The sequence below is a fragment of the Bacillus sp. Nf3 genome (assembly GCF_003028545.1).
In the GTDB taxonomy this organism is placed as follows: domain Bacteria; phylum Bacillota; class Bacilli; order Bacillales; family Bacillaceae; genus Bacillus; species Bacillus safensis.
Map to the genome: position 1 here is coordinate 173,015 of NZ_PYUA01000004.1, position 115,343 is coordinate 288,357.

Genomic DNA, 115,343 nt, shown 5'->3' on the forward strand with positions numbered 1-115,343 from the left:
GCGAATGTCCTCAATGATATGGTGTTTGTTGCTTTCATCGAGGGACCCTTCATATCGCTGCTCTAGTTCTTCAAGAAGTTCTGGAGCTTCTTCATTTAAAAATGCATCGACAAGCTGCCGTGTTTGATTGAAAAATTGATCAGCCATTTCTTGTTGCATCATTCCAATTCCCGGGGTTGTTGTTTGGCCCACTTCAAAGTTTTGAACACTGTTTGGATCAGATGGGTTGAGGCCGATATTCAGCGTCCCTTCCAGCCGTTCGATTTTCAGTTGATCAAATTGATAATCAATCCGTTCTATATTCGTTGTCGGTTTATCTTTGATCATTTGCATTTCCTGCTGAAGCTCGTTAAGCCTTTTTTCAAGCATCATGATTTGTTGCGATTGTTTTTGAATGATGCCATATACTTGTGAAGCGTTGCTCTGATAATCGTACATTTACCTACACCTCCGGGGATTGCAGATGACTTAAGTTGTTGGTGACTGAAGCGGTACAAAAGGTGCTGTGCTTGCGCCTTGAGATTCTTCAATTCCTTGTGTACCTGCTGCGGCAGGCGCTGCTTCTACGTAGCTTCCCGTGTTATACAGGTTGGAAAGGGCTTTGATGGATCCAGCACTCCCAATTTGCAGAACAGAGGAGTTACTCACAGACTCCACACGTAAATAATTAATTTGTATCGCTTGATTAATATAGAAGTTCAACGGATCCTCACTCCTTACAAGTTACCAACAAGCGGTTGATCTATGACATCACTGTCGTACGTATTTGTCACACTTTTGTAGTTGCTAATTTGCAATTGATCACCTGTATTAAAACTGCCTGCGCCAGCAAACGTTTTAACCTGACTATTTGGAGAAATGGTGATACAGTCTCCAACATGAACGACTCCGCTCGTTCCGACGGCATTTACTTTAAAGGCTCCCACAATAGCCGGCATAGCGGTGCACATCCTTTATAAAATTAGGGCACTTTGATTTGGGCGTTTCACCATAGCTTATGATGGGTCTTTTAATGTGTGATTGTCTTTTTGAAAGCTTTTCATGAGAGGAATTAGATGTATGGCTTACCCTTTTTTTGAGCAATCTTTAGAGGTGGATTTGATGCCTTTATTTAAGAGCATGTCAAGCTCTTGACTGCATCTGATGGTTTCTTCGGCATTCATCCCGAATTTTTTTGCAGTCTCAATTAAATGTAATCTTTTTTGTTCAATTTCATAATTGATCATAACGGACGCCAACTCTCACATTTTTTATCAAATAGAAGGATATGGTTAGTATACCCTATTTTTCTATAAAAAAAGCTGTTTCGTCAATATGAGTAATAAAGTGACAAAATTCGAAAGTGTTCTTACGTGCCAAATTTCTCTTTTCTGATCTCAGCCTGTAAATAACGTCGTCTTTTGTTGATATACTGCCGGATTAAGTCTCGTTCAGATGGCAGGATGTCTTTTCGATCTTTCGTATATGGATCATCTCCAATTCGGTCCTCAATCGATTCATGCCATTTCTCGATGATTGGGCATAGCCGGTCTTCTACAAAATGTGTATCGAGTACATGCTGGAAAAGTGTGTAATAGGCTTCTTTAAACGAAGGGATATCTAGTAATCTAGCAGTTAATGTATTAAAGCCGTTTACTGGGATATAATCAAACGCCATTTCTTCTCCATGAATGTCACGACCCCATGTTGCATCATAATCCCAAGGAAGTACTTGAAACCGCCCTTGTTCATTCACATAAAGAGCGTAGTTATGAACAAAACCATCAAAGTTTTGTGTGCATACCACACCGATGAGCCAGCGGAAATATTGTGTCACATCTAGGTATTGTTCAATTTTTTCTGCAAAAGTGTCATCTCTTGCTGTGTTGAGAAAGTAAATAAATTCGCTCAGCTGCTGATCATGTTGAGACGTCCCCGTTTTTTTCTCGTATCCGAGAAGAAGGTGCTTTTTTGGCTTTTTATCAAAAGAACTCAAAAGGGAGAAGTTCGCGTCGTCATCAACCGCATAATAAATGCCGCCTCCTGAAAGCTGCCGTTTTTGAAGAAAGAACTCATCGACGGATTCTATTTTCAAATAAATGCCTTCTTTTCTTCCGTTTATGGTGAGAAACACATGAGAAGCAGCTGGACTAAGCACCCCCATCTGCTCAAAGAAATAAAAGGATAGTCTGTTTCGGATAAACGAAGGGTCATTGTACTCTGCATTTAAATGAAAGATGGATTCGCCTTGTCTTTGTTTTGGCTTTCGGTATTCAATTTGATAGGATTTTTTCTTAAGTTTTCTAATGTGTGAACCGCGGTATGAAGCATAAATATGTGATTTGGTTTGGCCTGTTTTCAGAATAGCTTCAACAGGTTCATCGTTCCAAATGTCTTTTTTTAGTTCAATCAGGTCCTTTGGATGAATCCACATATCAAGTTGTTTTAAAGATTCCGTGTTCATACGTTCATCAGCCTCCTATATGCTCTTCTTTACAATATGAAAGTGAAGGAATGTCCTGTACCGGCTGGTAGGTATTCATGGAGTTTTAAAGGAAAGAGGCATTCGTCACGAACACTTGTCTACCGAGTCTCGTAACATAAAGCAGAGAAGATAAACAGCTTTGTCTGTTTGTTTTGTCGCAGCATAGACTGGGAGGGGAATTGTTCGTGAGTACATTTGATCATTCACACATTGAACATGCAGTGGCTTCACTTCGAAGTGAGGGACGTGATCATCACTTAGATCGTGAACCAGAATCGAGACGTTCGCATAAGTCAGCTCGTTCTCGTCATTCAAATCGCGGTCATTGGTTCTTTGGTGGTGGTGGACGCCGTAAATCACGCCGCAGTAAAAAAAGCTACAGAAGCTATCGTTCAAAGAAAAGTTATCGCTCTAAGAAAAGCTATCGTTCGAAGAAAAGCATGAAGAGTAAAAAGTCATATAAAAGCAAGAAATCTTACAGAAGCAAAAAGAGCGAACCGAAAAAGTCATGTCGCAGCAAACACAGATCGCATCATAAGAAGAGCTGCCGCAAGACACACCGCAGCAAGCACAGATCGCATCATAAGAAGAGCTGCCGCAAATCACATCGCAGCAAGCACAGATCGCATCATAAGAAAAGCTGCCGCAAGTCACATCGCAGCAAGCACAGATCGCATCATAAGAAGAGCCGCAAGTCACGCCGCAGTCATCGATCTAAACGTTCTCATCACCATAAACGCAGCCGATCTTGCCATAGATGTGGAAAGAAGAAGCATCGTTCTCAAAGAACAGGAAATGTTGAGCGTAAATGGGATCAAGGGAATATGTGGGAATACCGCCGTTTCCGCTAGGCATTCAATCATCATTTTTGAAACCCTTTTTAAAAGAGAGTATGATAAAAAAGGGTTTTTTTTATTTCATAGAGAAATAAAATGAGACATCATAACTTAGCGAAATGAAGATTGTGAGGGGAAGACATGAAGTTTTTTACAGGTGAGATACATAGCAGCATGTTTATTGGGGTAGTCATTGATGATGAATGGGTGATGGACGTCAAAAAGGCAGAAGCCAAATTATTTGAGCTTGAGACTCTGCCAAACTCTTTATCTGAGTGCATCAAAATGGGGGACAAGTTTGTAGAACATGTGGGGCAGCTTCTTGATTGGGCTGAGAAAAAAGAAGAAGACCGCGGCTCTTATGTATATCCGCTTTCGGACGTGAAACTCCATGCCCCGATTCCAAAGCCGTCTAAAAACATCATGTGTGTCGGAAAGAATTATCAAGATCATGTTATGGAAATGGGAAGTGCGGCGGATATTCCTAAAGACGTGATGATTTTTACAAAGGCACCTACTTCTGTCATTGGACACGAAGATGAGATTCTTCTTCATGAAGATGTGACAAGTGAATTGGATTATGAAGGGGAGCTTGCCATCGTGATGGGCAAATCAGGGAAAAACATTGCTCCTGAAGAGGTCCAAGATTATATATTCGGTTACACCATTTTAAATGATGTGACGGCAAGAGATTTGCAGAAAAAACACAAACAATTTTTCATTGGCAAAAGCTTAGATACAACCTGCCCGATAGGACCTTATATCGTTCATAAATCAATGATCGAGGATCATGGTGCGCTCCATGTGGAAACAAAGGTAAACGGAGAGGTTCGTCAGTCTGCCAGTACGGAATTAATGATCTTCACAATTGAGAACATCGTCTCCACTCTTTCAAAAGGGATGACGCTAGAAGCAGGTGACATCATTGCAACAGGTACACCTTCTGGGGTAGGGAAGGGCTTTGAACCGCCTAAGTTTTTAGCTTCTGGAGATCGAATTGACATCACGATTGAACCGATTGGTACGCTGACAAATCACGTCAAATAAAGCACGTGATGACACAGGATTGTCGCTTTGTGTTCGACTTATTTCGTGGTACGATGAGAAGGTACTTGTTCTGATAAAGGGGGAAATCACAAATGGGAACACATTTACATATCACAGCATGGGTGCTGGGGATTATTTTATTCTTCGTAGCCTTTGCTCTAGCAGGTAAAAACGACAAAGGCGCTAAAATTGTGCACATGATCGTTCGCTTATTCTACTTGATCATTATCGCAACAGGCGTAGAGCTGTATGTTCGCACAGGAATGAAAATTCCAGGTTTCGGGGGCGAGTATATCGGAAAAATGATTCTCGGAATCCTAGTGATCGGTTTCATGGAAATGGTCCTAGTGCGCAAGAAAAAAGGAAAATCGGCGACTGGTGTGTTGATTGGTTTTATCGTATTTGCGATTGTGACCATTCTTCTCGGTTTACGTCTGCCGATCGGTTTCCATATCTTTTAATATAAAAAGGACATTGCTTATATGAAGCAGTGTCCTTTTTATGTGGCATCAAATTGTGAAACGATCCGTTGTCCATCTGAAGTGGTCCATTCAAAACGAATGTGACTGGAGGCAGGGTCATGGTGACATTGAAGTGCAAGTGATTGCGTATCTGTCGAAAACTGAAAGAAAGAGACGCGCTGTAATGAATGAAAGGAAGAGAAGACACAATCATAGACGGAAAAACCAAGCTGCTCTACCTGCTCAAGGATGTGATCAAAGACGTTCTCTGGTACGAACATGAGAAGATCGAGCCAGCCTTTGGCAAGGGACGCCGTATATAGAATTTTCTCTCCTCCTTGTACGTCTATTAGCTGCCCGTTTTCACGAAGAACCATGGAACCAAGCAATTCTCCTTTTGTCCATCGGTCATTTTCTTTCAAACAGATCATTGTGCTTTGAAGACTTTCTGGCAGCATGATCTCTCCTTCTTCATCTTCAATCAGACAATGTCCGTTTTCAATGAGCAAATACCCGTTACACCATCTTCTGCTGCAGCGTTCAAGCTGCTTCATTCGATTCTCCATTTGTAAAAGCTCCTTTCCTCTTTCTTTTCTTACCAAATCAAGCCTGTCCTATACGCCGGGAAAAAAGGACAAATCAACTATCAAGGAGACGATGCATAAACTAAGAAAGGCTGAATGAGAACACTTGAGGAAAAACGGATGGGAGCTGATGATGATGTGTGGAATTACAGGCTGGGCAGACTTTAAAAAGCAGCTCATCCAACAGGATCATGTAATCAATCAAATGACAGATACATTATCTAAAAGAGGGCCAGATGATACAAATACATGGAAAAGTGAGCACGTTCTTTTCGGGCATAAAAGGTTAGCGGTGGTAGATGTAGAAGGCGGAAAGCAGCCGATGACATATACACATCAAAACCATGCTTATACGATTGTATACAATGGAGAGCTCTATAACACGGAGGATATAAGAAAGGAATTGTTAAAAAGGGGGCACCGCTTTCTTGGGCATTCTGATACAGAAGTTCTTCTTCATGCCTATACAGAATGGAAGGAAGAGTGTGTCTCCCATTTTAATGGCATTTTTGCATTTGTGATCTGGGATAGTGAGCGTGAATTGTTATTTGCAGGGAGAGATCGGCTCGGCGTCAAGCCATTTTTCTATACAGAACGTCATCATTCCTTCTTATTTGGTTCAGAGATTAAAGCACTTCTTGCTCACCCTGATATCAAAGCAAAAGTCGATCATGAAGGGCTGTCGGAGATCTTTGGCTTAGGGCCGTCAAGAACACCAGGCCAAGGAGTGTTTAAAGGGGTAAAAGAGCTGAGACCTGCACATGCCTTGACCTTTTCAAAAGACGGCCTGCGCGTGTGGAGATACTGGAATGTCAAAAGCAAGGAGCATACTGACTCACTTGATGACACCGCACAGCACATTAAGCATCTCTTTACAGATGCCGTGACAAGACAGCTTGTCTCTGATGTGCCTGTATGTACATTTTTATCTGGCGGCGTCGATTCTAGTGCCATTACTGCCATTGCCGCTAAGCACTTTGAGAAAATAGGGAAAGCACCGCTTCATACGTATTCCATTGACTACGAAGAAAATGATCAATTCTTTGAAGCAAGTCAATTCCAGCCAAATGCTGACGGCCCATGGATTGATCAAATGACCAAAGCGTTTCAAACGAATCATCACAACTGTATCATCGGGCAAAAAGAGCTGGCTGCATATTTGAAGGAAGCGGTTGAGGTTCGAGATTTACCTGGGATGGCAGATATCGATTCTTCTTTACTTATATTCTGCCGAGAAATTAAAAAGGATTTCGTTGTTGGTTTATCAGGTGAGTGTGCTGATGAGATTTTTGGCGGCTATCCTTGGTTTCACATGGCAAATGAAACAAATAGTTTCCCTTGGATGAGATCGACAGAAGCAAGAACTCAGCTCCTGCAAGACTCGTGGCAAAAAAAGCTGTCACTTAAGGAATATGCGCAAAGCAAATATGAAGAAACGGTGGCTGAAACGCCTCTTTTAGATGGAGAAACTGGAGTCGATAAAGCCCGGAGAGAACTTTTTTACTTAAATATGATCTGGTTTATGACAACACTGCTTGATCGAAAAGATCGAATGAGTATGGGGGCTAGTCTTGAGGTACGTGTGCCATTTGCAGATCATCGCCTTGTCGAATATGTGTGGAATATTCCTTGGGAAATGAAAATGCATGGAAATCGTGAAAAAGGGGTTTTACGAAAAGCATTAGAGGGAATTTTACCGAATGAAGTGCTTTATCGAAAGAAGAGTCCTTACCCGAAAACACATCATCCAGCCTATACTCAGGCTGTGAAAGCGATGCTAACAAACTGTCTCGCACAAAAAGATTCTGTCCTTCACGAATTTTTAGATCCACATCAATTAAAGCAGCTGATTGAAACGGAAGGAGCTTCCTTTCATGTGCCTTGGTATGGCCAGCTCATGAAGGGCCCACAGTTGATTGCCCATCTAGCACAGATTCATCATTGGTTTGAAACGTATCGAATTGATATAGAAGCGTAATAGAGGGTCGGCTTTCTTGCACTTGTTGAAAGGAAGCCGGCTTTTTTGATACATAACATGAGACTTTTTGAGCACATCAAAAGTTGATCTAGTCTTTTTAATTTGTATAATTAACTTAAAGTGAATTAATTTGGAGGAAAAAGGATAATGAAAATCATTGTGATCGGAGCGGGACCAGGGGGACTTGCGGCAGCTATGATGCTTCAAAGCAAAGGACATGAAGTTCATGTATACGAAAAACAGTCCTTTGTCGGCGGACGTAATGCTAAGTTTCAGCTTGGTGATTTCACGTTTGATACAGGTCCTACCTTTCTCAGCATGATTCATATTGCAGAGGAGCTGTTCACCTTTGCTGGTAAAAATCTTTATGATTATATCGATGTGATTGAATTAAAAGAGATGTATAGATTAATTTTTCAAGACAATCAGCTGGATATGATCAGGGATCGCGATGAAATGTACAAACGATTAGAAGCCTTTGCACCTGGTGAGGGTGAAGGATATCTAAGATTTATGAAGGATACAAAGCGCAAAATGGATCGGCTCACACCAATTTTACAAAGTAAAATGGACCGCTTTCATCATTACCTTCGTCCGAAGGTGATCAAAGCACTTCCACAGCTTTCGCTAAATAAAAGTTTGTATGATGTACTGTCAGACTATTTCTCGAATGAATCAGTAAAATATGCCTTTACATTTCAATCAAAGTACTTAGGAATGTCGCCGTGGGAATGCCCTGGTGCGTTCTCAATTCTTTCGTTTATGGAGCATGATACAGGTGTATTCCATCCGAAGGGCGGTGTCAATCAGCTGTCAGAAGCGATGGCAAAGGCGGCGGTTGAAGCTGGAGCAGAGATTCATCTGTCAGCTGGCGTCGAAAAGCTGCTCACGGAGGGAAGGAAAGTAAAAGGCATTCGTTTAGAATCTGGGGAAGAAATACAAGCAGATGAGGTTGTCGTCAATGGAGACTTTGCACATGTGATGACAAGGCTTGTCGAGCCAGGTCTTTTAAAGAAATACAGTCAGAAAAAACTAAAAAAGAAAAAATTCTCATGCTCTACCTTTATGCTCTATTTAGGATTGGATACCATGTATGATGAGCCGCATCATACCATTGTTTTTTCCGATGATTATGCTAGATTCGTCAAAGGCATTACGAAAACATATGAGCTGCCAGATGATCCGTCTATTTATATACAAAATGCAAGCGTAACTGATGACTCACTTGCTCCAAAAGGAAAATCAGCTCTTTATGTGCTGGCTCCAGTTGCCAATAACCAAAGCGGTATTGACTGGGAAGCGCATCAAGATGAATTTAGAGAGCTAGTGCTGGATACATTGGAGCGGAAAACCGGCTTTCAGAATGTCAGGCAGCATATAGAAGTTGAGCGGATGATCACACCGAAGCAATGGGAGGAAGACCTTTACGTATATGAAGGAGCTACATTTAACCTTGGCCACCAGCTCACGCAGATGATGGTCCTAAGGCCGCACAATGAATTTGATGAATTAAAGCACTGCTGGCTCGTTGGAGGAGGAACACATCCAGGAAGCGGACTGCCAACCATTTTAGAATCAGCGCGTATCACGACAAATGCCATTCTTTCAAAAGAGAAACATTCACACAAAACAATGCGGCATCAAGAAAAGGGGAGCGCCTCATGAAACAACATATATTGATTGCAGGTGGCGGTATTGGCGGAATGATCTCAGCGCTTTATTTGAAAAAAGCGGGACATGATGTCACCCTTGTCGAAAAAAATGAACGGCTTGGCGGGAGACTTGCTTTTGTACGTGAGAAAGGATATAAAGTAGATGAAGGTCCGACCATTGTCCTACTTCCTGACATGTTAAAAGGCATTTTACATGAGGTAGGAATTGACGAATCATCTCTTGATCTGTTGCAGCTTGATCCGCTGTACACAATTCAATATCAAGATGGAACCTCCTATACGAAATACTCTGATGCACGTCGTCAGCTAGATGAAATCAGACGTGTATTTCCAAAAGAAGATCAAGGGTTCCAGAGGTTTATGGAAGAAATGACGGACCGGTTTCAAGAAGGGCAGAAAGCTTTTCTAGAAAAATCATTTCACGAAAAACGTACATTTTTTACAAAAGCCAATATGAAGATTTTAATGAAATTAAAGGCGTATCGAACGGTACAAAGCGCTCTGAAAAAATATTTCTCAGACGAACGCCTGCGAGATGCATACGCACTTCAAACCCTCTATGTTGGGGGAAACCCGTATGAAGCATCGGCCATTTATTCGCTTGTTTCATATAGTGAGCACGCACATGGAATTTACTATTTAAAAGGCGGTTATGCAAGTTTAGTAGATATATTGGAAGGGCAGCTTATCAAAATGGGTGTGCATGTAAGAAAAAATGAAGAAGTCACGCAATTTGAGTTTGAGGGAAAACGGGCAGTCAAAGCAAAAGTGAATGATGAACATGTAGCCGCTGATGCATTTGTGATCAATGGAGATTATCCAGCTGCGTTAAAACAGTTTGGTTTAGACGAACAAGATCGCCGAAAATACGTGCCGTCCTCTGGCTGTGTAATGGTGTATCTTGGTTTAAATAAGATGTATCAGGAAGCACCTGTTCATCAATTTTTTATGGGAGAACACTTTGATCAGCATATGAAAGAGGTTTTTCAAACGAAAACGATTCCTCAAGACCCGTCATTTTATACATTTAATCCATCGATCATTGATCCATCTCTTGCCCCAGATGGCTGCAGTGTTCTATACATGCTCGTTCCCGTTCCTTCAGGAGATCATATCAACTGGGAAGAGGAGACAGGTTTTGTCGAGAACATGGTGGATCGTCTTGAAAAAAGAGGTTTTCCGGGATTGCGAGAGTCGATTGTCTGGAAAAAGGTCAGGACACCAAATGATTCCTTGCGAGAAGGATTGTTTGAAGGCGGCAGCTTTGGACTTGCGCCTAATTTGTTCCAATCAGGTGTCTTCCGCCCGCAAGTGAAGGTCAGTGAGACAGACAATCTTTATGCGGCAGGTGCTTCCATCCATCCGGGCGGCGGGGTGCCGATCGTGATGCAAAGTGCGAAGCTCATGGCTTCTGTACTACTAAAAGATTTGAATGATAGAAAGGAAGTGAAGCTAAGTGGTTGATGTACAAACAGCATTAAAAGTGTGTGAGGAAACCATTCAAACCCATTCAAAAACGTTTTACCGGGCCTTTTCCATGCTGCCTAAAAAGAAAAGACAGGCCGTCTGGGCCGTGTATTCCTTTTGCCGGAGAGCAGATGATATTGTAGATGAGTCGCCTTCGCCACAAGAGGACCTTGCATCCTTTCGGGAGACGTTTGATCGATTTTTACAAGGTGAGGTAGACCGGAATGACCCGATATGGGTGGCGCTAGAGCATACATTTCAAGAGTTTCGGATGGATGAAGCCCCGTTTCGTGACCTGCTCCAAGGACAGGAGATGGATTTAGAGCAGCAGCGATACGAAACGTTAGATGAACTGCTCATCTATTCCTATCATGTTGCTAGTACCGTTGGACTCATGCTCCTTCCCATTATTGCACCGCGTAAAAAAGAGCAGCTAAAAGAAGCAGCCATTTCGTTAGGGATCGCTATGCAGCTAACCAACATTCTTCGAGATATCGGCGAAGATCAGGCTGAAAGAGACCGTATTTATTTGCCAAAGCAAGTGATGGATCAATTCGGGTACACAGAGCAAGAATTGAAGGAAGGGATTGTCAATCAAGCTTTTCAGCACGTCTGGGAGTACATTGCTTTTGAGGCAGAGGCATACTACGAGGAGTTTTTTGACCATCTTCATGAATTCCCGTTATATTCACGTATACCGGTGAAAGCAGCAGCCCACTTTTATAAAGCCATCTTAGATAAAACAAGAGAAAACGAATACCGCGTCTTTACAGAGCGAGCATTTATTTCAAAACAGGAAAAAGCACTTATTTTAGAAGATATTACGTAAAAAAGGACTGCACCCCGCAGTCCTTTTTATGTGGAAGAAAAACGATACTCCGTCCATACCCTGGAACGCCAGCGCCTATACATAAAGATGCCTCTGACCCATTCATCCACGATAAAAGAAATCCAAACCCCGATGAGCCCCATTTCAAGCTGAATGCCTAACAAGTAAGCGATCGGAAGCCCAATTCCCCACATTGAAATCATCGCCATATACACTGGAAACTTCGCGTCACCAGCAGCCCGCAATGAATTAATAATGACCATATTAAAAGAGCGTCCCGGCTCTAAAATGATCGTCAATAGGAGAAGTGTGGCGGCGATTTGAATGATTTCATGATTGCTAGTGAAAAACGTAAGCAAATGCGTCGATGATAAAGATAAAGCAGTGGAAGAAAGAAGAGAGATCGCAATGGCCCAGTATAAGCTTTTCATACATCTGCGGTAGGCCGCATCGAATTCTTTCGCCCCAATATGGCGCCCGATTAAAATTTGTGTGCCTTGGCTAATCGCTGCACCAAATAACATAATGAACATCATCAAATTTTGAGTGTAGACCTTTGCTGCTAAAGCCTGCGTCCCCATAAATGTAATAAACAGGGTAATGATCATTTGAGAGCCGTTATAAGAAAGCTGCTCTCCAGCAGAAGGAATGCCAATTTTCAGCAGCCTTTTTAAATGCGTCCGCTGGATGTGAAACATGCTCTTCAGCGAAAAGCGCAATCCAATTCGGCGGCGGACAATGAGAATCATCGCCATCAATCCGATCAATCGAGCCAGCGAGGTTGAAAAGGCAACACCCATGACACCTAATACCGGAAAGCCAAACGGACCAAAAATGACCAAATAATTGCCGGCAACGTTTAGCAAATTCATTCCGATGGTGACATACATCGTGTCTCTTGTATATCCGTAGCTTTTTAAAATAGCACTATACGTCATAATAAGCGCTTGAATAAAAGAAAGCAGCCCGACAATTTGTAAAAAGACCGCCGCATCCGGCATGAGTTCACTTGATAAGCCCATCATGTGCAGAATTGGAACAGCTAACATAAACATGAGGAGACTAATGACAAAGCTGATCAAGAAGTTGGTCCCTAGTGAGACATAGGCGACTTGAGTCGCTTCCTGCTTGCGGTCAGCTCCTAGAAGCTGCGCAATCACAATGGTCGTTCCTGTTGTAATGAAGCTGAACATGACAATTAATAAATTCAGGAGCTGGTTACTTACACCTACTGCGGCCACACTGTTATCAGAGTATTGGCTGAGCATAAGTGTATCAGCGCTCCCCATGAGCATATATAAAGAGATTTCGATAAAAATAGGCCAAGTTAATGCAAATAATGAAGGGTGCGTTTTCTCATCTTTGACTTGAACCTTTTCATATGACAGGGTTTGAGATTTCATCACAAAGCCCCCTTTCGTATAAATCCGATTTATAGTGTACCTTGCATCGACTATAATAAGAAGAGATGAAACCGAAACTTATTGGAGAAATACGACTTCATAAGGGGATGAATATGAATCGATTTATTACATTTACTGTACCGCCGTTTCCTATTTATATAGCTTCAGGTAAAGGGATATTTCATCAAGGAGAAAGACATATCTCAAGAACCTTCGCTGTATTTGATCTTCTCTATGTCACAAAAGGTGAACTATGGATGACAGAGGACGAGGAGGCTTTTCACGTAAAAGAAGGTGAATATATGATTCTCTCACCGGGCCTGTCACATGGCGGACATCTGCCATGTGAAGAGGATACCTACTATGAGTGGCTGCATTTCTCAATTGATCGATTTGAGCTGACGAACCGGCCGAGAGAACACTGGATTGATATGAAACAAAACCAAGCCACCTTCGAAAAGCCGGCAACATACGAATTTAGCCTGCCTCGTTTAGGAAAAGTGAAGGGACGAAGTGTGTTAGAAAAACACCTTTCAGCGATGAGCGCACTAAATCATGATGCATCTGAACTTCCGCTGAAAAAACAGCTTATATTTGAGGAACTGCTCATTCACCTGCAAAAGGAAGCATTCCATATTCCAAGTGCAAAGGAGACTGTCGCATCAGAAGTAGTTCACTATCTTGAGCATCACTTTATGGAGAAATTGCATATGGAGCAGCTTTCAGAGAAGCTGCACTATCATCCTGACTACATGACAAGGTGTATGCAGACGGTGTATGGATTGACGCCAAACCAGTACAGCCATCGTCTCAAGATCGAAAAAGCTAAAAGCATGCTCGCCTCAACAAATGAAAAAATCGCAGCCATTGCAGAGCATGTAGGCATTGACGACCCTACTTATTTTTCTAAGCTGTTTCGGCAAAATGAAGGCATGACGCCGATTGAGTACCGTCATCTAGCAAAAAGAACGACAAAGTAAAGGAACGTGAACAGATGAAAAGAGAAAAGGAAGAGCTTGTGAACATACGTCCATTAACCGAAACGGACTTAGAGGCGGTGTGGCATTTAAAATTTAAAGCACCAGACCAGTCCTATAGAAAATGGAATGCCCCTTATTTTTATGAACACGAAATCCCGCTTTCTGCATTTAAGAAACGTTACTTACAGGATGAATCCATTCCCCAAAAGCTATATGGTATTGAAATAGACGGTGATATCAAAGGTACCGTATCATATTATTGGGAGAATGAACGTACACGGTGGCTTGAATGCGGCATTGTCATTTATGACTCACGCTTTTGGAGCGGGGGCGTTGGGACAAAGGCATTAAATCTATGGATTGATGTATTATTTACGCATATTGATATCCCTCGAATTGGTCTAACCACTTGGTCAGGGAATGAACGGATGATGCGGTGCGCAGAGAAATGCGGATTTGTCCTTGAGGGGAGACTGAGAAAGGTCCGTTATTATCAAGGAGAGTATTATGATTCGATGCGCTACGGAATGCTGAGAGAAGAATGGCGAAGCCTCCCGCGCAATATCCTCTGAATCATTATTTTTTAGGAGAAAAGAATCATATAATGGAATAAACTGAAGAAGGGTGGCAGAAGAATGTGGGCTGGATAACTGGATGGTTTGTTTCTATTCTAGTCGCAATCTATCTATTGATAGATGCACCAAAACATGGGAAAAATAAATGGTTATGGTCTATTTTAGGTCTTTTATTCGGGCTCTTTGCATTTGGGATATACCTCATCAAAACAGGAAGAAAAGGATTGGGCTGGACAGTTCTGATCGTGTCCATCATCATCTATTCTATTGTTATGCTAGTCTATGTTTTTTACTTCCTGTTGCTGATCATCGGATACTCAAACGCATCATAGAGAGCGCGTATACATAATAAGGGGGAGTTTAATCTTGAGAATAACGGGTCTATTCGTTTCACTTGCTGTTGCTATCTATTTATGGTTTGATGCGCCAAAGCATCACAAAGACAAATGGCTGTGGGCCATTTTAGGCGTGCTTTTTAGTACCATCGTACTCGGTATTTATTTGATCAAGACAGAGAGGAAGGGGCTGGGCTGGACGATCTTGATTTTAACCATCTTGTTTTATCTCATGCTACTCATCTCTGTTTTAATCGGTGTAATTCTTTTTTATCAGGCGCCTTCATGAAGAAGGGCCTTTTTCTTTTACCTTTTGAGCCGGCACACCAGCAATAACGATCTCCTCTTCATGAAAGGAATGATTCACCACGGCATTTGCTCCAATTGAGATATGATTTGCGATATAAATGTCTCCAAACAGCTTAGCACCGGGCCCAATCCATACGTAATCTCCAATGGTTGGTACATCCTTTTCGGAATGGTTTTGACCAATATTCACCCCTTGATGAATATCACAAAATGCCCCAATTTTTGCGTGCTTATTCACAATTAAGAGGCCAGTATGATTGATTCTAAGGCCGGGGCCAAAGACGCCAATCGGGATATCAAAGCCAAGCTGCATCCCTTTCTTTTTATGTAAATAGCGGTAAAACCATTTGCGCAATGTAGCACCGCTATTAGAATAGTATTCATATTTTCGTAAATACCTTTGATATTTCCATATATCGTCCCCAAACCATTTTGGCCTTCTGCGCGTGATAGCTAATGCTTTCTTATCCTGCGTTAAGTAATGGTGAAGATCTTGCTTTGTTAAAATCATCAAAATTCCCCTCTCCATCCCCTTATGTTTCAGAGAAATTATACCATCCAAACCATTTATATCAAGAAAAAATAGTGTGATTTCTTCAATTTTCTACCTTCATTTCATCCAAATTTCTGCATAAAATGAGTGCTTTGAATTGAATAGAACAAATGAACCAGGAAAAATGATTTGTAATTTTTTTCAATGTCAATCCATCTCATGCGTTCCATCTCCTTATGGCAGTAAGGTTTGTAAAAATTACTCGAAAATACTCATTAAAAAGAGAATATTGCATTCATATGCTTTTAGAATCATCTTTTTGAATACAATTGACTTTCCTATCTTACATCCTCTAGGCTAGTAAATGAAAATGATAATCTTTATCAATTGGAGGAGTGTTTTATTATGTCCATCAAAACCGTTTCTAAAAATCAGCAATTTTTAGAGCAGCAAAGTCAAAGAGAATCTAATGCAAGGTCTTACCCGAGACGGTTCCCATTAGCCATGCAAAAAGCCGAGGGCATGATCGTGACAGATGCGGATGGCAGAGAGTTTTATGACTGTCTAGCAGGCGCAGGAACACTTGCACTTGGCCACAATCATCCGGTTGTGATAGAAGCGATTGAACGTATGCTTCATGAAAAAAGGCCATTGCATACGTTGGACATAACCTCAGAAATTAAAGAAGAGTTTGTGAATGAAATTTTTTCTCACCTGCCAGAAGAGTTTGCAAAGAGAGCAAAAATTCAATTTTGTGGACCAACTGGCGGTGATGCCATAGAAGCTGCGATTAAATTAGTCAAGACAGCGACAGGAAATCGTTCCATTCTTTCTTTCCACGGTGCTTATCACGGTGCGACACATGGCACGATGTCATTAAGCGGGAATTTGTCTCCAAAGGAAAGAGTGCAAGGGTTAATCCCAGATGTGCATTTCATGCCTTATCCATATGAATATCGCTGCCCATTCGGAATTGGCGGGAAAGATTCACACCGCATTTCCAGCTCTTATATTGAGCGTGTATTAAATGATCCTGAAAGTGGTATTCTTCCGCCAGCAGGTATGATCTTTGAAGCAGTACAAGGTGAGGGAGGCTCAATTCCAGCATCTATTGAATGGATGCAAGAAATGAGAAGAATCACAAATGAAAAAGGCATTCCGCTCATCATCGATGAGGTTCAATCAGGCATTGGCCGAACAGGTAAGATGTTTGCTTTTGAACATGCAGGAATTGTGCCGGACGTCATTGTATTATCTAAAGCCATTGGTGGAAGCCTGCCGCTTTCAGTTGTGATTTATGATAAAGATTTGGATCAATGGAATCCAGGGGCACACATTGGCACATTTAGAGGAAATCAAATGGCAATGGCTGCAGGAACCGCTACGCTTAAATTTATAAAAGAAACGAATCTGCTTGATCATGTTGACCAGTTAGGGAATCGCATGCAGGCTCATCTAAAAGACATTCAAAAAAATGTACCTGCTATCGGTGATGTTCGAGGAAGAGGATTAATGATTGGTGCTGAAATAGTTAATCCAAATGAAAAGCAGGATGTGGATGGAAGTTATCCAGCAAATCCTGAGCTAGCCAGTCTCATTCAAAAGAATTGCTTCGATAAAGGCTTAATTGTAGAGACAGGAGGCCGTTTCGGCAGCGTCATTCGATTCTTACCGCCATTGATCATGACAGAAGAACAGCTTGAACAAGTTATCGCTATTTTCAAAGAGGCCGTATACGATGCAATCAACTAAAGCTTCTGTGGATTCATTATTTATCAATCAAAGCCAGCTTGGAAGAGAGTCCTTCCAAGCGGCTCTTCATACATCTATCGACAGCTTACTGGACCAATGGCAAAAAGACCAAGGACCATACAGTGGAATATTGCCTGGGAAATTAGCGGCTAGTGTCGAATCATTATTTCAGTTTCAACCGTCTGGCGAATCAATTGAATCTGTCTTTCAAGATATAAAGCAGCACCTTTTGCCACATCTGGTTGATGTATCGCATCCTAAATGCTTGGCACATTTGCATTGCCCGCCGCTTATACCTGCGCTTGCCGCAGAGGTGATAGTAAGTTCTTTTAACCAATCAATGGATTCCTTTGATCAAAGCGGTATTGCATCTTTGGTTGAAGAGGAAATTTTAAAGTGGCTATGTGCGAAGTTTTCTTATGGAAATCTAGCAGATGGGACATTTACGAGCGGTGGAACCCAATCAAACTACATGGGGCTGCTTCTTGCAAGAGATGCATTTTGTGAAAACACATGGCAATGGAATGTTCAGCAGAAAGGCTTGCCGAGTGAGGCTCACCGCATGAGAATTCTTTGCTCTAAGAATGCTCACTTCACTGTGAAAAAATCTGCATCCCAGCTAGGCTTAGGGGAGCAGGCGGTTGTTCTGATAGAGACAGATGAGCATCACCGCATGGACCTCAACGATTTGAAGAAGAAACTTGTTGAGTTAAAGGAACAGGATCTCCTGCCTTTTGCGCTAGTGGCGACTTGCGGGACGACTGATTTTGGCAGTATTGACCCGGTTCGAGATGTGTATGACATCGTCAAACCATGCGGTCTGTGGATACACGCAGATGCTGCCTATGGTGGAGCGCTCGTATTAAGTGAAAACTACCGAGATAAATTAGAAGGTATTGAGCTGGCTGATTCCATCACGATTGACTTTCATAAACAATTTTATCAGCCGATCTCCTGCGGAGCATTTCTGCTGAAGGATAAAAGGCATTTCGGTTTGATCAATTATCATGCAGATTATCTTAATCCAAAAGAAGATGAACTGGATGGAATACTACATCTCGTCCATAAATCTGTCCAAACGACGCGCCGGTTTGATGCACTGAAATTGCTTCTTTCTCTTCGTCTGATTGGGGAGGAAGGGTTTGGTGACATGATTGACCATACCATTGATTTTGCGAAGGATGTGGCTGCACTTATCGAGAGCAATGATCACCTTGAAGTGATCAATCCTGAGCCAGAAATCAATGCAGTAGTGTTTCGATTTAAGGGTGCGGATGACATCAATAAAATCATCCATCGAACGCTATTCACATCAGGAACTGCTGTCATTGCAAAAACAGTGGTGGATGGTCAAACATGCTTGAAATTCACTTTGTTAAATCCGAGAACGACAATCACACATATTGAGGAAATCCTTTCTGACATCGTTGATATCGGGATCGCTCATATTCAATCCGGGAGGGTACTACGTTGAGTCAATATAAACAAATGGCTGAAAATGCAACTATGCAAAGCTTTTTAAACTGTTTTTTACGTGAAACAGGAATCGATCGATCTGCAAAAAAAGAGACGAAAGCAGATGGTTCGCTTGTATTCGTGGCAAAACTAGCAAAGCAAGACCTTGAGCTTGTGATTCCGATCCGATATTTTTCATCTGTAGGCCGCCATCTCTTTGATTTTCCAATTCGCTTTCGTCCGAGTGGCAGCCAGCAAGAGGGGACGATCGTCGATTACACGACACTTGTTGCTTTATGTTCAAAGGAGCTTCTCATTGCATATGGCCGCACAGATGCAGAGGATGAATTCATGCTTCGCATCATTTTAAGCTGCAGAAATATTGAACGATTCTTAAGGGAAAGAGAAAGTGATCAAGCTGCTTTATCTCAAGCTGATTTTGAGTACATCGAGGCTGAACAGTCACTTCTTTTAGGACATTTAACACATCCTACACCAAAAAGCAGACAAGGGATGACAGAAGAGGAGGAAGCCGTCTATTCTCCTGAGCTGAAAGGGGCTTTCCAGCTTCATTACTTTAAAGCGCACCATTCGATTGTGCTTCAGGATTCATCTATTTCACAACCTGCGGCAACCCTCATGTTAGAAGAGCTTTCGCGTCAGGTGCCAGAAGAAACAGAGAGACTGAATAGGTTAACAGAAAACGGAGAATATGTGCTCATTCCAATTCATCCGCTGCAAGTCAAAGTGGTCATGGAGAAGGCATTCGTGAAGCGGTATATAGAGGAGGGGAAACTGACTTATTTAGGACCGCTGGGGTCTGAATACACTGCGACCTCATCCTTTAGAACGGTCTATCAAAAGGATTCTGCTTACATGCTCAAATTCTCTGTTCCTGTGAAAATTACGAACTCGTTACGCATCAATAAACAAAAGGAACTGGATCGAGGAGTAGAGATGTCCCGCATCTTAAAAACAGAATTAGGCGTTTCTTTATATGAAAAATTCTCTGGATTCCGGGTCATTGAAGATCCTGCATATCTATCTATTCAAGGAGATGAAGCGGAATCTGGCTTTGAAGTGGTCATTCGTCAAAATCCATTCTTGCATCGTGAAAAAGGCGCAAGCTTAATTGCTGGGCTGTGTCAGGATCATGCGTATGGAGGAAAATCAAGATTAGCAGGAATTATTTATAAACTTGCAGATGCAGAAGGCCGGTCAACAGAAGCGGTCAGCCAAGATTGGTTTAAACAATACTTAACCATTTCGTTAAAGCCGATGCTCTGGCTGTTTGAAACGTATGGTCTTGCACTCGAGGCCCATCAGCAAAATGCTGTTGTGCAAATGAAGGATGGTTATCCAGACACCTTCTATTACCGTGACAATCAAGGCTACTATTATAGTGAATCAAAAAAAGATAAGCTAGCAAATCTAGTTCAAAACTTGAGCGTAAGAAGTGAAACCATTTGTGCGGATGATGTCGCCGTTGAGAGACTCCGTTATTATTTCTTCTTTAATCATTTATTTGGTCTCATTAATGGCTTTGGCACAGAAGGACTAGCAAAGGAAGAAGACTTGCTGGCACTCGTGAGAGATACATTGCTTGCTCATGAGGAGATGTACGGAGCTTCTGATCTGACAAACAGCCTTCTCCGTTCAAAAGAACTTCCTTCAAAAGCGAATTTGCTGACACGATTTGAAGATATGGATGAGCTGACAGGATCTCTGGAAACACAGTCTCGTTACACAGCTGTCTTGAATCCGCTCTTTTTACATAAGGAGGCGCTGATTGGATGAGGCATCGTATTAGGTTTATTCGTGCTGAATATGAAAGAGACGTCCAGCTTGTCCATAAGTGGATGCAAGAAGAGTATGTTCACCCATTTTGGCATTTGAATATTCCGTTTCCTGATTTTGAAAAGCATTTTTATCAGGCAATACATGATCCGCATCAAACCCTTTATTTAGGCACGATTGATGGGACGCCAATGAGTTATTTTGAGGCTTACAATGTGAAAGGAGATATCATTGAATCCTACTATGAGCCTTCTCCGCATGATCAAGGCATTCACCTGTTAATAGGGGAGCCGGATTATGTGGGAAAAGGATTTGCTACGCCGCTCCTTCAGGCAATGACAGCATTTCAATTTGATCAGAACAAACGAACAGAAAAAATCGTCGCTGAGCCGGATATTCGCAATGAAAAAATGATTCATGTATTTGAAAAATGCGGCTTTGAACGTGTAAAACCAGTCACTTTACCGGATAAAACAGGTCTTTTGATGTTTTGTGATCGAGAACGATTCGAAAGGAAGTATAACCATGACGCGGTTCAACAAGCAAAATAATATAGTGGATGTAATTGGGATCGGCATTGGCCCGTTTAACCTCGGACTTGCCGCATTATCTGAAGAGGTAAATGAAATCGACGCTTTGTTTTTTGAAAGAAGTGAAGTCTTTCACTGGCACCCAGGGATGCTCATTGAAGGGACGACACTGCAAGTCCCATTTTTAGCGGACCTTGTCAGTATGGCAGATGTGAAAAGCAAATATAGCTTTCTCAACTATTTGCAGGAACAAAACCGTTTGTATTCATTTTACTTTCTAGAGGACTTCCATATCCCGCGCAAGGAATACAGTCATTATTGCCGCTGGGTCGCTGATCAGTTAGACTCTTGCCGATTTGGCATGAACGTCGAATCTGTCTCACTGATTGAAAAGTCAGGGGAAAAGCGGTATGAAGTGCATGTCCGTCATGTAAAGGACCAAACTGTAGAGGTGTTTGAAAGCAAACATCTTGTCTTGGGAATTGGCACGCAGCCCGCAGTGCCAGCATCGCTCCAGCCAGCTTTAGGAGAGAAGGTTTTTCACTCAGCTGACTATTTAAAACGAAAGAAAGAAGGCTGTTTCAAAGGGAAATCTGTCACAGTTATCGGCTCTGGTCAAAGTGCGGCAGAAGTGTTTTATGACATTTTATCAGATGATGAAGCGAAGGATATTCACTGGTTCACACGGTCAAAAGGATTTTTCCCAATGGAATATTCAAACCTAGGGCTTGAGTATTTCTCCCCTGACTATATTGATTTCTTTTATGAGCTTCCGCAAACAAAAAAGGATGCGTTATTAAAACAGCAAGACTTGCTGTATAAAGGCATCAGTTCGGCAATGATTCGTGATATTTATCATTTGCTTTATGAACGTTCTGCCTGCGGAACGCAGCTGAACACAGTGCTTCAAGCCATGACGGAGGTCAACTTGATTGAGGAAACAGCGGGCGGATTATCACTTTCCTGCTCGCAGTGGGTCAAGGAAGAATCTTTTACGCATGAGACAGATATTGTTGTATTGGCGACTGGCTATCAATCCGTTCTGCCGCCATTTATCAACCCTATTTCTCACCACATTCAATGGGATGATCAAGGACGTTTCCAAGTGGAACGTGAATATCGTTTGAAAACAAATACGATGGGTGAAAATGATATTTTTGTACAAAATGCAGAGCTTCATACACATGGGGTCGGCGCTCCAGATTTGGGGCTGGGGGCTTATCGAAACAGTGTGATCATCAATGAACTTGCTCGTCAAACCGTGTATCCACTTTATCAAAAGCACGTCTTCCAGACATTTGGTACACACAAGAACGCACACACATTTGAAGAAATCAAAGGTTAAGGAGGATGAAGCGATGAGTGTACAAGACGAATTGAAAAAAGCGGTGAATCCTGCTGCTTGGAAAAAGGCAAACCAGAGAATGGTGGCAAAAATGCTGTCCGAATACATGTATGAGGACATGCTTCATCCTGTCGAGCTGGATCGTAAGGATGGCATTGCCCAGTATGAATTAATCATTCATGAACATAAGAAATATCGTTATCTGGCAAAACCTCGGTTGTTTGATAGTTTTGATACAATCGCTGAATCAATTGAGTGTTGTCAGGATGGAAAGTGGTCAAAGGATGTCAGTGCCATTGTGTTTTTACTAGACATTCAGCCGATCATTCCAATGTCCTCTGACACAACAGGCCATCTTATCAAAGAGCTTCACCATACTTTGTTAGCCGATGTCCATTTGCTGTCGAAAAAAGCGCTTCGTGCGGATGAGCTGACAGATACGGATTATGCATGGATTGAAGGAGAAATGACAGGCCATCCTTGGATTGTGTATAACAAAGGACGTATAGGATTCAGCTACGATGATTACTTAGCCTATGCACCAGAACGTCAAGAATGTGTGCAGCTGTCTTGGATTGCTGTTCACAGGGAACTTGCGACATTCCATGCAGTCGATCAAGAAAACTATGAGCAGGTGATCGCCAAAGAATTAGATGAAGTCACGATTCGTCAATTTCAACGTGTGTTAAAGGATGAAGGACTGAATGCAGCTGACTATTATATGATGCCTGTTCATCAGTGGCAGTGGACGCATATGATTATTCAGCATTTCCCGGAAGATTTGGCCTTGCGCCGGATTGTGTATTTGGGAGAGGGGCTGGATCAATATATCCCGCAGCAGTCGATCAGAACCTTTACAAATATCTCAAACAAAGGCAAGCATCATATTAAACTGCCAATGAGTATTTTAAATACACTTGTATACCGTGGACTCCCATCAGAACGTACGGTCATTGCCCCGCGCATTACAGCGCATATTAAAGGGATTGCCGATCAAGACTCATTTTTATCTGATGTGTGCCGCGTCATTTTACCAGGTGAGAATGCAAGTATCAATGTCGATCATCCATACTACAGCAAACTGCCTGGTGCGCCGTATCAATATCTCGAGATGCTCGGTGTCATTTTTAGAGAAAGCATTTATACGTACTTAGATGAAGGGGAGAGCCCTGTTACACTTGCGGCACTCACATATGAGGATCATGAAGGAGAGCCGTATATCAAGCAGCTGATTGAAAAATCAGGTCTCTCCGCAAAAGAATGGATGGCGAAGTTTTTCCATGTCGTGATGCCGCCGCTTTTACACTTTATGTATCAATACGGCACAGTCTTTTCACCGCATGGGCAAAATACAATTCTTGTGTTAAAAAATCATCAGCCGCATCGTTTGGCGATCAAAGATTTCGTTGATGATGTGAATATAAGTGACCAGCCGCTGCCTGAATTAGCTTCACTAGAAGAAGATTTAAAAGAAGTGCTGCGCAGTGAGCCGCCAGAAGGTTTAGTACAATTTATTTTTACAGGATTATTTATTTGCAATCTGCGCTATGTATCCAACGTATTAGACAATCACGATCTGTTAGATGAAACGACTCTTTGGCGTTTGCTTGCTGAAGAAATTCAGCAGTATCAAAATCAATTCCCACAGCTAAAAGACCGTTTTGAATTATTTGATCTATTCCAGCCGAAGCTGACAAAGCTTTGCTTAAATCGTAATCGAATGATTGATTACGGCTATGGAGATGGTGATGACCGCCCGCATGCATCAGAGCATGGGAAGGTCACAAATGCACTCGCTCATGTTCTTTCATCAGTTGGAGAGAAGTAATAAAAAAGCTGTAGACATCTAGTGTCTACAGCTTTTTTGTTTTTTAAGAAAATGCTTGAGAGGCGAGGAAATAGAATAGGGCGGGATCATTTAGTTTTTCTTTCCCACGAATCATCATAAAATGGGCTACGTTTGTTTTCGTAAATCCTGCTTCAACAAGTGTTTCATGCAGGTGCTCAGCTGTTTCTTCCTGCATATCTAAACGAATTGCCCCTGAATAAGACGAGATGAGTGATTGGATGAGCGAGAGAGCGGTTTGTTCATCGTTTGCTGCAAGCGGCCCAATCATGAGATTAGCAGGGGTTTCGATGCCAAATGCAAAGCCAGTTGTTTCATGATGTTCATTCTGTGCGATCAGCCGGAACGATGCTCGATCCATTCGCTTTCTTATAAAGCTTGATCGATTGGTACCTGCACCTTTTTCGTCAAGTGCTTCAATAGACGGAAGGTCCGCTTCATCAGCAGGAGAAAGGTGAATCCCACCTGACACACGAAAAGCCGATGGATTCGTGGTCTGTGCTTTGTATGTATGAATGTAGCCGGCCGTTTGAAATCCGATTTTTTCATAAACGGGCTGTCCTTGTACAGTAGCGGTTAAAACGACAGGAACGCTTTGATTGCTCCGGCGAAGCAGGGTGTCAATCATTTTCCGTGCAAGGCCTAAGCCGCGATGCGTCTCAGATACAATCACAGCACCAATTGATGCTGCTTTATCATATTGGAAAAGTCCCGCACATGAGATGACTTGTCCATCCGTTGTTGAAAAACCAGTAAAATATCCGTTTGTTAAAAGAGATGTAAGCTCATCCGCATTGTAATCAGGCCAGTCGACCTCTTTTGACAATGCGATAAGATCGGGTATGTCATCGAGTGTTAATGTTCGTTGTACAACGTTTTCCAATACACGCAACTCCTTCTTAGCTGATTTCATCTATATGTATCGTACCATAAGAAAGCATAAGAAAAAGGAAAAGGGAGATCCTTTTCCTTTTGTCCTCTTATTAATAATTCAGGTCACGGTTGTATTCATATTCGAAGGTGAGCTGCAAGTTTTTAATCGACACGACGCCTACTTTAATTAATCGTCCACCGATAAGCTGAGGGACCTCTATCGCGTTGAAAGAAACAAAAAAGCGGTCTTTTGCTGGAACCTGGCTTGTTTTATAGGAAGAGATATCAACCTTTTGACCGTTCCAAGGTACATTCACTGCTCCGCCTTTTAAAGAAGAAACGGTGAAAACATAATTGTGTGCGTTGGTACTGCCTTTATCAGCCTCTAATGAAAGACCAGTTACGACAGCATCCTGCGGCAGACTGCTTAAATCAAAATTAGAATTTGGAGAGCCGGCTTCATTGAAGCTGTTGAGTGTGGCTGGCGACCCATATCGTTTGAGTGTTGCTTTTTCAATGCTTTTATCAAAGACAATGCGGTACATTTTATCTTCTTCATTTAGTAATTGTTTAGGCTTAACCGCTAGGTAGTAATCCGTACTGGCGGCAATTTTCGGCATATGAATGATCTCATTTTGGTTGTATGTCCGCACAGAGGAAGACACAAGCGCGCCGTCCTTATTGTAAAGATAGAGATCAAAATCATTTCCTGACTTTACATTCACAAGTTTAATGGAAAAACGACCGTCCGCACCATCAAATTTGGAACTGGTGAAATGGTAAAAGTCGACGTCATTTATAGAAGAAATACTTCCCTCGTGATATAAATAAGATTTATTCAAATAAAGAGAAGGCTGCAGGAACTGAGCTTTTTCCATCGTATCATTGTTGGCATAATCACTGTCTGGATACTGGTGCTCCAATTCTTCTGTATAATTTTTTGTTTGTTTCGTAGATGCTTCACTTGCTAGTGCAGGTGATTGGAAGAGAGAGGCAGCGATGAAGAGGCCGGCAAGCAGTAAAAAACCAATTTTCTTTTTAAACATGACAAACATCTCCTATTCATTCATTTTCTTTCATTTATATTATCGGTGGATTATTGTAAAAATTGATATTTATTCCATTTTTATAACGAAAAAGAACCCCCAATCACGGAGGTTCTAGAGTTAATGAACATTAAAATATCGAGCTTCAGGGTGGGAGACGACAATCGCTGAAACAGATGCTTCAGGTTCCATCATGAATCCTTCTGTCAGGTGGATGCCGATTTTTTCAGGCTGAAGCAGCTTGAACAACTTTTCTTGGTCCTCAAGATTTGGACACGCTGGATAACCAAAGGAATAGCGCTGCCCTTGATATTTCGCTTGAAATCGTTTTTCCATTGTAAAATCGACTGGGTCAGGGAAGCCCCATTTGTCACGAATCACTTGATGGGTTCTTTCAGCTAATCCTTCTGCAAGCTCAAGTGCCAGAGCTTGGACAGCATGCATTTTTAAATAATCTCCTTCCTGCTTAAATTGCTGCGCGACTTCACGTATACGCGCGCCGGCTGTGACGGCGAATAAGGCAATATAATCTTTCTCGTTTTCATCACTTTTCCGTACATAATCAGAAATGGAGCGGTACGGGAGCTTCACCTGCCTTGGAAATTGGAACGTTTCAATGATGCGGTCAGGCTTTTCGGGATCATAAATATGCAAATCATTTCCATCTGAACCGGCAGGGAAGAATTGATACACAAATGCTGGCGCAAACCAGTTTTTCTCTCTGCCTTCGTTTAGAAGGTCTGTGACAAGCTGTTTTAATTCCAATGCTTTTGGGTGCTGTTCAGCTAATAAGGCTTTGACTTTTCCCTTTAAGCCGAGATGATGACCAATGAGCATTTGTTCATTCACATAAGGCATAATATGATGCAAATCGATGTCCCTCACATAATGGCGTGCGGTATCTTCTGGCGTAAATACCGGTGCCTGAGGGAGGGCTACGCGTTTTTCTAGTAATTCAATGACAGCTTTCGGCTGCTTTCCTTCTTTCTCCTTGAAAGGTGCCGCTGGCTCCTCTTCGGGCTTTGTTTGAAATTGCAGTGGATTCGCTTTTAACTCATTGGCTAATGACAGACCGTCCATGGCATCTTTTGCATAAAGAACAGGTCCATCATAATGAGGCGAAATTTTCATTTTCGTAAATTTGCGAGAAAGGGCAGCACCGCCGACCAAAATAGGAACAGAAATATTGGCCTTTTGTAGATCCTGAGCGGTTAGTACCATTTGCTGTGCGGACTTTACAAGTAAGCCTGATAATCCGATCATATCTGGTTTTTCCTTTTGCACAGCTTCAATCAATGTTTGAGGTGTCACCTTGATGCCGAGGTCGACTACTTGAAAGCCGTTATTGCTCAAAATGATGTCGACAAGGTTTTTCCCGATATCATGGACATCTCCTTTTACGGTCGCAAGAAGAATCTTTCCTTTCCCGCTCGCATGCTGCTTTTCCATATATTGCTCAAGGAACGAAACAGATGCTTTCATGACCTCTGCCGATTGAAGCACCTCGGCGACAATCAGTTCGTTTTGATTAAAAAGACGACCAACCTCAGCCATTCCCTGCATTAACGGACCATTGATAATATGAAGCGGCGATTCATATTGCTCCAAAGCAAGGGATAGATCATCGATGAGACCTTCTTTCGTTCCTTCGACGACGTAGAGCGCCAGCCTTTCATCAAGTGATAAGGAGACCTTTGGTTTTTTCTCCGTTTTCTTTTTGCCGCGGTAAAATTGGGTGAATTCAGCCAGTGTTTGGTCATTTGTTTCATAAAGCAAGGTTTCAGCTAGTTTGATTTCATCCTTTGGAATGGATGCGAAGCGCTCAAGCTTTTCCGTATTCACGATGGCATAGTCAAGCCCTGCTTGCACGCAGTGATACAAATAGACGGCGTTTAAGATTTCTCTGCCAACAGGCGGAAGTCCGAAAGATACGTTGCTGATGCCTAAAATGGTGAGGCACTCAGGCAGGGTTTCCTTGATCATTTTAATGCCTTTGATCGTTTCTTCAGCGGCGCCAATATATTGCTCGTCTCCAGTGCCTACGGGAAAGACAAGCGGATCAAAAATGATGTCACTTGCAGGAATTCCATATCTCTTCGTTAACAAATCATGCGAACGTATAGCAATTTCAAGCTTTCGTTCTGCTGTCACAGCCATTCCTATTTCATCAATTGTGCCAACAACAAGTGCACCGCCATATAGCTTCACAAGAGGTAGAATCTCTTCAAAACGTTCCACGCCATCCTCAAGATTAATAGAATTGATGATGGCTTTCCCTTGAGAATAGGTGAGTGCCTTTTCAATCACGTGTTTATCCGTTGAATCAATGACAAAAGGAGCTTTCACCTTTTTCATGGCTTCTTGTAAAAAGCCTTCCATGTCTGCTGCCTCATCACGGTCTGGATCAGCCAGACACACATCAACGACGTGAGCGCCATTTTTCACCTGAGCACGAGCAATCTCTGCTGCTTCTTCAAACTTTTGTTCCGCAATGAGCCGTTTGAATTTGCGAGAACCAATGACATTGGTCCGTTCACCTACAAAAAGAGGACGCATTGAATCCTCATAAATAAGGGGCTCAATTCCTGATACGGTATGCTGCGGTGATTCGCGAGTGATATGACGCGGCTGAATCGTGCGTACTTCATCTGACAATGCTTGAATATGTGCAGGTGTCGTTCCGCAACAGCCGCCGACAATATTTAACCAGCCTTCCTTAGCAAAGGCGGCGATTTTTTTAGCAAGAGAAGCAGGGGATTCATGATATTGGCCTTCTTCATCTGGGAGACCAGCATTCGGATAGCAGCTCACCGCTGACTTTGCGATGGAGGAGAGCGTGCGGATGTGGTCTGTCATAAATTCTGGACCAGTCGCACAGTTCAGGCCCACACTGATGGGTTTCATATGCTCAAGAGAGATATAAAAGGCTTCGATATCCTGACCTGCCAGGGTGGTGCCCATTGGTTCAATCGTACCTGATACCATGAGTGGTAATTGAATGCCTGCCTTCTGAAAGGCTTCCTGAATTCCTTTGAAACCAGCTTTTACATTCAGCATGTCTTGGCTTGTTTCTAAAAGAAGGGCATCACACTTTCCGTCAATTAGAGCGCGGGCTTGTTCTTCATAGTTTCTGACGAGCTCACTGAAGGTTGTGCCGCCTGTTACAGATAATGTTTTCGTTGTTGGGCCCATTGCGCCTACAACAAAACGAGGCTTTTCGGGTGTGGAGAAACGGTCTGCTTCAGCCTTTGCCAGCTGTGCAGCTCGAACATTGAGTTCATAGGCAAGGTGGCCAAGCCCATATTCATCAAGGACGAGCTTTGTCGCGCCGAACGTATTTGTTTCAATGAGATCGGCACTTGCTTCGAGGTATTCCCTATGGATCGCACGGATGATGTGAGGGGCTGTCATATTCAAATACTCGTTACAGCCCTCATACTCTTCTCCGCCAAAGTCCTCTGCTGTCAGGTTGGCGTTTTGAATCATTGTGCCCATTGCACCATCAAGGACGAGGATGCGTTTCTTGAGCTGTTCAGTGATAGTTGACATGGATGTTAGACTCCTTTTCTTTCTGATGGATGTAGGTGGTCAGTTCTGCTGTTAAATCTGATCGAAGGAAAGGAGTAATTAAATAAATGCCATTAAACAATTCGCAGGCTGTATCTAATAAAGAGCGGGCAATCGCTAAACCTTCTGCTCGCTGCTTTTCTTTATCCTCGCCAGCCTTAGCCATAATGTCACGAATAGAATCAGATAATTTGATGCCGGGAATTTCGTGATGAATAAACTCTGCATTTCGGCTGCTTGTTAACGGCATAATGCCGATGTAAATTGGTTTATCCAAGTGGCGGCTTTCCTCATGAATTTTCACAAGTTGTTCTTCAGAATAAACAGGCTGTGAAATAAAATAATCAGCGCCGTATTCGATTTTTTTCTCAAGACGTTTGACCGCTTTATCAATATGACGCACATTTGGGTTAAACGCGCCAGCCACTGAAAAATTGGTCTTTTTGCCAAGAGGCTTTCCTGAGAAAGAAAGGCCTTCATTAAATTGTTTGATGAGACGAATCAAATCAAAGGAGGTTAAATCATACACAGATGTTGCACCTGGGAAGTCTCCAATTTTAGATGGATCGCCTGTGATCGCTAAAATATCGGTTAATCCAAGAGTGTCGAGCCCCATTAAATGGGATTGTAGCCCTATCAAATTACGGTCGCGGCATGTGATATGAACAAGAGAACGCATATCAAGCTGCTGCTTTAATAATGCGCCGCAAGCGACATTGCTAATGCGCGGAGTCGCAAGAGAATTATCGGCTAAAGTCAACGCATCAATGCCAGCATTCTTTAATTCATTTGCAGCAACGAGAAATTTTTCGAAGTTCAGCTTCTTCGGTGGATCGAGCTCTACGATAATCGATCGTTTTTTCACAGCCAGCTCATCAAGACCTGGTTCAGTGCGCTGATCTTGGATGGAAATGATTTCTTCTTTTAACACTTTCACTTCTTTTTCAGTGATCGGTGCTAAACCTTTGACCGCTTCAGCCATTGCGCTAATATGCTGAGGTGTTGTTCCACAGCAGCCTCCGATAATGCGTGCGCCCTGATTTCTAAATTCAAGTGCACTTTTTCGGAAATAATCGTTATCTGTATCATAGACGAGTCTGCCTTCTTCAAGAGAGGGGAGACTGCTGTTAGGATAGACTGATAAATGCGAATTTTCTAAAAGTGGAACGCCTTCGAGTGCCTGAATCATGTGATAAGGGCCCAGCCTGCAGTTGATGCCGACGACATCTGCACCAAGAGATGATAACTCAGATAAACCATCCTTCAGCGGGGTACCATCCTGCAAAACGCCTTGTTCATGCATAGAGACATTCATGACAATCGGGAGAGTCGTTTCTTTGCGAGCAATTTGGAGAACAGCCTTCGCTTCTTCTATGTCATAATACGTTTCAAGCAATAATCCGTCAGGCTCTTCATTTAATAGGATGTACAGCTGCTCTCTAAAGCTTCGTTTGATTTCTTCTATAGAGTAGGCATTTTTGTTAAACGTTCGAATGCCGCCAATTGTTCCGAGAACATAAGCAGAGCCAGCGGCTGCTTTTGCAATTTGTACCGCTTTTGTATTGATGCGTTTCGTTTCTTCCTCTAAGCCGTAGCGGGATAGTTTAATATAATTCGCACCGTATGTGTTCGTTTGGATGATGTCAGCGCCTGCCTGCACATATGCTTCGTGTACGCGTTTCACTTCATCCTCTTTCGATAAATTTAATTCTTCAAAACAGCGGTCAATGCCGTAAGAGTATAAAAGTGTTCCCATCGCTCCATCAGCTATCAGTACGCGATTTTGTAAGTCTTGTAATAAGCCCATTGTATTCCTCCTTATTTCTATGTAACAAAAAAAGCCTTCTGATAAGAAGAAGACTTTTTGGCTGTATCGTAATTCTTCTCCTTATCTTCCAAGCAGTTGCTTGCTGGATTTAGCACCTTGGTCATAGAAAATAGATTTCTACTACACCGGTTGCTGAGGCTTCACAGGGCCAGTCCCTCTGCCTCTCTTGATAAGAAAGCAATATGAACATGTCAATGAATTGAACTTCCATCAACTGTAACGAAAAATGCAGAAATAATCAATGGAAAATTTGAAATTTATCGAAAATTTATAAATTGGACATCAATCGGCAAATCAGCCTTACGCATAAGAGAAATAACCTCTTGTAAATCATCTTTATTTTTCCCTGTCACACGCACTTGGTCATCCTGAAATTGTGATTTCACTTTGATGCCAGACTGCTTGATGAGTGCGTTGATCTTTTTAGCGTTGTCTTGATCAATCCCGCTGATCAGCTTCGCACGCTGGCGTACTGTACCGCCAAGAGCATGCTCGGTTTTTCCGTAATCGATGTTTTTAGTTGGCACATTTCGTTTGATCAGCTTTGTCACAAGTACATCTTTTAGCTGCTCAAGCTTGAAGTCATCATCAGAAATGAGAACAAGTTCTTCTTTTTCGAGAGAAATATCACTTTTACTTCCTTTAAAATCATAACGGTTTTTAATTTCTTTCAGCGCTGCTTGAACAGCGTTTTGCACCTCAGGCAGTTCGACCTTCGATACAATGTCAAATGAGCTTTCTTTTGCCATCACACATGACCTCCAAGTATTGATATTGCGTCTATTTTATCATGCCAATAGGCGAAGAAGAAACTTTATCGAAGAGATGAGGCAAAGAGTTCAGCCGGCTGCGGTATAAATCGTGACCAGTTTGTCCACTTTAGCTAACAGAACTAGAGATGTTCATGCGGGGAGAAGTATAGTAGAATAAAGTGAATCAAAAGATGAACGAACGCTCTTTTATGGGCAGATAGGAAGGAAGAGAACATGAGACCAGGTGAGCAACTGACCTTGCAAATAGAGAACGAAATGGAATACGGCTACTTTTTGACAGATGGTGAAGATTCGGTCCTCTTACACCGCAGTGAAATGACAGAGGATCTTGATGACCGAGATGAAGTAGAGGTCTATTTATATGTAGATCATGAAGAAAGACTCGCTGCCACAATGAAAATTCCTACAATTAACGCACATACATATGGCTGGGTAGAAGTTGTAGACGTGGTAGAAGACATGGGCGCATTTGTCGATGTTGGACTGTCAAAGGATGCACTTGTGGCAACAGAACACCTCCCGCCATTTGAGGAAGCATGGCCTAAAAAAGGAGACAAACTCTACTGTATGCTGAAAGTCACAAGTTACGGCAGAATGTTCGCAAAACCAGCCACAGAAGACGTGATCAGTGAATTGTTTACTGAGGCACCAGAAACCTTAATGAACAAAGAAATTACTGGAACAATCTATCGTTTAATTGCGACAGGTTCTTTTATGCTGACAGATACAGGCGTGCGAGGGTTTATTCACCGCACGGAACGAAAGGAAGAGCCAAGACTAGGATCGACCGTTACAGGACGCGTTATTGCAGTGAAAGAGGATGGAACCGTGAACGTTTCTCTGCTTCCTAGAAAACAGGATGCATTATCTGTCGATGCAGAAGAAATTTTAACCTATATGAGAACAAGAAACGGCGCCATGCCTTACGGAGACAAAAGTGATCCAGAGGATATCCGCGAAAGATTTCAAATGAGCAAAGCAGCCTTTAAACGAGCACTAGGTCATCTGATGAAAAATGATCTCGTTTATCAAAAAGAAGGCTGGACATACGAGAAAAAGTGAGCATTTGCTCACTTCAGCGTGCAGACAAACCCTCGCATTCGGTGTCAGTCCTGCGTGCCGGTGCTCACGAATGTCAAATTCGCTCCGCTCCGGTACTCGTCCCTCCTAGGGCTGCAAAGGTTTTCAGGTCACGCTGAAAAGAAGACAAAGTTCTAAAATAAAGTTTATTTTAGCCCTTTGTCAATGATCTAAAAGTGAGCATTTGCTCACTTTTTTATTTTTGTCTTAAATAATGGATTTTTTCTATGAAAAAAGTCATGAAAACCTTCACTATATCATTGAAACAACGCCCCTCAAATCCGATAAAAAAGGAGTAAGGATGATAAAAGGAGTGTGTTTTTGGATGAAAGTGAAGATTTCATTGCTTCTGATGGCAGCCATGCTTATGGTGCTCGCCGCATGCGGTAATCAACAGGAGGGGTCGCCAAAATCAACTGCGAAGCATATTGGCGTTATGCTCACAGATGATGGTCTTGGTGATCAATCATTTAACGATTCATCATTTAAAGGATTAGAAAAAGCACGTGATGAGCTTGGCATTGAATTTGATTATAGAGAAATTGCAGAAACTGATACATATGAAAAAGGGCTGACAGAACTCGTAAAAGATGGTAATGATCTCATTATCGGTGTAGGTTTTAGTATGCAAGAAGACCTAGAAAAAGTCGCAAAGAAATATCCGAAGAAGCAGTTTCTTCTGATCGATGCCGTATCTGAGCTGAAAAATGTGACCTCTGTGACGTTTAAAGAAGAGGAAGGCAGCTATTTAGCAGGTGCACTTGCTGCGATGACAACGAAAAGCGATGTCATTGGATTTGTTGGCGGTGTTGATGCAGACGTCATTCATCGTTTTGAAAAAGGGTTTCAAAAAGGCGCCAAATCAGTCAATCCAAAAATCAAAATCTTATCTACCTATGCCGGTACATTTAGTGATGCAGGTAAGGGCGGTAAAATAGCCAAAGATATGATCAAAAAGAAAGCAGACGTTTTATATGCTGCAGCCGGTTATTCAGGTGTTGGTGTATTAAAAGAAGCGCAATCGCAAGGCAAATATGCCATTGGTGTTGACAGCGATCAGTACTATACTGCGGAAAAAGCTGTGATTTCATCTATGGTGAAAAAAGTCGATGAAGTGGTTTATCAATTCAGCGAACAGGTCGTTAAGAACAATCAAATTAAAAGCGGACATGTTGTCTATGACTTAAGCAATGATGGAATCGATATGGCAAAAATTCGGATCTTAAAAAATGCTGACACACTGACCAATAAATTAAATGGTCTGAAGCAGACGCTTCTAAAAGAAGAGGGGGGCGCATCATGAGTTTACGCGTCAAAATTTTACTCAACTCACTTATCTCACTTCTTTTAGCAGTTGGTGTCATTGCCTTTATCATTGTCAGCATGACAAAGATCCAATCATCAAATGAAGCAGATGTCCAAACCTTATTAAACGTACAAAAAACGAAGGCAAGCTTTGAAAGTGTCGAGCAAGCGATGACCAATTATTCGATGACACTTTCAGATGAACAGCTAGAGATCGTTCAAAACGATATTTCTACAGCAAAAAAACAGCTGCAAACGTTAAACAAGTATGCAGGAAATTTGAACAAAGAGGCATTAACAAGGTTAAATTCAAAATATGACACATGGACCAAAGAAGCAAACAATGCCATTGGTGAAAAAAACGCCTCGGATGCAAGACGTGTGGCAGCAAGAATTGATGGCGTTTTAAACGATGTGCATACGATGAATAAAAGAGCAGAAGAAGCGTATAAACAAAATCTAGAGGATGCAGCAGACAATGTACAATGGATTATTACAAGTGCACTCGTCTCAGCCCTCACACTGATTGTCATTGCCGTCTTTTTGAATATGGGGTTAACGCGATCCATCGTGACACCTATCAAATCACTATCCTACAGAGCAAAGCAGATCGCAGAAGGGAATCTTGCTGTGGAGCGGACAGATATTCAGCGTAAGGATGAAATCGGCGGCTTGAATGAATCCTTTAATCAAATGACAGATCAGTTGATTAGTTTGATTAAAGAAATTAGCCATGTCTCAAGCCGAGTAGAGACATTCTCGATCCACCTGAATGATGAAAATAAAAAGATGATGGAATCTGCCAATCAAGTATCTGTCTCAACAGACGAAATGGCCAATGGGTCACAAGCGATTTCAGAAGATCTCCAGCATGGCGTCAGCTTGATTGAGAAAATGGACCAGCATGGACGTAAAAATTCCGAACGCTCACAAACGGTCATACGCAGTACAGAGGATGCCATTGAAGCCGTAGAAAGCGGAAAGCACACGTTAACAGAAACAAAATCAGCGATTGAAAAAAATACACATGCCACGAGACAAATCGAAGAATCAGCAGGAGAATTCACGCAATACGCCAGCGGAATCTCGGCCATGGCCAAAACGGTTTCTGACATTGCGGATCAAACAAACTTACTTTCCTTAAACGCAGCCATTGAAGCGGCAAGGGCAGGCGAAGCTGGAAAAGGCTTTGCCGTTGTAGCAGATGAAATTCGCAAGCTTGCCGATGAATCGTCAAATGCAACAAGACAAATTTTTGACATGGTCAGTCATATTGAAAGAGGGATTCAATCCATTAGTCAAACGGTTCAAGAAGGGGTCAAGCTTTCACTTCAGCAGCAGGATGCGATGGACAAAACCTCACACTCCTTTGAAGATATAGAAACAAAAGCGCAGCATATTAAACAAGAAATGGCGGTCTTAAATGACCAAATTATCCAATCAACAGAACTTGGCGGACAAGTACTGCACTCGATTGAAAATATTAGTGCAGTAGTAGAAGAAACAGCAGCTGGCAGCGAAGAAATTTCTGCCTCAGCAAATGAACAGCTGCAATCGTTCCATCAAATGAACAAACAAGTCGAAGAATTGATGAGTATGACGGCAAGGTTAAATGAAACTGTCCAGCGATTTAAACTTTCATAAGAAAAGCACCCTTCCCGTGTTGTATCAGGGAAGGGTGCTTTTTATGATCATTTGCCTGTAAAAAAGATCGCAAGCGTGCTAGGTCCTGAATGGGATCCCACAGCGGCGCCGATGATATGAATATCAATTTCTTTAGGATGAAATTCGTCTTCAATCAGTTGTTTCATGTCTTCTGCAAGTGCAGGATCATCACCATGACTAATGCCAACCGTTTGATTAGGCCAATCCGTTCCGCGTTCTTTCATTAGTTCAATAATGCGTTTCAGCAGCTTTTTACGTCCACGGATTTTTTCTAGTGGGATGAGTTTTCCATCTTCGACATGTAAAATGGGTTTAATGCTTAACAAACCGCCAACAAATGCGGACGCTTTACTGATCCTTCCGCCTCTTGCTAAATACGTTAAATCGTCTACAGTAAAAATATGTTGTAAAGATTCACAAAAATGCTTTACAGACGTTTCAATTTCTTGTATTGTATTTCCGTCAATGGCAAGTGATTGAGCGTGTTTGACAGCAAGCCCATAGCCGAGTGAAGCGCATTTAGAATCAATGATTCGTAAATCAAAATCAGGATATTCTTCCTTCACTTCATTTGCCATCATCATAGCTGTCTGATATGTACCTGAAAGCTCTGATGAAAAAGCGACATAGATGGCAGATGTATGGGTTTGAGCGGCAGAAACAAAGGCTTCCTTGATCCGGTTTGGTGAAGCCTGTGACGTTTTTGGACTGGCTCCTTGTCTCATCGCATCAAATACTTGTTTTGGTTCAATGGTGATCAAATCCTCAAATTCCTGCTCGCCAAGCAACACGCGGAGCGGAATGAGTGTTATGTTATGTTCATCATAATAAGAAAGAGGCAGATCAGCAGCACTGTCTGCTATGATATGAACAGTCATATAAATCCCTTCTTTCTAAAAAAATAAGCCATATTTTACATCTTTTTAGCCTAACTATATCATAGAAATCATCTTTTCGTGTTCAAATTCTAAATTTTAGGGAAAACCATAGAGAGAATGGTAAGTGGAGGAATGACAACATGTTCATTGGAGAAGCAAAAAAACTCATTGTCGTCGTAATTGGTGCATTACTCAATGCGATTGGACTGAATTTATTCTTAATCCCAGCTGACGTATATGCGAGCGGTTTTACAGGGGTAGCCCAGCTGCTATCCAGCTTAATCGATCAATATGCGCCATTTTATGTATCAACAGGGATTCTATTATTTATTTTAAACATTCCAGTCGGCATTTTAGGCTGGATGAAAGTTGGCCGTTCCTTTACTTTGTACAGCATCATCAGTGTTGCACTAACAACCATTTTTCTTGGCATTTTACCAGAAACAAGTGTTTCCCACGATATTTTATTAAATGCTGTGTTTGGCGGTGTCATATCCGCAGTAGGAATTGGGATCACGCTCAAATACGGGGCATCGACAGGCGGACTCGACATCGTTGCTATGGTATTAGCGAAATGGAAAGACAAACCAGTTGGCACGTATTTCTTCATTTTAAATGGAATCATCATTTTTACAGCAGGATTATTACAAGGTTGGGAGAAAGCATTATATACGCTTGTCACATTATATGTGACCACAAGGGTCATTGATGCCATCCATACAAGACATGAGAAGCTGACCGCGATGATTGTGACGAAAAAAGCAGATGAAATCAAAGAAGCCATTTACGGAAAAATGGTCAGAGGTATTACGACTGTACCTGCAAAAGGCGCATTCACCAACGAGCAAAAGGAAATGATGGTGATCGTCATTACAAGGTATGAGCTGTATGAACTTGAACAAATTATTAAAGAAGTCGATCCAAAAGCCTTTACAAATATTGTGCAGACAACCAATATTCTTGGATTTTTCAGACGAGATTAAAAGGTGGGTAGCAGATGAAAAAAGGGTTGGTACTTCTTCTCATTCTATTGTTTTTAGCCGCTTGTGGACAACAAAAAAAGGATGAACCAGACAAGGAGGTTTCCGGTCAAATGGGAGAAAAAACGGTTGTACTCACAGTAGACCCCGTCCAGAAAGGTTCTTCAGTTCAATTTAACATGTCACTGAAAAATGAATCAGATCGAGATATTGAATTTACCTTTAACACAAGCCAAAAATTCGAGCTGAGTGTGTATGACGAAAACGGGAACGAACAATATCGCTATTCGAAAGACCGTATGTTCACACAGGCCATCCAAACTTTTGTGCTGAAAAAAGGCGAGGCCTATGATTTTCAAGACAAGTGGTCAAACGGTGTAAAGCCCGGAACATACGAAGCGGTTGTAACGTTTAAAGGAAAAGCAGAAGGGCTGAAACAAATCACGGAGAAGAAAACATTCCAAGTCAAATAAGCATGGGAATTAGAAAAAGCTGTCCATCAAATGTGGACAGCTTTTTTATGTCAGAGATCATCAAGCAAGTCTTGGAAGGTATGCAGCTGGTTTCTTTCTGCATCTGTTGAATTGGCAAATGCAGAGGATACGGCATTTTTCGCTCGTTTGACTGCCTGTTGACGCTCTAACCCAGATGAAAATGAAGAAGTAAGAGCTTCTTCAGTAAATGATTTGGCTTGATCAAAAAGTTCGTTTCTCACAATGAACCTCCAGAAGCATCAGTCTTCATATTTCCTCTGTCTGACGCTTCTTCAAGTGTCGAACGGTAAGGAAAACGTGCGTCATGAAGACTGACTGAATCTTTACCTTGTTGTATAAAGCGTTTCGATTTGCTTCTTTTACCCATTCGGAATCCGCCCCTTTACACAAGCTGACAGGACAACCTGTCTAACGGTAGTATGCCCGCTTCCATCTGCTATGTATGAATGGAAAAATTAAAGCGAGAAGTAATTCGTTAGAAACTTAGCAATCCCGTCTTGTTCATTCGTATCAGTGACTTCATTTGAGACACGTTTCACGGCATCAATTCCGTTGCCCATTGCCACACCACATCCAGCAAATTCAAGCATTTCTAAATCATTGTCTTCATCTCCGAATGCCACAATCCGCTCCTTAGGAACACCGTAATAATCACTGATCTTTTGCAATCCAACAGCTTTATTCATGCCTGTTTTAATGATTTCAATCACGTGCCACGGGGCAGCCCAGCGTCTGTGATCAATCACTTCTGCATGAACATCTGATAAATAGCTTCGAATAGCTCCGACGTCCTCTTCTTTTGCATGAATTAACACGCTCGTCACATTTTCTCCAAGGTTGTCCCTTAGGTCTCCAACAGTGACTTTGTTTGCATTCATATTAAATATATCAATGAGCTTTTCATCATGATAATGGAAATACAAATCGTCTAACACTTCAGCTAACACATTATGCACTTTATACTCTTCACTAATGTCTACAAGCTGTTTGACCACTTGAAGATCAAGTGACGTATGAAATCTGCCCCATTTCTCATCAAGAGGATGATGGACAAACGCTCCGTTAAAATTCACAATTGGTGAATCAAGCTGTAATTGTTGATAATAAGGAGAGCTGGATCGAAATGGCCGGCCTGTTGATATACAGACGTGATGCCCGCTGTCTCTCACTTTTTGAATGACGTCAAGTGTGTGCGCAGAAATGGTTTTATCATCTTTTAATAATGTGCCATCCAGGTCAAGTGCGATTAGATAAGGTTTAGTCTCCATAAAATCTCCTTTGATCTGTAAGTGATAGGAGGCAATTCATGTTAGCGCCTCTTTCTATAGTGTATCTTTATCACATCTTTGTTGTCTACATGTTAAAATAAACAAAGACGGGAATGATAAAGGAGGATTCATAGGCTGTGATCACCATTGATGAGCAAATTACGCGCGATATTCCATTTTTACATATCGTAAAAGCTGAAAATAAAGACAAACCGCTGCCGCTTGTATTTTTTATTCACGGATTTACAAGTGCACGAGAGCATAATTTACACTTCGCCTTCCATCTGGCGGAAAAAGGCATGAGAGTCATTTTGCCTGACTGTGCTTATCATGGTGTAAGATCAGAAAACCTCAACTTAGAGGAACTGGCATCAAAGTTCTGGGAAATTGTCCTGAACGAAATTCGTGAAATCGATATACTCAAAACATACTTTCAAGAAAAACAATTGATTGAAGCCGATTTGATAGGCGTTGCAGGTACTTCCATGGGCGGCATCACCACCTTTGGCGCACTTGCCAAGCATGATTGGATCAAAGCCGCTGTCAGCTTGATGGGGAGTCCGAACTATACGACGTTTCTAAAAGCACAGATCATGGACATGCGTCACAAAGGGTTGATGAAAGACATTACAGACGAAGAGGTTCATCTGCAATTAGACGCCCTGCGCCCATATGATTTAACGCTGCAAACGGATCGATTAAACAAAAGACCGCTGTTATTCTGGCATGCAGAAAATGATCCTGTAGTCCCTTACCGGCACGCAAAATCCCTATACGATGAGTTAGCGTCCACACAATATAAGCAGGATCCGCACCTGATTCGCTTTATCACTGATGGACAAGCTGGCCATAAGGTCTCAAGACAAGCGATGTTTGAAACGATTGACTGGTTTGTGACTCATCTGAAAAGCACAAACGTTTAGTCATAAGAAAAAGTACGTTATACTAATGGAAAAAGGAGTGGATATCATGGATGAAGCATTGAAAGAAAATATTTTAGGTGCCCTAGAACAGGTGATTGACCCTGAGCTGAATGTTGACATCGTCAACCTTGGACTTGTCTATGATGTCGATCTTGATGAGAATGGAAAAGCGGATATCACCATGACCTTAACATCAATGGGTTGTCCTCTTGCACCAATTATCGTGGATGAAGTCAAAAAAGCATTAAGTGATCTTCCAGAAGTAAAAGAAACAGAAGTTCACATCGTATGGAATCCGCCTTGGACACGAGACAAAATGTCAAGATACGCAAAAATCGCGCTCGGTATTCAATAAGCACAAAATGAAAAATGCCTGGTATGAGATAAACTCATGCCAGGTTTTTTTATGAAAAATTAAGGTGGAGGAAGAGAATGGCTGGATATAATGGATGTAATTTTATAGAACGGAGTACCTATTATGAAACGAAAATGGCTATGGGTCGTTCTTTTGATCGTATATGCTACTGCATTTTTTGTATCAATCACTATACGAGAAGGCCAAACACACAAAAAACAGGATCTTGAGGCTTTTACTGATGTTAGTCATCTCATGCCTGTCAAAATCAAAAAAGTTGTTCAAGGGAAAGAAATAGACACGTTAAAAGAAGTATTGAAAGAAGCAAAAGCAAAACACCTGCCGATTTCTATTGCCGGTAAACAGCATAGTATGGGCGGCCACACATATTATGAAAACGGCATCGTGCTCGATATGACGGAATTCCGCCAGATTTTAGCGTTTGATCCTAAAAAGAAAACGATTCGGGTTCAAAGCGGCGCTACATGGGATGATATACAAAAATATGTGAATCCATATGGTCTTGCTGTGAAGGTAATGCAATCGCAGAATATCTTTACAATTGGCGGATCTTTAAGTGCAAACGCACATGGACGTGACATTCGTTACGGGTCACTCATTGACACAGTTCGCTCATTCAGGCTGTTAAAAGCAGACGGTGAGATTGTCACAGTAAAGCCAGGCGATGATTTATTTACTGCCGTCATTGGGGGATACGGTTTATTCGGCGTCATTTTAGATGTGGAGCTTTCTTTAACAAAAGATGAACTATATAAAATGGAGACAACCTCTCTGGGTTACGATGAGTATACGGATTATTTTCAAAAGCATGTCAAACACAATAAAGAAGTACGCATGCATCTTGCCAGAATCTCAACAGCGAAATCAAACTTTTTGAAAGAGATGTATGTGACGAATTATTCACTCACTTCACAACAAGGGATCGCATCATATCAAGAGCTGAAAGAAGACCAACTCGTCATGCCTTTGAAATTTATGCTCGGCCTTTCAAGAAGATTTGATATGGGAAAAGATCTGCTCTGGAATTTGCAAAAAAAGTATTTCTTAAGTCAAAATGATCAGCTGATCACAAGAAACAATGTGATGCGTTCTGACTCTGCCTTTTTAGAATATGAAAATGAATCTGACACAGATGTGCTGCAGGAATATTTCGTCCCAGTTGACCGTTTTCGTGCGTACATTGATGACATGAGATCCTTTTTACAACAAGAAGATTTGAATCTAATGAATATCACAATACGTTATGTACAAAAAAATGAAAAAGCGGATCTCTCCTATGCGAAACAAGATATGTTTGCACTTGTGCTTTTAGTGAATTACGGGTTCGAAAAAGAAGAGAAGGCGGAAGCCGAGCGAATCATTCGAAAAATGACAGATATCACGCTGCAGCACGATGGAAGCTATTACTTACCGTATATGCCTTATCAAACGAAAGCGCAAATGAAGCGGGCGTATCCTAAAACCGATGTATTCTTCCAAAAGAAAAAACAAGCAGATCCAGATGGCACGTTCACCAACTACTTTTATGAGAGGTACAATACACAATGAATGCAAAAGCAATGAAATGGTTCGTTTACTCACAAAGTCTGCTGTTTTTCGCCAGCAGTTTGATTTTCCCTTTTTACATTCTTTTTATTAAAAATGTTGGGTCAAGCTATTCACAGTTTGGTCTTGCCTACGGCCTGTTTGGTTTAAGCGGAGCATTTATTCATTTACTCTTAGGGAAACTGCCCGAAACCACCGACAGGCGGCTCTTTTTAATCATTCATTCGTTCGGTATGGCGTTTCTTTTGCTGCTTTTTCCGCATATAACAGAAGTGGAGCAAGTGTATATGATTCAGCTGGCACTTGGTGCGCTTGGCGGCTTTCAAAAGCACGGAGAGAAACTGCTCGTCACGGACCTCACAACAGAGAACAAAAGAATGAAAGAAGTCGGTCACTATCATTTTTGGACAGCCCTTTTTTCATCCATCGCTATTATGCTTGGAGGTCTGTTCGCTGATTTCTTTACCGTTTACTTCATTTTTTATGCAAGCTCTATATTATATTTATGCAGTGCGCTCATGGTCATCTATATCAAAAACGAAAGATAAATCCGCATGTCTCGTGAAGATATGCGGTTTTTTTGTTGAAAAAAAATGAAAACAAATATTAAATATACAATTGAATTAATTTTTATACATGTTATAATGTTAAATAATTTCACAAAGATCAAGAGGGTGTATTGACGTTGAAAATAGGTATTATAGGTGCTACAGGGTACGGTGGTGCGGAATTGGTTCGTATCTTCAAGCATCACCCGCATGTGGAGGAATGTATATTGTATTCATCAAGTGGTGATGGGCAATCATACAGTCAATCTTATCCACATCTAACAACGATTACTGACCAAACATTAAAAGCCATTGACCCGGCTGCTATTGTGCAAGAGACAGATGCTGTGTTTTTAGCGACTCCAGCAGGCGTATCAAGTGAACTGACGCCAAAGCTTATGAATCAAGGAGTGCCGATCATTGATTTATCAGGTGATTTGCGCATTCAAGATGGAGCCACCTATGAAGCTTGGTATAAACGAAGGGCAGCGGATGAAGCATCTGTTCAACAAGCGGTGTACGGTTTATCCGAACTGAATCGTGACAAAATTCAACAAGCTGAAGTGATTGCCAATCCGGGCTGCTTTCCTACCGCAGTTCTTCTCGGTTTAGCACCACTCATCAAACAGAATGTCATCGATGAATCTATGATTATAATAGATGCAAAAACAGGGGTGTCCGGTGCCGGACGATCTGCCTCACTTGGAACGCATTTTTCAGAACTAAACGATAACTTTAAAATTTATAAGGTGAATGAGCATCAGCATACGCCAGAAATAGAGCAAATATTAAGAGAATGGAATCCGCAGACGGCGAACGTCACATTTTCTACGCATCTTGTCCCGATGACAAGAGGGATTATGGCGACGATGTATACACAATTAAAAACCGATGTCACAAAAGAAGAATTGATGAAGCGAATGAAAGGCTTTTATGAAGATTCCTATTTTGTCAGAGTGAGAGATCACGGCGTTTATCCACAAACGAAAGAAGTATATGGCAGTAACTTCTGTGACATTGGCTTTCATTTAGATGAGCGAACAGGGAGACTTACAATCGTGTCGGTCATAGACAATCTCATGAAAGGCGCGGCCGGCCAAGCGGTTCAAAACTTCAACATCATCAAAGGCTTACATGAAGAGGCGGGCCTCACAATGACACCTCTTTATCCATAAGAGAACAGGGGAGACAACAAACATGATCGAATTGAATGAAAAAAGCATTGTCAAAATAGACGGTGACGTATCATCACCAAAAGGCTTTGAAGCGAAGGGGATTCACATTGGCTTGCGCTATTCAAAAAAAGACCTTGGCCTCATCGTCAGCGAAGTACCAGCAGCAAGTGCAGCGGTCTACACACAAAGTCACTTTCAAGCTGCGCCTCTCAAAGTCACACAACAAAGCTTAAAAAAGACAGGACAATTAAAAGGTGTCATTGTCAATAGTGCCATCGCCAATGCATGTACTGGTGAGCAGGGATTAAAAGACGCGTACGACATGCAGGCAGCCTGTGCAGATATGTTAGGTGTAGCACCTGATTACATCGCTGTTTCTTCTACTGGTGTCATTGGGGAATGTCTGGATATGGATAAAATCAAAAAGGGCATCGCCGAGTTAAAAGAAGCAAAAGCCGAAAAAGGCCATTTTGAAGAAGCGATCTTAACGACAGATACTGTCATTAAAAATACAACATACACCCTTACGATAGACGGAAAAGAGATCATCATTTCAGGCGCAGCAAAAGGCTCTGGCATGATTCACCCGAACATGGCCACAATGCTTGGCTTTGTCACAACAGATGCAAATGTCGAACAGGAAGCGTTACAGCAAGCGCTTCGTGACATTACAGATGTGACCTTTAATCAAATTACCGTCGATGGAGAAACGTCGACAAACGATATGGTGCTCGTGATGGCAAATGGCATGGCAGAAAACGATGTACTCAATGAAGAGCATCCAGAATGGCCTTTGTTTAAAGAAGGATTAAAACTAGCTTGTGAGGATTTAGCCAAAGAGATTGCGAGAGATGGAGAAGGTGCAACGAAATTAATTGAAGCGAAAGTCGCTGGTGCTAAAAATAATTTGGAAGCCGGCATCATTGCGAAAAAAATCGTTGGTTCAAGTCTTGTCAAAACCGCCGTATATGGTACGGATGCTAACTGGGGTCGAATCGTTGGAGCCATTGGTCATAGCGCAGCTTCCGTCACTCCGGAAGAGGTAGAAGTTTATTTAGGCGGACAATGTTTATTCAAACACAATGAACCGCAGCCATTCTCAGAAGAGGAAGCAAAAGCATATCTAGAGCAGGATGAGATTACGATTTTCATTCAAATGAGTGAGGGAAATGGTGAAGCAGCAGCTTGGGGCTGTGATCTCACCTATGATTATGTGAAAATTAACGCGAGCTATCGCACATAAAGAAGGAGATAGGCATGGATAAAACGATCGTGTTCAAGTGTGGAGGCAGTGTCATTCGAGAACTTTCAGATACCTTTTATGAGAATGTCCGCTCGCTTCAAGCTGCTGGATTTAAGCTGGCTATCGTGCATGGCGGAGGACCTGAAATCACCGACATGCTGCAAAAATTAGAGGTGAAAACAGAATTTGTTGACGGTCAGCGTAAAACAACGAAGCCTGTGTTAGAAGTAGCCGAAATGGTTCTCTCGGGAACAGTCAATAAATACTTTGTGTCAGAGCTCGCAAAGCATGATATATCATCTGTCGGCGTATCCGGTAAAGATGGGCAGATGCTTGTCGCCGATTTCCTTGATCAAGACGTTTACGGGTATGTTGGCGAAATCAAAGAAGTTCATCCAGAGATGGCGGAAGCACTCATGGAGAAACAATTCATTCCTGTAATTGCGCCGCTGTCTATGACGGAAGAATGCCAAACCTTAAATGTGAATGCTGATTTAGCAGCATCAGCTGTCGCCGGAGCCATGAAAGCTGATAAGCTCATGTTTGTCACAGATGTTGAAGGCATTTTAAAAAATGGTGAACTATTAGATGTCGTCACCGAACAAGAAGCCCTTTCACTCATTGATGAAGGCATTATTTCCGGGGGAATGATTCCAAAAGTACAATCAGCTTTGAGTGCTTTATCAGGTGATGTGGATGAAGTGATGATCGTAAATGGCAAAGGCAGTATCTTTACAGGAGAAACCTTTAAAGGCACAAGAATCGTAAAACAAAAGGAGGCGGTCCTGTGAGTCATCTTTTTCAAAACTATGGACGGTGGAATGTTGAGATTAAAGAGGCAGCAGGTTCTTGGGCAGTCGATACAAATGGAAAAAAATATTTAGACTTTATCCAAGGCATTGCAGTAACAAATTTAGGCCACAATCACCCAAAGGTCAATCAAGCCATTAAGGAACAGCTTGATCACGTCTGGCATGTGTCGAATCTGTTTGAAAATGGTCTGCAAGAAAAAGCAGCAGAAAAACTGGCAGCAAACAGTTCAGGGGATCTCGTGTTTTTCTGCAATAGCGGAGCAGAGGCAAATGAAGGTGCCATTAAATTAGCACGTAAAGCGACAGGGAAAACAAATATTATCACATTTTTGCACTCTTTCCATGGGCGCACGTATGCTGGCATGGCTGCCACAGGTCAAGATAAAATCAAAACTGGCTTTGGTCCTATGCTAGAAGGCTTTCACTATGTACCGTTTAATGATCCAGACGCTATGTCAGCCTGTGCAGTCGATGATGTGGCAGCGGTGATGCTGGAGGTTGTGCAAGGTGAAGGTGGAGTGAATCCAGCGACACCAGAATTTCTAGAAGCAGTTCAAGCATTTTGCACAAAGCATGAAGCACTGCTGATTGTAGATGAAATTCAAACGGGCATCGGTCGTACAGGAACAGCATTTGCGTACGAAGAGACGTGTCTTGATCCTGATATTATCTCTGCAGCAAAGGGGTTAGGAAACGGCTTTCCAGTTGGTGCAGTTATAGGGAAAAAAACTCTAGGAGATGCATTCTCCCCAGGTTCACATGGTACAACATTTGGTGGAAATATGCTTGCCATGGCCGCTGTGAATGCAACACTCGATGTAATTTTCCAAGAAGAGTTTCTTTCAGAAGTGAAAGAAAAGGGCGATTACTTGTTAGAAAAGCTGCAAAATGTCAAACAGCTGAATATTGTAAAAGAAGTGCGGGGAAAAGGATTGATGGCAGGTATTGAATGTGATCGGCCAGTCGGTGACTATATCTCAGCTCTTAGAGAACAAGGGTTGCTGGTGCTACCAGCTGGTCCAAATGTCATTCGTTTATTACCTCCGCTGAATGTGAAGAAAGCAGAGCTGGATCAAGCGATCGAAGCAATTGTTCAAGTATTAGCTAATAAAACAGTTTCGGTGTAAATTTTTTTACAAATAAACGTATAAAAATGCATTTATATCATTAATTATTCAATTTTGGGGTGACATAAGCATGAAAGGTTATTTAAATTTAGAAGATGGAGCCTCTTTTGAAGGAGATCTGACAGGAGAAGCTGGCATTACAGGTGAAGTGGTCTTTTTTACAGGTATGACAGGTTATCAAGAGGTGCTCACAGATCCTTCCTATAAAGGTCAGATCATTGTTTTCACATATCCGCTGATCGGAAATTACGGCATTAACCATGAAGACTTTGAGAGCAAAAAGCCTCAAGTAAAAGCGGTGGTTGTTTACGAGGCAGCAGAGCATTTTTCACATCATCTTGCAGCGGTCAGCTTAAAAGATTATTTACAAAAGTGGAATATTCCGCTTCTGACACATACAGATACGCGTGCAGTCGTGCAAAACATCCGGGCAAATGGAACGATGAACGCTGTGCTTAGTGTAGACGAAAACGAAACGCCGCCTGCAATGAAACAAGACAATGTCGTCGCACAGGTGACAGATAGCAAGATCTACACACAAGGCAGCGGTGAGGAACATGTGGCGCTCATTGATTTTGGCTTTAAAAAATCAATTGCAGATTCGCTTGCAGCGCGCGGCTGTAAAGTAACCGTCATTCCATATAAACAAATGGAAAAGGTGTTTGAGATCAAACCTGATGCGATTCTGCTGTCAAACGGACCTGGAGATCCGAAAACCATGACACCGTATTTAAAAACGATTCATGACATCATGATGACATTCCCGACACTTGGAATCTGCTTAGGTCACCAATTAATCGCTCTTGCACTTGGCGGAGATACGTATAAGCTGCCATTTGGCCACAGGGGAGCGAATCATCCTGTACAGGATACAGAATCCAAACGTGTCTTTATGACAAGTCAGAACCACAGCTATGTGGTGAATGAAAAAAGCATGAATGACAAAGAAGTGGATGTGAAATTCCTTCATGTCAATGATGGATCTGTAGAAGGATTCATTCATAAAGAAAAGCTGATTATGTCAGTTCAATTTCATCCAGAAGCACACCCAGGGCCTGCTGAAAGTGAATGGGTATTCGATGATTTTATTGAGAAAGTGAAACAAGCAAGGAGAGAAGTCGCACATGCCTAAAGATCAAAGCATACAAACCATTCTAGTCATCGGGTCTGGTCCAATCATCATTGGTCAGGCAGCAGAATTTGATTACTCAGGAACACAAGGGTGTATGGCCTTAAAAGAAGAAGGCTACAAAGTCATCTTAGTGAATAATAACCCAGCAACCATTATGACAGACGAGTCATTTGCTGATGAAATCTATTTTGAACCGCTTTCAGTTGATTCAGTGACAAGAATCATTGAAAAGGAAAAACCAGATGGTCTTTTAGCCAACCTTGGCGGACAGACGGCTTTAAACCTTGCTGTCGAGCTAGAAAAAGCCGGTGTGCTGAAAAAGCATGGGGTGACCCTGCTCGGAACGTCAGTTGAAACAATTGAAAACGGTGAAGATCGAGAGAAATTCCGTGCTCTCATGAAGCATTTGAACGAACCTGTGCCAGATAGTGAAATTGTGGATAATGCGGAAGATGCCCTTCAATTTGCAAAAGAAGTCGGCTTCCCAGTCATCCTAAGACCAGCATACACACTTGGCGGTAAAGGCGGCGGAATCGCTCTAACAGAAGAGGCGTTTAAGCCGCTCATTGAAGGAGCTCTTTTAGCGAGTCCGATTCACCAGTGTTTGGTTGAAAAAAGCATAGCCGGCTTTAAAGAAGTCGAATATGAGGTCATGAGAGACCGTCAAAATACGTGTATCACGGTATGCAACATGGAAAATATTGATCCAGTTGGTGTGCATACAGGAGACTCAATTGTCGTTGCACCTTCCCAAACATTAACGGATCAGGATTATCAAATGCTCCGTTCAGCGAGCCTGAAAATCATTTCAGCGCTGGATGTAGTCGGCGGCTGCAACATCCAATTTGCCCTTGATCCACTCAGTAAAGAATACTTTGTCATTGAGGTGAATCCTCGGGTCAGCCGTTCATCCGCTCTAGCATCAAAAGCAACAGGCTATCCAATTGCGAAAATGGCAGCTAAGCTTGCGGTGGGGTATACGCTAGACGAATTGAAAAACCCGCTCACAGGCACAACCTATGCTAGTTTTGAGCCGGCACTCGATTATGTTGTCGTGAAATTCCCGCGCTGGCCGTTTGATAAATTTAAACAGGCAGACCGGCAATTAGGCACAAAAATGAAGGCCACTGGCGAAGTCATGGCGATTGATCGGAATTTAGAATCAGCCATCCAAAAAGCAGTTGCATCCCTTGAAATTAAAACGAAGGGCTTCCACCTGCCAGAACTGAAAGAGCAATCGACAGAACAATTATTTGAACTCATCAAAACACCAGACGATCGCCGGTTTTTTGCTGTTATGGAGCTTCTTTCAAGACAAGAAACGGTTGAAACGATTCATCAAACGACGAAAATCGATCGATTCTTCTTACATGTGTTCCAGAATATGATCACGCTCGAACAAGAATTGAAAGATCATAAGGGGGCGCTATCAAAAGATACATTGAAAAAGGTAAAAGAAAAAGGCTTCCTTGATGAAACGATTGCTCTTCTTACGGGTCAAACGGAAGAGTCAATCAGGCAGCTCCGTCAAGAGTACGGGATTGCTGCTTCATTTAAAATTGTCGACACATGTGCGGCGGAATTTGATGCAAAAACGAATTACTTCTATTCCACCTACTTTGGCAAAAGTGATGGTGAGCATCAAGAAAAAACAAAGCAGCGTGCTCTTATCATTGGCTCAGGTCCGATTCGAATCGGGCAGGGGGTCGAATTTGATTATAGTGCCGTTCATGGCGTTCTTACCTTGCAAAAGCTTGGGTTTGAAACCATCATGATGAACAACAATCCAGAAACAGTCAGTACTGATTATGAGATTGCAGATCGTTTATATTTTGAGCCAATTACATTAGAGCACATCCTAAACGTTGTGGAAGCAGAACAAGTTGATTTTGTCATTGTCCAATTTGGCGGACAGACTGCGATCAACGTCGCAGAAGGCTTAGAAAAAGCCGGTGTCACGTTGTTAGGTACGTCCTTTGCTACGCTGGATGCACTTGAAGACCGTGATTTATTCTATCAGCTTCTTGATGAACTGAACCTTCCTCACGCAAAAGGAGATACGGCTCATTCAAAAGAAGAAGCACTCGTACATGCGAAAAGCATCGGTTACCCTGTATTAATTCGCCCATCGTATGTCATTGGCGGAATGGGAATGATCGTTGTTCAGTCAGAAGCACATTTGGCGTCACTGCTGGATCAGCCAGATCATTTGCCATACCCAATCTTAATTGATGAGTACGTCACTGGAAAAGAAGTTGAAGTGGATCTTATTTCTGATGGAAAAACAGCCTTCATTCCAACGATCGTAGAACATATTGAGAAAGCGGGCGTGCACTCAGGTGACAGCTTTGCTATTTTACCAAGTATCTCGATCAGTGAAGACATCAAACAGCAGGTGCATACCGCGTCTGAACAAATAGCGAAGAAATTAGCGTTCAAGGGCATTATGAATATCCAATTTGTCATCAAAGGTGATCAGGCGCTTGTATTAGAGGTGAATCCGCGGGCAAGCCGGACTGTGCCAGTCGTCAGTAAGGTAATGGGCATTGATATGATCCCAATGGCCACTCAATTATTAGCTGGTGCGGCGCTTGAAGAGCTAAACCCTGCAACGAAAAACAAAGGGGGGACAGCGGTCAAATTCCCAGTGTTCTCATCCCATGCCATTCAAGATATCGACCTCAAGCTGACACCTGAAATGAAAGCGACAGGGGAAGGAATGTGTGTAGGCAAGAACGCCGAAAGCGCCTTGAAAAAAGTGTTTGCGCCTATCTGGAAGAAAAAAGGAAGCCTCTTTATACAAGGCAGTGAGCAATTGATAGATGAAGCAAAACATGCAGGCTTTGACGTCTGGACTGGCAGCTTTGAATCCTGGCTGCAGAATGAAGATAAATCCCTTCATATTCATTTAGGAGAAGATGAAGAGGCAAAAGAACAGCGTGTAAAAGCACTCACACACGGCGTTCAAGTCCTAACCGAATATGAAACTGTTCAAGCATTCCTGCAAGGGAAAAATGGAGATGTGTCACCAGTATCGCTCCATGAATTATATAAAAAGGAAGTGACGGCATGAGTCAAATCGACGTGCAACCGGCATTATACGGAAAAGACTTTTTATCGTTAAAAGATTTCTCAATCCATGAGATTGCTTATTTAATTGAAAAAGCGGAAGAAATGAAACAAAACCCATATCAAGATTTATTCAAAGGGAAAACGTTAGCAATGATCTTTGAAAAATCTTCGACTAGAACCCGTGTCTCGTTTGAAGCGGGAATGACGCAGCTAGGAGGACATGCGCTCTTCCTCAGTTCAAATGATTTGCAAATTGGCAGAGGGGAAACCATCAGTGATACAGCGCAGGTGCTGTCTGGCTATGTCAACGGTATTATGATTCGAACCTTTGAGCATGAGAAGGTTGAAGAGCTTGCACAATACGCGTCCATTCCAGTCATTAATGGCTTAACGGACTACTCACATCCATGTCAGGCACTTGCTGATTTATTAACGATTAAAGAAACAAAAGGCACGTTAAAAGGAATCAAAGTGGCCTATATCGGTGACGGAAATAACGTGGCGCACTCCTTGATGGTCGGCTGTGCACAGCTAGGCTGTGACATTGCGGTTGCATCACCAAAAGGCTATGAACCACTTCAAGAAGTAACAGACACTGCCCGTGAGTTTGCGAAACAATCAGGCGCAGAAGTGACCGTGACGACAGATGCTGTTGCAGCTGTAAAAGATGCAGATGTTATTTATTCAGATGTGTTTACAAGCATGGGACAGGAAGCAGAAACAGAGAAACGTCTTGCTGAATTTAAAGAATATCAAATCAATGACGAACTGATAAGTCATGCGGCAAAGGACTATATTTTCCTTCATTGCCTCCCGGCGCATCGCGGCGAAGAAGTGACGGCAGATATTATTGACGGGCCGCACTCAAAAGTATTTCAACAGGCAGAAAACCGCCTGCATGTGCAAAAAGCGTTAATGAAAGAACTTATGTATCAACCATCCAAATAAATCAAAGTGTCCCTGACTCGTATGAGCAGGGACTTTTTGCATAAAGGATTGGAGAGGCAAGGGACGGGACATAATAACATCAATCGAGAAAGGAGGATGAAAATGGGTCAGCAGCATCAATTTAAATCAGGGAATAAAGCACCAAATAATGGTGTGTATATCGAGATCGGCGAAACTGGCAGTATGGTGAAAGATCCTTTAAAGATTAAACTTAAAGCAGGCGATGTCTTTCCTGATAACTCGAACCATAATCGTGTTTGGACCTACCAAAGAAAGCCGTAAGCAATTGACTAAGAGTCAGCATGAATAAGACTTTAGAGGCATGTGTCATGCCTCTTTTTTCTTTATAATAAAAAGCAATTAAGTTCCAATTTTCAAATAAATAGTATGGAAATTAAACTATAATGTGTAATTGGAAAATATTGTTGAAAGGATTTGTGTGATGGAAAAGATGAATCTCAGTGAAAGTGTTTGGAATAAACGCTTCACCTCATTATTCATATCAAGACTCATTAAAAACACAGGGGAAAGTTTTGCTTTTACATCCGTCCTTTGGCTATTGATTTTAAGAGGGGATGGAGCGCTCGGTACAGGACTTCTTCTAGCAGTAACTGTTCTCCCTTCATCTTTGTTAGCCCCAATATTAGGACCTCTTATGAAAAAGCATCATTTGTCTAAATGGATGTTCGCTTCAGATGTTGTTCGAGCAACAATTGTACTCATTATTCCACTTCTGCACTTTTCGCATCTATTGCCTCTATGGTTATTGATCTCATTAATGGTTATTCAATCGGCAACAGGTGCAGCATATAATCCAGCTTCGGTGGCCATCTTACCGCAGATTGTTCCAAAGCATCTCATTCAAAAAGCAAATGCGATCCTGCAATCTTCTTTTGAGATTGTTGCACTTGCAGCAGTCATGGTGGCTGGTCTTTTGGTTAAATTGATTGGACCTGCTGATACCCTGCTGATCACCACTGCTTTATTTGTTATTTCTGGCCTGTTTATTATCGGGGTTAAGCTGAAGAAAACCGATGAAGAAAAAGCAGCAGGCATTAAACAAGCGAAGAATACATATTTGTATAACTTAAAAAAAGGGTTTCTCGTTGTCAAAAACCATCACATTTTATTTGCACTCACACTTTATTGTATCTTAATGAATGTCGCAGCAGCTCCGTGGCAGGCGCTCTCAGCGGTATACGTAGCAGAAGCGCTGCAAAGCGACTCCATGGTGTATTCCATTTTAAGAGGCGTTGCCGCAGTGGGCGCGTTTATGATGGGCTTTGCTCTAGCGAAGGTCAAAATTAAGAGATTTGGTTTGTTCTTTATTGTCGCTGGCATGATTGAAGGGGCCGCGTTCTTTATGACAGGGATGAGTACATGGCTGCCGGTCGTTCTGCTTGCTTCCTTTATTTTCGGAGCTGCTGTCAGTGCGATCAATGTACCAGAAATGGTCATTATTCAAACGTCTGTTGACCAAGAGGATCAGCCGCAAGTATATGCTGTGATCAATGCGTCATCAAATGTCTTTCTCCCGCTTGCAGCTGTCGTATCAGGCGTTCTGGCAGAAAGATTTGGAGCGGGACCCGTCATTGCTGGCGGAGGAATCCTTGAAATTTTATCAGGTATCGCGATCTTCCTGTTTACAGGGCTTGCGAAAAGCCATTTGACAGCGGACAAACAAAAGTCCGAAACCGTCGAGGTGTAAACGATAAAAACCCCCTGAATGTTATAGACAGGGGGTTTTAGCATGCCGCTTTTTAATCACGCAGAAAAAAAGAAAAAAGAGCTAAACATCATTTTAGCTCTTTTTCACAAATCGTTTTCTTGCATATTAAGAGTGTTTTGTTGAACTTTCCGTTTCTTTCATTGGACTTACTTCAGCAAAGATGAATAAAATAACCGTAAACACAACTGCAAGAATGGAAGTGAGCGTAAAATCATAAGCAGCTCCATTCATAGAGGCAACGATGTAACCAGCCATATGTGTCAGCAGAAAAGTCCAAATGAGGGTGATAATATAATGCATAATCCCACCGTCCTTTATGTAACAATCTATTGATTATCATACCATAGATGCAAGTGAAGGGAAAAGACTGTTTTCCGCCTTTATGTGACCATTTTTAGACCTTCTGCTATAAAAATAAAAAGAATTCTTCTGTCTTTAGGGGATTTCCTTATTCCTACAAGAGTTGTTGTTCATATCATAGAAAGCAGAATCACTGAAAGGAGGCTGGCCATATGGGTGTAAGCGAACGTTTTTTCCAGCTTGGTTCCCAGTGGAACATCATTCACCTTCCTCAAAAACCAAATGGCTTTGGCATTCTAATCCTCGGTGACCGAAATCACTTTGTGCAGGAAAATACATCATTCTGGCTTCAGCATTATGGAAGAAACCAGCTTTTAACTGCCTTAAAGGATGAAGGATATACATTGTTTAATAGTCAACTTCATGGGAATCACTGGGGATGCGAAGATGCTGTTTTTAGTGCCAAGCAGCTCGTGCATCACACATTAAAACAAGAAATATTAAACCGGGAAATTCATGTGCTTGCAGAGGGAATGGGCGCACTTGTTGCCATGAGCCTTGCTGAGGAGATGCCCGAAGTGTTAAGGTCCATTGCGATGATGAATCCATGTCTGAATCTGGATGCACAACGAGAAAGAGAAAAGGAACACAAATTCTTTTACAAGCAGCTGATCAAAGAGTTAGCAGAGAGCTATGGCTGTTCTGAAAAGGAAGCTGAAACGTATCCGCTGCCTTCTTGCCCTGTTCATTCTGCTCATGTGCCGATTCATATATGGCAAAGACTAAACGGCGCACCTTATGCATATGAACTTCACGCAAAGCCTTTTATTGATCAGCATATGAAAAATCCAGAACATTGTCAGATCGATCTCACACTGCATATGTTTGATCATCCGAGAAGAATCTTTCAATCCATTCACAAGTTTTATAAATCGCATGAAAGAGAATTGTGATGAATAGGATGATAACAGCCCTTCATAGAAAGGGCTCTTCTTTTTATTCGATATTAAAAAAGGGGACATGAACATGGAAACAGGACTGATCATAGGGGCAGATGAGTTTTTTGGCCTGACACTTTGTGAATATATGATGAAAGAGGGCATTCAAGTGGATATCACGCGTCCTCATGATCTTAAAGAAGAACAAAAAGGACTGTTAGAAGAGCGGATGATGTGGCTGGGCAGAAATGATCTCGTTCGTGTCATTGACCTTCAGGATAGCAAAGACACGTATGACCTCGTTTTTATTCAATCAGAGGAACCGCATAACAGACAGGAAGACATCAAAGCAAAGCATGGCATGTACCGGATTCTTTTTGATAAACCTGAAAACGAATCAACAAAACAGAATGTACCGGCAGTGATTCTTCCTCACATGTTCGGACCATGGACACTCAATGAAGATCAAACAAAGCGCGATGATTCATTTTTTGTAGAAGATGTGGCGAAGAACTTGTTACAATGGGCATCGGACACAGGTCAAAGACAGGACATGACGTATGAATTGAAGGTAGAAAGCGAAACAGATGACAAAAAAGCAGAAGATATGATAGCTGAGTGGAAAAGACAAAACTCAACATTTTTCGACAAAAAGCAAGAATGATCTTCCATCTTATCTTTTTTCAGTATAAAATAAACCTATATTTAACATACAGGTTCATCACTGCATGTTGCAAAAGGGAGTTGAACATGGCATGAAGTACCAGCGGCTTGTCATGATCTTTTCGTTCCTTCTTCTATTATCTGCCTGCTCGCAGGCGCCTTTAAAAGGAAAAATTGAGAAGGTGGGTTTACTCGTCCCCGATACGATCAATGATCAAGTTTGGGGAACGAAAGGTTATAAAGGCTTATTAAGTATCCAATCAACATTTGGTGTAGATGTTTATTATAAGGAAGGAATGGTCGACAAGGAGAAAATCGTTGATGCCATTGAAGAATTCCATAAAAAAGGAGTCAATTTGATTATTGGCCATGGCAATGAATACAGTGAAATTTTCAACTTGATCAGTGAAGATTATCCAAACATACAATTTATTACGGTCAATGGAAACAAGCCTCAGGCGGACAATGTCACAAACGTGACGTTTAAAGGTGAAGCGATGGGCTTTTTCGGAGGCATGACAGCTGCACATATGTCTAAAACAAAAAAGATTGGTATTCTTGCTACATATGATTGGCAAAGTGAGGTAGACGGCTTTATCAAAGGGGCAAAATATCAAGATGAACATGTACAAGTGTTAGCAGAGTTTGTCGAAAACTGGGATGATGCTGACAAAGCGGTGGAGCTCTATCAAAAATTAAAAAAGCAGGGTGTAGATGTTGTGTATCCAGCAGGTGATGGTTATAATATCCCTGTCATTGAACAAATCAAAACCGATAATTTATCAGCGATCGGGTACGTGACCGATCAATCCAACCTCGGAAGTCATACGGTTTTAACGAGCACTGTCCAGCATGTTGATAAAGCGTACAGCATCATTGCAAAGAAATTTAATGAAGGCAAGCTAAATGAACAAGGTGAGTACTCCTTTGATTTTAAAGAAGGAGTGATCGAGATGGGGAAATTTAGCACCACCATTGACGACGCTTTTGTGAAAGACATTGAAAGTGATATTGCATCTTACAAAAAAACTGGCAAACTGCCAAATGAAAAGTGAGGAGACGACGATCATGCAGCACGAAAAATCGATGGAATTTTTACAAATTGCTATGAAGTATTTTCCGCAGGCAAAGGAAGAATTAGATAAAGCAGGGATTCAGCTTGAGCCTGAAGCGCTTCAGCCGCTACTAACATTATTTACATCTGTCATGCAGGAAGCATACGAGCTTGGAAAAGCAGATGCAGAATCAGAAAAAGCCACAGAATAGTGGCTTTTTTTTATGATAATTTTTTCTTGAAGGCACTAATCATAGGACCAACATCTTTAAACACAGGCTTCAGCTCATCAATGGAGTTCATAATGTTCCCAATTTGATTCATGACATGCATGTAGTCAATTGAGTCATCACTTGAAGATGTCTCCGCACGTTCCTCCTTTGCTTCTGTCTTTTTTTTCTCCTTTTCAAGCGGCTGCCCAAACATCATCGTTGAGAAAATATCTTTTTGCGCCATATCACATGTTCCTTTCTATTATTGGTATATCATTAATCTATGAAAAAAGTGAGAGGAAAGGTTAGACGTTTGTATTGCCAAGGAGAAAAAAATAAGGTAAAATTAGTACCAGATACTAATATAAGATCACAATATCACATGCTCGTATGAGTAAAAGGAGTCTTATTCAATGAATGCTGGAATTATTGGCCTTGGCCGCTATATACCTGAAAAAGTATTAACAAATCATGATTTAGAAAAAATGGTTGAAACTTCTGACGAGTGGATTCGTACTAGAACAGGTATAGAAGAAAGAAGAATTGCATCTGATGATGTCAATACATCTCATATGGCGCTTGCTGCTGCAAAAAAAGCATTAGCTGACGCAGATGTGGCTGCAGAAGATATCGATATGATTCTTGTGGCGACAGTCACGCCAGATCAAGCATTTCCGACAGTCGCTTGTATGATTCAAGAGCAGCTCGGTGCACATAAAGCATGTGCAATGGATATTAGCGCTGCGTGTGCTGGCTTTATGTATGGGCTTGTTACTGGAAAACAATTTATCGAATCAGGAACTTACAAACATGTGCTTGTTGTTGGCGTTGAAAAGCTTTCTCGCATTACCGACTGGGATGACCGCAATACAGCTGTATTGTTCGGAGATGGAGCTGGAGCTGCAGTGTTAGGAGAAGTCAGCGAAGGCAAAGGAATACTATCATTTGAACTCGGAGCCGATGGAAGCGGCGGGAAGCACTTGTACTTAGATGAAAAAGATCATACAATCATGAATGGAAGAGAAGTATTTAAATTTGCTGTAAGACAAATGGGCGAATCAAGCGTAAACGTCATTGAAAAAGCTGGGCTATCTAAAGAAGACGTTGACTTCTTGATTCCGCATCAAGCAAACATTCGCATTATGGAAGCAGCACGCGAACGCTTAGAGCTGCCAGTTGAAAAAATGTCGAAAACAGTCCATAAATATGGAAACACGTCAGCAGCATCCATTCCAATTTCACTATGTGAAGAAATCGAAGCCGGAAAAATTCATGACGGCGATGTGATTGTAATGGTTGGTTTTGGTGGCGGATTAACGTGGGGCGCAATCGCTATGCGATGGGGCCGATAAAAGAGTGGGGTGCACAAATTAATGGATAAGAAACGAGTAGTTGTTACAGGATTAGGTGCTTTGACACCACTTGGCAACGATGTAGAATCAACATGGAAAAATGCTTTAGCGGGTGTATCAGGGGTTGGACCGATCACACGTGTCGATTCAAGTGAATATACCGCAAAAGTAGCTGCAGAATTAAAGGATTTTAACATTGAAGATTACATGGAGAAAAAAGAAGCGCGAAAAATGGCACGCTTCACGCAATATGCAGTCGTTGCAGCTCAAAAGGCGCTAGAAGATTCACGTCTTGAAATCACAGATGAAATCGCACCTCGTGTTGGTGTATGGGTTGGATCTGGTATTGGCGGACTTGAAACATTTGAAGAGCAGTTCGAAGTGTATTCAAATAAAGGGGCAAGACGCGTAAGTCCGTTCTTTGTTCCAATGATGATTCCAGATATGGCGACAGGCCAAATTTCGATTGCACTTGGCGCAAAAGGGGTTAACTCTTGTACAGTGACAGCATGTGCAACAGGTACAAACTCAATTGGTGATGCATTTAAAGTGATTCAGCGCGGAGATGCAGATGCAATGATCACAGGCGGTACGGAAGCGCCATTAACAAAAATGTCGTTTGCAGGTTTCTGTGCGAACAAGGCCCTTTCGACAAATCCTGATCCAAAGACAGCAAGCCGTCCGTTCGACAAAAACCGTGACGGATTTGTCATGGGTGAAGGAGCAGGGATTATTGTTCTTGAAGAACTTGAGCATGCGTTAGAACGTGGTGCGACCATTTATGCAGAAATCGTTGGTTATGGTTCAACTGGAGATGCATATCATATCACAGCACCAGCTCCAAATGGAGAAGGCGGCGTCCGCGCTATGAAAGAAGCGATTCGAGATGCAGGTTTGTCTGTGGAAGAAATTGATTATATCAATGCCCACGGAACAAGCACACCTTACAATGATAAATTTGAAACAATGGCGATTAAAGAAGTGTTCGGAGAGCATGCGAATCAGCTTGCGATCAGTTCGACAAAATCAATGACAGGTCACTTACTTGGCGCAGCAGGCGGAGTAGAAGCTATTTTCTCTGTTCTTGCGATTAAAGACAGCGTCATTCCTCCAACGATTAACCTTGAAACACCGGATGAAGAATGTGATCTTGATTATGTAGCAAATGAAGCACGTTCAAAAGAAGTACAAGTTGCTTTAAGTAACTCACTTGGTTTTGGCGGGCATAATGCGACAATTATTTTCAAAAAATACGAAGCGTAATACTTCCTGAGAAAGCGGCGGTCGATAAACAGATCGCCGCTTTTTTGCATATGATGAAAATGGAGGTGTTCAGCGGTATGGGTCTGATCAATACACAATATCTCATTCATCAATCATCATCATTTCAGGAGCTTGCGGCGCGCTTTGTTCCTTATTTTAAAGGGGCAGAGGAAAAAGAATGGTCGTCTATCCTCGCTCACCTGCAGCATCACGGGATGGTTCGATCTTGGAGCTCGTGTAAAAACATGATCGACAAGCTCAAAGAAAAAGGGTACTTCAAGCTTGTCATGAAAGAATACCAAACGCTTCAAAAAGAGTGGGAAGGTCCTGACATTCCCGTATTTATTTTACCTGTCAACGAGAGCAGCAGAGAAATCAGAGAGCAATTTTATTATCAATCCGGTATGGCCTTTGATGACAAGGTCTTTCTCTTTTTGTCTCCAAATACCCCGAAGGAGCGAATCGGTACATTGCTGACTCACGAATATCACCATGTATGCAGGCTGCATTTTCTCTCAAAAGAAGAAAAAGACTTTACATTCCTCGATACAATCATGATGGAGGGGCTCGCTGAATATGCTGTGTATCATAGATATGGAGAAAGCTATACAGCGAAATGGACCACCTTCTATAGCGAATCCCAGCTTCATCGCATGTACAAGAAATGGGTATCCAGTCATCTTAATCAAAAAGTCCAGGACGACGAAAGGCTGATACAGAATCTTCTTTATGGAAAAGGGAACTACCCTAAAATGCTTGGTTACGCCACTGGGTTTTATATCGTGAAAAAATTTTTTAATGAGCACCGAATCAGCGAGGAGTCTATGATTGCAGAGCCGTCAGAAACTTTTTTAAAGGCGATAGAATCAAAAAGTGAGTAATTCACATAAAAAGAGACATATTACAAATTTACTAAATACTTCTTGATTTCGTCATAGCGATGTAATAATATACAAATAATTCTTTTTATTTTAAAAAGACGGAATATTCAGGTTGAATTCTATTGATCTTTGGAGAAAGGGGCGAATGAATGAGCACGCTGCTTGAAGTGCAAAACTTAAAAACATATTTTTTTCGAAAAAAGGAACCGATACCTGCTGTTGATGGCGTTGATTTCAGCATCAACAGAGGAGAAACTGTCGCATTAGTCGGTGAGTCTGGATCTGGCAAAAGCATTACGTCCTTATCCATTATGGGTCTGATTCATGGAACTGGTGGGAAAATTATGGACGGTTCTATCAAACTTGATGGAAAGGACCTTGTTACATATAGTGAAAAGGAATTATGCAGCATCCGTGGTAATGAAGTATCTATGATCTTTCAGGAACCCATGACCTCACTTAATCCCGTCTTAACCATCGGAGAACAAATAACAGAAATCCTCATCTATCACAAAAAAATTTCAAAAAAAGAAGCGGTCAAAAAAGCGGTTGATCTGCTGAAGCTTGTTGGTTTTTCCCGTCCGGAGCAAATCATGAAAGATTATCCGCATCGATTATCAGGCGGCATGCGGCAAAGAGTAATGATTGCCATAGCGCTCAGCTGTGATCCGAAGCTTCTCATTGCAGATGAACCGACAACAGCCCTGGATGTGACCATTCAAGCACAGGTACTCACATTAATGAAAGATTTATGCTCTACCTTTGGTACTTCTATTCTTCTTATCACACATGATTTAGGTGTCGTGTCTGAAGTAGCAGATCGAGTGATTGTCATGTACTGCGGACAGGTTGTTGAAAATGGGACCGTCGAAGAGTTGTTTGAACAGCCGCTTCATCCTTACACAGAAGGGCTGCTTGAATCAATTCCTGTTATTGACGGAGACATCCAGCCGTTAACAGCGATCAAAGGGAATGTTCCTGCGCCAGATCAGCTTCCGGCCGGCTGCCGCTTTGCTCCTAGATGTCCGCAAGTGAAGGAACGCTGCCTAGGTGAACTGCCTAAGCTGAGAACATTTGAAGATGGCAGAAGCGTCAGATGTTTCTTATATGAGGAGGCAGATCAAACATGACCCTTGCTCAAAATCAAACACAAATAACGGAATTACCAGAGAAAGAAACGATTCTTGAACTGAAACAGATTCGAAAACATTTTCCGATTAAAGCGGGCATCTTTCAGAAAAAAGTCGGTGCAGTAAAAGCTGTTGACGGCATAGACTTGAAGATTTATAAAGGTGAAACGTTGGGTATTGTCGGGGAGTCAGGATGCGGTAAATCCACATTAGGACGGACGATGATTCGTCTATATGAACCAACTGACGGTCAAATCTTTTTTAAAGGGCAAAACATCACGCGCGTATCAGAATCAAAGTTAAGACAATCTACACGAAAAAACATCCAAATGGTTTTTCAAGATCCCTTTGCATCACTCAACCCTAGAAAAACACTTCGAAGCATCATCAAAGAACCCTACAAAACACATCACTTATATTCCTTAAAAGAAAGAAATGAAAAAGTAGAACAGCTTTTATCAAAGGTAGGCCTTCATCCAAGCTTTGCGAACCGCTATCCCCATGAATTTTCAGGCGGGCAGAGGCAGCGAATCGGCATTGCTCGTGCGCTTGCCATGAATCCCGACATGATCATCGCAGATGAGCCTGTATCAGCACTTGATGTATCCATTCAGGCGCAGGTCATTAATCTAATGGAGGAACTTCAGGAGGAATTTGATCTTACCTATCTATTTATCTCTCACGATTTAAGTGTGGTCAGGCATATTAGCGATAGAGTCGGCGTCATGTATCTCGGCAAAATGATGGAGCTTGCCGATAAACATAGTCTGTACGATGAGCCGCTCCATCCATATACACAGGCCTTGCTTTCTTCCGTTCCTGTCACCCGTAAAAAAGGGCAGGTGAAAAGAGAACGCATTATGCTGCAAGGCGATCTGCCGAGTCCTGCAAATCCACCAAAAGGCTGCGTATTTCACACAAGATGCCCGCATGCAAAAGAAATCTGTAAAGAAAAAGTACCAGCATTTCAGGAGTTAAAAACGAACCACTTTGTTGCCTGCCACCTCTACAACGCTTGATCAAGCTTGTATGATCTCATCTTTGAGAGGGGGGATGACACAGGATTCTGTCATTATTTTTAAAAAAGAATAGGGGGAATTGTCTATGAAAGTTAGAAATAGAAAGTCCATATTGGTCAGTTTACTGCTGATTTTCACATTAATCCTAGCTGCTTGTTCTGGTGGAAATAAGACGTCAGGAGACAGCGAAAAGAAATCCACAGGTAAACCGGTACAAGGCGGAGATCTTGTCATCGGTTCAATTGCAGAGCCAACACTATTTAACTCTCTGTATTCTACAGATGTGGCAAGCTCTGATATTGAGGAAAGAATCTACAGCTTCTTACTTCAAACAGACGGAAAGCTCAACCCTCAGCTATCGCTGGCAGAGGATATTAAAGAATCGGATGATGGCAAGCAGTTTGATGTCACCATTAAAAAAGGTGTGAAGTTTCATGATGGGGAAGAACTGACTGCTGATGATGTTGTGTTTACATACAGCATTCCAATCAATAAGGACTACAATGGGGAGCGCGGATCAGGCTTTGAAGTATTAGAGTCTGTTAAAAAGACAGGGGACTACTCGATCGAATTCAAGCTCAATAAAAAAGATCCCTATTTTTATAATGTCACACTAGGAAGCTACGGCATTTTACCTAAGCATATTTTAGGTGATGTGCCTATAAAGGACCTCGGTGAAAACGAATTTAACAGAAAAAAACCAATCGGTTCAGGTCCATTTAAATTTGCAGAATGGAAAGAAGGAGACTACGTCAAACTAGAAGCCTTTGACGATTATTGGGATGGACGTCCATACCTTGATACCGTCACGATTAAAACGATTCCTGACCAAAATGCAGCCATTGCTCAGCTGTCAGCAGGCGATATTGATTTCTTTGCTGTACCAGGAGCGGAGCTGCAAACAGCTGAAAAAGTCAGCAACATTAAAATTGAATCTGACCTAGGCCTGAATTATTCATACATTGGCTGGAACCAGAAAAATGACCTTTTTAAAAGTAAAAAGGTCCGCCAAGCGCTGACACATGCCATTGATCGTCAAACAATTGTTGACCAAGTGCTAGATGGAGACGGCAAAGTAGCCAACATTCCAGAAAGTCCGCTGTCCTGGAATTATCCAAAGGATGAAAATGTTCCAGTGTTTGAATTTGATCAAGAAAAAGCGAAAAAAATGCTGAAAGAAGAGGGATGGGAGGATACAGATGGAGATGGCTATCTTGATAAGGATGGCAAGAAGTTCTCCTTTGTATTAAAGACCAACCAAGGTAATAAAGTTCGTGAAGATATCGCTGTCGTTGTCCAGCAGCAGCTTAAAGAGATTGGTGTAGAAGCAAAGCCGCAAATTGTGGAATTCAGTGCACTCATTGAGCAGACGACAGCACCTAAATGGGATTATGATGCACTGCTGCTCGGCTGGAGTCTTGCGACATTCCCTGATCAATTTAGCATCTTCCACTCGAGCCAATCAGAAAAAGGCTTAAATAACATCTGGTATAAAAATAAAGAGGTCGATAAGCTGTTAGTTGATGCTAAAAAATTAAGCGATCGAAAAGATTATTCAAAGGCATATGAAAAAATTTATAAACTGATCGCAGAGGATCAGCCGTATACGTTCCTTTACTATGCTAACTCACATCGCGCTATGCCATCTAATCTTCAAGGCTATTCTTACCACCCGAAAGATGAGTATTACAAAATCGAAAAATGGTGGCTTGAACAGTAGGCTGATAGTGAAGAGGGGGAGGATTCTCCCCTTTCACCGTGAGAACAATCCCTTGCATTTGGTGTCAGGTCTTTGCGTGGTGCTAATCGCGCTCCCGTATCAGCACGAGAATTCAAGGGGGTTCATATCACGCTGAAAAGAAGACAAAGGGCTAAAATAACATCATTTTAGCCTTTTTTTCACAGAATGGCGATCCGATGAAAAAGGAGTTGTGCATATGGTTACATATATCATTAGAAGGACATTGCTCTCTATTCCTATTTTATTAGGGATTACCATTTTGTCCTTTGCCATTATGAAAGCAGCACCAGGCGATCCGATGTCACTCATGATGGACCCTACCATTAGTGCGGCAGACCGGGAAGCCTTTATTGATAAGTACGGTTTGAATGATCCTGAATATGTGCAATATATGAAATGGCTTGGCAATATGCTTCAAGGTGACTTTGGCACATCCATTGTCAAAAAGGGAACGCCCGTGGCTGATTTGATTTTTGCCCGGCTGCCAAATACCCTCATCCTCATGATTTTTTCTACATTAGTTGCCCTGCTGATCGCCATCCCATTTGGTGTTCTTTCAGCAAAACGTCCGTATACAAAGCTTGACTATGGGATTACGGTTACATCTTTTATCGGACTGGCTATTCCAAACTTTTGGTTTGGTCTTATCCTCATTATGGTTTTATCCGTGAACCTAGGCTGGTTCCCAACTGGAGGAGTCTCTACCATGAATGCCGATTTTAATGTGTTTGACCGGCTCCATCACATTATTTTACCTGCCTTTGTTTTAGCAACGGCTGATATGGCAGGGCTGACCCGGTATACAAGGTCGAGTATGCTTGATGTCATGAGGCAGGATTACATTCGCACCGCAAGAGCGAAAGGCTTTAGAGAAAACAAAGTTATTTTTAAGCATGGTTTACGAAACGGTCTTATGCCTGTCATAACGATTTTCGGATTGATGATACCATCCTTTATTGGCGGCGCGGTTGTGGTGGAACAAATCTTCACCTGGCCTGGACTCGGAAAGCTGTTCATTGATTCTGCCTTTTCGAGAGATTATCCGGTCATTATGGCGATGACCGTTATTTCCGCAGTGCTCGTGGTGGTTGGAAATTTAATAGCGGATATTTTATATGCGATCGTTGATCCGCGTATTGAATATTAGAAGGGAGCTGAAGTACTATTGGCACAGCCTAATATGGGAACACCTCCTGTTGATATCAAATTAAAGGAGGGCCTTCCGCCAAAGCCAGAGACAATGCTGCGTTTATTTTGCGAGAAATTTTTCAAAAATAAATTGGCGGTTGCCGGCTCCGTGATCTTATTGGTCATTATTTTTTCTGCCATTTTTGCTCCAGTGATCGCTCCATATGCACCAGAGCATCAAGATTTATTGAAGCGGCTCCAGCCGCCAAGTGCTGAGCATTTTATGGGCACAGACAAGTTTGGCCGCGATATTTTCTCAAGGGTGCTATATGGCGCGCGCGTTTCTTTATTGGTCGGTTTCGTCTCGGTGGTTGGTGCAATCACTATTGGAACTGTCGTTGGCGCGGTCGCGGGGTATTTCAAAGGGTTTGTTGATTCCTTGTTAATGAGGTTTGTGGATGTCGTGTTGTCGATTCCAGACATTTTTCTATTGATCACGCTCGTCACCATTTTCAAACCGGGCATTGATAAATTGATTTTAATCTTTGCTTTGACAGGCTGGACAACAACCGCCAGGCTCATCCGCAGTGAATTCTTATCACTTCGAACAAGAGAATTCGTACTCGCGGCAAGAACCATTGGAACGAAAAATCATGTCATCATCTTTTCGCATATTTTACCGAACTGTATCGGTCCTATTATTGTGTCAGCTACATTAAAAGTAGGCTCTGTCATTTTAGCTGAATCAACGCTCAGCTACCTTGGCTTTGGTATTCAGCCGCCAACGGCAAGCTGGGGTAACATGCTGCAAGATGCACAAAATTTCTCGATTATGGTGCAAGCATGGTGGTACCCGCTTTTCCCAGGTTTACTCATTTTGCTGACTGTTTTATGCTTTAATTTTTTAGGAGATGGGCTGAGAGATGCGCTTGATCCTAAAAAGCTGAAGTAAGGTTTAAAGGGGCTCTGCGTGCGCCCTCCGTTTCCTGAATGAAATAAAGACACGAAGCCGTCATTCATCCAGTTTGAAGTTTTGATAAAGTTGGAATAATTTCTCTATCCCTTGCCCATACTGTGGACAACAGTTTTTATAAAGTGAGGGATTGGTTATGTTATTTCTTCATGACGTATGGGTGAATTGGTTTGAAGGGGAAGAAAATGGCTACAATGTGTGTCATTTTCATGAGTGGCGTAAGGAGGACAGTGTTGAGCTGTTAGATCAAGTGCCTTTACTTAAGGTGCAGAGTCCTTTGTTTGATTACATAGAGAATGATCTTTCAGAGCTGCCAAAGACGCTGCTAGAGTCCGTATTTGAGAAATCATATATTCGAAAAAATCATGAGCGCCGTAAATTAGAGTATTGCTTTGTAGTCACAGACGGCATACGAATCATTGCCGTGGATACGATTGGGTATTCCATTCCTGTGAGAAAAAGCCGCTTGATCCCAAGGCAGGAGCAATTGGTCTATGAAATGGTGAAAGATGTGAAGGCAGAAGAATATGAATTCTCTAAGGACAGTCTTGAATCGACAAAGGAGTACCACATCCTTTCATTGCCGCCGCAGCATATCAGCGGATTAACGAGAAAAGAAAGACAGCTGAAGCAGCTGATGTTTATGGCGCTCGATCAATTAAAGGGGCTCCAAAACAGGGCGGAGATTGCGTATTGGTATACGGAATGGAACCCGCGCATGTACAACCAAATCAAACGAATGTCATTCGAAGAGATTTGGAACATGCTTTACAATGAAACGATTGATGGGTGGTCAGAGAATCATTTAGCCTTCTGTGAAAAAATGATTAAAGGACAGCCATTTTTCGAAAAACTTTGGGAAATGGAAAACGAATCAAAAGTAAATTAGAAAAAGCTTGCAGCGAGTAGTGCTGCAAGCTTTTTTTATTTGCGTTTTCTGCCAAGACCCATCGCATTCTCCATTTTTTTCAGCATTTTGTTTGCTGCGCGGTTTGCTTTTTCAGCACCTTCGTCTAGAATACGATCAAGCTCTTGTGATTCAATGAGTTCATAGTAACGATCTTGAATTGGTTTTAAAGCATCTACGACAACGTTCGCAAGATCTCCTTTAAACTCACCATATCCTTTGCCTTCGTACTTTTGCTCCAGCTCTGCAATCGATATGTTGCCTAATACAGAATAAATCGTCAGCAAGTTGGCAATTCCAGGCTTGTTCTCTTTGTCATACTTGACGATGCCTTCTGAATCCGTCACAGCACTTTTGATTTTCTTTTCAAGCTGCTTTGGTTCATCTAATAAGGTAATGAAGGATTTTTGGTTCGGATCGGATTTGCTCATTTTTTTCGTTGGATCTGTTAAAGACATTATCCGAGCGCCTTCTTTTGGAATTTTCACTTCGGGCACAGTGAAGATGTCATTGTATTTTCGGTTAAAGCGTTCAGCAAGCGTTCTAGTCAATTCAAGATGCTGCTTTTGGTCTTCTCCAACAGGGACTAAATCAGTACCATATAATAAGATATCGCCTGCCATTAATGGGGGATACGTTAATAGGCCTGAAACAACCGCTTCCTTACCAGCGGATTTGTCCTTAAATTGGGTCATTCTTTCTAATTCTCCAATATAAGCAACACATTGCAGCATCCATCCTGCCTGGGCGTGAGCAGGTACCTCTGATTGGATAAACAATGTCGCCTTCTCTGGATCAAGTCCAACGGCTAAATAAAGAGCTGCTAAGCTTCTAATATTTTGGCGGAGAGCTAATCGGTCCTGACTCACTGTAATCGCATGCTGATCTACGACACAAAAATAGCCATTATAGTCATGCTGCAAATCGACAAATTGCTTCATTGCTCCAATATAGTTCCCTAATGTGACAGAACCGCTCGGCTGAATGCCAGAAAAAATTGTCTTCTTTGTCATACTAAAACCTCTTTTCTTCAATATAAAAAGGCCCACCCGTCACTTTTCAACAGAAAAGGGACGAATGAACCGTGGTACCACCCTTGTTATTTCACATAGAAATCACTCAAGACGTTGATAACGGAGACTGCTCCGTCTAAGCCTACTCACTTTTTTAGAAGTGTTCGGTTAGCTGCTCCAAAGCCCATTCCATACATGCCATTATCTGCTCACACCAGCCGCAGACTCTCTGTAAATGGTGAATATATGTACTCTTCTTTTTCATCGCAACAATATGTCTATCTATTATAAAGGATGACCATGAAAAAGTCACGAAGCCATTATGTGACCTTCTCATCATGCCTATAGACACTTAAAATTTTAGATAAAATAACAAATATCTGTCAGAATTTTTTAAAAAAGGATGATTAATTATATGTATAAAACATTATTCCTGCTGAATTTGTTAAATTATTTTAATCAATTTACGCTTTAATTTGTTGAAGTGATTGAGACTTTAGTTTATAAAAATCCCTCTTTATCCCCATTTACGTTTTTAAAAAATATATGAAATTGATATTGCAATAAATTATTCTATTCATTATAATGAATTTGTTCACACGTTTGTGCTAGGCTCTTTACATAGTGAAAATTCAGAAAAAACAAAAGAAATAGAAAGTGGACTATTTAGGGACTTTTTTACTCTATTTCTTAAATCTGAATCTCATCTTCTATCGAGACCTTTGAACTAAAAACATATTATAAGGGGGAATACAGTTGAAAAAGCGTTGGTCTGTTGTTACTTTAATGCTTATTTTCACACTTGTATTAAGCGCTTGTGGTTTCAGCGGAAACAAATCAGGCGACAGCACGAGCAGTTCTGGAGAGGCTAAAACAACATTAAATGTGAATATCTCCACTGAGCCTTTTTCTCTACATCCGGGATTGGCAAATGATTCAACTTCAGGTAGTGTCATCCGTCAGACTTTTGAAGGATTAACAAGAATTAACGCTGAAGGAAAGCCAGAAAATGCAATGGCTTCTGATATCAAAACAAGTGCTGATGGTAAAACATACACATTCACACTTCGTGATGCAAAATGGTCTAATGGTGACCCTGTTACAGCGAAAGATTTCGAATATGCTTGGAAATGGGCATTAGATCCTAAAAATGAATCTCAATATGCTTACCAGCTTTACTATATTAAAGGTGCTGAAGCAGCAAACAAAGGGAAAGCGAAAGTTGCTGATGTTGGCATTAAAGCTAAAGACGACAAAACGCTTGTAGTTGAGCTAGAGAACCCAACACCGTTCTTTACTGAACTAACTGCATTCTATACGTATATGCCAGTCAACAAAAAAGTGGCTGAAAAGAATAAAAACTGGTACACAAATGCTGGTGAAAACTACGTATCTAACGGACCATTCGTTCTTTCTAAATGGAAACATGGCGGTTCTATCACGCTTGAAAAGAACAATGAATACTGGGATAAAGATACTGTGAAATTGAAAAAAATCAACATGTCTATGATCAAAGATACAAACACTGAGCTTAGCATGTTCAAAAAAGGCGAGCTTGACTGGGCTGGTTCTCCAACTGGAAGCCTTCCAACTGAGTCTTTAAAAACATTGAAAAAAGAAGGCGGTCTGAAAATCCAAACGATCGCTGGTATCTATAACTACAAATTCAACACAGAAGTAAAACCTTTAAACAATGCAAACATCCGTAAGGCCCTTGCATACTCAATCAACCGTCAAGCGATCGTTGACAAAATTACGCAAGGTGAACAAGTTCCAGCTATGGCAATCGTTCCACCAACAATGAATGGTTTCGAAGGCAACAAAACTGGCTACTTCAAAGATCATGATGTAGATACAGCTAAAAAACTTCTTGAAAAAGGTGCGAAAGAATTAGGTTATAAGTCTGTTTCTGATCTTCCAACATTGAAACTTTCTTACAACACAGATGAAGGCCACCAAAAGATTGCACAAGCAATTCAAGAAATGTGGAAAAAAGATTTAGGTGTGAAAGTTGAACTTGATAACTCTGAGTGGAACGTATACATCGACAAAATCCACAGTGGAGACTACCAAATCGGACGTATGGGCTGGTTAGGTGACTTCAACGATCCAGTGAACTTCCTTGAGCTTTACAAAGATAAAGACGGTGGAAACAACGACACTGGATGGGAAAGCAAAGAGTACAAACAATTGTTGAATGATTCTGCAAAAGAAACAGATAAAACAAAGCGTGAAGAAATGCTGAAAAAAGCAGAAGAAATCATCATCAACGATATGCCTGTAGCACCAATTTACTTCTACACTCAGCTTTGGGTACAAGATCCAAAACTTAAAGGTGTAGTTGTATCTGGACTAGGTGATGTTCAATACAAATGGGCACATTTCGAAAAGTAAGAGTCATAGTGTAAGAGATCTACGGCAAGGATCTTAAGGTATATGGAGGATGTCTCTCCATATACCTTTCTTGCTGATTAGAGAAATTGTTGTAAAATCATGGAGGTGCAATTCCGTTGCTTAAATATATCGGTAAGCGATTAATATATATTTTAATCACACTGTTTGTTATTGTAACTGCAACTTTCTTTCTCATGCAGGCAGCACCTGGTGGTCCATTCTCTGGAGAGAAGAAACTTCCTGCTGAAATTGAAGCAAACCTAAACGAGCACTACGGATTGGACAAGCCCTTATTTGTTCAATATGTAAGCTACTTAGGTTCAGTTGCAAAATTAGATTTTGGTCCCTCATTTAAATATAAAGGACAAACCGTAAATGACTTAATCAGTTCTGGATTCCCCGTTTCCTTTACCCTCGGAATTGAGGCAATTCTCCTCGCATTAGCATTTGGTGTATTGTTTGGGGTCCTTGCAGCGCTCTATCATAACAAGTGGCAAGACTATACGATTGCCATTTTAACGATCTTTGGAATCTCAGTTCCAAGTTTCATTTTAGCGGCGCTACTACAATATGTATTTGCATCTGAGGCAAGCATTATAGCGATCTTCCCAGTTGCAGGATGGGAGTCTTGGGCCAGCACCGTACTACCTTCTATTGCACTTTCCTTCATGCCAATGGCATTTATCGCTAGACTTGCACGGTCAAGTATGCTTGAAGTACTAAATAGTGACTACATTAGAACGGCTAGAGCGAAAGGATTAACAAAATCAGCTGTGACGATCAAACACGCGATCCGAAACGCATTGTTGCCTGTTATCACATACATGGGACCAATGGCTGCTTCAGTTTTAACAGGTAGTTTTGTCGTTGAGAAGATATTTGGTATTCCTGGATTAGGCTCTCACTTTGTCACAAGCATTACAAACCGTGATTACACCGTCATCATGGGTGTTACAGTCTTCTACAGTATTATTCTATTAGTCAGTATTCTAGTCGTTGACGTTCTCTACGGTATTATCGATCCTAGAATTAAACTGACGAAGGCGAAGAAAGGGGTCTAACACATGGAAGAGATGAGAAAAGATTTATTTGTGCCTGCGACAGCTGACGCAGCAGAATCTGAAAAAATTTCTAAACCTAGTCTATCTTTATGGAAGGATGCTATGCTTCGCTTCCGTGCCAATAAACTTGCAATGGTTGGACTCACAATCATTTTTATTATTGTGATGCTGGCCATCTTTGTTCCGATTTTTTCTAAATATGATTACTCTACGACCGATTTATTGAATGCTGACCAGCCGCCTTCAAAAGAGCACTGGTTTGGTACAGATGATTTAGGACGTGACATGTTTGTCCGTACATGGGTAGGGGCAAGAATTTCGATCTTCATCGGTCTTGCTGCAGCGCTCCTTGACGTAATCATCGGTATTATCTGGGGAAGTATTGCTGCGTTCAAAGGCGGCCGTACAGATGAAGTGATGATGCGTATTGCAGACGTTTTATGGGCAATTCCAACACTATTAATGGTTATCTTAATGATGGTTGTTCTGCCAAAAGGATTATTAACGATTATCCTCGCCATGACAGTCGTAGGCTGGATTAACATGGCACGTATTGTTCGGGGACAGGTTTTACAATTAAAGAGTCAAGAATACGTTCTTGCAGCACAAACATTAGGTGCGAAAACATCTAGACTTTTATTTAAACACTTAATTCCAAACTCAATGGGACCAATTCTTGTGACGATGACATTAACGATTCCTTCTGCTATCTTCACAGAGGCATTCCTAAGCTATCTAGGGCTTGGTGTACCTCAGCCATTAGCAAGCTGGGGAACAATGGCGTCTGACGGAATTCCAGCCATGACGTACTACCCTTGGAGATTATGGTTCCCAGCCGCATTTATCTGTATTACAATGTTTGGTTTTAACGTGGTTGGAGACGGACTAAGAGACGCTTTAGATCCGAAGTTGCGTAAATAAGGAGTGATTAGGATGGAACGTGAACGTATTCTAGAGGTGAAAGACCTTGCAATCTCATTTAAAACATATGGTGGAGAAGTTCAAGCCATTCGTGGTGTGAACTTCCACTTAAATAAAGGCGAGACACTGGCTATTGTAGGTGAATCTGGCTCTGGTAAAAGTGTGACATCACAAGCTATCATGAGACTAATTCCGATGCCGCCGGGTTATTTCAAGCGCGGACAGATCCTGTTTGATGGCCAAGATATTGTCAAGAAAACCGAGAAACAAATGCAAACCATTCGAGGAAAAGATATCTCAATGATCTTCCAAGATCCGATGACGTCTTTGAATCCAACGATGAAAGTCGGGAAGCAAATTACAGAAGTGCTGTTCAAGCATGAACAAATTTCAAAAGAAGCGGCTGAAAAAAGAGCCATTGAACTATTGGAGCTTGTAGGAATTCCAATGCCTGAAAAAAGAATTAAACAATATCCGCACGAATTTAGTGGCGGGATGAGACAAAGGGTTGTCATCGCCATGGCGCTTGCAGCAGATCCAAAGCTGTTGATTGCCGATGAGCCGACGACTGCACTTGATGTAACAATTCAAGCACAAATTTTAGAATTAATGAAAGAAATTCAGAAAAAGGTTGACACTTCGATTATTTTTATTACGCATGATCTAGGTGTTGTTGCAAACGTTGCTGATCGTGTAGCTGTTATGTATGCAGGACAGATTGTGGAGACAGGGACTGTTGATGAAATTTTCTACAATCCAAAGCATCCGTATACATGGGGACTTTTAGCATCAATGCCGAGCCTTGACACTGATGGCGGAGATGAAGGAAAGCTGACTGCTATTCCAGGAACACCGCCAGATCTGACAAACCCGCCGAAAGGAGATGCATTTGCACTCCGCAGCGATTATGCAATGAAAATTGACTTCGAACAAGAACCACCAATGTTCAAAGTATCAGATACGCATTATGTGAAATCATGGCTACTTCATCCGAATGCACCTAAAGTTGAACCGCCTGCTTCTGTAAAGGCGAGAATGCGTGAACTAGAAGGTAGCTACGAAAAACCTGTATTAGTAAAAGAGGGTGAATAGCATGGCAGAAAAACTGTTAGAAATTAAAAATTTGAAGCAGCATTTCCATACAGCAAGAGGAACTGTGAAAGCAGTAGATGGGGTTTCATTTGATATTTACAAAGGTGAAACGCTTGGTCTTGTAGGTGAGTCTGGTTGTGGTAAATCCACTACGGGCCGTTCGATTATTAGACTTTATGATGCGACAGATGGTGAAGTTCTTTATAAAGGGGAAAATGTACACGGGAAGAAATCAAGACAAAAAATGCTTGAATTCAACCGTCAAATGCAGATGATCTTCCAAGATCCATATGCTTCACTCAACCCTAGAATGACAGTGCTTGATATCATTGCAGAGGGCATCGATATTCATGGTCTTGCGAAAACAAAAAAGGCGCGTAAAGAGCGTGTGATCCAATTACTTGAAACGGTTGGCTTGAACAAAGAGCATGCGAACAGATATCCGCATGAATTCTCAGGTGGTCAAAGGCAGCGTATCGGAATTGCACGTGCATTAGCAGTAGAGCCAGATTTCATCATCGCCGATGAACCAATCTCTGCATTAGACGTGTCGATCCAAGCGCAGGTCGTCAACTTATTGAAAGAGCTTCAAGAGGAAAAAGGCTTAACGTATTTATTCATTGCGCATGACCTGTCCATGGTAAAATACATCAGCGATCGTATCGGCGTGATGTATTTCGGAAAATTGGTTGAGCTGGCACCAGCGAATGAATTATACGAAAACCCGCTTCATCCATATACAAAATCATTGCTGTCTGCGATTCCGCTTCCAGATCCTGATTATGAGCGTAACCGCAAACGAATCAAGTATGATCCATCTGTTCACAAAGGAACAAACACCGAGTTCCGTGAAGTGAAGCCAGGTCACTTTGTGAGCTGCACAGAGGAAGAATTCAAAGAGCTTCAGGCGAAACAATCATAAGAAGAGAGAAGTACTGCTAATGCAGTGCTTCTTTTTTTATTTTACAAAAAAACAAGATGATGGTAATTTTTAGTTAAGTACAAGCAAATACCGGAGGAAATCAAATGTACAATTGGAAAACCTATCGTTATTCATTGCTTCATGTTCTCATTGTATTCATACTATTTTCAACGTCTTTTTTCAGGAAGCCAAACGGAGGTAAGTGGATGTTCGTGTTTATGGTGCTCATTGGGATTGTGTCTTTTTCAGTGGAATATATGCTTAACCGAAAAACAAGCGGTCAGAAGCAAGAAGCACGGCGCGTAAAATATCTTTATTTCATCATGTTTCAAATCATGATGACACTGATCTTGTTTGTCTGTATTCAACTCGTCATGAATCGTTCGTTATAAAACTTTTTTTACGTTAATTGAAAAAAAGTGAAACTACTGAAGACTTTGCTGCGTCTTACTAGTACAGGCGTTTAAATAGCAGGAAATCGGGAATATCTAAGGAAGTGGTTCTTAACTATAGCATAAGGAGCAGATCCATGAATTGGTATGAAAAGCTCAGTGAATACTTCCCGATAGAAGAAATGAAGTCAAAAGAGCATATGGAAGCTTTATTAAAGGAAAGAAGTGATATTTATCATAAGGAGGAAGGACCTCATCATGTGATGATGTACGCCGAATTTGATTCTTTCATCTTTATTGATTATTTATTTGTTTCCAAAGATGCAAGAGGTGAAGGCCTCGGATCAAAGCTGATCCATAAGCTGAAGGAAAAAAAGAAACCGATCTTGCTTGAAGTCGAGCCTGTAGATGAAGATGATGCAGATACTGCAAAACGCCTAAAGTTTTACCAAAGAGAGCACTTCAAGCATGCAGAATCAATTGGTTATAAACGCAGGTCACTTGCAACAAATGAAGTGAACCGCATGGAAATTCTTTATTGGTCGCCTCTTACAAATCATGAGGAAGAGATCATGGAAGCCATGAGGAAGACCTATGAACGAATCCATACGTATAAAGATGAAGAATGGTATGGACAATCGTATGAGGATGTTGATGATGTATTGAAGATCATTGAAAATAGAAAGCAAAAAAATATTTTCGATCATCTCGACTAAATGAGAATGTTCTGACATCAAGCAGCACCACAAAATGAATGAAATTGTCTAGTTTTTGTCACAAAAATTGCAAGAAAATCTGTTCACACTTACTTTTTTATAGTATAATCACTATAAAGATTACTTATTTAGAACAATTTTAATTTAAGAATACAGATCAATATTCATTCTACAAATTGAGGAGTGAAGATTTATGGTAACATTATACACATCACCAAGCTGTACATCATGTAGAAAAGCAAGAGCGTGGTTAGAAGAGCACAATATCCCGTATCAAGAGAGAAACATTTTTTCTGAGCCTCTTTCAATCGATGAAATCAAAGAAATTCTTCGAATGACAGAAGACGGTACAGACGAAATTATCTCAACACGTTCAAAAGTATTCCAAAAACTAAATGTCAATGTTGAGACAATGCCGCTTCAACAATTGTATAAACTAATCAATGAGCATCCAGGTCTTTTACGTCGCCCAATTATCTTGGATGAAAAAAGATTACAAGTTGGATACAATGAAGATGAAATTAGACGTTTCTTGCCAAGAACGGTTCGTACATTCCAACTAAGAGAAGCTCAACGACTTGCTAACTAATATAAACACGAAAAGCTGCCGATCATTTGGCAGCTTTTTTTATTTGTTTTCAGCCGTTTGTTCGTAAAAGAGGCTGGCTAATATGACTACTATGACGGTTAAAAACGGAAGCAACAATTCAAGCGCTGCATGCTGTGACATAAATTCAGTCAATTTCACATCACGCACAATCATTTCTCCGCCAGTAAAGGCCAAAAGCGCACTTCCTCCGTATAAAAGAAACGGAAATTTGGTCAAAGCTGCATGAATCAGCTTACTTCCCCAAATAATAATCGGCACAGAAATCATGAGGCCAAAAGCGGTCAGAAGCATGTTGCCTTTTGCCGCACCTGCAACTGCGATGACATTATCAAGTGACATAAAGAGGTCAGCAATCACAATGGTTTGCACCGCACGCCAAAGGGAGCCGCTGCTCTTAATCCGAATCGATTCCTTCTTTTGTTCAATTAACAAATTGTATCCTATATAAAGGAGAAAAAGACCACCAATAAACTGCAAATAAGGGATTGTCAATAAATAAACGGCGGCACCAGTCATTGTAATTCTCATCAGCACGGCTAAAAGTGTGCCGATCCAAATGGCCTTATTGCGTTTATCATGTGATAAACTTCGACTGGCCATTGCAATGATGAGCGCATTATCTCCGCCTAAAATCAGGTCTATGCCAATAATCATCAGTAAGGATACGATCCACTCTGTTTCCATCTAATTCACCTCATGTCCCAAATAGAGCTCGTACAACCAATATATGAAGACAATTCAAATATATGTTTCTGCAAGTTTTCTCTGCAAAAAATGCGTTTTTATTTCTTTTATTCATGTTTTATCATAAAATAGAGAATACGAAGCAATACCTCAATTCTTTAAACGGTTAACATGTAGACGGAACGGGTAAAGTGTAGTAAAGTACTATTAATTGGGAGCTTGTATGTCCCTTCAACATCTTATATAGAAGGGAAGGTTGGCAAAATGGAAATCGAAAGAATAAATGAACATACAGTAAAATTTTATATTTCCTACGGTGATATTGAAGATCGCGGATTTGACCGTGAAGAGATTTGGTATAATCGTGAGCGCAGTGAAGAGCTGTTTTGGGAAGTAATGGACGAAGTGCACGAAGAAGAAGAATTTGCAGTAGAGGGACCGCTTTGGATTCAAGTACAGGCACTTGACAAAGGTCTTGAAATTGTCGTGACAAAAGCCCAACTTTCTAAAGATGGACAAAAGCTCGAATTGCCGATTCCAGAAGATAAAAAAGATCAAACAGATGAAGAAAGCTTAGACGCACTGCTTGATGATTTTCATAAAGAAGAGCAAGATCAAGAAGACCATAATGAGAAGGACAAAAAACTTCAACTTCAATTCGTGTTGAAAATGGATGATTTTGAAGATTTGATTGCACTTTCTCAATTAAATATGCAGGATTTTACCACAAGTTTATATTCGTTTGAAAACCGTTATTATCTATATGTTGACTTCCACGAGGATTTGTCAGATGAGCAAGTGGAGAATAAGCTCAGCATTTTGCTTGAATATGCTCATGAATCAGTTGTCAGCATCTACAGACTGAAAGAATACGGTCAGCTGATTATCGAAGGGAATGCCCTTGAAACGATTCAACAGCACTTCTCGTAACTAGCAAAAAGTCGATTTCTATAGAGGAATCGACTTTTTTATCTGAATGAATAGGTAAATAAAGAGATCGGCAAGGAGAAAATGAAATGAGAAATGTAGTCAAAGTTCTATTTTTTCTAATCATTACGTTAGGTGCTTATTTAATTGTCCAATTGATTGCCGGTGATTTAGCGGTAAGTGTATTAAGTTCAGTCAGTGTTCTATTTACTTTATCGATTATTTTCATCGGATTTGTTATTTTCTTGGAGAACCGGAATCCGTCTCACACGATTACATGGCTTGTCCTGCTGGGCAGCTTTCCGTTATTCGGCTTTTTGTTCTACATTTTCTTTGGACGCAATATCAAAAAGCGCCGGCTATTTGAAAAGAAAGCGGTATTGGATGAGCAGTTAATCCAGGAAGATGAACGTATTCATAGAGAAGCGATTGAAAAAATGACGCATATGGGTGATCATCAGCAGCTTTTATTTAAGCTGGCCCACAGACTTGGACATACCCCTATTACATATCGCACGTCCTCTAAAGTCCTAACCAATGGTGAAGAAACATTCTCTCATATTTTTGAAGAGATCAAAAAAGCAACACATCACATTCATTTAGAATATTACATTCTCCGCCACGATGAACTTGGCCAAGAATTAAAGGACATTCTCATTGAAAAAGCGAAAAATGGCGTGATTGTCCGCTTTTTATATGACGATGTAGGAAGTTTAAAGCTTTCTCGTCAATATATTGCTGACCTAGAAAAGGCTGGCGTTCAGATCGTTCCATTTTTACCAGTAAGGCTCCCCCTTTTAAATAATAAAATTAACTTCCGAAATCATAGAAAAATTGTTGTCATCGATGGAGAAGTGGGATTTGTCGGCGGGCTTAATATCGGTGACGAATACATGGGCAAAAGCAGACAATATGGATTCTGGCGTGATACACATCTGATGATTAAGGGTGAAGCTGTTCGTGACCTCCAGCAGATTTTCATGCAGGATTGGTATTATATGACGAATGAAAGATGCTCAGGTGTGGACTATTTCAAAGATTTCAGCCACCTTGAGAGTACAACAGAAGGCGTACAAATGATTGCTGGCGGGCCTGACAAGCAGTGGGAGGTCATTAAAAATCTCTTTTTCTCTATGATCATCTCCGCTAAAAAGTCCATTTGGATCGCTTCACCGTATTTTGTTCCGGATGATGATATTTTGTCCGCATTGAAAATTGCCGCATTGAGCGGAGTAGATGTCCGGATTATTGCTCCAAAGAATCCAGATAAACGGATTGTGTTCCATGCGTCTCGTTCATACTTCCCGGAGCTTCTTGACGCAGGGGCGAAGGTGTACGAGTATGATCAAGGCTTTATGCATAGTAAATTTATTATTGTGGATAATGAACTGGCTTCGATTGGAACGGCAAACATGGATATGAGAAGCTTTCATTTGAACTTTGAAGTGAATGCCTTCCTCTATAAAACGAAAAGCACAGAGAAGCTTGTCAACGATTTCTTAGGTGATTTAGAGCAGTCACATGAAATTGTGTCAGAAGAGTTCGCAAAGAGACCTTTGAGGGTCAGACTGTTTGAATCAACAGCAAGACTATTATCACCACTTTTATAAAGATTGTATTTTCCCCCTTTTCTATAAGGGGGGTTTTTTATTTTACTAAGGAAATGATCAGTAAAATCATCTTTTGACACGATAAAAATTCATTTTGTCTATTCGCTTCTTTAAAGACGAACAAGCTATAATACGGTCATCAAAGAGCAAGGGGCGAACTGAATGAATGCAGCAATGATGGATAACGGTAAGCTTATCCGAATTACACATCATCTATCGAAAAGCCGGCTGGAGCATGTAAGAACGACGTGCAAATTTTATTGTCCTGAATGTAGGGAAGAGGTGCAATTAAAGCTAGGGGAGCATCGTGTCTATCATTTTGCGCATAAACAGCTGACAGCATGTTCGTTAGCCTCAGGCGAAACGGCTTATCATCAGGCGGGAAAGGAAGCCATTATGAATTGGCTGAAGCGGCTTGGACATAACCCGGCGCTGGAAAAGTATATGTCAAAGGTTCATCAGCGTCCTGATGTGACCGTCTCTATAGGAAATGAAACCTATGCATTCGAATTTCAATGTGCTAATATTTCCCGGCAGGAGCTGCGCAGAAGAACAGCAGGTCTCCGTGAAGCAGGTCTCTTTCCTATATGGATAATAGGGGCAAATCGTTTGAAACGAAAATCTGCCCAGCTTTTTTCTTTCTCCTCCATTCATTGGGGAATTTTAAGGGAATCAGAGAAAAGGCGGTTGCTTTTTTTCTGCCCGCTTCAAAATAGGTTCATCCATCTTGAGCAATTTCTCGTGTTTCAACCAACGAAAATATGTGCGGCAATGACTGTCAGACCACCTTCAGCATACAGCAAAATACCGGCACTCCTATCTCCGCCCTCAAGCAAGCGTCAAGTAAACCAACAATGGCTTAAATGTATACAGCAATTTAGGCAGCGTCCTCCTCGCATTTTATCAAATGAAAGCAAACGTTTGAGAGATATTTTTTATGAGCATCATCAAACAGCATTTCCTTTTTTGCCGACTGTATTATTTATCCCGGTGCAAGAAGCGTATATCTTTACAAGTCCCGTATATGTTTGGCAGGGATGTCTCTATGATTGGATGATGAGGAAAAAAGGAAGCAGGCGAGTAACGATTCAACAGCTGATGAAAGAAATCAACCGGTGTGTGCAGATGAAAGAAGTGAAACTTCGATATAGTGATGTGTCAAGAGAAGAAATAAAAGTGGTGGTCACTGCATATGTAAAGGCGCTTGTAAGACAAGGGTTTTTACATATGACGAAAGAGGGTAATTATGAAGTATCGTCCAATCAAATGCCAATACAAACACTTGATGAAGTGCTAAAACGAGATGCTTTCTTATTTCATTAGCATGTTTCATGACCACTTTGATCATGATAAGAAAAAGGTGGTGCTGCTATTGAATCGAAAGAAACGCTTTTTTCTCATTTTTTTAGTCTGTTTGGTATTTATTTCTGCATATGATTTGACAAATATAGTTCAAAACAAAGAAGATAAATACAACACCAATTTCTTTCACTTTCCGAAAGGTTGGTTCAACACAACTCATGCAAGGGGGATTCATATGACTTCACAAAACAAAAACAATCATCTACCAGACAGAAGCGAAGTAAAAGAAGAAAACAAATGGCGCCTTGAAGATATTTTTGAAAGCGTCGATGCATGGAACAAGGAATTCGAAGCGGTCAAAAAAGAAATTCCGAAGCTGGCACAATTTAAAGGCAAGCTGGCCCATTCTGCTGATGTCCTGTATGAAGCCCTAACCTTTCAGGATCAACTTTCTGAAAAGCTTGGCAAGCTTTATACATATGCTCACATGAAATACGATGAAGATACAACGAATTCATCCTTTCAGGCGTTAAATGATAAAGCGTCGAATCTATTTACACAGCTGTCTAGTACATCTGCTTATATTGTTCCAGAGATTTTATCAATTCAAGAAGATAAATTGCAGCAATTTATTCTGGAAAAAGAAGAATTAAAACTGTATTCACATGCTCTCGAAGAAATTAATAAAGAGCGTCCACATATTTTAAGTGAGGAACAAGAAGCTTTATTAGCTGAGGCCTCTGAACCACTTTCATCTTCATCTACTACTTTTAGTATGTTTAACAACGCCGATATTTCGTTTCCTTCTGTAAAGGATGAGAATGGGGAGGAAAAGAAAATTACCCACGGCAACTTTATCACATTTTTAAATAGTGATGATCGTGAAGTGAGAAAGAATGCCTTTAAAGCTGTGTATAAAACGTATGATCAGTATAAGAATACACTTGCTTCTACACTAAGCGGTTCAATTAAAAAGGATAATTTTTATGCAAAAGTACGAAATTACAAATCGGCAAGAGAAGCAGCACTATCACGAAACAGCATCCCAGAAGAAGTGTATGACAATCTAATTGATACAGTTCATCAATATTTACCGTTATTACACCGCTATATTGAATTACGCAAAAAGGTATTAAAGCTTGATGAAGTGCACAATTACGACTTGTATACACCACTTGTGAAAGATGCTGGCATGAAACTCACCTACGATGAAGCAAAGGATTATATGCTGAAAGGGTTAGCGCCTTTAGGAGAAGAATATGTGTCCGTGTTAAAAGAAGGACTCGAAAATCGCTGGGTAGACGTTTATGAGAATAAAGGGAAACGAAGCGGTGCTTATTCATCTGGCAGCTATGGTACAAATCCATATATCCTCATGAACTGGCAAAATAACATTGATAATTTGTTTACGCTGGCTCATGAATTTGGGCACTCTGTCCACAGCTACTACACAAGAAAACACCAGCCATATCCGTATGGAAACTATAGTATCTTTGTAGCTGAAGTGGCTTCCACTACAAATGAAGCGTTACTAGGCGAATACCTGCTGAATCATTTAGACGATAAAAAACAGCGCTTGTATGTATTAAACCACTTGTTAGAAGGATTTAGAGGAACAGTATTCAGACAAACGATGTTTGCTGAGTTTGAGCATCTTATTCATGTGAAAGCACAAGAAGGAGAGGCTTTAACGCCAGAATTTATGACGAACCTTTATTATGACCTGAACAAGAAGTATTTTGGTGACGGCATGGTGGTTGATAAGGAAATTGGATTAGAGTGGACGAGAATTCCTCATTTCTATTACAACTATTATGTGTATCAATATGCGACAGGCTATAGTGCGGCGCAGGCATTAAGCAAGCAAATCTTACAAGAAGGAAAACCAGCGGTAGAGCGCTATACAGATTTCCTTAAAGCAGGAAGCTCTGATTATCCAATCAATGTGCTGAAAAAAGCTGGGGTTGATATGGCTTCTAAAGAACCAATTGAAGCAGCATGCCAATTGTTTGAAGAAAAACTGAAAGAAATGGAAGAGCTCATCTCCAAAACAGGTGAGTAATGAAAAGACTTCTGTCAGACGTGTGAGTGCCAGCTCATCTTTTGACAGGAGTTTTTTTCTCATAAAAAAGACCTCTTCAGATACAGAGGCCAATCCTTTTTAATGATCAACCTTTAAAACCTCTAAAGGTCTTACGGTGATTCATTCGGTAAAGCGTAAAAAGAATCGCAGCAAATAAGAGTGGAGACGTCACATAAAGAGGAAGCATTTTCATTAAGCCTAATATATTTAAAAAGAAACATAAGCCAATGGCAACAAGTCCAATGGTTGTGCTGCGCATGTAAATCCCCCCATTTTTTGTTACTTTCACTATATGAAAGTGACAACCCTCTTATGTTTTGTGACAAAAATATGAACATCTAGCATATCTGTTGTCATAAGTCGACAAAATTTGATATACTACAGATGTGAAATTAATCACATACAAACATTACCCCTTTGTTTGACCGTGAAAAATTTCTCCCATCCCCTTTGTTGTCGTTAAGACATAGTGAAACCGCGCTTATCCCGGCGCGGTTTCTTCGTGTCTATAAATGGAACAAACGTTCCTTTTTAGAGTAAAGAAAAAACATGGGTCAGCACCCATGTTCATTTTCACAGCGATATACATCAAGATCTGTATGGTGGTCATTCTCTTTATAACGCCAAAACATTTCTTGCTGCACTTGTACACGTTCTACCTTTTGAGCGAAAGCCAGCTTCTTCATTTCTCGTTCAACTTCTTCAAGCGTCAGGTCATAAACAACGGCTATCTCTTTTGCGGATGCAAATTGAAAGTATGCAATAAACCATTCAATTGGAGGCCGTTCAGATGGTGTTGGTTTTTCACCAATCATTTCAAAAAGGATTTCCTCGTATATATCATAAGAGTAGGCACCTGAAATTTTTAATCCTTCATCTCCATTTACGGTATTAAAAAAGGCGAAGGTCGGAAGCTCAGATACGTCCATTTCAGCTGCAATTTTCATATCACATTGTAGTGCTTTCACCGCACTTTGAGAATGAATGTCGCGCTGGAATTCCTCGATGTCCAGACCAGCACTTTTTGCATTTTCTATCAGCACTTGCTCACTTGTGACATCTTGCTGATGGCAAAAAAGCGATTCTTGAATGAGACGCAAAAATTTCATTCCGCATTTTCTTCCTTGAAGCTCCGCTGCTTTTAATGCGAGTGAGGCGAGGTAGGGTGATGTCACAATTTGTTCAGACAGCATTTGTTCTTTTTTGGTCTGCGTTTTAGTGGCAAATTTCCCCCATGCTTCAGTCAGTAAATGTTTCTTTCTTTTCCGATTCAATGCATTAATACTAGAACTTGTTACCGTTCGTAAAGTGAAAAAACGGCCATATTTCATTTTCAATTTTTTAATGGATGGCTCTAATAACCAGCAGTCTGGGCTTAGAGGATCAATGAATACATAGATTTCAATCGGCTTTTGAGGATGTCCGTGACAGTGTGAGAAATATTGATCGTGCGAATTGCAGCTCAAGATCGTCCATCCTTTTCAGGTGTTTGGTTGACCATATGACGAGCCGTCAGAGAAAGCCGTTCAAATAAAAAGTCACGAATATCGCCGGTTAGTCCTACTTGATCCATTGCATCCTCCATGCATTCAAGCCATGCGTCCGCCCGCTCCTCAGTAATCGGAAAAGGGAGATGTCTCGCCCGCAGCATTGGGTGGCCATGCTCCTCTGTATAAAGCGGTGGTCCGCCTAAATATTGCGTTAAAAACTGTTTTTGTTTTCTTGCTGTTTCTTTTAAGTCATCCGGGAAAATAGGATGAAGCAAAGGATGACACTTTACATTTTCATAAAAAGTATCAACAAGTTGCGATAGAAGTTCCTCTCCAACCGCTTCGTAAGGTGCGTTAAACGATTGTACCATGTTGACTACTCCTTTTACTCGTAGTTAATAGGATGACTCACCCTATTGCGCATTTCATTTATTTCAAAAGTGATATTCAGTTTGTTCTATTTTATTGTTTCTATTCTTGTACTTATTTTAACAACCTCATCTCAATTCCACAAACAAACAGCTTTGGTCTGCTCGAAATAAAGAGTGGGGCGGGTTCCGTGATCAATTGACCATATCATAACACATTCAGTCAAAAAAGGGGGAAAAGCGACATACAAAAAACCGAAGAGGTTATTCTCTTCGGTTTAAGCGAAATATTGGGCTGTGATTTTCTTTACATAATTTTGTGTTTCTTTAAATGGAGGGATGCCCCCGTATTTATCTACATTTCCTGAACCTGCATTATAGGCAGCTAAGGCGAGTGAGATATTTCCGTTATATTTCTGAAGCATTTGTTTTATATACTTCGTACCGCCTTCAATGTTTTGTGCAGCATCAAAGGCATTGTTGACGCCAAGTGATTTAGCTGTAGATGGCATGAGCTGCATGAGACCAAGCGCACCTGCATGGCTGACAGCATTCGTGCGATAGCCGGATTCCTGCTTAATGACTGCGTGAATCAGCTTTTCGGGAACCCCATGCTTTTGAGCCATTTGTGACACGATTTGATTAATCTCTTTTGATGATGAGCCGCTGGAGACAGCTTTTTGAAGCGGCGGTGTGTAGCTGTTGTTTAAGACATTTCCAATGCCATTCGCTGTATTTAATTGATTGTCATTTGCATACAAAGATTGAGCCTCAAGCTGATCACTGCCGGCAATCGCAGATAAATATGGGTTTGTACGCGCATATTGCGTGTTCGGAGCCGTTGATGGGTCCGTGCCCATAAAAGCAGAAATGGATAGCGGGAGACGTGATAATTCTGATCCGCCTAAAAAATCTTGCAGCAGCGACTGAAATGAAGCTTGGGCATTCGATTCTTGACCCGCAGACATTTGCGTTTGTGCTGGATCTATTTGTAACGTTTTAAGCGCTTGAAGCTGCATAAAGGATTGAAGTTGATTAACGTTCATCATGTTCCTCCTTCAAGGAATTCATCTATTCTGTGTTTTCATTTTTTCTTCATAAAAACGAACGACTTTGTTTTTCGTGTTTCGTACTGGGATATGAAATTTGCGGAGCAATGCGGAGAAAGCGGCTTGTCCGATTTCCAGGTCGCTCACTTCAAATTCAAGTTCATAGTCCTCTACTGTTAAATATCGGCTGTGATCCAAAACAATTAAGCCTTCTTTGATCATTTTTTCTGCTCTTGACGTTTCAAGTGAACCAAAGTACACAATTTGATCCTTTTGAATGTTCAGGTGGGCTAATCTGTCCGCAACTTCACCTTCTGGCAGCTCAAAATCGTTAAGTTGTGATGGGGGATCGATCGTTTGATGGGTTTCAAGCAAGCCTATTTCGTGCGGTTCTTTTAATGTGAGCACCCATTGACCGTTTTTTTCTCTCATTCTTAATGCAGCCAATTGAGATTTTATATCAAATTGAGGTGTATCAAAATAATAGTTGGTTTGCGTGTGGAAATCCGCATCCTTCAATTGAAAATGCAGTTTCAGCTGTTCAAATTCTTCTTTCATTAATAATTGTTTTAGTTCTATTTCAATTTCCTGTGCCATTTTGACATCAACCTTTCATTTAGAGGAAATATGATTATTGTACATGAAGTGTGTTCACCATGTAAAAGACTGTTTTTTTCTCTTTATTTTCTTTAGGCGTGGACCAAATTGAATGAAGAATCGTAGGAAAGGATCATTTAAAAGAGAAAAACAGGATTTTCTCCAAAAGTTCGGTTTATCAATATTGAACTTGATATGATAAAATAAAGCTGTACTTTGTTGTAAAGGAGATCATGATGCAAAACAGAATTGAAATCACAGAAGCAACTTTAAAAGAAGACAGGCTGATTTTGACAATCCAGTCAGAAGAGCAAATCCAAAAAGCAAAAGCATCAGGACAAATGCTTGTTGATTCTGATCACTTTGCGTTCGTTTACATACTTGAAACCGAGGAGTCCTTTTCGTATCTTATTTTAGGGGAACATACATGGGCTCCATTAAAAGAAGCAATGAATCGTGACATCCCTGTCTATTTGGCATCGGATGAATATTCGCTGGAACTCATTCAGCTTCAACAGGAATTACATTATTTAATCGACAATATTAAAGACAATGCCAATTACGGAGATATGGAAGAGAAAGTGAAAAGCACATTCCTCTGAAATAATTAGGTATATGGAATTGGGGGAAGTTTCATGGACAAAAAACAATGGGATCAATTCCTCGCACCGTATAAACAAGCAGTCGAAGAATTAAAAGTGAAACTAAAAGGCATTCGAAAGCTGTATGAATTCGAGGATGACCATTCACCAGTAGAATTTGTCACAGGCCGAGTGAAACCCGTTGCCAGCATATTAGAAAAGGCAAAGCGTAAAAACATCCCGATGCATGAGATTGAAACGATGCAGGATATTGCTGGGCTTCGCATTATGTGCCAGTTTGTAGAAGATATACAAGTCGTGAAAAAAATGCTCCAGTCACGTAAAGATTTTGTGGTTGTAGATAAACGCGACTATATTGCAGAACATAAAGAAAGCGGATACCGCTCTTACCACCTTGTTGTGTTATATCCGCTGCAAACGATCAACGGAGAGAAGCAGCTCCTTGTCGAAATCCAAATTCGTACGCTTGCGATGAACTTTTGGGCGACCATTGAGCATTCTCTGAATTATAAATATAGTGGGAATATCCCGGAGAAGGTCAAGCTGCGCCTTCAAAGAGCATCTGAGGCAGCATCTCGTCTCGATGAAGAAATGTCCGAAATTAGAGGGGAAATTCAAGAAGCACAAGTGGCATTTTCCCGGAAAAAGAAAAACGACAGCTGAGCCAGTTTGATCAAATATGATGCTGCCCTCTCATAGCAGCAAGGTGAAAAAGGAGAAGAATTCATGAAATTTGCAGTTTCTTCAAAAGGGAATTCTGTATCTGACACGCTCAAAAGTAAAATTCAGACCTACTTATTGGATTTTGGCATGGAACTAAATGAAGAGGAACCGGATCTTGTCATTACGGTTGGTGGAGACGGCACCCTTCTTTATGCCTTTCACCGCTACAGCAACCGTCTGAATGAAACAGCCTTTGTCGGTGTTCATACAGGTCATCTTGGCTTCTATGCTGACTGGGTGCCGAGTGAAATTGAAAAACTCGTCTTAGCCATTGCGAAAACGCCTTATCATATTGTGGAATATCCGATCTTAGAGGTCATTGTCAGATACAACGACGGCGGCAGAGAAGAGAAATATTTAGCAATGAATGAATGTACGATTAAAAGCATGGAAGGGACACTTGTGGCAGATGTTGAAATCAGAGGCCAGCTGTTTGAAACATTCAGAGGTGACGGCCTTTGTTTGTCTACTCCATCAGGCAGTACGGCCTATAATAAGGCACTTGGAGGCGCCATTATTCATCCTTCCATTAGAGCCATTCAGCTGGCAGAAATGGCTTCAATCAACAACAGAGTGTTTCGGACGGTCGGTTCACCGCTTATTTTGCCTGACCACCATACTTGTGTGATTAAGCCGAGGAATGATGTCGATTTTCAGGTGACGATTGATCATTTGACGCTGCTTCATAAAGACGTCAAATCCATTCAATGCCGGGTGGCAGATGAGAATGTCCGTTTTGCTAGATTTAGACCGTTTCCGTTTTGGAAAAGGGTGCAAGATTCCTTTATCGGAAAAGGAGAATAAGAAAGAGGTTGTTCCCGCTGGAATACTTTACGTTAAACAAAACCATGACAGCCAAAGAAGAAGGGCTGCTTTTAAAGGAATATTTAATTGATCTTGGCATTTCGAAAAGAATGCTGACGGATATTAAGTTTGATGGCGGTGACCTCCTCATTAATGGAGAGCATGTTACCGTGAGATATGAGCTGTATGAAGGGGACAGGCTCACCATTTTATTTCCCGAGGAAAAAGTGAGTGAAGGGCTGAAGCCTGCACCGATTCCGCTTGATATTATATTTGAGGACGAGCATGTCCTTGTGCTGAATAAAAGGCCGTATATTCCTTCGATCCCTTCTCGGGAGCACCCCGAGCACAGTATTGCGAATGGATTACTGCACCATTATGCCAAGCAGTCTGTTCGGCATACGGTTCATTTAGTGAACCGTCTTGATCGTGATACATCTGGCGTTATGCTTGTGGCGAAGCATCGCTTTGCCCACAGCCTTTTATCTAAGGCGCAAAAGAGTGGAGCGGTTAAGCGAACATACAGAGCGTTTACACATGGCATGATCACAGAAAAACATGGAACCATCGCTGCAAAAATTGCCCGAAAAGGGGATAGTATCATCGAGCGGATGGTTGATGATACTGGGCAGGAGGCAGTGACGCATTATACCGTGCGAGCGGTAATCGCTGAGTTGAATATGTCGGATGTGTCTCTCTCGCTTGAAACCGGGAGAACACATCAAATTCGTGTGCATATGCAATTTCTTGGGCATCCGCTCATCGGAGATACGCTGTATGGCGGAAGGGCCGAGCGAATAGACCGGCAGGCACTGCATAGTGAAACCCTTGTGTTTCCTCATCCGATGACAGGTGAGCAAATGACATTTTCAGCTCCGCTTCCTGATGATATGAAATCCTTGCTTTTTAATTAGATAAACCCGGTCACCTGCAGCGCAGGGCCGGGTTTTTTTATAATGTGAAATGCTGAAATCTTGAATCGTCATAAGGCATAGATGAGGAGACGGAGACCGTTTTAAGCTCAGGGTATGTGAGGGCAGACAGTTTGTTGCCAAATACGCAGCCTGTATCAATATTGACGGTTCTGCCAACGAATCGAGGTTCTTTCACAGGTGTATGGCCGTACACAATCCACGGTTTTCCGTGATATTCCTTTGCCCAGTCCTTGCGAACAGGCCGCCCATCTGGCCATGTTTCTCCTGTGACGGCACCAAATAATAAATAGGACCGCATCTGTTTATTCGGCTTTTTTCCAATATCCTTTTCCTTCATCGCTGCGTGTGCAATGATCAGCTCATCAGGAATGAGTACATCATAAAGCGGAGCCTTCTCGAATAACTGCTTAAATTCATGTGACAATTTGTTTTGTTCATGAGTTGGCAGTTTTTTCATTTCGTTCACTGTCGTTTCGATGCCATGAAGCAATTTGACGGGATTCCCTTTTAAATAGCGATAAAGCTTAAAGCAATGGTTGCCAGGTACATAGCGGATTGCGCCGTGTGAATAGGCATGAATGACAAATCGCATGACGTCTACTGACTGAGGCCCTCGATCTGTTAAATCACCAACAAGGGCCAGCGTTCTCTTATCAGGATGGACGGGTAATCCATGTTTGAGTTCGTATCCTAGTTTGTGTATGAGGGTAAGCAGCTCTTCGTAGCAGCCGTGGATATCGCCAATGATATCGAATTTCATAAGGTTTCCTCCTGATTTTTTTCATCCATTCGTCGGATATAAAGAAGTTTGAATTTTAGAAAATATAACGAATGGCTTTCATTTCATTTGGGCAATTGTTAGAATCAATCCTTTAACGTAAGACTTATAAAATTAAACATGAATGTTAGGAGGCTTTAGCCAATGGAGCATACATCTGTTTCATCACTCGTTGTCGTTATTATTGTCGCCTTTTTCACCCCTATTTTATTGCACCGATTTAAGCTGACCATTCCGGTCGTTGTAGCTGAAATCATTATGGGGCTCATCATTGGGAAAAGCGGTCTTCAACTGGTTGTCGAACATGATGCGTGGTTAGATACATTATCCATGCTCGGTTTTATTTTTCTGATGTTTTTAAGTGGACTTGAAATAGATTTTTCTTCTTTTGAGTCAAAGAAGAAAGCACGAGAACTTCCAAATGGTTTAAAAGAACCAAATACATTTAAAGCAGCCACCATTATTTTTCTTGGGGTATTTTGTATTTCTTTTATCCTGTCCTATGCGTTTGTACTCGCAGGGTTTATCCAAAATGCCTTTTTAATGACGCTCATTATCTCTACCATCTCATTAGGCGTAGTGGTTCCAACCTTAAAAGAGGAAAAGTTGATGCAGACGAATATCGGTCAAATCATTCTGCTTGTAGCTGTCATTGCTGATTTGGTCACGATGATTTTACTTGCAGTGTTTTCCTCCATTTATGGAGATGGAACAGGGAACATGTGGCTCCTGCTCTTATTATTTGCTGCAGGCATTCTTCTTTATTTATTTGGCCGCGTATTTAAGACAAAGTCAATTTTTCAGTCAATGTCAAAAGGAACCGTGCAAATTGGGACAAGGGCAATCTTTACTCTCATTATAGTCTTAGTTGCCTTATCTGAATCACTCGGGGCTGAAAATATTCTTGGGGCGTTTTTAGCTGGCGTGCTTGTGTCCCTTCTTTCACCAAATAAAGAGCTCGTTCAGCAGCTGGACTCATTTGGCTACGGCTTTTTAATTCCGATCTTTTTTGTGATGGTCGGAGTGGATCTGAATATATGGGCACTGTTTAAGGACCCGACGATTATGATCATGATTCCGCTGCTGTTTATTGCGTTGCTTATAAGTAAACTCATCCCAATTCTTTATTTGAAAAAATGGTATGACATGAATAAGGTCATCGGCTCCGGCTTTTTATTAACTTCAACGTTATCTCTCGTCATTGCAGCTGCGACGATTGGTGAGCGGCTCGGTGTCATTGATCATAAAATGTCTGGAGCGCTGATTTTAGTTGCTGTGCTAACGAGTATTTTAACACCTGTTTGGTTTAAAGCGCTCTTTAAAAAAGAACAAACGGCGAGCTATAAGAAGCGTGTGACCTTTATTGGTGCAAATCAGCTGACCTTACCTGTCACACTTGATTTGCATCAGGATGAATATGACATTCGGATTTTGCATGTGTTTCAAGAAAATAAGGAAGTACTGCTGGCAGACTCTATCTTTGAAGTCGAATCAATTGAACAATACGACGATGAGACGCTGAGAAAGGCAGGCGTCGGCCAAGAGGATGTCCTTGTCGTCGCAACAGGCAGTGAGACAAAAAATAAGGAAATTGCTTTATTTGCAAAAGAAGAAGGTTCAAAACAAGTCATTGCAAGTGTCAACAAAGCTGAGGCAGAGCTGACATTGAAAGAAGCAGGCATTGATACGTTTTCTACTTTCCTTTCATCTAAAACAGTGCTAAGAGCTTTGATTGAAGCACCTGATGCGATTCGTTTGTTAACAAATGAGGATTCTTCTTTGTATCAAATTCAAATGAACAATCATCGTTATCATAATGTCATGCTGAGAGAATTTCCTTTCACCGGTGATTTGGTATTTGTCCGGATTTTCAGAGGGGTAGACAGCTTAGTACCGCATGGAGATACGACCCTTAGAAGCGGCGACCGTGTGCTTGTATCGGGCTCCCGGGAGTATGTAGCAGGACTAAGAGCCCAATTAGAATGACAATGAACCCTTGACCAATGAACAATTCCTGATTAAGATAGAGGTACAACATCATATATTTGATCCACTAGGGGAGTCCTTTAAAAGGGCTGAGATAAAAGTGTCGACTTTTAGACCCTCATTACCTGAACAGGTTCATACCTGCGTAGGGAAGTGGTGCGGTTTTTGACTATGCTTTTTACAAATTCCAAGCCACTTTCCACGCGGAAAGTGGCTTTTTTATATGGAAAAACAGGAGGAGAGGAACATGACGTTTTCAACAGAATGTAAAAAGGCTGCAGCAACATGGTGGAATGGAAGCTTTACGCATCCTTTTGTCAAAGGGATTGGGGATGGCACACTTTCACTCGATCGTTTCACCTATTACGTGATGCAGGATTCGTATTATTTAACTCATTTTGCAAAGGTGCAGGCATATGGAGCGGCGATTAGTGAGGACTTACATACGACGGGCAGAATGGCGTATCATGCCCAGGGCACGTACGAAGCAGAGCTGTCGCTGCATAGGAAATTTACAGAGCTTCTGCAAATTTCTGATGAAGCCATTGAGAACTTTAAGCCTTCCCCGACTGCTTATGCGTATACCTCTCATATGTATCGATCTGTAAAAAGCGGACGGTTTGAAGAGATTTTAGCCGCGTTATTACCGTGTTACTGGCTCTATTATGAGGTAGGTGAAAAGCTGAAACAAACAACACCTGACCATCCAATTTACCAAGAATGGATTTTGACATATGGAGGCGATTGGTTTAAGGAACTCGTTTTCGAACAGGTGAACCGCTTTGATGAACTAGCAGAAAAAGCACCAGAACATGTACGCGCCAATATGAAAGAAAATTTTGTGATTTCAAGCTACTACGAATATCACTTTTGGGAGATGGCGTATCAAAAAGAATTGTGGCAAACAGCATGCTTAGATGGGGTTGGTGCAAATGGAACTCCACGCAGTGACAAATGATTCGCTTCCTGCGGGTGAACTGATCAAACAAATAAAAGCTATTGCGTCTGAAGTGGATTTTATCCATATTCGGGAACGGTCTAAAACAGCAGGTGAGCTTGTTGATCTCGTGAAGAATCTCCTTTTAGAAGGTGTACCGAAAGAAAAGCTCGTGATCAATGACCGAGTAGACGTGGCGCTGCTAACCAATATTCACAGGGTGCATCTTCCGGGTCATAGCTTTTCGCCGAAGGAGCTGCGAAGAAAATTCCCTCACCTTCATGCAGGGGTGTCCGTCCATTCGATAGAAGAAGCGAAAGCAGCAGAGAAAAATGGAGCAGAGTATGTCATGTTTGGGCACGTATATGCCACCTCTTGTAAACCAGGACTTCAGGCAAGAGGTGTACAGCTTGTGAAAGAACTGACTACTGCACTAACAATTCCAGTGGTGGCCATCGGCGGGATGACCCCAGAACGAGTTTCAGAATTGAAACACGCTCATGTGAAAGGAATCGCTGTCATGTCTGGGATTTTTGCTCATCATCAGCCACGTATGATGGCACAAGCATTTTCTGAAGAGGTAAAGGAGAATCCTTATGAAAAAGCATTATGACGTTGCAATCATTGGTGGTGGAATCATAGGGATGTCAATCGCCTATCACCTTGCAAAAGCAGGAAAACAGGTGGTCTTATTTGAAGCGAATGAGATAGGGAAGCAAACGACAAGTGCGGCTGCCGGGATGCTCGGTGCACATGCTGAAGGAGAGGGGCATGAGGATATTTTCTTTCAGGCAGGCAGAGCAAGCCAGGCATTATACGAAAAATTAAAGGTCGATCTTTTGCATGAATCAGGTATTGATATTCGGACTTCAGCAGGCGGCATCATGAAGGTCGCCTTTACAGAAGAAGAGAAGCAGGCCCTTTGCCGGATGCAGCATTTGTCTACGTTTAAGTGGCTTGACGCAAGCAACGTAAAAAAATACATGCCTCAAGTCACAGATCACATGCTGGGAGCAGGTTTGATTGAAGAGGATGTGCATGTGGAGCCTTACGCTGTATGCAGGGCTTTGTGGCAGGCGGCGGTCCGCTACGGAGCAGATGTGAAAGAGTGTACACCTGTGATCGAAGTGAAGCGGGGCAAAGAAGTGTTAACTGTCAGAACACCGAAGGGCACATTCACATGTGATGACCTGACAGTCGCAAGTGGTGTATGGTCTGGCCGTTTTTTTGAAGAGCTCGGATTATCGCATTCTCTTTATCCAGTAAAAGGGGAATGTGTGTCTGTATGGAATAATGGTCCGGCGCTCGCACACACCATTTATCATGATCATTGTTATATCGTTCAGCGAGATAGTGGAAAGCTTGTTATCGGTGCAACGATGAAGCCAAACGAGTGGCAGGCTGTTCCAACGCTTGGTGGCATGGAAGCTGTGATTCAAAAGGCGTCTCAGCTGATGCCTTCTATTAAAGAGATGCCGATTGAAAAGTGCTGGGCAGGCCTTCGTCCGGCGACAAACGATCGGCACCCCTATATCGGAAGACATCCCGAAGACAAGCGTATTCTTTTTGCTGCAGGGCATTACAGGAATGGCATTTTACTTGCGCCGATTACTGGAGAAATCATTCGTGATCTCATATTAGACAAACCGGTCAAAGAGGAATGGCTTCACGCATTTCGTATTGGACGAAAGGAGGCACTATTCGTATGAAGATTCAATTGAATGGCAGAATCGTTGACTTCGATCAAGAGAATGGAACGATCTATGATCTTCTATCAGCCTATCAGCTTGAAAACCGTGTGGTGATCGTTGAAAAGAACCAAGAAATCATTGATAAAGAAGCGTTTCAACAAGTAGTCATTCAACCAAATGACACGATTGAAATCGTTCATTTTGTAGGAGGAGGATGATCCAATGCTGCACATTGGCGGAAAAACATTCACATCAAGACTATTACTCGGAACAGGGAAGTACCCATCATTTGAGGTTCAAAAAGAAGCGGTGAACGTATCGGAAGCCGAAATTTTAACCTTTGCTGTCAGAAGAATGAACATATTCGAACCATCTCAGCCTAATTTTCTGGAGCAGCTTGATTTATCAAGATATACACTGCTTCCGAATACAGCTGGTGCAAGTACAGCAGAAGAGGCAGTGCGTATTGCCCGTTTAGCAAAGGCTTCTGGTCTGTGTGACATGATCAAGGTAGAAGTCATTGGCTGTTCAAGGTCTCTTTTGCCAGATCCAGTTGAAACATTAAAAGCATCTGAAATGCTGCTCGAAGAAGGATTTATTGTGCTGCCATATACTTCTGATGATGTGGTGCTCGCAAGAAAATTAGAAGAACTCGGTGTCCACGCCATCATGCCAGGTGCTTCTCCGATTGGTTCAGGCCAAGGCTTACTAAACCCTCTGAATCTCTCATTTATTATCGAGCAGGCGAAGGTGCCGGTCATTATTGATGCTGGCGTAGGTTCTCCCAAAGATGCAGCTTATGCGATGGAGCTTGGAGCTGACGCAGTATTACTAAATACCGCAGTCTCTGGTGCAAAGGATCCTGTGAAAATGGCAAAAGCAATGAAACTGGCGATTGAATCAGGAAGACTAGGCTATGAGGCAGGACGTATTCCGCTGAAAAACTATGGGACAGCGAGCAGTCCACAGGAAGGAATGCCTTCATTTTGAGCACTCGTTATTCACGCCAAGAGCTTTTTCAGCCAATTGGAACAGAGGGACAAAAGCGGCTAAATGACTCAAAGACGGTCATTATTGGAGCGGGGGCACTTGGAACGGCTAGTGCAGAAATGCTTGTTCGTGCCGGCGTTGGATCTGTCACCATTTTGGACCGAGATTATATTGAATGGAGCAACCTTCAGCGCCAGCAGCTTTACACGGAGCAAGACGTGAAGGATCGGCTGCCAAAAGCTGTGGCGGCTGAAAAAAGACTCAAGCAAGTAAACAGTGACGTTGACGTCAAAGGAATCGTGATTGATGTGACTGCTCACAATATTGACGAACTGGTCAGCGGGGCTTCGATCATTGTCGATGCAGCGGATAATTTTGAGGTAAGAATGATTGCAAATGATGCTGCTGTCAAACATCAAATTCCGTTCCTTTATGGGGCCTGTGTAGCCAGTTATGGCATTCAATTTACTGTGATTCCTGGTGAGACGCCGTGTTTACACTGTCTGCTTGAACATTTACCTGCACAAGGTATGACTTGTGATACAGCAGGTATCATTAGTCCAGTTGTGCAGCAGGTGGCCGCATATCAAGTGGCAGATGCACTTAAATATTTAACAGGACATCAAGTGACGCCAATATTAAAATCCTTCGATTTATGGAAAAATGAACGATCTGACATTCGGTCGGTCGCGTCTTTAAAGAAGAAGCAATGTCCAAGCTGTGGACTGAAGACTTATCCATTTCTTTCATATGACAAGAGAGCGAAGGCAGATGTACTATGCGGCCGCAATACGGTACAAATCCGCAGTGCAGCAGAAACACCGCCACCTTTACATGAAGTAGCTCTTCGGTTAAAGAAAGCAGGGATGGATGTGCTTGAAAATCCATATTTGCTTTCATGTCAAAAGGATGAATTTAAGCTTGTCTTATTTAAAGATGGCAGAGCGCTTGTTCATGGAACCAATGATATTGCCAAAGCAAGAACGATTTATCATCAATGGATTGGCTAATGAGAGGTGTGAAGAAATGACGATCAAAAAAGCATTCACAATCGCAGGTTCTGATTCTGGCGGCGGAGCAGGCATTCAGGCCGATTTGAAAACTTTTCAGGAGCTCGGTGTGTATGGAATGTCTGCAATCACAGCGATAACTGCGCAAAACACACTAGGTGTTCATGGGATATATCCGCTTTCAATTGAGGCGTTAGAGCGTCAAATAGATGCAGTGGCAGAAGATTTACTGCCAGATGCCGTCAAAACAGGGATGCTGTGGAGTGCAGACATGATCAAGATCGTAGCTGAAAAAACGGTTCAATATAATATGAAGCTGATTGTAGATCCAGTCATGATCGCAAAAGGAGGAGCCTCTTTATTAAATGAAGATGCGGTCGCTGCGATGAAAACACACTTGCTGCCTGTGAGCTATGCTGTAACGCCGAATCTTCCTGAGGCAGAAGTACTATCAGGTTTACGTATTCAGACGAAAGAGGATCGCTATCTGGCAGCAGAGCGCCTTTATGAGCTCGGAACGAAACATGTTGTGATCAAAGGCGGCCATGGTCCATCTGATGGGATGATTACCGACCTGCTGTATGATGGAAAAGGCTTTATTGAAATCACAAATGAACATATTGATACACCACATACACATGGCACAGGCTGCACGTTTGCAGCAGCATTAACAGCTGAAATTGCGAAAGGTTATTCGATAAAGGAAGCCTTTGAAACAGCAGAAACCTTTGTCCATGAAGCGATCAAATTCCCTTTACGAATTGGATCTGGACACGGGCCTACGAATCATTTTGCTTATCAGCAAAACAGAATCAAACGTTAAGGGAATCGAACCGTCTTCCTTGTGAAGGCGGTTTTTTTGCGAAAATGAAACTTTCTTTCAGAGGAAATTGTCATTCTCTTATGATCTGTGATAATATTATGATCAGGTACTAATACTATGTCTTGAAAAAATAGGAGGCTTTATTACATATGAACTTTTCTTTAGAAGGCCGTAATATCGTGGTGATGGGTGTTGCCAATAAACGAAGCATCGCATGGGGAATTGCCCGCTCACTTCATGAAGCTGGAGCTCGTTTGATTTTTACTTATGTTGGAGATCGCCTTGCTGAATCGGTAAAAGAGCTTGCAAGCACACTTGAGCGTGATGATTCAATTATTCTTCCGTGTGATGTGACAAGTGATGAAGAAATCGAAAAATGTTTTGCTGAAATTAAAGAAAAAGTACAAGTCATTCATGGCGTTGCGCATGCCATTGCATTTGCAAACAAGGAAGAGCTTGTTGGCGAATACTTGAACACGAATCGTGAAGGTTTCCTTTTGGCGCACAACATTAGTGCATACTCATTAACTGCTGTAGCAAAAGCAGCACGTCCATTAATGACAGAGGGTGGAAGCATTGTGACGCTTACATACCTAGGCGGAGAGCGTGTTGTATCTAACTACAACGTAATGGGTGTAGCGAAAGCATCACTTGAAGCAAGTGTGAAATATTTAGCAGCTGATTTAGGCGCAGAAGGCATCCGCGTGAACAGTATTTCTGCTGGTCCAATTCGTACGTTATCTGCAAAAGGCATCAGCGGCTTTAATACCATTCTGAAAGATATTGAAGAGCGTGCACCGCTTCGCCGTACAACGACTCCTGAAGAAGTTGGCGATACAGCTCTATTCTTATTCAGTGATCTATCTCGCGGCATGACAGGTGAGAATCTGCATGTTGATTCTGGCTTCCATATCATTGCCCGCTAAACGAATACATGACTTGCAGCATACCGATGAAGGGTATGCTGTTTTTTTATTTTTCTTCTGATTTGAGCCCTCCGTTCATATATATAAGGAATGAATCATTCGGGAGGGATTAGTATGTCAAATAAAGGTGATGAGAATCAAAAGCCGCTGATGTATATTGTTCAGCCGAGCTATCATGAATCAAAGCCGGCCATGCAAAATATTGTGAGAAAGCGAAAAAAATCAGAAAAACAGTCAGAAAGTGATCACAATGCAAAAGGCGAGATCGAAGAAAGCACGCAGCAGGAGCCTGCGGTTCAAGAAATAGAGCAGAAAAAAGAAGCCGAGCCGCCTGCACTTCAGCAAGATCGAGATATAAAACAAGAAGCCGAATTTACAGAAGAACGAGATATCGCACAAGAGGCTGAGCATGCACAGGAACAACAGAATACACAAGAAACCGAGCTTACACAGGAACAAGAGAACATACAGGAACCAGAGCTCATACAAAAGCAAGAAGAGGGGAACCAGCCAGAAGGTGTCTTTCATGAAACAAAAGAAGAACCAAGAAGAAAACGAGTGAAAAAGCCTTTAAGTCAGATGAGTATTGATGAAAAAGTCGATTTTCTCACAAGGCTGCCTCATAATATGCCAAGAGCTCTTTGTCTGATTGAAGCTGATGGTAAAACATATAGAGGAATCATCATGGATCGAAAAGATGATACTGTGATCATTCGTACAGCAGGCGGGGGAAATCCAGTCGAATTAGTGATTGCTGAGATTTCTTCCATCCACCCGCTTGGTTTTTAACAAAGAAAAAAGTCCCATATAGGGACTTTTTTTGTTAGCAGTTACGGTTGATGAGTCTTGGGTTTAGGCACTCGATAGCGCAGAAGCAGTCAAGGTCTACTTCAACGCAATACTTCGATTTTTCTAATCGGAACACATCACATAAGGAATCTTTATCTGTAAAATCTAAAATATGACGGTCTTTGTCAAATGCGATAAGCAAGCTGAGTGTTGCACAGTGATCACAGATATGTTCGACTCTGAAAAATGCAGTGCTGAAGCAAGGGCCTGGATCTACTTCTCCGACATTTCCGAATGCGACGAATGGTTTTGATTTGGATGTAAAGAGAACAAACGGGACAGTGTCACCTAATGAATGTGATGGAGAAAGGAGATTGCTGTAACAGCTGGTCGGGCAATCTTCTTTGACAGCATTTTGTAAGTCGCTAATGTTTTCAACAGCCTCTGTTACACAGTTCCATGAATGTTTGCGGCTCATATTCAACCCTCCTATACTAGGAAATTTGTTTGAGTGTTTGAGCACTGTTATCATCTACAAGCTATCTTTGCCGGTTCGTGCATCTACTTTTAACCAATGCGGAAGCGGTCGCTACTTATGCCGACTGCTCCGCATAATTGGCTGTCATTCGTAAGGAAGGGGATGCTTTGACTCATGACAAGTTAGATGAGCGGCCTGTTGATTTAGCCGTGGTGATGATGCTTTTTATCTTTTGATGGCATGACTCTGTCGACAAGCTCTGGGTTTAAGCATTGGATTGCGCAGAAGCAGTTTAAATCAACCTCAATACAAAAGTCCGTTTTTTCTAGACCAAAGAAGTCAGGGTCACAAGGGTGACACACGCTTAGCGTATGTCCGTGTACATCAACAGGTCTTAATACAGATAACGTAGCACAGCAGTCGTGTAATTTTTCAACCCGGAAGAAAATAGATTCGAAGCATTGGCAATCGTCAACAAATCCTCCGATGTTTCCGAAAGTAGAGAACAACCCGCCCTTTTTATCAAAAAGTAAAAACGGAATTGTATCTTTTCCAGAAACTGTTGGGCTTAATAAATTACTGTAGCAGCTCGTAGGACATTTATCTTCTACAGCTTCCTGCTCTGCTAAAATCTTATCAACCGCATCGCATACACAGTTTTCATCATGTCGGCCATGGTGTTTTCCGCAGCTCATGGATTTCAGCTCCTTTAACAAGGTATTTGACTTTAGTCCTTAACAACATATGTATGCGCCCTCTAGTTGGTGTGGGTAAATGACCATTTATATTTGCTGTATTTTTATAAAAGGAAAAGCAGAGCTTTTCGCTCTGCTTTTGGACATTAGAGGATACCGATTGCAACGATTGTCGCAACAAGAGTTTGTGTAAGTGTTTGGATTGCGATAGAGATGTCCGCATCGATTGTAGATACTGTAACGTTTCTTGAATTTTCGATGACAAGTTTTTGGCGGTTTGTTTGTTTGTGAGTAGCAGCTTGTAAGAGATCCTGCGTGACGCGGTCTGCCAAATCACCGTCTGCGATTGAGATGTTTGTAATGGTGATGATCGCTGTTTGAATCGCTACCTGGATAGATGCTGCAACCTGTGCATCGACAGAAGATACGTTAATGTCACAAGAGTCCCTAACGATAATGACCTCTTCAGATGTCTGCTTTGTGAAGCTTACTTGATCCAAATCTTGTAAGACATCTTCGTCATCATAATAATCGTCACAAAGTGCTTTTCTTTCATAGTTGCAATCGTCGTGGTGTTCGTGGTATCTGTGGTGTCCGTGGTGTGAACAGTTACGATCTAGAGCGACCCAAGAATATGGTTTAGAATCCATTTCTATTCCTCCTTCCGTTTACTTTATTAAATGCTGGAATGCGTTGTTTTGTCTCGGGCATTTACCCTAGCAGGCAACCCATTTTTATTTAATCGTTATTACGCTGCGCATTACGACGCTGCTGAATACGATTTCGAAGTGAATTTCGATTTGGACGTACTTTTGGTTCAGGCACTACTTCTTCTGGCTGTTTTGCTGCCTCAGCCTGCCTTTTTTTCTCCTGCTGCTGTTCTACGAAATCATTTGCTTTCTTTTGTAAGTCCTCGACTAATTTCAAAATCATTTTTCTTTGATCATCTGAAATTTTTGCTTTCTGATCATCAGTGATATTGTTTTTGTTTAACACATCACTGACAAGAAGACTTGTTAATGGATCAATATCCGTATTGATTTGAAACTCCTTTTTTTCGTTCTCTTCAGCCACGATGATTTCACCTCTTTCATACGTCATGTTAGAAAAAGAAAGGGTCAAAGAATGCCGGCTTCTACTAAGAGTACATTCAATGTTTGAGTGAGGATTTGGACGGAGTTCATAATGGATGCATCTGATAATGTAATCGTAATGTTATAACAGTTGATGATTTGAATCACAGTTTTCTTTTGGACTTCCACTTGTTGCACAGCTAAAAGCTGATCTGTGATGTCAGCAGCCAATTCATCGTCTGGTACAAGAATTTGGATTAAAAGAGTAATGATTGTCGTTACGGTCGCTTGAAGGGAGAGTGCAGCTGTTACATCTGTTTTATGAATTGTGACATTTTCGGAATCTTTGATCTCAATGAAATCGTCATAATTGCTGATTAATTCGTTTAACAGTTGTGTATATAATATTTCAGCACTTTCTTCAATAGACAATACTTTCACTCCTTTCTTATCTATACATTATTTAATGCAGCAAGGACTCAAGGTGGAATCGGAAAGTGTGAAAAAGTACAACCCAATTTTATTTCCGCTCGATTCATCATGACGGTCTTTTTTCTTGCATATATAAAGAAAGGACGGAAAAAGAAGAAAGAAGGAGGTGGAGGCTTCTGAGCGGTGCTTTGTCATTTGTCGTGTTTGCCCTCGCATCCTTTAGACTGACGAGACTGATTGTGTTTGATACCATTACTGCGCCATTCCGCCGTCTATTTCATGAAGAACAGGAAGAGGTAAATGAACAAGGTGAGGTCGAAACATATATCATCATTAAAGGTGAAGGGCTGCGGTCTTGGGTTGGAGAACTGTTAAGCTGTTATTGGTGTACTGGCATGTGGTGCACTGCTGCCTTACTTCTGATATACATACTTTTTCCTGTCATCAGCATGTGGCTTAATTTACTATTAGCGATTGCCGCAGCAGCAGGCATCATTGAAACGGTCGTCTCGAAGCTTGTGAAATAAACAGGCATTCTGATCAGACACGCTTTCAATAAATGCATATACTATCATGGAACAGGAAAGGAAGGGTTGCGATGAAACCAACTGAAACGCCGTCACATATGCTTCAAGGTTATCCAGCGCAGTCAAATCAACAATCTGTATATACGAAAAAAATCAAGAAAACTGGCTGCGGCTGTGGAAACAAAAAGAAACCTCAATAATAGAAGAGAAAAACAAAAGCCGGATTTATCCGGTTTTTTTGTTGCCCTTTTTTTGAGTGGTGCATATGTAAGAGAGAAGGGGTGACCAGAATGGATGCATTCGAACAATTAATCGGTTCCTTGTTCACTAAACCCCATGATGGGAAAGAACAAGCGCACGAAAAGGCTGAAATGGATCTATCGGATAAAGCGCATGATCTTGAGGAGCACTTAAAAGCATTTGGCGTGAAGATGGAGGCTTTTGCGAAAGAAACAGAAGCATTCATGATGCGTCATACAGAGGCAGATTACGTCTTTAAACAGCAGAAATAAAAATTCCGCACTTTTTTATGTGATCGTCCAAACCATTTCTTGCATTTTTCATACTTTGTAAGGGAGAAGAGGAGGTGCTTAAATATGAGTTACGGTTACGGTGGCGGTTCTTGCGGCGGCTACGGTGGTGGCTACGGCGGCGGATATGGATCAACATTTGTTCTTGTTGTCGTGCTTTTCATCCTTCTAATCATCGTTGGTGCTTCTTTCTTTAACTACTAAAAAGTAAGAAGGTGAGGGAAGCAAGGGGGAAGCCTTTTGCTTTCCTTTCTCTTTGGTCAAACAAGGTTTTAGGATAGGCACATATCCCGCCTATTTTCATATAGTAAGGTGATTACTCCACAAAGAGGAGGCAAATGAATGGATAATAAATTCTTTAAAAGCGTAGAAAACAAAACCGGTGTGAATATGAATGATGTGTTTAAACTTGCAGGTTCTTTGCAAAATGCCAACTTTAAAGATGAGAATACCGTTCGAGGTGTCATTAAAAAAGTAGCGCAGCTTGCGAACAAACGTGTACCTAAAGAAATGGAAGACAAAATCGTTCAATCGATTACAAGTGGAAAAGAAAAGCTTGATTTCAATACAATCGCTAAAATGATGAATAACAAAAAATAAACAACAGGCTCTCCGTTTAAAGGGGGGCCTGTTGTTTTTGCGTAAATAATTCACGGTTTTTCTTTAGAAGAGGATACAAAAAGCGAGAACGATGAGCCGTTTTGCCTCGTCTAAATGAAGGAACAGACAGATAAAGAGATTGCTCAGCTCTTGTCATGGCCACGTATAATAAACGGCGCTCTTCTTCCAGCGCTTCTTCATCACCGTTTCTGAGTTCATCCAGTGAGAAATCATGAGGCAGTGCTCCATCGACTACACAAGTGATGTATACTGTCTGGAATTCGAGTCCCTTTGCGCGGTGGATCGTCATGAGCTGAACACCGGGTTCATCTGTTTTTTCCTTTTCGGCAGATTTCATATGTTCGGCATGTGCGAGAAAGACTTCAATCGTTTCAAAGCGTTTGGCAGCTGTTTTCACATCACGTACATCATCTGTCCCTTTTTCAAGTACATTCGTATCGTTCACCCGTTTTTTTAAGTAATCACCGAGTCCCATCTTTTGTTCAATAAATGTCACCGCGTCCGATGGCTTTAATGTTCGTAACGTTCGGAACAAAGGAACGATTGATTGCAGCTTTTTCCGTTGAAACGGCTGTATATCTGTCAGCTTTCCGAGCGCATCTACCATTGAACAATCCTCTGTGATGGTCAGTGCCTTTAGTGTATTCAGCGTTTGCTGCTTTAAAAAGAAAACCGGCAGCAGCTGTTTCATGGCGGTCACATCATCTGCATCCTGACTTAAGGAAAGAAAGGCGAGGAGTACCCGAACAATTCGTCTGCTGTAGAAGGCTTTGACGCCAGCATCCGTTTCATACGGAATGGCCGATTGATGCAGCCGTTCATAAATCGCACGGCCGCCTGTATTCGTACGAAACAGCACGCAGAAGTCATTCGGCTTTGCGCCGTTTTTAATTTTCTCCTGAATATCTGCGACAATCATCGTCGCTTCCTCTTCTTCATCATATGGATAAAAGAGCGTCGGCGGAATTTTCTCCGCCCGAACGGCTTTTAACGTCTTCTCATAACGATGCTGATTTTTCTTAATAATCGCATCTGCACTTGCGACAATTGTATGATGAGAGCGGTAATTCGCATGTAAATGGACGATCTGAGCCGAAGGATAATCCTGTTTGAACTCAAGGATGAAAGCAGGATTGCTACCCCTAAATGCGTAAATGGCTTGATCATCGTCCCCTACACAAAATAACTGCTCTGATTCTCCGGCTAAAAGTTGAATCAAGCGATATTGCACTGGATTAATATCCTGAAATTCATCCACTAAAATATACTGGAATCGTTCTTGATACCGTTTTAACAGTTCAGGCTGTTCTGTCAGCATATGTAAGCAGGCAATCGCCATATCATCAAAGTCAAATTGCTGATGATCTCGTTTTTGTTGTTCATATGATTGATAGATCGTCCACATGTGTTTTTCCTTTTCATCCTTCAAATCAGGAAGTTCACCTGGTAAAAAGGCATTTTTCCAATAGCCGATGGATTGCAGCACTTGATCAGTAGGGTAGTCTTTCTCATCAAGTCCTTCATTCATTATGGCTTTTCGAATGTATTGCTCCTTTTGCCAGTCAAACTTGATCAGATGCTGGCCGTTCCATTTATTTGCGTCATCGTGAAGCAGCATTTTATAAAAAAGACTGTGGAAGGTGCCTGTCACCACTTGGCTGGCTTGTGAAGGATGAAGCTGGTATTGCTTGCGCAGTCTTTCTTTCATCTCATTGCTCGCTTTTGTAGTAAAAGTTACGAGTAAAATATGGTGAGCAGGAATATGATGATGGGACATGAGATAAGCCGCTCTAGCCGTCAGGACTCTTGTTTTCCCGCTGCCGGCCCCAGCTAGCACAAGCATCGGACCATCTAAATGTGTGACAGCTTGAAGCTGCGGTGTGCTAAAGGTGATATGCGGGAAGAGGTCGATCGTATGAACTTGTTCATTCTCTTCTAAATGTAAGGCGTCGCTAAATTGAATCGACTTTGGTTCCTGCCAGTCATATGATTCGCTAGTTTGCGAGATGATCTGTTTGCCGGTTGGAAAACGGAAGCCGCCAAGTTCTTTATAGGAAGCCTTTTCCTCTTGTTCAGCCGTTTGATTATGATCTGCTTGTTCTTCAGCTTGTTCACAAATCTCTTGCTGAGACATGTGCTTATGAATAAAGGCAGGTTCATCATGTATATTTAATCTAAAAAAGACCGGTTGTCCGCAATATGGGCAGAATAATTGTCCTTTTTTTCCCTCGTCATGGAGGAATTGATAATGTTCTCTCGAATACGTATGTAATGAGATCGTTCGATCATGTCGTCGTGCGCATTTCAAAGCTAGTCCTCCAATAGTCAATCAATCTTAAAATGAAACACATCTAATCATATCAAATGAGGCGTGTTTCAAACAGTCATAATTAGGGAATAGTAGAGTAAGAGAGAAGCAAAGGAGGCGTTCTTGATGGGATATATAGCCCCGATTCAGCCGGATCTGTATTTTCAATATATCAATCGTCCAGCTCCTCAGGATAAAGAAGACTACGCGAAAGTAACAAAGGTTACTCGCACCTTTCATGACAAGATTTACAGAGAGCTGGAGAAAAAAGAGGACTTAGTGACAGAAGCGGAAACGAAAGTACAGCAAAAAAAGCGGGAACGCTTTGTACGAGATATGTTTATGGAGGAAGGAAAAGGCGTTCATATCAATACGTATATATAAATGATTGCGCTTTCTTCCATTGGCGAACGATAATGAAAAAGAAAAAGCCAGGGCATCTTGAATGCTCTGGCTTTTCTTTTGGTCAAACAGACAGTGTTTTTGTCATTTTGACATGGGTGATTCCCGCTTCTTCAAACGGTTCAGAAACCGCTTTGTAGCCTTTCTTTTCGTAGAAAGGAAGCGCATGGACTTGGGCATGCATCACCGCTTCTTTTGCTCCATTAGCAATTGCTTCTGTTTCTAGCGCCTCTAATAGCTTAAGGCCAAGGCCGAAGGAGCGCGCCTCTTTTAACACACAAATTCTTTCTAGCTTTGCCTTTGATCCCTCAATGATCCGCAGTCTAGCGGCCGCCTGAGGCTTTTTGTCATCATTGTAAATGACAAAATGGGTGGCTTTGTCCTCTAGTTCATCTATTTCGATCTCTACTGGAACTTCTTGTTCTTTGACGAATACTTCTTTTCGAACGTAATATGCATCTTCTCGTTGTGTTTGTTCTGTTGCGATGACTGTTTTCAAATGTCTTTAACCCTCTTCTCCTAAAATAAATGTTTCATAGACGGTCCAAGATCCGTTTTCTAATTGATATAAAAGGTGGAAGCGATCCACTGTTTCTTCATGGTCAATCTTTCTCAGCTTTAATGTGCCAAGTACGTCTGAATGCTCATCATCTGATAGTTTTTGAGCCACTGTGACATGCGGAACAAAGGCATATTCAGGTGTACCAGCCAGTGGCTCTGCGTACAATCTTTCATTGAGCGCCATGATGTCCTCGTTCGGTTCTACTTTCATATAAATGACGTTGTTTACAGGAGCGAATGAACTGAATTTTTTAATACGTAACGTAATAGGAGAAGCATTTTTTGCATAATCTCTTAACGTTGAGACGACCTCAGCCGCTTCTAGATCCGTTAATTCAAAAGGTGTTCTTAATGTTAAATGAGGCGGTATGAGTGCATAGTTCGGATCATAACGCTTCCGGTAAGAGTTCGCAATATCTTGCAATTTTTTCGATGGAAATATAACAACTCCGTATTTCATCATGTTCCCTCCTGAATAAGAAAGTATTTATTATTGTTTATTATAACAAAATTCAGTTGATTAACGAATATGGGAGCATTCTTTTTAACGAAGGCGCAATGAGCGGCTGCCAAAACGTCCATTTATGATCCCCTTCGAATGTCTCAAATAAATAATCCGCTCCAGATTGTTCAAGAAGGGCCTTTAAATCATCATTCGGCTGAACAAAATCAAGCACCTGGCCATCTGTTGTTTTTACAGCGGTTTCCTCCAGCCCAATTTGATGGATAATCGCATAATGAGAAAGGGCTGTCGATTGTTTGACGGCTTCTAGAACCGACTCGTCAACGTAAGGGGACTGCAAAATCAGCCCGCCAAATAAAGAAGGATAATCAATGGCTGTCATGAGGGAAATCGTCGCACCCAGTGAATCACCAATAAACGTACGTCCTGATCCAATTTGATAGGTTGGATAGTGTTCATCAATATAAGGAACCAGTTCATTGGCTAAAAAGCGTTTATACGCTTCAAACTTTGTTCCGTCTGGATGATACGTGTTCCGTCTTTCCGTAACATTTTCATAAGGGACACCAATGATAATCGAGCGTTCCATTTCTTTGTTCTGCATCAATTCTTCTGCCTGTCTGCCTATTTTGCCTAGGCGGAAATAATCATGACCATCCTGAGCAATGATGACATGATATGTATAAAGGGGGGAGTAATTGACTGGCAAATAGATCAAAATGGTCATGTCCGCCCCAAGTTCTTTTGACTGTAAGGTTTCTTCTTGAATGATTCCTGTTTTCTTCACCATAATCCATTCCTCCAGCTAACCAAATTCATCATAAAGTGAAACGTTTCCATTCATTGTAACACGAAAAACAGCGTTGTTCCTATATGCTAACATGCAATCAAACCGTATAACATCGATTCTGTTATAAAATACAGAAAATTTTAATTAATCATGACATTCCCCCTTGAAAAATGAGATTTAATGGGTTACAGTATTAAGAATTAGAACAGACAGACAACACATTCTTATCGCGAGAGGTGGAGGGACTGGCCCTTTGAAACCTCAGCAACCGGTATGCATCACTTCATGTGATGTACCAAGGTGCTAAATCCAGCAAGCAGCTTTTTTGCTTGGAAGATAAGAGGAAGCGATTAAACCCCTTCTTCTTATGAAGAAGGGGTTTTCTGTTTTGAAATCAGATTTTTACTTAGGATGGTGTCAAATGACAGAACATGTGGAAACGAAATTAGCGCAGATTGGAAACCGTAGCGAAGAGGTGACTGGCACTGTCAGTCCTCCCGTTTACCTTTCGACAGCATACAGACATAGAGGTATAGGGGAATCTACAGGATTTGATTATATTCGAACGAAAAACCCAACAAGACAGCTCGTAGAGGATGCAATTGCTTCACTCGAAGAAGGGACGGCCGGTTTTGCCTTCAGTTCGGGAATGGCTGCGATTCAAACGATCATGGCTCTATTTGAAAGCGGAGATGAACTCATCGTCTCATCAGATCTATATGGCGGTACATACCGTTTGTTTGAAAACGAATGGAAAAAGTACGGCTTACGTTTTCTTTATGATGATTTTGCAGATGAAGACTGTTTACGCTCTAAAATCACGCCAAACACAAAAGCGGTCTTTATTGAGACACCGACAAATCCATTGATGCAGGAAGCAGATATTCAAAAAATAGCGAAGGTTGCAAAAGAGCATGGCGCTTTGGTCATTGTCGATAATACCTTTTACACACCAGTCTTGCAAAAGCCGATTACGCTTGGAGCAGACATTGTCATTCATAGCGCAACCAAATATTTAGGCGGACATAATGATGTTCTTGCAGGGCTTGTGGTGACAAAAGGAGAGCAGCTGTCTGAAGACATGTTCCAGCATCAAAACGCGATTGGAGCGGTTCTATCACCATTTGACTCATGGCTTTTAATGAGAGGAATGAAAACACTGGCTCTTAGAATGCGCCAGCACGAGGCAAATGCGAAGGAGCTGGCACAGTTTTTAGAAAAGCAGCCAGAAATTCAAGATGTCCTTTATCCAGGAAAGGGAGGCATGCTGTCATTTCGAGTAGCCAAAGAGGACTGGGTCAATCCATTTTTAAAGCAGCTAAAAACGATTTGTTTTGCTGAAAGCCTTGGCGGAGTCGAAAGCTTCATTACGTATCCTGCAACGCAAACGCACATGGATATCCCAGAAGAAATTCGCATTGCAAACGGTGTATGTAACAAGCTGCTCCGTTTCTCTGTTGGCATCGAGCATGTAGATGACCTGAAAGCAGATTTGAAACAGGCACTATCACAAGTAAAAGAGGAGGTACACGCCAAATGACCACACACGATTGGACACTCGAAACACAACTCGTTCATAATGCGTTTAAAACCGACCGTTCAACAGGTGCAGTCAGTGTACCGATTCAGCATGCATCCACCTTTCATCAAAGCAGCTTCGATGAATTTGGTCAATATGACTACTCGAGATCGGGGACTCCGACACGTCAAGCATTAGAGGATACGATTGCGGCGCTGGAAGGAGGAACGAGAGGGCTTGCCTTTGCATCAGGCATGGCAGCCATTTCGACAGCTTTTCTTCTCTTATCAAAGGGAGATCACGTCCTTGTCACAAGAGATGTGTATGGCGGGACTTTCCGAATGATCACTCAAGTTCTATCGAGATTTGGAATTGAGCATACCTTTGTGGATATGACGGATTTGAATGAAGTCAAAAGAGGCATTCAATCAAATACAAAGGTCATTTACATGGAAACACCGTCAAATCCAACACTAGGCATTACAGATATTGAAGGTGTCGTACAGATTGCGAAAGAGCATGACTGTTTGACTTTCTTAGATAATACGTTTTTAACGCCTGCTCTTCAGCGTCCGCTGGACCTTGGTGTGGATGTTGTTCTGCACAGCGCAACGAAATTTTTAAGCGGCCACAGTGATGTGCTGTCAGGCTTAGCCGTGGTAAAAGATGAGAAGCTGGGAGAGGAACTCTATTCACTGCAAAACTCCTTCGGTGCGGTCCTTGGCGTGCAGGATTGCTGGCTTGTGTTAAGAGGGTTAAAAACCCTTCAGGTCAGATTAGAGAAAGCTAGTCAAACGGCCTTCGAGCTAGCTTCATTTCTTAAAGAACATCCTGCGGTCAAAAAAGTATACTATCCAGGCTTAGATGATCACCCGGGTGCAGATATTCAGCGAAAGCAGGCAAGCGGAGCAGGGGCTGTTCTCTCATTTGAACTAGAAAACCAAGCGGCAGTCAAAGAATTGGTGGATGCCGTCACATTACCTGTATTCGCCGTCAGCCTCGGCGCAGTCGAATCGATTCTGTCATATCCAGCCAAAATGTCACATGCAGCTATGCCAAAAGAAGAAAGAGAAAAAAGAGGGATTACAGATGGGTTGCTTCGTTTAAGTGTAGGTGTTGAAAACGGAGAAGACCTCAAACGCGACTTCAAACAAGCACTTGATCAACTAAAGCCCGTCCTTGTGAACCAATCATAAAGAAGGAGAGAAAAAAGCCGGCACAGCCACCGGCTTTTTGACCTTTTTTAAACAAAACCATTGACGCTTTATTATTATGGTTATATAATAGAGACTGTCAGTAACAGAAAGCCCAGAACTGATACATAACCCGATTCCGTAGCTCAGCTGGGAGAGCGCTACCTTGACAGGGTAGAGGTCGCTGGTTCGAGCCCAGTCGGAATCATCGTTGAAACCCTTGCCTAGCAAGGGTTTTTTTGTTATTTGCAGGTTGTTTTTTTTAGGTTAAAACGATTAAAGTGTTCTGCAGTGTTAAATTCTAATTTGTTTGTGACATGATGATAAATATCTGAGGTTGTTTTAGTACTAGCATGTCCCGCTCTTTTTTGAATAGATGTACCCCACCTGTTTGGGATGGGGTATCTGCATCAATACATTCAATATTTGTCTCGTGTAATTTAAATAAATAAAGTTCGTTTATCTTAATATTTAATAATGGTTCTTCCTAAATGTTGGCCATTTTTAATGGCTTCAATTTTTTCAGGTAACGTATCGAGCGTGATCTCATTGACTAGAGTCGTTTGGGAGATATTCCATTCGTTTGCTATCTCGTTCCAAATTACTTTGCGTTTATTGATTGGTACATTTACAGAATCGATCCCTAGAAGGTTGATCCCTCTTAGAATAAAAGGTAACACAGTTGTTGTTAATTTAATTCCGCCTGCATTCCCGCACATGCTCATGCTTCCACCATAAGAAATTTGAGGAATGATCACAGAAGCCACATCTCCTCCTACGGTATCTAAGACGAAGTCAAATTTTTGTTTGTTTAATGGTTTTTTTAGCTCGCCTAATTCATTTGCAAAAATGACATCAGCTGCTCCTAAAGATTTTGCTATATCAACTTGATGATCTTTACGCACTAAAGCAAAAATATTGTTGTACCCAATTTTAGATAATAATTGTATAGCAATGCTACCAACTCCACCAGTTGACCCTGTAACGAGTATATTAGGTTGATTTTTCGTACTCATACCATTTTCCTGTAAAGCCATGATAGAAAGAGCTGCGGTAAAGCCTGCTGTTCCAAAAATCATTGCTTCTTTTAAAGTCAAGTTATTTGGCAAAGGAACAATCCAATCCGCAGGTACTCTAGCATATTCAGAAAAACCTCCAGTGTGGCTCATGCCCATAGCGAAACCTGTGACAATCACTTGTTGACCCTCTACGAAACGATGATCTGTTGTATGAACGATAGTCCCACTTAGATCAATTCCAGGAATCATTGGATAGTTACGAATTACACCTCCATTTTTTTGAACAGCCAGCATATCTTTATAATTGATTGAAGAATATGCTACTTTAATTAATACTTCTCCTTCAGATAAATCATTAACACTTACATTTTGAAGATCATAACTAACTTGATCATTTTTTTCTGTAACTAGAATCGCTTTAAATGAATCCATTGTGTATCTTCCTCTCTAAAAATATATTATAACAAAATATTTCTGGTCCAAAAGTATTTCAATTAAAAAACTACCATGATATTATAGGTAAAGTCAATGTGGGGGAGATAAAATGGAATTATCAGAGTGCATAAATTTTTTACTAAGTGTTAGTCAAAATAAAGTGTTCAAGTACTTTAGTAAACTTTTAGAGGAAAGTGATTTGACACCCGCTCAATATGGTGTGTTGAACTGTCTATGGAGAGAGGGCCAGCTATCTCCTAAACAAATTGGAGAACTTGTATATTTAGAAGCCTCAACCGTTTCTGGAATATTAGATAAAATGCAAAAAGCTGACTTAATTGAACGCACAATAGATCCAAACAATCGAAGAAATATTTTAGTAGAGGCTACTCAAAAATCTTTAGTCATTAGAGATCAAGTTGAAGCAGCAACAATTGAGCTGAACAAGACAGCGCTTCAAAACTTGTCAAATGATGATAAGGTTGTACTAAAGAAAGCATTAAGTACCATTATAAATAATTTTCAATGATGTACTTTTATAAACAAGTTTCATATTAAATCTATAACTATCACAAGGCTCCTTTACAGGAGCTTTTTTCAGTTTTTTTCGGTGCTTTGTAAATCCTTGGATGTGATAATAAATATAATATTAAGTTTTTTATGGAAATTAGGTAAGGAATGGACAAAATTCTTTCTTTAGTGAAGAAGATTCAATGTTGATGGCAGCTATTCAGAATGGTTGGCTTGATGCAAATATTTTCAAACGCGCCGGATGCGATGGCATTTTGACTTATTTTGCTTTAGATATGGCTCGGCGACTGAGAGATGGAGAATCTCAAAACATATAGGCAAAATGAAAACAGACCATGCAGGGTCTGTTTTTTTATGAGGAATTATTTGAGGACCTTCAGAAAAAGTATTGATGGAAGAAATCCTTTTTCATACCGATCACACATCTTTTAATAGTATCAGTATATTCGGTTTAAGAGGTTACTTACAAAATATTTAGAACTATCTTGTAAGAATCCTCCTAAATGTAATACGGACTTTACATATTTTCTATTTGTCTATACCTTTCATATCTCTGTTGAATAAGCTCTTCTGAGGATAATGGTGTCAATTTTTTTAGAGATGATTCGATCACAGATTCAATCATTTGTGCCTGTGATTTGATATCATTTTGTGCTCCACCTTTCATTTCAGGGATGATTTCATCAATCATTCCTAACTGTTTTAAATCTTTTGCTGAAATTTTCATATGTTCAGCAGCTTCTGGAGCATACTTAGCATCCTTCCATAGGATAGATGCTGCTCCTTCTGGCGAAATTACCGAGTACCATGAATACTCTAACATATGGATATGGTTACCGACACTAATGCCAAGAGCTCCACCACTTGATGCCTCTCCAATTACAATACAAACAATTGGCACTTTAAGCGTAGCCATTTCAAATAGATTTCGAGCTATCGCTTCAGAAATTCCACGTTCTTCAGACCCTTTCCCTGGATAGGCGCCTATTGTATCAATAAATGTAATAATAGGGCGATTAAATTTATCAGCTTGTTTCATAAGTCTTAGCGCTTTTCTATAACCTTCTGGATGTGCCATTCCAAAATTTCTTTCTATATTTTCCTTTGTACTTCTACCTCTTTGATGACCAATAACCGTAACGGGCATTCCTTTAAATTTTGCAATACCACCTATCATTGCTTTATCATCACCATATAATCGATCACCATGAAGTTCGAAAAAGTTTGTAAACAATAAAGGTATATAATCCAATGTCGTGGGCCGGTTACGTAGCCTTGCAATTTGAACTCGTTGAAAAGCTGTAAGATTAGAATAAATTTCATCTTGCATTTTATTTAAACGTTTTTCTAATAAATGAATTTCTGACGATAAATCTACATTATTTTCTTTCATCATTTTCTTTAATTCATCAAATTTCTCTTTTAGTTCAATAA

At 41.4% G+C, this 115,343-nt stretch carries 121 protein-coding genes, 1 tRNA gene, 1 pseudogene, 3 riboswitches and 1 other annotated feature (2 of these 127 running past the window's edge); of the genes and pseudogenes, 85 read left to right on the top strand and 38 right to left on the bottom strand.

Features of this window, described 5'->3' with window-relative positions:
• The 5 genes from C9414_RS13760 to C9414_RS13780 form a co-directional block, all read right to left on the bottom strand.
• Positions 1-438, bottom strand: the 5' portion of a protein-coding gene (locus C9414_RS13760) for a spore germination protein GerPC (protein WP_047202343.1). Its footprint begins 177 nt before the window's first position; the window shows 438 of its 615 coding nt (coding positions 1-438); the start codon lies at positions 436-438; its stop codon lies beyond the left edge, outside the window.
• Between the two features lie 30 nt (positions 439-468).
• On the bottom strand, positions 469-702 hold the full coding sequence (locus C9414_RS13765; RefSeq protein ID WP_003210877.1) for a spore germination protein GerPB: 234 nt from the start codon (positions 700-702) through the stop codon (positions 469-471).
• A 14-nt stretch (positions 703-716) separates the two neighbouring features.
• Positions 717-938: a spore germination protein gene (locus tag C9414_RS13770; protein WP_024425506.1), complete on the bottom strand. Its 222-nt coding sequence runs from the start codon at positions 936-938 to the stop codon at positions 717-719.
• A gap of 126 nt (positions 939-1,064) precedes the next feature.
• Positions 1,065-1,226: an aspartyl-phosphate phosphatase Spo0E family protein gene (locus C9414_RS13775; RefSeq protein WP_039177669.1), complete on the bottom strand. Its 162-nt coding sequence runs from the start codon at positions 1,224-1,226 to the stop codon at positions 1,065-1,067.
• Between the two features lie 122 nt (positions 1,227-1,348).
• Positions 1,349-2,443 carry a CotH kinase family protein gene (locus C9414_RS13780; RefSeq protein WP_064498270.1) on the bottom strand — a complete coding sequence of 365 codons (1,095 nt, stop codon included), beginning with the start codon at positions 2,441-2,443 and terminating at the stop codon, positions 1,349-1,351.
• A gap of 242 nt (positions 2,444-2,685) precedes the next feature.
• Between C9414_RS13780 and C9414_RS21335 the strand changes: the two genes are divergently transcribed.
• The 3 genes from C9414_RS21335 to C9414_RS13795 all read left to right on the top strand — a co-directional run bounded on the left by C9414_RS21335 (position 2,686) and on the right by C9414_RS13795 (position 4,808).
• Positions 2,686-3,315 carry a spore coat protein CotG gene (locus C9414_RS21335; RefSeq protein ID WP_483295692.1) on the top strand — a complete coding sequence of 210 codons (630 nt, stop codon included), beginning with the start codon at positions 2,686-2,688 and terminating at the stop codon, positions 3,313-3,315.
• A gap of 126 nt (positions 3,316-3,441) precedes the next feature.
• Entirely contained in the window at positions 3,442-4,347 is a 906-nt protein-coding gene (locus C9414_RS13790) for a fumarylacetoacetate hydrolase family protein (RefSeq protein WP_064498271.1), read from the top strand.
• A 92-nt stretch (positions 4,348-4,439) separates the two neighbouring features.
• A complete protein-coding gene (locus tag C9414_RS13795; protein ID WP_047202340.1) occupies positions 4,440-4,808 on the top strand; it encodes a YisL family protein in 369 nt (122 codons plus the stop codon).
• Between the two features lie 38 nt (positions 4,809-4,846).
• Here the strand turns inward: C9414_RS13795 and C9414_RS13800 are convergent, their stop codons facing one another.
• Complete coding sequence (locus C9414_RS13800; RefSeq protein ID WP_107163843.1) at positions 4,847-5,374, bottom strand: DUF2777 family protein; 528 nt, start codon at positions 5,372-5,374, stop codon at positions 4,847-4,849.
• Positions 5,375-5,528: 154 nt separating this feature from the next.
• Here C9414_RS13800 and asnB point away from each other — a divergent pair, with 154 nt between their 5' ends.
• The 4 genes from asnB (at position 5,529) to C9414_RS13820 (ending at position 11,339) form a co-directional block, all read left to right on the top strand.
• Complete coding sequence (gene asnB / locus C9414_RS13805; RefSeq protein WP_064498272.1) at positions 5,529-7,370, top strand: asparagine synthase (glutamine-hydrolyzing); 1,842 nt, start codon at positions 5,529-5,531, stop codon at positions 7,368-7,370.
• A 147-nt stretch (positions 7,371-7,517) separates the two neighbouring features.
• Entirely contained in the window at positions 7,518-9,035 is a 1,518-nt protein-coding gene (locus tag C9414_RS13810; protein WP_039177682.1) for a phytoene desaturase family protein, read from the top strand.
• Positions 9,032-10,507, top strand: coding sequence for a phytoene desaturase family protein (locus C9414_RS13815; RefSeq protein WP_107163844.1), 1,476 nt, complete (start codon positions 9,032-9,034; stop codon positions 10,505-10,507). Before C9414_RS13810 ends, C9414_RS13815 begins: the two co-directional genes overlap by 4 nt.
• Positions 10,500-11,339: a phytoene/squalene synthase family protein gene (locus C9414_RS13820; RefSeq protein WP_039177688.1), complete on the top strand. Its 840-nt coding sequence runs from the start codon at positions 10,500-10,502 to the stop codon at positions 11,337-11,339. The genes C9414_RS13815 and C9414_RS13820 overlap by 8 nt, the downstream gene beginning before the upstream one ends.
• Positions 11,340-11,365: 26 nt before the next feature.
• On the opposite strand, the gene C9414_RS13825 is transcribed toward C9414_RS13820, so the two are convergent.
• Positions 11,366-12,742, bottom strand: a complete 1,377-nt coding sequence (locus C9414_RS13825) for an MATE family efflux transporter (RefSeq protein ID WP_107163845.1) — start codon at positions 12,740-12,742, stop codon at positions 11,366-11,368.
• Positions 12,743-12,855: 113 nt separating this feature from the next.
• Between C9414_RS13825 and C9414_RS13830 the strand changes: the two genes are divergently transcribed.
• The 4 genes from C9414_RS13830 to C9414_RS13845 all read left to right on the top strand — a co-directional run bounded on the left by C9414_RS13830 (position 12,856) and on the right by C9414_RS13845 (position 14,921).
• Positions 12,856-13,722 carry an AraC family transcriptional regulator gene (locus C9414_RS13830; RefSeq protein ID WP_107163846.1) on the top strand — a complete coding sequence of 289 codons (867 nt, stop codon included), beginning with the start codon at positions 12,856-12,858 and terminating at the stop codon, positions 13,720-13,722.
• A 14-nt stretch (positions 13,723-13,736) separates the two neighbouring features.
• A complete protein-coding gene (locus tag C9414_RS13835) occupies positions 13,737-14,294 on the top strand; it encodes a GNAT family N-acetyltransferase (RefSeq protein WP_047202334.1) in 558 nt (185 codons plus the stop codon).
• A 65-nt stretch (positions 14,295-14,359) separates the two neighbouring features.
• Entirely contained in the window at positions 14,360-14,629 is a 270-nt protein-coding gene (locus tag C9414_RS13840) for a hypothetical protein (RefSeq protein WP_039177697.1), read from the top strand.
• 34 nt (positions 14,630-14,663) lie between these two features.
• Positions 14,664-14,921 (top strand): hypothetical protein, encoded by a 258-nt coding sequence (locus C9414_RS13845; protein ID WP_039177699.1) that lies wholly within the window; start codon positions 14,664-14,666, stop codon positions 14,919-14,921.
• Here the strand turns inward: C9414_RS13845 and C9414_RS13850 are convergent.
• Complete coding sequence (locus C9414_RS13850) at positions 14,916-15,452, bottom strand: serine O-acetyltransferase (RefSeq protein WP_107163847.1); 537 nt, start codon at positions 15,450-15,452, stop codon at positions 14,916-14,918. The two genes, C9414_RS13845 and C9414_RS13850, sit on opposite strands and share 6 nt — an antisense overlap.
• 387 nt (positions 15,453-15,839) lie before the next feature.
• Here C9414_RS13850 and C9414_RS13855 point away from each other — a divergent pair, with 387 nt between their 5' ends.
• The 6 genes from C9414_RS13855 to C9414_RS13880 are packed head-to-tail and all read left to right on the top strand — an operon-like array spanning position 15,840 to position 24,141.
• Positions 15,840-17,186, top strand: coding sequence for an aspartate aminotransferase family protein (locus C9414_RS13855; protein ID WP_039177704.1), 1,347 nt, complete (start codon positions 15,840-15,842; stop codon positions 17,184-17,186).
• The gene (locus tag C9414_RS13860) at positions 17,173-18,660 is read left to right on the top strand and encodes a pyridoxal phosphate-dependent decarboxylase family protein (RefSeq protein ID WP_107163848.1); all 1,488 of its coding nucleotides are present in this window, start codon (positions 17,173-17,175) and stop codon (positions 18,658-18,660) included. Before C9414_RS13855 ends, C9414_RS13860 begins: the two co-directional genes overlap by 14 nt.
• The gene (locus C9414_RS13865; protein WP_107163849.1) at positions 18,657-20,438 is read left to right on the top strand and encodes an IucA/IucC family protein; all 1,782 of its coding nucleotides are present in this window, start codon (positions 18,657-18,659) and stop codon (positions 20,436-20,438) included. The genes C9414_RS13860 and C9414_RS13865 overlap by 4 nt, the downstream gene beginning before the upstream one ends.
• The gene (locus tag C9414_RS13870; protein ID WP_107163850.1) at positions 20,435-20,989 is read left to right on the top strand and encodes a GNAT family N-acetyltransferase; all 555 of its coding nucleotides are present in this window, start codon (positions 20,435-20,437) and stop codon (positions 20,987-20,989) included. Before C9414_RS13865 ends, C9414_RS13870 begins: the two co-directional genes overlap by 4 nt.
• A complete protein-coding gene (locus C9414_RS13875; protein WP_047202330.1) occupies positions 20,964-22,313 on the top strand; it encodes a lysine N(6)-hydroxylase/L-ornithine N(5)-oxygenase family protein in 1,350 nt (449 codons plus the stop codon). Before C9414_RS13870 ends, C9414_RS13875 begins: the two co-directional genes overlap by 26 nt.
• A 13-nt stretch (positions 22,314-22,326) precedes the next feature.
• Positions 22,327-24,141 carry an IucA/IucC family protein gene (locus tag C9414_RS13880; RefSeq protein WP_107163851.1) on the top strand — a complete coding sequence of 605 codons (1,815 nt, stop codon included), beginning with the start codon at positions 22,327-22,329 and terminating at the stop codon, positions 24,139-24,141.
• A gap of 43 nt (positions 24,142-24,184) precedes the next feature.
• Here C9414_RS13880 and C9414_RS13885 read toward each other — a convergent pair whose 3' ends face one another.
• The 5 genes from C9414_RS13885 to C9414_RS13905 form a co-directional block, all read right to left on the bottom strand.
• The gene (locus C9414_RS13885; RefSeq protein ID WP_107163852.1) at positions 24,185-25,042 is read right to left on the bottom strand and encodes a GNAT family N-acetyltransferase; all 858 of its coding nucleotides are present in this window, start codon (positions 25,040-25,042) and stop codon (positions 24,185-24,187) included.
• A 100-nt stretch (positions 25,043-25,142) separates the two neighbouring features.
• Positions 25,143-26,078 (bottom strand): anti protein, encoded by a 936-nt coding sequence (locus tag C9414_RS13890; protein WP_107163853.1) that lies wholly within the window; start codon positions 26,076-26,078, stop codon positions 25,143-25,145.
• A gap of 120 nt (positions 26,079-26,198) precedes the next feature.
• Positions 26,199-29,627 (bottom strand): methionine synthase, encoded by a 3,429-nt coding sequence (gene metH / locus C9414_RS13895; protein WP_047202327.1) that lies wholly within the window; start codon positions 29,625-29,627, stop codon positions 26,199-26,201.
• Complete coding sequence (locus C9414_RS13900) at positions 29,611-31,452, bottom strand: bifunctional homocysteine S-methyltransferase/methylenetetrahydrofolate reductase (RefSeq protein ID WP_047202326.1); 1,842 nt, start codon at positions 31,450-31,452, stop codon at positions 29,611-29,613. The genes metH and C9414_RS13900 overlap by 17 nt, the downstream gene beginning before the upstream one ends.
• Before the next feature lie 78 nt (positions 31,453-31,530).
• Positions 31,531-31,649: riboswitch (SAM riboswitch) on the bottom strand.
• Between the two features lie 81 nt (positions 31,650-31,730).
• The gene (locus C9414_RS13905) at positions 31,731-32,222 is read right to left on the bottom strand and encodes a YajQ family cyclic di-GMP-binding protein (RefSeq protein WP_012009527.1); all 492 of its coding nucleotides are present in this window, start codon (positions 32,220-32,222) and stop codon (positions 31,731-31,733) included.
• Between the two features lie 237 nt (positions 32,223-32,459).
• On the opposite strand from C9414_RS13905, the gene C9414_RS13910 reads away from it, so the two are divergent.
• The 3 genes from C9414_RS13910 (at position 32,460) to C9414_RS13920 (ending at position 36,275) form a co-directional block, all read left to right on the top strand.
• On the top strand, positions 32,460-33,308 hold the full coding sequence (locus C9414_RS13910; protein ID WP_041089776.1) for a CvfB family protein: 849 nt from the start codon (positions 32,460-32,462) through the stop codon (positions 33,306-33,308).
• Positions 33,309-33,651: 343 nt separating this feature from the next.
• The gene (locus tag C9414_RS13915; RefSeq protein ID WP_107163854.1) at positions 33,652-34,629 is read left to right on the top strand and encodes a BMP family lipoprotein; all 978 of its coding nucleotides are present in this window, start codon (positions 33,652-33,654) and stop codon (positions 34,627-34,629) included.
• Entirely contained in the window at positions 34,626-36,275 is a 1,650-nt protein-coding gene (locus C9414_RS13920) for a methyl-accepting chemotaxis protein (protein WP_107163855.1), read from the top strand. Before C9414_RS13915 ends, C9414_RS13920 begins: the two co-directional genes overlap by 4 nt.
• A 47-nt stretch (positions 36,276-36,322) precedes the next feature.
• On the opposite strand, the gene C9414_RS13925 is transcribed toward C9414_RS13920, so the two are convergent.
• A complete protein-coding gene (locus C9414_RS13925; protein WP_039177737.1) occupies positions 36,323-37,174 on the bottom strand; it encodes a DegV family protein in 852 nt (283 codons plus the stop codon).
• 140 nt (positions 37,175-37,314) lie between these two features.
• Here C9414_RS13925 and C9414_RS13930 point away from each other — a divergent pair, with 140 nt between their 5' ends.
• On the top strand, positions 37,315-38,157 hold the full coding sequence (locus tag C9414_RS13930) for a YitT family protein (RefSeq protein WP_024425072.1): 843 nt from the start codon (positions 37,315-37,317) through the stop codon (positions 38,155-38,157).
• Between the two features lie 14 nt (positions 38,158-38,171).
• Complete coding sequence (locus tag C9414_RS13935; protein ID WP_107163856.1) at positions 38,172-38,627, top strand: BsuPI-related putative proteinase inhibitor; 456 nt, start codon at positions 38,172-38,174, stop codon at positions 38,625-38,627.
• Positions 38,628-38,677: 50 nt separating this feature from the next.
• On the opposite strand, the gene C9414_RS13940 is transcribed toward C9414_RS13935, so the two are convergent.
• The 3 genes from C9414_RS13940 to C9414_RS13950 form a co-directional block, all read right to left on the bottom strand.
• Positions 38,678-38,869: a DUF3813 domain-containing protein gene (locus C9414_RS13940; protein WP_024425070.1), complete on the bottom strand. Its 192-nt coding sequence runs from the start codon at positions 38,867-38,869 to the stop codon at positions 38,678-38,680.
• The gene (locus C9414_RS13945) at positions 38,866-39,015 is read right to left on the bottom strand and encodes a hypothetical protein (RefSeq protein WP_024425069.1); all 150 of its coding nucleotides are present in this window, start codon (positions 39,013-39,015) and stop codon (positions 38,866-38,868) included. The genes C9414_RS13940 and C9414_RS13945 overlap by 4 nt, the downstream gene beginning before the upstream one ends.
• A gap of 88 nt (positions 39,016-39,103) precedes the next feature.
• Entirely contained in the window at positions 39,104-39,916 is an 813-nt protein-coding gene (locus tag C9414_RS13950) for a Cof-type HAD-IIB family hydrolase (protein WP_024425068.1), read from the bottom strand.
• A 137-nt stretch (positions 39,917-40,053) separates the two neighbouring features.
• Between C9414_RS13950 and C9414_RS13955 the strand changes: the two genes are divergently transcribed.
• The 13 genes from C9414_RS13955 (at position 40,054) to C9414_RS14015 (ending at position 54,525) form a co-directional block, all read left to right on the top strand.
• A complete protein-coding gene (locus C9414_RS13955; RefSeq protein WP_039177751.1) occupies positions 40,054-40,839 on the top strand; it encodes an alpha/beta fold hydrolase in 786 nt (261 codons plus the stop codon).
• A gap of 46 nt (positions 40,840-40,885) precedes the next feature.
• Complete coding sequence (locus C9414_RS13960; RefSeq protein WP_024425066.1) at positions 40,886-41,194, top strand: metal-sulfur cluster assembly factor; 309 nt, start codon at positions 40,886-40,888, stop codon at positions 41,192-41,194.
• A gap of 123 nt (positions 41,195-41,317) precedes the next feature.
• On the top strand, positions 41,318-42,763 hold the full coding sequence (locus tag C9414_RS13965; RefSeq protein ID WP_107163857.1) for an FAD-binding oxidoreductase: 1,446 nt from the start codon (positions 41,318-41,320) through the stop codon (positions 42,761-42,763).
• Positions 42,760-43,308, top strand: coding sequence for an MFS transporter (locus C9414_RS13970; RefSeq protein ID WP_039177758.1), 549 nt, complete (start codon positions 42,760-42,762; stop codon positions 43,306-43,308). The genes C9414_RS13965 and C9414_RS13970 overlap by 4 nt, the downstream gene beginning before the upstream one ends.
• 137 nt (positions 43,309-43,445) lie before the next feature.
• Positions 43,446-44,483: an N-acetyl-gamma-glutamyl-phosphate reductase gene (gene argC, locus C9414_RS13975; protein WP_047201777.1), complete on the top strand. Its 1,038-nt coding sequence runs from the start codon at positions 43,446-43,448 to the stop codon at positions 44,481-44,483.
• A gap of 22 nt (positions 44,484-44,505) precedes the next feature.
• The gene (gene argJ / locus C9414_RS13980; RefSeq protein ID WP_107163858.1) at positions 44,506-45,726 is read left to right on the top strand and encodes a bifunctional ornithine acetyltransferase/N-acetylglutamate synthase; all 1,221 of its coding nucleotides are present in this window, start codon (positions 44,506-44,508) and stop codon (positions 45,724-45,726) included.
• A 14-nt stretch (positions 45,727-45,740) separates the two neighbouring features.
• Positions 45,741-46,517, top strand: coding sequence for an acetylglutamate kinase (argB, locus tag C9414_RS13985; RefSeq protein WP_041089795.1), 777 nt, complete (start codon positions 45,741-45,743; stop codon positions 46,515-46,517).
• Positions 46,514-47,665, top strand: coding sequence for an acetylornithine transaminase (locus C9414_RS13990; RefSeq protein ID WP_107163859.1), 1,152 nt, complete (start codon positions 46,514-46,516; stop codon positions 47,663-47,665). The genes argB and C9414_RS13990 overlap by 4 nt, the downstream gene beginning before the upstream one ends.
• 70 nt (positions 47,666-47,735) lie before the next feature.
• Positions 47,736-48,797, top strand: a complete 1,062-nt coding sequence (locus tag C9414_RS13995) for a carbamoyl phosphate synthase small subunit (RefSeq protein ID WP_107163860.1) — start codon at positions 47,736-47,738, stop codon at positions 48,795-48,797.
• Positions 48,790-51,870: a carbamoyl-phosphate synthase (glutamine-hydrolyzing) large subunit gene (locus tag C9414_RS14000; RefSeq protein WP_047201779.1), complete on the top strand. Its 3,081-nt coding sequence runs from the start codon at positions 48,790-48,792 to the stop codon at positions 51,868-51,870. Before C9414_RS13995 ends, C9414_RS14000 begins: the two co-directional genes overlap by 8 nt.
• Positions 51,867-52,817 carry an ornithine carbamoyltransferase gene (gene argF / locus C9414_RS14005; RefSeq protein ID WP_047201780.1) on the top strand — a complete coding sequence of 317 codons (951 nt, stop codon included), beginning with the start codon at positions 51,867-51,869 and terminating at the stop codon, positions 52,815-52,817. The genes C9414_RS14000 and argF overlap by 4 nt, the downstream gene beginning before the upstream one ends.
• Positions 52,818-52,919: 102 nt before the next feature.
• Positions 52,920-53,099 carry a YjzC family protein gene (locus C9414_RS14010; protein WP_008348517.1) on the top strand — a complete coding sequence of 60 codons (180 nt, stop codon included), beginning with the start codon at positions 52,920-52,922 and terminating at the stop codon, positions 53,097-53,099.
• A gap of 160 nt (positions 53,100-53,259) precedes the next feature.
• On the top strand, positions 53,260-54,525 hold the full coding sequence (locus C9414_RS14015) for an MFS transporter (RefSeq protein ID WP_039177783.1): 1,266 nt from the start codon (positions 53,260-53,262) through the stop codon (positions 54,523-54,525).
• A gap of 126 nt (positions 54,526-54,651) precedes the next feature.
• Here C9414_RS14015 and C9414_RS14020 read toward each other — a convergent pair whose 3' ends face one another.
• Positions 54,652-54,846: a YjzD family protein gene (locus C9414_RS14020; protein ID WP_003211779.1), complete on the bottom strand. Its 195-nt coding sequence runs from the start codon at positions 54,844-54,846 to the stop codon at positions 54,652-54,654.
• Positions 54,847-55,058: 212 nt separating this feature from the next.
• On the opposite strand from C9414_RS14020, the gene C9414_RS14025 reads away from it, so the two are divergent.
• From C9414_RS14025 to C9414_RS14040, 4 genes are all read left to right on the top strand, one after another.
• Positions 55,059-55,799, top strand: a complete 741-nt coding sequence (locus C9414_RS14025; protein WP_047201782.1) for a hypothetical protein — start codon at positions 55,059-55,061, stop codon at positions 55,797-55,799.
• Between the two features lie 73 nt (positions 55,800-55,872).
• Positions 55,873-56,448, top strand: coding sequence for a hypothetical protein (locus tag C9414_RS14030; protein WP_064498296.1), 576 nt, complete (start codon positions 55,873-55,875; stop codon positions 56,446-56,448).
• A gap of 91 nt (positions 56,449-56,539) precedes the next feature.
• Positions 56,540-57,502 (top strand): BMP family ABC transporter substrate-binding protein, encoded by a 963-nt coding sequence (locus C9414_RS14035; RefSeq protein WP_047201784.1) that lies wholly within the window; start codon positions 56,540-56,542, stop codon positions 57,500-57,502.
• Positions 57,503-57,515: 13 nt separating this feature from the next.
• On the top strand, positions 57,516-57,713 hold the full coding sequence (locus C9414_RS14040; protein ID WP_024425054.1) for a ComZ family protein: 198 nt from the start codon (positions 57,516-57,518) through the stop codon (positions 57,711-57,713).
• Between the two features lie 10 nt (positions 57,714-57,723).
• Here C9414_RS14040 and C9414_RS14045 read toward each other — a convergent pair whose 3' ends face one another.
• Positions 57,724-57,957 (bottom strand): hypothetical protein, encoded by a 234-nt coding sequence (locus tag C9414_RS14045; RefSeq protein ID WP_047201785.1) that lies wholly within the window; start codon positions 57,955-57,957, stop codon positions 57,724-57,726.
• A gap of 169 nt (positions 57,958-58,126) precedes the next feature.
• On the opposite strand from C9414_RS14045, the gene C9414_RS14050 reads away from it, so the two are divergent.
• From C9414_RS14050 to C9414_RS14090, 9 genes are all read left to right on the top strand, one after another.
• Positions 58,127-59,065, top strand: coding sequence for a beta-ketoacyl-ACP synthase III (locus C9414_RS14050; protein ID WP_024425052.1), 939 nt, complete (start codon positions 58,127-58,129; stop codon positions 59,063-59,065).
• A gap of 21 nt (positions 59,066-59,086) precedes the next feature.
• Complete coding sequence (gene fabF, locus C9414_RS14055) at positions 59,087-60,328, top strand: beta-ketoacyl-ACP synthase II (RefSeq protein WP_047201786.1); 1,242 nt, start codon at positions 59,087-59,089, stop codon at positions 60,326-60,328.
• A 77-nt stretch (positions 60,329-60,405) separates the two neighbouring features.
• A complete protein-coding gene (locus C9414_RS14060) occupies positions 60,406-61,209 on the top strand; it encodes a DUF2268 domain-containing putative Zn-dependent protease (RefSeq protein WP_107163861.1) in 804 nt (267 codons plus the stop codon).
• A 149-nt stretch (positions 61,210-61,358) separates the two neighbouring features.
• Positions 61,359-62,339 carry an ABC transporter ATP-binding protein gene (locus C9414_RS14065; RefSeq protein WP_047201788.1) on the top strand — a complete coding sequence of 327 codons (981 nt, stop codon included), beginning with the start codon at positions 61,359-61,361 and terminating at the stop codon, positions 62,337-62,339.
• The gene (locus C9414_RS14070; RefSeq protein ID WP_107163862.1) at positions 62,336-63,358 is read left to right on the top strand and encodes an ABC transporter ATP-binding protein; all 1,023 of its coding nucleotides are present in this window, start codon (positions 62,336-62,338) and stop codon (positions 63,356-63,358) included. Before C9414_RS14065 ends, C9414_RS14070 begins: the two co-directional genes overlap by 4 nt.
• A gap of 85 nt (positions 63,359-63,443) precedes the next feature.
• Positions 63,444-65,078, top strand: a complete 1,635-nt coding sequence (locus tag C9414_RS14075; protein WP_047201790.1) for a peptide-binding protein — start codon at positions 63,444-63,446, stop codon at positions 65,076-65,078.
• Positions 65,079-65,295: 217 nt separating this feature from the next.
• A complete protein-coding gene (locus C9414_RS14080; protein ID WP_047201791.1) occupies positions 65,296-66,246 on the top strand; it encodes an ABC transporter permease in 951 nt (316 codons plus the stop codon).
• A gap of 33 nt (positions 66,247-66,279) precedes the next feature.
• Positions 66,280-67,179 (top strand): oligopeptide ABC transporter permease, encoded by a 900-nt coding sequence (opp4C, locus tag C9414_RS14085; RefSeq protein ID WP_080772319.1) that lies wholly within the window; start codon positions 66,280-66,282, stop codon positions 67,177-67,179.
• Between the two features lie 157 nt (positions 67,180-67,336).
• Entirely contained in the window at positions 67,337-68,089 is a 753-nt protein-coding gene (locus C9414_RS14090) for a YjbA family protein (protein WP_039177811.1), read from the top strand.
• Positions 68,090-68,124: 35 nt separating this feature from the next.
• Here C9414_RS14090 and trpS read toward each other — a convergent pair whose 3' ends face one another.
• Positions 68,125-69,120, bottom strand: a complete 996-nt coding sequence (gene trpS, locus C9414_RS14095) for a tryptophan--tRNA ligase (RefSeq protein ID WP_047201793.1) — start codon at positions 69,118-69,120, stop codon at positions 68,125-68,127.
• Between the two features lie 53 nt (positions 69,121-69,173).
• Positions 69,174-69,394 (bottom strand) — a binding site (T-box leader).
• Between the two features lie 482 nt (positions 69,395-69,876).
• Here trpS and C9414_RS14100 point away from each other — a divergent pair.
• From C9414_RS14100 to spxA, 8 genes are all read left to right on the top strand, one after another.
• Positions 69,877-71,514, top strand: a complete 1,638-nt coding sequence (locus tag C9414_RS14100) for a peptide ABC transporter substrate-binding protein (protein WP_048238481.1) — start codon at positions 69,877-69,879, stop codon at positions 71,512-71,514.
• A 116-nt stretch (positions 71,515-71,630) separates the two neighbouring features.
• The gene (locus tag C9414_RS14105; protein ID WP_047201795.1) at positions 71,631-72,575 is read left to right on the top strand and encodes an ABC transporter permease; all 945 of its coding nucleotides are present in this window, start codon (positions 71,631-71,633) and stop codon (positions 72,573-72,575) included.
• Positions 72,576-72,578: 3 nt separating this feature from the next.
• The gene (locus C9414_RS14110; RefSeq protein ID WP_047201796.1) at positions 72,579-73,496 is read left to right on the top strand and encodes an ABC transporter permease; all 918 of its coding nucleotides are present in this window, start codon (positions 72,579-72,581) and stop codon (positions 73,494-73,496) included.
• Positions 73,497-73,508: 12 nt separating this feature from the next.
• Positions 73,509-74,588: an ABC transporter ATP-binding protein gene (locus C9414_RS14115; protein WP_024426479.1), complete on the top strand. Its 1,080-nt coding sequence runs from the start codon at positions 73,509-73,511 to the stop codon at positions 74,586-74,588.
• Between the two features lies 1 nt (position 74,589).
• Positions 74,590-75,510, top strand: coding sequence for an ABC transporter ATP-binding protein (locus tag C9414_RS14120; protein ID WP_059374939.1), 921 nt, complete (start codon positions 74,590-74,592; stop codon positions 75,508-75,510).
• 104 nt (positions 75,511-75,614) lie between these two features.
• Positions 75,615-75,902 (top strand): hypothetical protein, encoded by a 288-nt coding sequence (locus C9414_RS14125; protein WP_107163863.1) that lies wholly within the window; start codon positions 75,615-75,617, stop codon positions 75,900-75,902.
• A gap of 137 nt (positions 75,903-76,039) precedes the next feature.
• A complete protein-coding gene (locus C9414_RS14130) occupies positions 76,040-76,618 on the top strand; it encodes a GNAT family N-acetyltransferase (RefSeq protein ID WP_024425040.1) in 579 nt (192 codons plus the stop codon).
• Positions 76,619-76,811: 193 nt separating this feature from the next.
• Positions 76,812-77,207 carry a transcriptional regulator SpxA gene (gene spxA / locus C9414_RS14135; RefSeq protein WP_003211421.1) on the top strand — a complete coding sequence of 132 codons (396 nt, stop codon included), beginning with the start codon at positions 76,812-76,814 and terminating at the stop codon, positions 77,205-77,207.
• 39 nt (positions 77,208-77,246) lie between these two features.
• Here the strand turns inward: spxA and C9414_RS14140 are convergent, their stop codons facing one another.
• Positions 77,247-77,912: a TerC family protein gene (locus C9414_RS14140; RefSeq protein ID WP_047201799.1), complete on the bottom strand. Its 666-nt coding sequence runs from the start codon at positions 77,910-77,912 to the stop codon at positions 77,247-77,249.
• Positions 77,913-78,176: 264 nt separating this feature from the next.
• Between C9414_RS14140 and mecA the strand changes: the two genes are divergently transcribed.
• The 4 genes from mecA (at position 78,177) to pepF (ending at position 83,813) form a co-directional block, all read left to right on the top strand.
• Positions 78,177-78,842, top strand: coding sequence for an adaptor protein MecA (mecA, locus tag C9414_RS14145; RefSeq protein ID WP_024425038.1), 666 nt, complete (start codon positions 78,177-78,179; stop codon positions 78,840-78,842).
• A gap of 86 nt (positions 78,843-78,928) precedes the next feature.
• Positions 78,929-80,449, top strand: coding sequence for a cardiolipin synthase (cls, locus tag C9414_RS14150; protein ID WP_107163864.1), 1,521 nt, complete (start codon positions 78,929-78,931; stop codon positions 80,447-80,449).
• A gap of 162 nt (positions 80,450-80,611) precedes the next feature.
• Positions 80,612-81,772, top strand: a complete 1,161-nt coding sequence (locus tag C9414_RS14155) for a competence protein CoiA (protein ID WP_107163865.1) — start codon at positions 80,612-80,614, stop codon at positions 81,770-81,772.
• Between the two features lie 214 nt (positions 81,773-81,986).
• The gene (gene pepF, locus C9414_RS14160; RefSeq protein WP_281733681.1) at positions 81,987-83,813 is read left to right on the top strand and encodes an oligoendopeptidase F; all 1,827 of its coding nucleotides are present in this window, start codon (positions 81,987-81,989) and stop codon (positions 83,811-83,813) included.
• Between the two features lie 106 nt (positions 83,814-83,919).
• On the opposite strand, the gene C9414_RS20260 is transcribed toward pepF, so the two are convergent.
• The 5 genes from C9414_RS20260 to C9414_RS14180 form a co-directional block, all read right to left on the bottom strand.
• Positions 83,920-84,093: a hypothetical protein gene (locus C9414_RS20260; RefSeq protein WP_047201803.1), complete on the bottom strand. Its 174-nt coding sequence runs from the start codon at positions 84,091-84,093 to the stop codon at positions 83,920-83,922.
• 295 nt (positions 84,094-84,388) lie between these two features.
• Positions 84,389-85,300, bottom strand: coding sequence for a ClpXP adapter SpxH family protein (locus C9414_RS14165; RefSeq protein ID WP_041089848.1), 912 nt, complete (start codon positions 85,298-85,300; stop codon positions 84,389-84,391).
• Positions 85,297-85,695 (bottom strand): globin domain-containing protein, encoded by a 399-nt coding sequence (locus C9414_RS14170; RefSeq protein WP_008355333.1) that lies wholly within the window; start codon positions 85,693-85,695, stop codon positions 85,297-85,299. The genes C9414_RS14165 and C9414_RS14170 overlap by 4 nt, the downstream gene beginning before the upstream one ends.
• Before the next feature lie 275 nt (positions 85,696-85,970).
• Positions 85,971-86,738, bottom strand: a complete 768-nt coding sequence (locus C9414_RS14175) for a lytic transglycosylase domain-containing protein (protein ID WP_107163866.1) — start codon at positions 86,736-86,738, stop codon at positions 85,971-85,973.
• Between the two features lie 21 nt (positions 86,739-86,759).
• A complete protein-coding gene (locus C9414_RS14180) occupies positions 86,760-87,338 on the bottom strand; it encodes a CYTH domain-containing protein (protein WP_099663159.1) in 579 nt (192 codons plus the stop codon).
• 236 nt (positions 87,339-87,574) lie between these two features.
• On the opposite strand from C9414_RS14180, the gene C9414_RS14185 reads away from it, so the two are divergent.
• The 4 genes from C9414_RS14185 to C9414_RS14200 all read left to right on the top strand — a co-directional run bounded on the left by C9414_RS14185 (position 87,575) and on the right by C9414_RS14200 (position 90,381).
• Positions 87,575-87,940: a UPF0738 family protein gene (locus tag C9414_RS14185; RefSeq protein ID WP_024425029.1), complete on the top strand. Its 366-nt coding sequence runs from the start codon at positions 87,575-87,577 to the stop codon at positions 87,938-87,940.
• Positions 87,941-87,973: 33 nt separating this feature from the next.
• Positions 87,974-88,603 carry a GTP diphosphokinase gene (gene yjbM, locus C9414_RS14190; RefSeq protein ID WP_039177834.1) on the top strand — a complete coding sequence of 210 codons (630 nt, stop codon included), beginning with the start codon at positions 87,974-87,976 and terminating at the stop codon, positions 88,601-88,603.
• A 63-nt stretch (positions 88,604-88,666) separates the two neighbouring features.
• A complete protein-coding gene (locus C9414_RS14195) occupies positions 88,667-89,467 on the top strand; it encodes an NAD kinase (protein ID WP_039177835.1) in 801 nt (266 codons plus the stop codon).
• A gap of 17 nt (positions 89,468-89,484) precedes the next feature.
• The gene (locus C9414_RS14200; RefSeq protein WP_181286153.1) at positions 89,485-90,381 is read left to right on the top strand and encodes an RluA family pseudouridine synthase; all 897 of its coding nucleotides are present in this window, start codon (positions 89,485-89,487) and stop codon (positions 90,379-90,381) included.
• Positions 90,382-90,418: 37 nt separating this feature from the next.
• Here the strand turns inward: C9414_RS14200 and prpE are convergent, their stop codons facing one another.
• Positions 90,419-91,162, bottom strand: coding sequence for a bis(5'-nucleosyl)-tetraphosphatase PrpE (gene prpE, locus C9414_RS14205; protein ID WP_107163867.1), 744 nt, complete (start codon positions 91,160-91,162; stop codon positions 90,419-90,421).
• Between the two features lie 162 nt (positions 91,163-91,324).
• On the opposite strand from prpE, the gene C9414_RS14210 reads away from it, so the two are divergent.
• The 10 genes from C9414_RS14210 (at position 91,325) to C9414_RS14255 (ending at position 100,332) form a co-directional block, all read left to right on the top strand.
• Complete coding sequence (locus tag C9414_RS14210; RefSeq protein ID WP_107163868.1) at positions 91,325-93,166, top strand: monovalent cation:proton antiporter family protein; 1,842 nt, start codon at positions 91,325-91,327, stop codon at positions 93,164-93,166.
• 59 nt (positions 93,167-93,225) lie between these two features.
• A riboswitch (TPP riboswitch) is annotated at positions 93,226-93,335 on the top strand.
• 78 nt (positions 93,336-93,413) lie between these two features.
• Positions 93,414-94,124 (top strand): thiaminase II, encoded by a 711-nt coding sequence (gene tenA, locus C9414_RS14215; protein ID WP_047201807.1) that lies wholly within the window; start codon positions 93,414-93,416, stop codon positions 94,122-94,124.
• Positions 94,099-94,716, top strand: coding sequence for a thiazole tautomerase TenI (gene tenI, locus C9414_RS14220; RefSeq protein WP_047201829.1), 618 nt, complete (start codon positions 94,099-94,101; stop codon positions 94,714-94,716). The genes tenA and tenI overlap by 26 nt, the downstream gene beginning before the upstream one ends.
• Positions 94,700-95,812, top strand: a complete 1,113-nt coding sequence (gene thiO / locus C9414_RS14225; RefSeq protein ID WP_107163869.1) for a glycine oxidase ThiO — start codon at positions 94,700-94,702, stop codon at positions 95,810-95,812. Before tenI ends, thiO begins: the two co-directional genes overlap by 17 nt.
• On the top strand, positions 95,809-96,012 hold the full coding sequence (gene thiS / locus C9414_RS14230) for a sulfur carrier protein ThiS (RefSeq protein ID WP_039177840.1): 204 nt from the start codon (positions 95,809-95,811) through the stop codon (positions 96,010-96,012). The genes thiO and thiS overlap by 4 nt, the downstream gene beginning before the upstream one ends.
• Positions 96,013-96,016: 4 nt before the next feature.
• The gene (locus C9414_RS14235) at positions 96,017-96,784 is read left to right on the top strand and encodes a thiazole synthase (RefSeq protein WP_107163870.1); all 768 of its coding nucleotides are present in this window, start codon (positions 96,017-96,019) and stop codon (positions 96,782-96,784) included.
• On the top strand, positions 96,781-97,794 hold the full coding sequence (locus C9414_RS14240; RefSeq protein WP_107163871.1) for a thiazole biosynthesis adenylyltransferase ThiF: 1,014 nt from the start codon (positions 96,781-96,783) through the stop codon (positions 97,792-97,794). Before C9414_RS14235 ends, C9414_RS14240 begins: the two co-directional genes overlap by 4 nt.
• 16 nt (positions 97,795-97,810) lie before the next feature.
• Positions 97,811-98,617, top strand: coding sequence for a bifunctional hydroxymethylpyrimidine kinase/phosphomethylpyrimidine kinase (gene thiD / locus C9414_RS14245; protein ID WP_107163872.1), 807 nt, complete (start codon positions 97,811-97,813; stop codon positions 98,615-98,617).
• A gap of 149 nt (positions 98,618-98,766) precedes the next feature.
• The gene (gene fabI / locus C9414_RS14250; protein WP_039177844.1) at positions 98,767-99,543 is read left to right on the top strand and encodes an enoyl-ACP reductase FabI; all 777 of its coding nucleotides are present in this window, start codon (positions 98,767-98,769) and stop codon (positions 99,541-99,543) included.
• A 114-nt stretch (positions 99,544-99,657) separates the two neighbouring features.
• The gene (locus C9414_RS14255) at positions 99,658-100,332 is read left to right on the top strand and encodes a CotO family spore coat protein (RefSeq protein WP_047201812.1); all 675 of its coding nucleotides are present in this window, start codon (positions 99,658-99,660) and stop codon (positions 100,330-100,332) included.
• 34 nt (positions 100,333-100,366) lie between these two features.
• On the opposite strand, the gene C9414_RS14260 is transcribed toward C9414_RS14255, so the two are convergent.
• The 5 genes from C9414_RS14260 to C9414_RS14280 form a co-directional block, all read right to left on the bottom strand.
• Positions 100,367-100,810 (bottom strand): CotY/CotZ family spore coat protein, encoded by a 444-nt coding sequence (locus tag C9414_RS14260; RefSeq protein WP_047201813.1) that lies wholly within the window; start codon positions 100,808-100,810, stop codon positions 100,367-100,369.
• Positions 100,811-101,013: 203 nt separating this feature from the next.
• On the bottom strand, positions 101,014-101,505 hold the full coding sequence (locus C9414_RS14265; RefSeq protein WP_003211658.1) for a CotY/CotZ family spore coat protein: 492 nt from the start codon (positions 101,503-101,505) through the stop codon (positions 101,014-101,016).
• 146 nt (positions 101,506-101,651) lie between these two features.
• Positions 101,652-102,155 carry a spore coat protein gene (locus tag C9414_RS14270; RefSeq protein ID WP_039177849.1) on the bottom strand — a complete coding sequence of 168 codons (504 nt, stop codon included), beginning with the start codon at positions 102,153-102,155 and terminating at the stop codon, positions 101,652-101,654.
• 88 nt (positions 102,156-102,243) lie between these two features.
• A complete protein-coding gene (locus C9414_RS14275; protein WP_039183064.1) occupies positions 102,244-102,579 on the bottom strand; it encodes a hypothetical protein in 336 nt (111 codons plus the stop codon).
• A gap of 44 nt (positions 102,580-102,623) precedes the next feature.
• Positions 102,624-103,019, bottom strand: a complete 396-nt coding sequence (locus tag C9414_RS14280; RefSeq protein WP_224426357.1) for a spore coat protein — start codon at positions 103,017-103,019, stop codon at positions 102,624-102,626.
• Between the two features lie 167 nt (positions 103,020-103,186).
• On the opposite strand from C9414_RS14280, the gene C9414_RS14285 reads away from it, so the two are divergent.
• The 5 genes from C9414_RS14285 (at position 103,187) to spoVIF (ending at position 104,667) form a co-directional block, all read left to right on the top strand.
• Positions 103,187-103,537, top strand: a complete 351-nt coding sequence (locus C9414_RS14285) for a DUF1360 domain-containing protein (protein ID WP_047201814.1) — start codon at positions 103,187-103,189, stop codon at positions 103,535-103,537.
• Between the two features lie 71 nt (positions 103,538-103,608).
• A complete protein-coding gene (locus tag C9414_RS20555) occupies positions 103,609-103,737 on the top strand; it encodes a hypothetical protein (protein ID WP_254967544.1) in 129 nt (42 codons plus the stop codon).
• Between the two features lie 90 nt (positions 103,738-103,827).
• Positions 103,828-104,049, top strand: coding sequence for a hypothetical protein (locus tag C9414_RS14290; protein WP_025093421.1), 222 nt, complete (start codon positions 103,828-103,830; stop codon positions 104,047-104,049).
• Between the two features lie 84 nt (positions 104,050-104,133).
• Positions 104,134-104,271, top strand: a complete 138-nt coding sequence (locus C9414_RS14295) for a YjcZ family sporulation protein (RefSeq protein ID WP_024426457.1) — start codon at positions 104,134-104,136, stop codon at positions 104,269-104,271.
• Positions 104,272-104,409: 138 nt separating this feature from the next.
• On the top strand, positions 104,410-104,667 hold the full coding sequence (spoVIF, locus tag C9414_RS14300) for a sporulation-specific transcription regulator SpoVIF (protein ID WP_008348417.1): 258 nt from the start codon (positions 104,410-104,412) through the stop codon (positions 104,665-104,667).
• A gap of 16 nt (positions 104,668-104,683) precedes the next feature.
• Here the strand turns inward: spoVIF and C9414_RS14305 are convergent, their stop codons facing one another.
• Complete coding sequence (locus tag C9414_RS14305; protein WP_107163873.1) at positions 104,684-106,996, bottom strand: UvrD-helicase domain-containing protein; 2,313 nt, start codon at positions 106,994-106,996, stop codon at positions 104,684-104,686.
• Positions 106,997-107,122: 126 nt separating this feature from the next.
• Here C9414_RS14305 and C9414_RS14310 point away from each other — a divergent pair, with 126 nt between their 5' ends.
• Positions 107,123-107,380, top strand: a complete 258-nt coding sequence (locus tag C9414_RS14310) for a hypothetical protein (RefSeq protein ID WP_003210759.1) — start codon at positions 107,123-107,125, stop codon at positions 107,378-107,380.
• Positions 107,381-107,462: 82 nt separating this feature from the next.
• Here the strand turns inward: C9414_RS14310 and C9414_RS14315 are convergent, their stop codons facing one another.
• Genes C9414_RS14315 through C9414_RS14325 form a run of 3 tightly spaced genes read right to left on the bottom strand, consistent with a single transcriptional unit; the run spans position 107,463 to position 109,212 of the window.
• Positions 107,463-107,897 carry a GNAT family N-acetyltransferase gene (locus C9414_RS14315; RefSeq protein WP_039177857.1) on the bottom strand — a complete coding sequence of 145 codons (435 nt, stop codon included), beginning with the start codon at positions 107,895-107,897 and terminating at the stop codon, positions 107,463-107,465.
• A 6-nt stretch (positions 107,898-107,903) separates the two neighbouring features.
• On the bottom strand, positions 107,904-108,419 hold the full coding sequence (locus tag C9414_RS14320; RefSeq protein ID WP_039177859.1) for a YjcG family protein: 516 nt from the start codon (positions 108,417-108,419) through the stop codon (positions 107,904-107,906).
• A gap of 52 nt (positions 108,420-108,471) precedes the next feature.
• On the bottom strand, positions 108,472-109,212 hold the full coding sequence (locus C9414_RS14325) for an alpha/beta hydrolase (RefSeq protein WP_039177861.1): 741 nt from the start codon (positions 109,210-109,212) through the stop codon (positions 108,472-108,474).
• Positions 109,213-109,433: 221 nt separating this feature from the next.
• Positions 109,434-109,555: riboswitch (SAM riboswitch) on the top strand.
• A 78-nt stretch (positions 109,556-109,633) separates the two neighbouring features.
• On the opposite strand from C9414_RS14325, the gene C9414_RS14330 reads away from it, so the two are divergent.
• The 3 genes from C9414_RS14330 (at position 109,634) to C9414_RS14340 (ending at position 112,132) form a co-directional block, all read left to right on the top strand.
• A complete protein-coding gene (locus tag C9414_RS14330) occupies positions 109,634-110,752 on the top strand; it encodes a methionine biosynthesis PLP-dependent protein (RefSeq protein ID WP_107163874.1) in 1,119 nt (372 codons plus the stop codon).
• Positions 110,749-111,927: a cystathionine beta-lyase gene (gene metC, locus C9414_RS14335; RefSeq protein ID WP_039177864.1), complete on the top strand. Its 1,179-nt coding sequence runs from the start codon at positions 110,749-110,751 to the stop codon at positions 111,925-111,927. The genes C9414_RS14330 and metC overlap by 4 nt, the downstream gene beginning before the upstream one ends.
• 132 nt (positions 111,928-112,059) lie before the next feature.
• Positions 112,060-112,132, top strand: a tRNA-Val gene (locus tag C9414_RS14340).
• A 256-nt stretch (positions 112,133-112,388) separates the two neighbouring features.
• Here the strand turns inward: C9414_RS14340 and C9414_RS14345 are convergent.
• Entirely contained in the window at positions 112,389-113,375 is a 987-nt protein-coding gene (locus tag C9414_RS14345; protein ID WP_107163875.1) for a YhdH/YhfP family quinone oxidoreductase, read from the bottom strand.
• Between the two features lie 112 nt (positions 113,376-113,487).
• On the opposite strand from C9414_RS14345, the gene C9414_RS14350 reads away from it, so the two are divergent.
• Positions 113,488-113,907, top strand: coding sequence for a MarR family winged helix-turn-helix transcriptional regulator (locus C9414_RS14350; protein ID WP_039177869.1), 420 nt, complete (start codon positions 113,488-113,490; stop codon positions 113,905-113,907).
• A gap of 181 nt (positions 113,908-114,088) precedes the next feature.
• Positions 114,089-114,226, top strand: a pseudogene (locus C9414_RS14355) (porphobilinogen synthase); the annotation flags it as partial.
• Positions 114,227-114,426: 200 nt separating this feature from the next.
• Here C9414_RS14355 and C9414_RS14360 read toward each other — a convergent pair.
• Positions 114,427-115,343, bottom strand: the 3' portion of a protein-coding gene (locus C9414_RS14360) for an acetyl-CoA carboxylase carboxyltransferase subunit alpha (protein ID WP_107163876.1). The gene runs 25 nt beyond the window's last position; only the last 917 of its 942 coding nucleotides appear in the window; its start codon lies off the right edge, out of view — the gene reads right to left on this strand; the stop codon is at positions 114,427-114,429.

Coding starts and splice junctions, on each gene's coding strand:
- C9414_RS13770 (WP_024425506.1), bottom strand. CDS start 938: ATGCCGGCTATTGTGGGAGCCTTTAAAGTAAATGCCGTCGGAACGAGC.
- C9414_RS13875 (WP_047202330.1), top strand. CDS start 20,964: ATGACGCGGTTCAACAAGCAAAATAATATAGTGGATGTAATTGGGATC.
- C9414_RS14110 (WP_047201796.1), top strand. CDS start 72,579: ATGGAAGAGATGAGAAAAGATTTATTTGTGCCTGCGACAGCTGACGCA.
- C9414_RS14155 (WP_107163865.1), top strand. CDS start 80,612: ATGAATGCAGCAATGATGGATAACGGTAAGCTTATCCGAATTACACAT.
- C9414_RS14115 (WP_024426479.1), top strand. CDS start 73,509: ATGGAACGTGAACGTATTCTAGAGGTGAAAGACCTTGCAATCTCATTT.
- C9414_RS14050 (WP_024425052.1), top strand. CDS start 58,127: ATGAATGCTGGAATTATTGGCCTTGGCCGCTATATACCTGAAAAAGTA.
- cls (WP_107163864.1), top strand. CDS start 78,929: ATGAGAAATGTAGTCAAAGTTCTATTTTTTCTAATCATTACGTTAGGT.
- C9414_RS14010 (WP_008348517.1), top strand. CDS start 52,920: ATGGGTCAGCAGCATCAATTTAAATCAGGGAATAAAGCACCAAATAAT.
- C9414_RS13930 (WP_024425072.1), top strand. CDS start 37,315: ATGTTCATTGGAGAAGCAAAAAAACTCATTGTCGTCGTAATTGGTGCA.
- C9414_RS14330 (WP_107163874.1), top strand. CDS start 109,634: ATGACAGAACATGTGGAAACGAAATTAGCGCAGATTGGAAACCGTAGC.
- C9414_RS14170 (WP_008355333.1), bottom strand. CDS start 85,695: ATGGTACAATCGTTTAACGCACCTTACGAAGCGGTTGGAGAGGAACTT.
- fabF (WP_047201786.1), top strand. CDS start 59,087: ATGGATAAGAAACGAGTAGTTGTTACAGGATTAGGTGCTTTGACACCA.
- C9414_RS14140 (WP_047201799.1), bottom strand. CDS start 77,912: ATGGAAACAGAGTGGATCGTATCCTTACTGATGATTATTGGCATAGAC.
- C9414_RS13815 (WP_107163844.1), top strand. CDS start 9,032: ATGAAACAACATATATTGATTGCAGGTGGCGGTATTGGCGGAATGATC.
- thiO (WP_107163869.1), top strand. CDS start 94,700: ATGAAAAAGCATTATGACGTTGCAATCATTGGTGGTGGAATCATAGGG.
- prpE (WP_107163867.1), bottom strand. CDS start 91,162: ATGAAATTCGATATCATTGGCGATATCCACGGCTGCTACGAAGAGCTG.
- thiS (WP_039177840.1), top strand. CDS start 95,809: ATGAAGATTCAATTGAATGGCAGAATCGTTGACTTCGATCAAGAGAAT.
- C9414_RS14075 (WP_047201790.1), top strand. CDS start 63,444: ATGAAAGTTAGAAATAGAAAGTCCATATTGGTCAGTTTACTGCTGATT.
- C9414_RS14125 (WP_107163863.1), top strand. CDS start 75,615: ATGTACAATTGGAAAACCTATCGTTATTCATTGCTTCATGTTCTCATT.
- C9414_RS14015 (WP_039177783.1), top strand. CDS start 53,260: ATGGAAAAGATGAATCTCAGTGAAAGTGTTTGGAATAAACGCTTCACC.
- C9414_RS14210 (WP_107163868.1), top strand. CDS start 91,325: ATGGAGCATACATCTGTTTCATCACTCGTTGTCGTTATTATTGTCGCC.
- spoVIF (WP_008348417.1), top strand. CDS start 104,410: ATGGATAATAAATTCTTTAAAAGCGTAGAAAACAAAACCGGTGTGAAT.
- C9414_RS14260 (WP_047201813.1), bottom strand. CDS start 100,810: ATGAGCCGCAAACATTCATGGAACTGTGTAACAGAGGCTGTTGAAAAC.
- C9414_RS14040 (WP_024425054.1), top strand. CDS start 57,516: ATGCAGCACGAAAAATCGATGGAATTTTTACAAATTGCTATGAAGTAT.
- C9414_RS13945 (WP_024425069.1), bottom strand. CDS start 39,015: ATGGGTAAAAGAAGCAAATCGAAACGCTTTATACAACAAGGTAAAGAT.
- C9414_RS20555 (WP_254967544.1), top strand. CDS start 103,609: ATGAAACCAACTGAAACGCCGTCACATATGCTTCAAGGTTATCCAGCG.
- C9414_RS14080 (WP_047201791.1), top strand. CDS start 65,296: ATGGTTACATATATCATTAGAAGGACATTGCTCTCTATTCCTATTTTA.
- trpS (WP_047201793.1), bottom strand. CDS start 69,120: ATGACAAAGAAGACAATTTTTTCTGGCATTCAGCCGAGCGGTTCTGTC.
- spxA (WP_003211421.1), top strand. CDS start 76,812: ATGGTAACATTATACACATCACCAAGCTGTACATCATGTAGAAAAGCA.
- mecA (WP_024425038.1), top strand. CDS start 78,177: ATGGAAATCGAAAGAATAAATGAACATACAGTAAAATTTTATATTTCC.
- C9414_RS13890 (WP_107163853.1), bottom strand. CDS start 26,078: ATGTTTAAAAAGAAAATTGGTTTTTTACTGCTTGCCGGCCTCTTCATC.
- C9414_RS14060 (WP_107163861.1), top strand. CDS start 60,406: ATGGGTCTGATCAATACACAATATCTCATTCATCAATCATCATCATTT.
- C9414_RS14290 (WP_025093421.1), top strand. CDS start 103,828: ATGGATGCATTCGAACAATTAATCGGTTCCTTGTTCACTAAACCCCAT.
- C9414_RS13965 (WP_107163857.1), top strand. CDS start 41,318: ATGAAACGAAAATGGCTATGGGTCGTTCTTTTGATCGTATATGCTACT.
- C9414_RS14270 (WP_039177849.1), bottom strand. CDS start 102,155: ATGGATTCTAAACCATATTCTTGGGTCGCTCTAGATCGTAACTGTTCA.
- C9414_RS14030 (WP_064498296.1), top strand. CDS start 55,873: ATGGAAACAGGACTGATCATAGGGGCAGATGAGTTTTTTGGCCTGACA.
- asnB (WP_064498272.1), top strand. CDS start 5,529: ATGTGTGGAATTACAGGCTGGGCAGACTTTAAAAAGCAGCTCATCCAA.
- C9414_RS14175 (WP_107163866.1), bottom strand. CDS start 86,738: ATGAACGTTAATCAACTTCAATCCTTTATGCAGCTTCAAGCGCTTAAA.
- metC (WP_039177864.1), top strand. CDS start 110,749: ATGACCACACACGATTGGACACTCGAAACACAACTCGTTCATAATGCG.
- argB (WP_041089795.1), top strand. CDS start 45,741: ATGGATAAAACGATCGTGTTCAAGTGTGGAGGCAGTGTCATTCGAGAA.
- C9414_RS14310 (WP_003210759.1), top strand. CDS start 107,123: ATGGGATATATAGCCCCGATTCAGCCGGATCTGTATTTTCAATATATC.
- C9414_RS13880 (WP_107163851.1), top strand. CDS start 22,327: ATGAGTGTACAAGACGAATTGAAAAAAGCGGTGAATCCTGCTGCTTGG.
- C9414_RS13850 (WP_107163847.1), bottom strand. CDS start 15,452: ATGATTTTAACAAAGCAAGATCTTCACCATTACTTAACGCAGGATAAG.
- C9414_RS14295 (WP_024426457.1), top strand. CDS start 104,134: ATGAGTTACGGTTACGGTGGCGGTTCTTGCGGCGGCTACGGTGGTGGC.
- C9414_RS14235 (WP_107163870.1), top strand. CDS start 96,017: ATGCTGCACATTGGCGGAAAAACATTCACATCAAGACTATTACTCGGA.
- C9414_RS14345 (WP_107163875.1), bottom strand. CDS start 113,375: ATGGATTCATTTAAAGCGATTCTAGTTACAGAAAAAAATGATCAAGTT.
- C9414_RS13795 (WP_047202340.1), top strand. CDS start 4,440: ATGGGAACACATTTACATATCACAGCATGGGTGCTGGGGATTATTTTA.
- C9414_RS14320 (WP_039177859.1), bottom strand. CDS start 108,419: ATGAAATACGGAGTTGTTATATTTCCATCGAAAAAATTGCAAGATATT.
- yjbM (WP_039177834.1), top strand. CDS start 87,974: ATGGACAAAAAACAATGGGATCAATTCCTCGCACCGTATAAACAAGCA.
- C9414_RS13905 (WP_012009527.1), bottom strand. CDS start 32,222: ATGGCAAAAGAAAGCTCATTTGACATTGTATCGAAGGTCGAACTGCCT.
- C9414_RS14120 (WP_059374939.1), top strand. CDS start 74,590: ATGGCAGAAAAACTGTTAGAAATTAAAAATTTGAAGCAGCATTTCCAT.
- C9414_RS13810 (WP_039177682.1), top strand. CDS start 7,518: ATGAAAATCATTGTGATCGGAGCGGGACCAGGGGGACTTGCGGCAGCT.
- C9414_RS13900 (WP_047202326.1), bottom strand. CDS start 31,452: ATGGGCTTATTACAAGACTTACAAAATCGCGTACTGATAGCTGATGGA.
- C9414_RS13960 (WP_024425066.1), top strand. CDS start 40,886: ATGGATGAAGCATTGAAAGAAAATATTTTAGGTGCCCTAGAACAGGTG.
- C9414_RS14025 (WP_047201782.1), top strand. CDS start 55,059: ATGGGTGTAAGCGAACGTTTTTTCCAGCTTGGTTCCCAGTGGAACATC.
- thiD (WP_107163872.1), top strand. CDS start 97,811: ATGACGATCAAAAAAGCATTCACAATCGCAGGTTCTGATTCTGGCGGC.
- opp4C (WP_080772319.1), top strand. CDS start 66,280: ATGGGAACACCTCCTGTTGATATCAAATTAAAGGAGGGCCTTCCGCCA.
- C9414_RS13995 (WP_107163860.1), top strand. CDS start 47,736: ATGAAAGGTTATTTAAATTTAGAAGATGGAGCCTCTTTTGAAGGAGAT.
- tenA (WP_047201807.1), top strand. CDS start 93,414: ATGACGTTTTCAACAGAATGTAAAAAGGCTGCAGCAACATGGTGGAAT.
- C9414_RS13870 (WP_107163850.1), top strand. CDS start 20,435: ATGAGGCATCGTATTAGGTTTATTCGTGCTGAATATGAAAGAGACGTC.
- C9414_RS13855 (WP_039177704.1), top strand. CDS start 15,840: ATGTCCATCAAAACCGTTTCTAAAAATCAGCAATTTTTAGAGCAGCAA.
- C9414_RS13915 (WP_107163854.1), top strand. CDS start 33,652: ATGAAAGTGAAGATTTCATTGCTTCTGATGGCAGCCATGCTTATGGTG.
- C9414_RS13825 (WP_107163845.1), bottom strand. CDS start 12,742: ATGAAATCTCAAACCCTGTCATATGAAAAGGTTCAAGTCAAAGATGAG.
- C9414_RS13835 (WP_047202334.1), top strand. CDS start 13,737: ATGAAAAGAGAAAAGGAAGAGCTTGTGAACATACGTCCATTAACCGAA.
- C9414_RS13780 (WP_064498270.1), bottom strand. CDS start 2,443: ATGAACACGGAATCTTTAAAACAACTTGATATGTGGATTCATCCAAAG.
- pepF (WP_281733681.1), top strand. CDS start 81,987: ATGACTTCACAAAACAAAAACAATCATCTACCAGACAGAAGCGAAGTA.
- argJ (WP_107163858.1), top strand. CDS start 44,506: ATGATCGAATTGAATGAAAAAAGCATTGTCAAAATAGACGGTGACGTA.
- C9414_RS13950 (WP_024425068.1), bottom strand. CDS start 39,916: ATGGAGACTAAACCTTATCTAATCGCACTTGACCTGGATGGCACATTA.
- C9414_RS14035 (WP_047201784.1), top strand. CDS start 56,540: ATGAAGTACCAGCGGCTTGTCATGATCTTTTCGTTCCTTCTTCTATTA.
- C9414_RS13910 (WP_041089776.1), top strand. CDS start 32,460: ATGAGACCAGGTGAGCAACTGACCTTGCAAATAGAGAACGAAATGGAA.
- metH (WP_047202327.1), bottom strand. CDS start 29,627: ATGTCAACTATCACTGAACAGCTCAAGAAACGCATCCTCGTCCTTGAT.
- C9414_RS20260 (WP_047201803.1), bottom strand. CDS start 84,093: ATGCGCAGCACAACCATTGGACTTGTTGCCATTGGCTTATGTTTCTTT.
- C9414_RS13800 (WP_107163843.1), bottom strand. CDS start 5,374: ATGGAGAATCGAATGAAGCAGCTTGAACGCTGCAGCAGAAGATGGTGT.
- C9414_RS13790 (WP_064498271.1), top strand. CDS start 3,442: ATGAAGTTTTTTACAGGTGAGATACATAGCAGCATGTTTATTGGGGTA.
- C9414_RS14130 (WP_024425040.1), top strand. CDS start 76,040: ATGAATTGGTATGAAAAGCTCAGTGAATACTTCCCGATAGAAGAAATG.
- C9414_RS13970 (WP_039177758.1), top strand. CDS start 42,760: ATGAATGCAAAAGCAATGAAATGGTTCGTTTACTCACAAAGTCTGCTG.
- C9414_RS14000 (WP_047201779.1), top strand. CDS start 48,790: ATGCCTAAAGATCAAAGCATACAAACCATTCTAGTCATCGGGTCTGGT.
- C9414_RS14350 (WP_039177869.1), top strand. CDS start 113,488: ATGGAATTATCAGAGTGCATAAATTTTTTACTAAGTGTTAGTCAAAAT.
- C9414_RS14185 (WP_024425029.1), top strand. CDS start 87,575: ATGCAAAACAGAATTGAAATCACAGAAGCAACTTTAAAAGAAGACAGG.
- C9414_RS13860 (WP_107163848.1), top strand. CDS start 17,173: ATGCAATCAACTAAAGCTTCTGTGGATTCATTATTTATCAATCAAAGC.
- C9414_RS13920 (WP_107163855.1), top strand. CDS start 34,626: ATGAGTTTACGCGTCAAAATTTTACTCAACTCACTTATCTCACTTCTT.
- argF (WP_047201780.1), top strand. CDS start 51,867: ATGAGTCAAATCGACGTGCAACCGGCATTATACGGAAAAGACTTTTTA.
- C9414_RS13925 (WP_039177737.1), bottom strand. CDS start 37,174: ATGACTGTTCATATCATAGCAGACAGTGCTGCTGATCTGCCTCTTTCT.
- tenI (WP_047201829.1), top strand. CDS start 94,099: ATGGAACTCCACGCAGTGACAAATGATTCGCTTCCTGCGGGTGAACTG.
- C9414_RS14065 (WP_047201788.1), top strand. CDS start 61,359: ATGAGCACGCTGCTTGAAGTGCAAAACTTAAAAACATATTTTTTTCGA.
- C9414_RS14070 (WP_107163862.1), top strand. CDS start 62,336: ATGACCCTTGCTCAAAATCAAACACAAATAACGGAATTACCAGAGAAA.
- C9414_RS14195 (WP_039177835.1), top strand. CDS start 88,667: ATGAAATTTGCAGTTTCTTCAAAAGGGAATTCTGTATCTGACACGCTC.
- C9414_RS13775 (WP_039177669.1), bottom strand. CDS start 1,226: ATGATCAATTATGAAATTGAACAAAAAAGATTACATTTAATTGAGACT.
- C9414_RS14045 (WP_047201785.1), bottom strand. CDS start 57,957: ATGGCGCAAAAAGATATTTTCTCAACGATGATGTTTGGGCAGCCGCTT.
- C9414_RS14255 (WP_047201812.1), top strand. CDS start 99,658: ATGTCAAATAAAGGTGATGAGAATCAAAAGCCGCTGATGTATATTGTT.
- C9414_RS14090 (WP_039177811.1), top strand. CDS start 67,337: ATGTTATTTCTTCATGACGTATGGGTGAATTGGTTTGAAGGGGAAGAA.
- C9414_RS13935 (WP_107163856.1), top strand. CDS start 38,172: ATGAAAAAAGGGTTGGTACTTCTTCTCATTCTATTGTTTTTAGCCGCT.
- C9414_RS14265 (WP_003211658.1), bottom strand. CDS start 101,505: ATGAGCTGCGGAAAACACCATGGCCGACATGATGAAAACTGTGTATGC.
- fabI (WP_039177844.1), top strand. CDS start 98,767: ATGAACTTTTCTTTAGAAGGCCGTAATATCGTGGTGATGGGTGTTGCC.
- C9414_RS13830 (WP_107163846.1), top strand. CDS start 12,856: ATGAATCGATTTATTACATTTACTGTACCGCCGTTTCCTATTTATATA.
- C9414_RS14180 (WP_099663159.1), bottom strand. CDS start 87,338: ATGGCACAGGAAATTGAAATAGAACTAAAACAATTATTAATGAAAGAA.
- C9414_RS14325 (WP_039177861.1), bottom strand. CDS start 109,212: ATGGTGAAGAAAACAGGAATCATTCAAGAAGAAACCTTACAGTCAAAA.
- C9414_RS14020 (WP_003211779.1), bottom strand. CDS start 54,846: ATGCATTATATTATCACCCTCATTTGGACTTTTCTGCTGACACATATG.